Source organism: Pseudomonas sp. FSL R10-2964, assembly GCF_009600035.1.
In the GTDB taxonomy this organism is placed as follows: Bacteria; Pseudomonadota; Gammaproteobacteria; order Pseudomonadales; family Pseudomonadaceae; genus Aquipseudomonas; species Aquipseudomonas bubulae.
In genome coordinates, this window is record NZ_WIWH01000021.1 from 1 (window position 1) to 102,414 (window position 102,414).

91 protein-coding genes and 1 pseudogene are annotated in these 102,414 nt (G+C 58.4%); 59 read left to right on the top strand and 33 right to left on the bottom strand.

The window, feature by feature from the left end; translation table 11 throughout:
* Nucleotides 1-88: 88 nt before the first annotated feature.
* The 3 genes from GHN92_RS13405 to dinG all read right to left on the bottom strand — a co-directional run bounded on the left by GHN92_RS13405 (nucleotide 89) and on the right by dinG (nucleotide 5,939).
* Nucleotides 89-1,234: a serine hydrolase domain-containing protein gene (locus tag GHN92_RS13405; RefSeq protein WP_133144838.1), complete on the bottom strand. Its 1,146-nt coding sequence runs from the start codon at nucleotides 1,232-1,234 to the stop codon at nucleotides 89-91.
* Nucleotides 1,235-1,347: 113 nt separating this feature from the next.
* Nucleotides 1,348-3,699, bottom strand: a complete 2,352-nt coding sequence (locus GHN92_RS13410; RefSeq protein ID WP_133144837.1) for a beta-galactosidase — start codon at nucleotides 3,697-3,699, stop codon at nucleotides 1,348-1,350.
* A gap of 95 nt (nucleotides 3,700-3,794) precedes the next feature.
* Entirely contained in the window at nucleotides 3,795-5,939 is a 2,145-nt protein-coding gene (gene dinG, locus GHN92_RS13415; RefSeq protein ID WP_153380366.1) for an ATP-dependent DNA helicase DinG, read from the bottom strand.
* A gap of 98 nt (nucleotides 5,940-6,037) precedes the next feature.
* On the opposite strand from dinG, the gene GHN92_RS13420 reads away from it, so the two are divergent.
* Nucleotides 6,038-6,502: a CopD family protein gene (locus tag GHN92_RS13420; RefSeq protein ID WP_095019454.1), complete on the top strand. Its 465-nt coding sequence runs from the start codon at nucleotides 6,038-6,040 to the stop codon at nucleotides 6,500-6,502.
* 743 nt (nucleotides 6,503-7,245) lie between these two features.
* Here GHN92_RS13420 and GHN92_RS13425 read toward each other — a convergent pair.
* The 3 genes from GHN92_RS13425 to GHN92_RS13435 all read right to left on the bottom strand — a co-directional run bounded on the left by GHN92_RS13425 (nucleotide 7,246) and on the right by GHN92_RS13435 (nucleotide 9,094).
* Nucleotides 7,246-8,004 carry a hypothetical protein gene (locus GHN92_RS13425; RefSeq protein WP_095002973.1) on the bottom strand — a complete coding sequence of 253 codons (759 nt, stop codon included), beginning with the start codon at nucleotides 8,002-8,004 and terminating at the stop codon, nucleotides 7,246-7,248.
* Entirely contained in the window at nucleotides 7,997-8,275 is a 279-nt protein-coding gene (locus tag GHN92_RS13430) for a DUF1145 domain-containing protein (protein ID WP_095019456.1), read from the bottom strand. Before GHN92_RS13430 ends, GHN92_RS13425 begins: the two co-directional genes overlap by 8 nt.
* A gap of 126 nt (nucleotides 8,276-8,401) precedes the next feature.
* Entirely contained in the window at nucleotides 8,402-9,094 is a 693-nt protein-coding gene (locus GHN92_RS13435; protein ID WP_095002971.1) for an OmpA family protein, read from the bottom strand.
* 157 nt (nucleotides 9,095-9,251) lie between these two features.
* Between GHN92_RS13435 and GHN92_RS13440 the strand changes: the two genes are divergently transcribed.
* The 7 genes from GHN92_RS13440 to GHN92_RS13470 all read left to right on the top strand — a co-directional run bounded on the left by GHN92_RS13440 (nucleotide 9,252) and on the right by GHN92_RS13470 (nucleotide 15,629).
* Nucleotides 9,252-9,749, top strand: a complete 498-nt coding sequence (locus GHN92_RS13440; protein ID WP_095019457.1) for a DUF6231 family protein — start codon at nucleotides 9,252-9,254, stop codon at nucleotides 9,747-9,749.
* A 4-nt stretch (nucleotides 9,750-9,753) separates the two neighbouring features.
* A complete protein-coding gene (locus GHN92_RS13445; RefSeq protein WP_095002969.1) occupies nucleotides 9,754-10,230 on the top strand; it encodes a YchJ family protein in 477 nt (158 codons plus the stop codon).
* Between the two features lie 22 nt (nucleotides 10,231-10,252).
* Nucleotides 10,253-10,738: an LEA type 2 family protein gene (locus GHN92_RS13450; RefSeq protein WP_095002968.1), complete on the top strand. Its 486-nt coding sequence runs from the start codon at nucleotides 10,253-10,255 to the stop codon at nucleotides 10,736-10,738.
* Nucleotides 10,739-10,745: 7 nt separating this feature from the next.
* A complete protein-coding gene (locus GHN92_RS13455) occupies nucleotides 10,746-10,955 on the top strand; it encodes an SEC-C metal-binding domain-containing protein (protein ID WP_086795965.1) in 210 nt (69 codons plus the stop codon).
* A gap of 202 nt (nucleotides 10,956-11,157) precedes the next feature.
* On the top strand, nucleotides 11,158-11,799 hold the full coding sequence (locus GHN92_RS13460) for a glutathione binding-like protein (RefSeq protein ID WP_095002967.1): 642 nt from the start codon (nucleotides 11,158-11,160) through the stop codon (nucleotides 11,797-11,799).
* An 80-nt stretch (nucleotides 11,800-11,879) separates the two neighbouring features.
* Nucleotides 11,880-14,342, top strand: a complete 2,463-nt coding sequence (locus tag GHN92_RS13465; RefSeq protein ID WP_153380368.1) for a penicillin acylase family protein — start codon at nucleotides 11,880-11,882, stop codon at nucleotides 14,340-14,342.
* Nucleotides 14,343-14,507: 165 nt separating this feature from the next.
* Nucleotides 14,508-15,629: a succinylglutamate desuccinylase/aspartoacylase family protein gene (locus tag GHN92_RS13470; protein WP_095002965.1), complete on the top strand. Its 1,122-nt coding sequence runs from the start codon at nucleotides 14,508-14,510 to the stop codon at nucleotides 15,627-15,629.
* 12 nt (nucleotides 15,630-15,641) lie between these two features.
* Here the strand turns inward: GHN92_RS13470 and GHN92_RS13475 are convergent, their stop codons facing one another.
* Together GHN92_RS13475 and dcd are read right to left on the bottom strand one after the other, a co-directional pair.
* Nucleotides 15,642-15,848 (bottom strand): hypothetical protein, encoded by a 207-nt coding sequence (locus GHN92_RS13475; protein WP_095002964.1) that lies wholly within the window; start codon nucleotides 15,846-15,848, stop codon nucleotides 15,642-15,644.
* Nucleotides 15,849-15,941: 93 nt separating this feature from the next.
* Nucleotides 15,942-16,508 (bottom strand): dCTP deaminase, encoded by a 567-nt coding sequence (dcd, locus tag GHN92_RS13480; protein WP_016779707.1) that lies wholly within the window; start codon nucleotides 16,506-16,508, stop codon nucleotides 15,942-15,944.
* Nucleotides 16,509-16,860: 352 nt separating this feature from the next.
* Here dcd and GHN92_RS13485 point away from each other — a divergent pair, with 352 nt between their 5' ends.
* Entirely contained in the window at nucleotides 16,861-17,070 is a 210-nt protein-coding gene (locus tag GHN92_RS13485; protein ID WP_002554837.1) for a cold-shock protein, read from the top strand.
* Between the two features lie 198 nt (nucleotides 17,071-17,268).
* Here the strand turns inward: GHN92_RS13485 and apbC are convergent, their stop codons facing one another.
* A complete protein-coding gene (gene apbC, locus GHN92_RS13490; RefSeq protein WP_153380370.1) occupies nucleotides 17,269-18,363 on the bottom strand; it encodes an iron-sulfur cluster carrier protein ApbC in 1,095 nt (364 codons plus the stop codon).
* A gap of 181 nt (nucleotides 18,364-18,544) precedes the next feature.
* On the opposite strand from apbC, the gene metG reads away from it, so the two are divergent.
* The 4 genes from metG (at nucleotide 18,545) to GHN92_RS13510 (ending at nucleotide 22,779) form a co-directional block, all read left to right on the top strand.
* Entirely contained in the window at nucleotides 18,545-20,596 is a 2,052-nt protein-coding gene (gene metG, locus GHN92_RS13495; protein ID WP_095019461.1) for a methionine--tRNA ligase, read from the top strand.
* Between the two features lie 204 nt (nucleotides 20,597-20,800).
* On the top strand, nucleotides 20,801-21,793 hold the full coding sequence (gene rsxB, locus GHN92_RS13500; RefSeq protein ID WP_095020403.1) for an electron transport complex subunit RsxB: 993 nt from the start codon (nucleotides 20,801-20,803) through the stop codon (nucleotides 21,791-21,793).
* A 58-nt stretch (nucleotides 21,794-21,851) separates the two neighbouring features.
* Nucleotides 21,852-22,490 carry an endonuclease III gene (gene nth / locus GHN92_RS13505; protein WP_095002960.1) on the top strand — a complete coding sequence of 213 codons (639 nt, stop codon included), beginning with the start codon at nucleotides 21,852-21,854 and terminating at the stop codon, nucleotides 22,488-22,490.
* A 106-nt stretch (nucleotides 22,491-22,596) separates the two neighbouring features.
* Nucleotides 22,597-22,779 (top strand): PA3496 family putative envelope integrity protein, encoded by a 183-nt coding sequence (locus GHN92_RS13510; RefSeq protein WP_016779702.1) that lies wholly within the window; start codon nucleotides 22,597-22,599, stop codon nucleotides 22,777-22,779.
* An 85-nt stretch (nucleotides 22,780-22,864) separates the two neighbouring features.
* Here the strand turns inward: GHN92_RS13510 and GHN92_RS13515 are convergent, their stop codons facing one another.
* Nucleotides 22,865-23,491, bottom strand: coding sequence for a response regulator transcription factor (locus tag GHN92_RS13515; protein ID WP_095002959.1), 627 nt, complete (start codon nucleotides 23,489-23,491; stop codon nucleotides 22,865-22,867).
* 992 nt (nucleotides 23,492-24,483) lie between these two features.
* Between GHN92_RS13515 and GHN92_RS13520 the strand changes: the two genes are divergently transcribed.
* Nucleotides 24,484-25,275, top strand: a complete 792-nt coding sequence (locus GHN92_RS13520) for a hypothetical protein (RefSeq protein WP_153380372.1) — start codon at nucleotides 24,484-24,486, stop codon at nucleotides 25,273-25,275.
* Nucleotides 25,276-25,332: 57 nt separating this feature from the next.
* Here the strand turns inward: GHN92_RS13520 and GHN92_RS13525 are convergent, their stop codons facing one another.
* Nucleotides 25,333-26,550 carry an argininosuccinate synthase gene (locus GHN92_RS13525; protein WP_016779698.1) on the bottom strand — a complete coding sequence of 406 codons (1,218 nt, stop codon included), beginning with the start codon at nucleotides 26,548-26,550 and terminating at the stop codon, nucleotides 25,333-25,335.
* Between the two features lie 127 nt (nucleotides 26,551-26,677).
* Complete coding sequence (locus GHN92_RS13530; RefSeq protein ID WP_095024200.1) at nucleotides 26,678-27,583, bottom strand: OmpA family protein; 906 nt, start codon at nucleotides 27,581-27,583, stop codon at nucleotides 26,678-26,680.
* Nucleotides 27,584-27,738: 155 nt separating this feature from the next.
* Here GHN92_RS13530 and pyrC point away from each other — a divergent pair, with 155 nt between their 5' ends.
* Complete coding sequence (gene pyrC, locus GHN92_RS13535; RefSeq protein ID WP_095001401.1) at nucleotides 27,739-28,785, top strand: dihydroorotase; 1,047 nt, start codon at nucleotides 27,739-27,741, stop codon at nucleotides 28,783-28,785.
* Nucleotides 28,782-29,456 (top strand): ribonuclease T, encoded by a 675-nt coding sequence (gene rnt / locus GHN92_RS13540; RefSeq protein ID WP_016779695.1) that lies wholly within the window; start codon nucleotides 28,782-28,784, stop codon nucleotides 29,454-29,456. The genes pyrC and rnt overlap by 4 nt, the downstream gene beginning before the upstream one ends.
* A gap of 77 nt (nucleotides 29,457-29,533) precedes the next feature.
* On the opposite strand, the gene GHN92_RS13545 is transcribed toward rnt, so the two are convergent.
* Nucleotides 29,534-30,136: a peroxiredoxin gene (locus tag GHN92_RS13545; RefSeq protein ID WP_095001402.1), complete on the bottom strand. Its 603-nt coding sequence runs from the start codon at nucleotides 30,134-30,136 to the stop codon at nucleotides 29,534-29,536.
* Between the two features lie 278 nt (nucleotides 30,137-30,414).
* On the opposite strand from GHN92_RS13545, the gene GHN92_RS13550 reads away from it, so the two are divergent.
* Both GHN92_RS13550 and bfr read left to right on the top strand, forming a co-directional pair.
* Nucleotides 30,415-30,633, top strand: coding sequence for a bacterioferritin-associated ferredoxin (locus tag GHN92_RS13550; protein WP_153380374.1), 219 nt, complete (start codon nucleotides 30,415-30,417; stop codon nucleotides 30,631-30,633).
* A gap of 198 nt (nucleotides 30,634-30,831) precedes the next feature.
* Nucleotides 30,832-31,302: a bacterioferritin gene (bfr, locus tag GHN92_RS13555; RefSeq protein ID WP_016779692.1), complete on the top strand. Its 471-nt coding sequence runs from the start codon at nucleotides 30,832-30,834 to the stop codon at nucleotides 31,300-31,302.
* Between the two features lie 91 nt (nucleotides 31,303-31,393).
* Here the strand turns inward: bfr and grxD are convergent, their stop codons facing one another.
* Nucleotides 31,394-31,735, bottom strand: coding sequence for a Grx4 family monothiol glutaredoxin (gene grxD, locus GHN92_RS13560; RefSeq protein ID WP_016779691.1), 342 nt, complete (start codon nucleotides 31,733-31,735; stop codon nucleotides 31,394-31,396).
* 511 nt (nucleotides 31,736-32,246) lie between these two features.
* Here grxD and argF point away from each other — a divergent pair.
* Complete coding sequence (argF, locus tag GHN92_RS13565) at nucleotides 32,247-33,167, top strand: ornithine carbamoyltransferase (protein ID WP_095001403.1); 921 nt, start codon at nucleotides 32,247-32,249, stop codon at nucleotides 33,165-33,167.
* Nucleotides 33,164-34,273: an ABC transporter ATP-binding protein gene (locus GHN92_RS13570; RefSeq protein WP_095001404.1), complete on the top strand. Its 1,110-nt coding sequence runs from the start codon at nucleotides 33,164-33,166 to the stop codon at nucleotides 34,271-34,273. The genes argF and GHN92_RS13570 overlap by 4 nt, the downstream gene beginning before the upstream one ends.
* 16 nt (nucleotides 34,274-34,289) lie before the next feature.
* Here GHN92_RS13570 and ybaK read toward each other — a convergent pair whose 3' ends face one another.
* Nucleotides 34,290-34,760: a Cys-tRNA(Pro) deacylase gene (gene ybaK, locus GHN92_RS13575; protein ID WP_095001405.1), complete on the bottom strand. Its 471-nt coding sequence runs from the start codon at nucleotides 34,758-34,760 to the stop codon at nucleotides 34,290-34,292.
* A gap of 370 nt (nucleotides 34,761-35,130) precedes the next feature.
* Between ybaK and GHN92_RS13580 the strand changes: the two genes are divergently transcribed.
* The 14 genes from GHN92_RS13580 (at nucleotide 35,131) to GHN92_RS13645 (ending at nucleotide 49,527) form a co-directional block, all read left to right on the top strand.
* Nucleotides 35,131-35,982 (top strand): MIP/aquaporin family protein, encoded by an 852-nt coding sequence (locus GHN92_RS13580; protein ID WP_095001406.1) that lies wholly within the window; start codon nucleotides 35,131-35,133, stop codon nucleotides 35,980-35,982.
* 89 nt (nucleotides 35,983-36,071) lie between these two features.
* Entirely contained in the window at nucleotides 36,072-37,577 is a 1,506-nt protein-coding gene (gene glpK, locus GHN92_RS13585; protein ID WP_095001407.1) for a glycerol kinase GlpK, read from the top strand.
* Between the two features lie 124 nt (nucleotides 37,578-37,701).
* On the top strand, nucleotides 37,702-38,457 hold the full coding sequence (locus GHN92_RS13590) for a DeoR family transcriptional regulator (RefSeq protein ID WP_019823558.1): 756 nt from the start codon (nucleotides 37,702-37,704) through the stop codon (nucleotides 38,455-38,457).
* Between the two features lie 286 nt (nucleotides 38,458-38,743).
* A complete protein-coding gene (gene glpD / locus GHN92_RS13595) occupies nucleotides 38,744-40,282 on the top strand; it encodes a glycerol-3-phosphate dehydrogenase (RefSeq protein WP_095001408.1) in 1,539 nt (512 codons plus the stop codon).
* Nucleotides 40,283-40,611: 329 nt separating this feature from the next.
* Entirely contained in the window at nucleotides 40,612-41,541 is a 930-nt protein-coding gene (locus GHN92_RS13600; protein ID WP_095001409.1) for a glutamate/aspartate ABC transporter substrate-binding protein, read from the top strand.
* A 202-nt stretch (nucleotides 41,542-41,743) separates the two neighbouring features.
* Nucleotides 41,744-42,490, top strand: coding sequence for an amino acid ABC transporter permease (locus GHN92_RS13605; protein ID WP_016779683.1), 747 nt, complete (start codon nucleotides 41,744-41,746; stop codon nucleotides 42,488-42,490).
* The gene (locus GHN92_RS13610) at nucleotides 42,490-43,164 is read left to right on the top strand and encodes an amino acid ABC transporter permease (RefSeq protein WP_019823564.1); all 675 of its coding nucleotides are present in this window, start codon (nucleotides 42,490-42,492) and stop codon (nucleotides 43,162-43,164) included. Before GHN92_RS13605 ends, GHN92_RS13610 begins: the two co-directional genes overlap by 1 nt.
* The gene (locus tag GHN92_RS13615; protein WP_016779681.1) at nucleotides 43,161-43,895 is read left to right on the top strand and encodes an amino acid ABC transporter ATP-binding protein; all 735 of its coding nucleotides are present in this window, start codon (nucleotides 43,161-43,163) and stop codon (nucleotides 43,893-43,895) included. Before GHN92_RS13610 ends, GHN92_RS13615 begins: the two co-directional genes overlap by 4 nt.
* Before the next feature lie 168 nt (nucleotides 43,896-44,063).
* Nucleotides 44,064-45,968 (top strand): ATP-binding protein, encoded by a 1,905-nt coding sequence (locus GHN92_RS13620; RefSeq protein ID WP_095020398.1) that lies wholly within the window; start codon nucleotides 44,064-44,066, stop codon nucleotides 45,966-45,968.
* Entirely contained in the window at nucleotides 45,965-47,290 is a 1,326-nt protein-coding gene (locus tag GHN92_RS13625) for a sigma-54 dependent transcriptional regulator (protein ID WP_095001411.1), read from the top strand. The genes GHN92_RS13620 and GHN92_RS13625 overlap by 4 nt, the downstream gene beginning before the upstream one ends.
* An 8-nt stretch (nucleotides 47,291-47,298) precedes the next feature.
* Nucleotides 47,299-47,625: a GlpM family protein gene (locus GHN92_RS13630; RefSeq protein ID WP_169844883.1), complete on the top strand. Its 327-nt coding sequence runs from the start codon at nucleotides 47,299-47,301 to the stop codon at nucleotides 47,623-47,625.
* A gap of 179 nt (nucleotides 47,626-47,804) precedes the next feature.
* Nucleotides 47,805-48,731 carry an arginase gene (locus GHN92_RS13635; RefSeq protein WP_133144831.1) on the top strand — a complete coding sequence of 309 codons (927 nt, stop codon included), beginning with the start codon at nucleotides 47,805-47,807 and terminating at the stop codon, nucleotides 48,729-48,731.
* Nucleotides 48,722-49,096, top strand: coding sequence for an EamA family transporter (locus GHN92_RS13640; RefSeq protein WP_095001413.1), 375 nt, complete (start codon nucleotides 48,722-48,724; stop codon nucleotides 49,094-49,096). The genes GHN92_RS13635 and GHN92_RS13640 overlap by 10 nt, the downstream gene beginning before the upstream one ends.
* Before the next feature lie 11 nt (nucleotides 49,097-49,107).
* Nucleotides 49,108-49,527, top strand: a complete 420-nt coding sequence (locus GHN92_RS13645; protein WP_095001414.1) for a transporter — start codon at nucleotides 49,108-49,110, stop codon at nucleotides 49,525-49,527.
* A gap of 62 nt (nucleotides 49,528-49,589) precedes the next feature.
* On the opposite strand, the gene GHN92_RS13650 is transcribed toward GHN92_RS13645, so the two are convergent.
* Nucleotides 49,590-50,354 (bottom strand): MipA/OmpV family protein, encoded by a 765-nt coding sequence (locus GHN92_RS13650; RefSeq protein WP_095019468.1) that lies wholly within the window; start codon nucleotides 50,352-50,354, stop codon nucleotides 49,590-49,592.
* A gap of 228 nt (nucleotides 50,355-50,582) precedes the next feature.
* Here GHN92_RS13650 and GHN92_RS13655 point away from each other — a divergent pair, with 228 nt between their 5' ends.
* From GHN92_RS13655 to GHN92_RS13680, 6 genes and pseudogenes are all read left to right on the top strand, one after another.
* On the top strand, nucleotides 50,583-51,278 hold the full coding sequence (locus GHN92_RS13655; protein ID WP_095024195.1) for an MtnX-like HAD-IB family phosphatase: 696 nt from the start codon (nucleotides 50,583-50,585) through the stop codon (nucleotides 51,276-51,278).
* Nucleotides 51,271-52,665 carry an aspartate aminotransferase family protein gene (locus GHN92_RS13660; protein WP_095001417.1) on the top strand — a complete coding sequence of 465 codons (1,395 nt, stop codon included), beginning with the start codon at nucleotides 51,271-51,273 and terminating at the stop codon, nucleotides 52,663-52,665. The genes GHN92_RS13655 and GHN92_RS13660 overlap by 8 nt, the downstream gene beginning before the upstream one ends.
* Complete coding sequence (locus GHN92_RS13665; RefSeq protein WP_095001418.1) at nucleotides 52,662-53,528, top strand: carboxylesterase; 867 nt, start codon at nucleotides 52,662-52,664, stop codon at nucleotides 53,526-53,528. The genes GHN92_RS13660 and GHN92_RS13665 overlap by 4 nt, the downstream gene beginning before the upstream one ends.
* A 15-nt stretch (nucleotides 53,529-53,543) precedes the next feature.
* Nucleotides 53,544-54,667 (top strand): annotated as a pseudogene (locus tag GHN92_RS13670) (GNAT family N-acetyltransferase).
* Nucleotides 54,667-56,427 (top strand): ATP-binding protein, encoded by a 1,761-nt coding sequence (locus GHN92_RS13675; RefSeq protein ID WP_095001420.1) that lies wholly within the window; start codon nucleotides 54,667-54,669, stop codon nucleotides 56,425-56,427. The pseudogene GHN92_RS13670 and the gene GHN92_RS13675 overlap by 1 nt, the downstream one beginning before the upstream one ends.
* Nucleotides 56,424-57,815 carry a sigma-54 dependent transcriptional regulator gene (locus GHN92_RS13680; RefSeq protein WP_095019471.1) on the top strand — a complete coding sequence of 464 codons (1,392 nt, stop codon included), beginning with the start codon at nucleotides 56,424-56,426 and terminating at the stop codon, nucleotides 57,813-57,815. Before GHN92_RS13675 ends, GHN92_RS13680 begins: the two co-directional genes overlap by 4 nt.
* A 42-nt stretch (nucleotides 57,816-57,857) precedes the next feature.
* Here GHN92_RS13680 and metE read toward each other — a convergent pair whose 3' ends face one another.
* A complete protein-coding gene (gene metE, locus GHN92_RS13685; protein WP_153380375.1) occupies nucleotides 57,858-60,170 on the bottom strand; it encodes a 5-methyltetrahydropteroyltriglutamate--homocysteine S-methyltransferase in 2,313 nt (770 codons plus the stop codon).
* A gap of 107 nt (nucleotides 60,171-60,277) precedes the next feature.
* Here metE and metR point away from each other — a divergent pair, with 107 nt between their 5' ends.
* Entirely contained in the window at nucleotides 60,278-61,195 is a 918-nt protein-coding gene (gene metR / locus GHN92_RS13690; RefSeq protein ID WP_095001423.1) for a transcriptional regulator MetR, read from the top strand.
* A gap of 52 nt (nucleotides 61,196-61,247) precedes the next feature.
* Here metR and GHN92_RS13695 read toward each other — a convergent pair whose 3' ends face one another.
* The 3 genes from GHN92_RS13695 to GHN92_RS13705 are packed head-to-tail and all read right to left on the bottom strand — an operon-like array spanning nucleotide 61,248 to nucleotide 62,848.
* The gene (locus GHN92_RS13695; RefSeq protein WP_133144830.1) at nucleotides 61,248-61,760 is read right to left on the bottom strand and encodes a GNAT family N-acetyltransferase; all 513 of its coding nucleotides are present in this window, start codon (nucleotides 61,758-61,760) and stop codon (nucleotides 61,248-61,250) included.
* 12 nt (nucleotides 61,761-61,772) lie between these two features.
* Entirely contained in the window at nucleotides 61,773-62,411 is a 639-nt protein-coding gene (locus GHN92_RS13700) for a LysE family translocator (protein WP_153327799.1), read from the bottom strand.
* Entirely contained in the window at nucleotides 62,411-62,848 is a 438-nt protein-coding gene (locus GHN92_RS13705; protein WP_095001627.1) for an NUDIX domain-containing protein, read from the bottom strand. Before GHN92_RS13705 ends, GHN92_RS13700 begins: the two co-directional genes overlap by 1 nt.
* A gap of 307 nt (nucleotides 62,849-63,155) precedes the next feature.
* Here GHN92_RS13705 and GHN92_RS13710 point away from each other — a divergent pair, with 307 nt between their 5' ends.
* Both GHN92_RS13710 and GHN92_RS13715 read left to right on the top strand, forming a co-directional pair.
* Nucleotides 63,156-64,775 (top strand): FMN-binding glutamate synthase family protein, encoded by a 1,620-nt coding sequence (locus tag GHN92_RS13710; RefSeq protein WP_133144828.1) that lies wholly within the window; start codon nucleotides 63,156-63,158, stop codon nucleotides 64,773-64,775.
* A gap of 190 nt (nucleotides 64,776-64,965) precedes the next feature.
* Nucleotides 64,966-66,069 (top strand): OpgC domain-containing protein, encoded by a 1,104-nt coding sequence (locus tag GHN92_RS13715; RefSeq protein ID WP_133144827.1) that lies wholly within the window; start codon nucleotides 64,966-64,968, stop codon nucleotides 66,067-66,069.
* 100 nt (nucleotides 66,070-66,169) lie between these two features.
* On the opposite strand, the gene GHN92_RS13720 is transcribed toward GHN92_RS13715, so the two are convergent.
* Nucleotides 66,170-67,576, bottom strand: coding sequence for an amino acid permease (locus tag GHN92_RS13720; RefSeq protein ID WP_095001428.1), 1,407 nt, complete (start codon nucleotides 67,574-67,576; stop codon nucleotides 66,170-66,172).
* 395 nt (nucleotides 67,577-67,971) lie between these two features.
* Here GHN92_RS13720 and GHN92_RS13725 point away from each other — a divergent pair, with 395 nt between their 5' ends.
* The 3 genes from GHN92_RS13725 to GHN92_RS13735 all read left to right on the top strand — a co-directional run bounded on the left by GHN92_RS13725 (nucleotide 67,972) and on the right by GHN92_RS13735 (nucleotide 72,553).
* Nucleotides 67,972-71,082 carry a transglycosylase domain-containing protein gene (locus GHN92_RS13725; protein WP_153380377.1) on the top strand — a complete coding sequence of 1,037 codons (3,111 nt, stop codon included), beginning with the start codon at nucleotides 67,972-67,974 and terminating at the stop codon, nucleotides 71,080-71,082.
* Between the two features lie 113 nt (nucleotides 71,083-71,195).
* On the top strand, nucleotides 71,196-71,774 hold the full coding sequence (locus GHN92_RS13730; RefSeq protein WP_095001430.1) for a PadR family transcriptional regulator: 579 nt from the start codon (nucleotides 71,196-71,198) through the stop codon (nucleotides 71,772-71,774).
* Entirely contained in the window at nucleotides 71,771-72,553 is a 783-nt protein-coding gene (locus tag GHN92_RS13735; protein ID WP_133144826.1) for a siderophore-interacting protein, read from the top strand. The genes GHN92_RS13730 and GHN92_RS13735 overlap by 4 nt, the downstream gene beginning before the upstream one ends.
* A 156-nt stretch (nucleotides 72,554-72,709) precedes the next feature.
* Here GHN92_RS13735 and GHN92_RS13740 read toward each other — a convergent pair whose 3' ends face one another.
* Together GHN92_RS13740 and GHN92_RS13745 are read right to left on the bottom strand one after the other, a co-directional pair.
* Nucleotides 72,710-73,351: a Pr6Pr family membrane protein gene (locus GHN92_RS13740; RefSeq protein ID WP_095024187.1), complete on the bottom strand. Its 642-nt coding sequence runs from the start codon at nucleotides 73,349-73,351 to the stop codon at nucleotides 72,710-72,712.
* A 7-nt stretch (nucleotides 73,352-73,358) separates the two neighbouring features.
* On the bottom strand, nucleotides 73,359-73,589 hold the full coding sequence (locus GHN92_RS13745) for a VF530 family DNA-binding protein (RefSeq protein ID WP_095001433.1): 231 nt from the start codon (nucleotides 73,587-73,589) through the stop codon (nucleotides 73,359-73,361).
* A gap of 218 nt (nucleotides 73,590-73,807) precedes the next feature.
* Here GHN92_RS13745 and GHN92_RS13750 point away from each other — a divergent pair, with 218 nt between their 5' ends.
* The 3 genes from GHN92_RS13750 to GHN92_RS13760 all read left to right on the top strand — a co-directional run bounded on the left by GHN92_RS13750 (nucleotide 73,808) and on the right by GHN92_RS13760 (nucleotide 80,043).
* Nucleotides 73,808-75,844 (top strand): TonB-dependent receptor, encoded by a 2,037-nt coding sequence (locus GHN92_RS13750; protein WP_095001434.1) that lies wholly within the window; start codon nucleotides 73,808-73,810, stop codon nucleotides 75,842-75,844.
* Nucleotides 75,845-76,129: 285 nt separating this feature from the next.
* On the top strand, nucleotides 76,130-77,494 hold the full coding sequence (locus GHN92_RS13755; protein WP_153380383.1) for a carbohydrate porin: 1,365 nt from the start codon (nucleotides 76,130-76,132) through the stop codon (nucleotides 77,492-77,494).
* Nucleotides 77,495-77,625: 131 nt separating this feature from the next.
* Nucleotides 77,626-80,043 (top strand): glucose/quinate/shikimate family membrane-bound PQQ-dependent dehydrogenase, encoded by a 2,418-nt coding sequence (locus GHN92_RS13760; protein ID WP_153380379.1) that lies wholly within the window; start codon nucleotides 77,626-77,628, stop codon nucleotides 80,041-80,043.
* 65 nt (nucleotides 80,044-80,108) lie between these two features.
* Here GHN92_RS13760 and GHN92_RS13765 read toward each other — a convergent pair whose 3' ends face one another.
* Nucleotides 80,109-82,451, bottom strand: a complete 2,343-nt coding sequence (locus GHN92_RS13765; protein ID WP_095018353.1) for a bifunctional diguanylate cyclase/phosphodiesterase — start codon at nucleotides 82,449-82,451, stop codon at nucleotides 80,109-80,111.
* 460 nt (nucleotides 82,452-82,911) lie between these two features.
* Here GHN92_RS13765 and lon point away from each other — a divergent pair, with 460 nt between their 5' ends.
* From lon to cmoB, 6 genes are all read left to right on the top strand, one after another.
* Nucleotides 82,912-85,341, top strand: coding sequence for an endopeptidase La (lon, locus tag GHN92_RS13770; RefSeq protein ID WP_095001437.1), 2,430 nt, complete (start codon nucleotides 82,912-82,914; stop codon nucleotides 85,339-85,341).
* A 210-nt stretch (nucleotides 85,342-85,551) separates the two neighbouring features.
* Nucleotides 85,552-86,046, top strand: coding sequence for a hypothetical protein (locus tag GHN92_RS13775; RefSeq protein WP_095001438.1), 495 nt, complete (start codon nucleotides 85,552-85,554; stop codon nucleotides 86,044-86,046).
* 75 nt (nucleotides 86,047-86,121) lie between these two features.
* Nucleotides 86,122-86,514, top strand: coding sequence for a protease inhibitor I42 family protein (locus GHN92_RS13780; RefSeq protein WP_088379088.1), 393 nt, complete (start codon nucleotides 86,122-86,124; stop codon nucleotides 86,512-86,514).
* A 1-nt stretch (nucleotide 86,515) separates the two neighbouring features.
* Nucleotides 86,516-87,151 (top strand): lysoplasmalogenase, encoded by a 636-nt coding sequence (locus GHN92_RS13785; RefSeq protein ID WP_133144825.1) that lies wholly within the window; start codon nucleotides 86,516-86,518, stop codon nucleotides 87,149-87,151.
* 84 nt (nucleotides 87,152-87,235) lie between these two features.
* Nucleotides 87,236-87,979: a carboxy-S-adenosyl-L-methionine synthase CmoA gene (gene cmoA / locus GHN92_RS13790; protein ID WP_095018350.1), complete on the top strand. Its 744-nt coding sequence runs from the start codon at nucleotides 87,236-87,238 to the stop codon at nucleotides 87,977-87,979.
* A complete protein-coding gene (cmoB, locus tag GHN92_RS13795) occupies nucleotides 87,976-88,932 on the top strand; it encodes a tRNA 5-methoxyuridine(34)/uridine 5-oxyacetic acid(34) synthase CmoB (RefSeq protein WP_153380381.1) in 957 nt (318 codons plus the stop codon). The genes cmoA and cmoB overlap by 4 nt, the downstream gene beginning before the upstream one ends.
* A 30-nt stretch (nucleotides 88,933-88,962) precedes the next feature.
* On the opposite strand, the gene tadA is transcribed toward cmoB, so the two are convergent.
* From tadA to treP, 7 genes are all read right to left on the bottom strand, one after another.
* Nucleotides 88,963-89,451: a tRNA adenosine(34) deaminase TadA gene (tadA, locus tag GHN92_RS13800; RefSeq protein ID WP_095001442.1), complete on the bottom strand. Its 489-nt coding sequence runs from the start codon at nucleotides 89,449-89,451 to the stop codon at nucleotides 88,963-88,965.
* On the bottom strand, nucleotides 89,451-90,827 hold the full coding sequence (locus tag GHN92_RS13805) for a multicopper oxidase family protein (RefSeq protein ID WP_133144824.1): 1,377 nt from the start codon (nucleotides 90,825-90,827) through the stop codon (nucleotides 89,451-89,453). The genes tadA and GHN92_RS13805 overlap by 1 nt, the downstream gene beginning before the upstream one ends.
* A 233-nt stretch (nucleotides 90,828-91,060) precedes the next feature.
* Complete coding sequence (locus tag GHN92_RS13810) at nucleotides 91,061-91,336, bottom strand: PTS transporter subunit EIIB (RefSeq protein ID WP_095001444.1); 276 nt, start codon at nucleotides 91,334-91,336, stop codon at nucleotides 91,061-91,063.
* Between the two features lie 2 nt (nucleotides 91,337-91,338).
* The gene (gene ptsP / locus GHN92_RS13815; RefSeq protein WP_153328093.1) at nucleotides 91,339-93,864 is read right to left on the bottom strand and encodes a phosphoenolpyruvate--protein phosphotransferase; all 2,526 of its coding nucleotides are present in this window, start codon (nucleotides 93,862-93,864) and stop codon (nucleotides 91,339-91,341) included.
* Between the two features lie 59 nt (nucleotides 93,865-93,923).
* Nucleotides 93,924-95,147 (bottom strand): carbohydrate porin, encoded by a 1,224-nt coding sequence (locus GHN92_RS13820; RefSeq protein WP_095001629.1) that lies wholly within the window; start codon nucleotides 95,145-95,147, stop codon nucleotides 93,924-93,926.
* A 38-nt stretch (nucleotides 95,148-95,185) separates the two neighbouring features.
* Complete coding sequence (gene treC / locus GHN92_RS13825; RefSeq protein WP_133144821.1) at nucleotides 95,186-96,829, bottom strand: alpha,alpha-phosphotrehalase; 1,644 nt, start codon at nucleotides 96,827-96,829, stop codon at nucleotides 95,186-95,188.
* A 130-nt stretch (nucleotides 96,830-96,959) separates the two neighbouring features.
* The gene (gene treP / locus GHN92_RS13830) at nucleotides 96,960-98,402 is read right to left on the bottom strand and encodes a PTS system trehalose-specific EIIBC component (protein ID WP_133144820.1); all 1,443 of its coding nucleotides are present in this window, start codon (nucleotides 98,400-98,402) and stop codon (nucleotides 96,960-96,962) included.
* Nucleotides 98,403-98,597: 195 nt separating this feature from the next.
* Between treP and treR the strand changes: the two genes are divergently transcribed.
* Nucleotides 98,598-99,302 carry a trehalose operon repressor gene (gene treR / locus GHN92_RS13835; RefSeq protein WP_095001448.1) on the top strand — a complete coding sequence of 235 codons (705 nt, stop codon included), beginning with the start codon at nucleotides 98,598-98,600 and terminating at the stop codon, nucleotides 99,300-99,302.
* Nucleotides 99,303-99,345: 43 nt separating this feature from the next.
* Here treR and GHN92_RS13840 read toward each other — a convergent pair whose 3' ends face one another.
* Together GHN92_RS13840 and GHN92_RS13845 are read right to left on the bottom strand one after the other, a co-directional pair.
* Complete coding sequence (locus GHN92_RS13840; protein ID WP_095001449.1) at nucleotides 99,346-100,002, bottom strand: trypsin-like peptidase domain-containing protein; 657 nt, start codon at nucleotides 100,000-100,002, stop codon at nucleotides 99,346-99,348.
* Nucleotides 100,003-100,304: 302 nt separating this feature from the next.
* Nucleotides 100,305-100,862 (bottom strand): hypothetical protein, encoded by a 558-nt coding sequence (locus GHN92_RS13845; protein WP_133144819.1) that lies wholly within the window; start codon nucleotides 100,860-100,862, stop codon nucleotides 100,305-100,307.
* A gap of 116 nt (nucleotides 100,863-100,978) precedes the next feature.
* Between GHN92_RS13845 and GHN92_RS13850 the strand changes: the two genes are divergently transcribed.
* Genes GHN92_RS13850 through GHN92_RS13860 form a run of 3 tightly spaced genes read left to right on the top strand, consistent with a single transcriptional unit; the run spans nucleotide 100,979 to nucleotide 102,210 of the window.
* Nucleotides 100,979-101,290, top strand: coding sequence for a hypothetical protein (locus GHN92_RS13850; protein ID WP_095018343.1), 312 nt, complete (start codon nucleotides 100,979-100,981; stop codon nucleotides 101,288-101,290).
* A gap of 25 nt (nucleotides 101,291-101,315) precedes the next feature.
* Nucleotides 101,316-101,642, top strand: a complete 327-nt coding sequence (locus tag GHN92_RS13855; protein WP_133144818.1) for a hypothetical protein — start codon at nucleotides 101,316-101,318, stop codon at nucleotides 101,640-101,642.
* Nucleotides 101,643-101,667: 25 nt separating this feature from the next.
* A complete protein-coding gene (locus tag GHN92_RS13860) occupies nucleotides 101,668-102,210 on the top strand; it encodes a hypothetical protein (RefSeq protein ID WP_133144817.1) in 543 nt (180 codons plus the stop codon).
* Nucleotides 102,211-102,414: the final 204 nt, after the last annotated feature.

The window sequence follows — 102,414 nt, forward strand, 5'->3', positions numbered from 1 at the left end:
TGATCCGGCTTAACGCCATGCTGCGCGACGGCACAGCATGGCGAACGTGAATGACTGGGCAAGACAGTTGCTGCTACTTAGGGTGTGTCTACAGCGCGGCGTAGACCAAAGGCGCAAGCTTCTGCACCCGCGGGTCCATCAGCACATGGCTGCCCATGGTGGTGGTGACAAAGCCGAAGCTCACCTCCCGCTCAGGGTCGGCAAAGGAGATTTGCCCGCCCAGCCCCACATGCCCGAATGCCTTTGGCCCCATCCGATGGGAGGCTCCCGGGTCCGCCGGCTGCTCCATCATGCAACCCAGGCCATAACGCATGGGCCGCAGCAGCGTGCGGTCCATATCGTTACTGTGCTCGCGAGTGAACTCTGCGAGCAGCTCAGGCCCCACCAGGCGCCCGCCCAGCAGCGCACTGTAAAACCCGGCCAGGCCATGGGCGGTACCGTGGGCATTTACGCCGGGATGGCGATAGGCCCACCAGCGCGGGTCAGCCGTTTGCCGTGATCCCATGGCGGGATTGGTAAATGCAAGGGTCGCGACATGCTCAGGCTCACTGACCATCACGGCACGCAAGTCCTGGGCGTAGTTATCACCCGTTCGCCCTTCAGCGCGCTCGAAAAAGGCAATGCGGTGAAAGTGCTCGGCATCAACGCCCATATGGACTTCAAGGTCGTTGGGCTCGCAGATTCGCTCGTGGATAAAGGTACAGGGGTCGCGACCATCGGCCCGTCGAACCAGCTCGCCAAGGATCCAGCCATAGGTGGTGGCGCCATAACCGACACTGGTTCCCGGTTCCCACCACAAGGGTTCTGCCGCGACGACTTCGGCCATTGCATCCCAGTCGTACATAATGGGCGTGCGGCTGGGCAAACGCAGCGCCGGGATACCTGAGGTATGGCACAACACCTGGCGCAAGGTGATGCGCTCCTTGCCGCCCTGGGAAAACTCCGGCCAATAGTGGGCAACCGTCTGATCCAGCTCGAGCTTGCCCTCTTCCACCAGCATCAGTGCCGCGATGGCGGTGAAGGGTTTGATACAACAATAGGTGTTGACCAATGTGTCGTGGTTCCAGGGCTGGTCGCCCTCCAGATCCGCCACACCCGCCCATAAGTCGACAACGGTTTCGCCGCCCACCTGCACACAAACACCGGCTCCTCGCTCCTGAGGATCATCGAAGATCGCCTCAAAGGCTTCCTGAACGGCTTCGAACCCACTTGCACACTTCCCTTTCGCTTCCATTTCGAAGTCTCCATTCAGTTGGAATGCAAGACCTTAGTTTTAAAGTGGGAATTGAAAAGGAAGAAACCCCTACTGGGCGACGAAATACATCGCCGCCCATCGGGCAGGAAAAATCAGTGCCCCTTGCCCGAGTGCCCACCTGCATGCCCCGCGCCAGAGCGTCCGCCGCTGCCATCATCGGTTGCATGCACAGGCGCCTTGACGGCTTTTTCGGCTTCGGCCTGGGCCTTGGCGGCCTCCTGGCCCAACTGGCCAAGGGCCTGCAGGTTGGCCTTGCGCACGCTGTCGACAAAACCGGTAAACGGCAAATCGGTGATACCGATCATGCCAAAGTGGCCGTTTTCGCCGTCGAGCAACCGGCCTGTGACCGGCTGGTCCAGGTACTGGAACCAGTGCACGCCAACAATCGACGGTTCTGCCACCGCCTGTTTGAGGAACTTGCTGTAAGCCGGGCCACGGGCTTCTTCGTTGGCCACTTCAGTGACGCCGCCCCAGAACGGGCCACGGTCACGGGAGCCGAAGTTGAACTCGGTGATCATTACTGGCTTGTCCAGTTCGCGCAGTTTGCCGAAGTCATAGCCGTCTTGCGGTTGCAGGGTGTAGAAGTTGAAGCTCAGTACATCGCAGTATTTTGCACAGGACGCCACGGCCTCAGGCGTACTGACGGCAAACCGTCCGCCGAGCAGCAAGTGGTTTGGAGCATGCCATTTGAGCGAGTCGGAAATGGTCTTGAAGTAGGTGTCAGCAAAGACTTTCTGGAAATACTGATAATCCGCCTCGATTTGCGGGTGCTCGGTGTTGGGCAAAGGCCCTTCAAAACCCGGATCTTCCATCAGCTCCCAGGCCGGAATTTCAATACCCCAGGCCTTGGAAAGACCCTGCTGGTTGCGGTATTTGTCACGCAGCTGCTTGAGGAAGGCCCGCTTGGCGGGTACATCCGTGGTCATGCGCAAAGTGCCCAGGGCCAATGCATAACGGGATTTCGGGTCATTACCCGGACCGGCCCAGGCCAGTTCGTTGTCGGCAAAGTAACCGATCAACCAAGGATCATCGCGATGATCGCGAGCGGCAATGGCCACGGCGCGCTCGGTGGCCATGGCAAAGCGCGGGTCAAACGGGTCGGGCATGCCGCCCCACCAGTCGGTGCCGGTACTGATGCTGGTGTAGTCCCCCACAATCGACAGCGGCAGGGTGTAGGGCACGCGATCGTTGAGGCCCAGTTCGGGGTCGCTCCAGTTGCCGATGGTGTTGAAGCCCCAGGCTTGCAGGCGATCCAGGGTGCGGGCCTGCCAACGCTTGGCATCAAAGGCTGGAGGTGCACAAGGGCTCACCGGTGCGCTATCCGGTTCAGTTTTAGCCGTTACGCAGGGTTCACCGTAGATGCGCTGCAGGTTGGCGGCATAAAAGTTGTACCAGCGCCCGGCGTCAAAGCCCCTCCCCTGGGTCGAGGCGTTGCCGCTGTTGTTGTTCGCATTGCCGTAAAAACTGGCCAGAGGAGTGCCATCATGGGGCAAATCGGTAAACATCCACTCACGGCCGGCAACATAGGTCTGGCTGTCGTTGGCCGTTACGGCATTGAGGCCCAGCGAGTAAAACGGGTGACCTTCAGGGGTGATCAGGTTCCAGCGGCCATTGCGCTTTTCTGTGCGGAAAAACCCGGTCGCCTCAAACCCCGCGCCCTTCAGCCAGCCACCGTACTTGTCCTGGTCGGCACGCCCGGCCAGCCAACCTTTGAGTTGCTGCTGTTCTTTTGCGGCGGCGGCCTTGAGCTGTTCGTCATTGGCAACACGCTCCGGCCATTTGGCGCGGGTCGACTGGCCGTAGCCGTCGACGATCGCGCCGTACACGGCCTTGATTACGCCTGTGCCGTCCTGCACGCCGAAGCGCTCCAGCAGGATGCTCTGCGCGACACTCGGTTGCGCAATCGACAGACTTACCGACACCACCTGGCTCAGATCGATTTCGCCCTGGCTGCTGGCCAGCAGAATGCGCTGGCCATCCAGCGTCATCGGCATCGGTGGGCCGGCGCGCATGCCCTGGCTGTGGGGAGAATTGGCTTTTAGCGGCAACAACAGGGTTTGCGCCGGGCCGGCAGGCAGGTCGACACGGCTGGTCAGGGTTTTGCCGTTGCTGCTTTGCACGGTCACGTCCAGCGTAAGTGCCCAGTTCATGGCGTTCTGGATGCGCAGGGTCATCATCCCCGACTGCGACCAGTCCCATACCCCGGTTTGCGGAGTCAAACGCAGGCTGGGCGCGACGGCCGGGTTGAAGGTGACGCGGCGCAGCACTTCGCCTTCGGCTGTTTGCTCCGCATTGTATTGCGGCAAGATCGCATCCGTAGTCGCCACTTGCACCACATCGGCAGGGCGAACGAAATTGAACAGGGTTTGTTGGCCAGCAGGCGCCGCCAACAGCGGAGTCGTGACCAGCAACGCAAAAACAGCAGACAGCGAACGGCGAATCATATGGATCTGGTTCTCCCAAACGGCCGAAAATCGGCCTGTGAGGTGGTGAAAGTCAAAGCATAGACAGCAAAGTCGACGATAACGCCGACCCGCGCTTAAGAAATTTCGCGCCTGAACGGCGGCAGTGCATTCAGAATCGCCTTGCCATAGCGCTGGGTGACCAGGCGCCGGTCCAGCAAGGTGATGGTGCCGCGATCCTGTTCGGTACGCAGCAAACGCCCGCAAGCCTGAACCAGCTTGAGCGAGGCATCAGGCACGGATATCTCCATGAAGGGGTTGCCACCCCGGGCCTCGATCCACTCGGCCAGGGCCGCTTCGACCGGATCATCGGGTACCGAAAACGGTATTTTGGCGATCACCACGTGCTCGCAGTAGGCACCAGGCAAATCCACGCCTTCGGCAAAACTGGCCAGGCCAAACAACACACTGGAGTCCCCGCCATCGACCCGCGCCTTGTGCTTGTTGAGGGTTTCCTGTTTGGACAGGTTACCCTGAATAAACACTTGCTTGCGCCAGTCGCGCTCCAGGCCGTCGAATACGTCCTGCATCTGCTTGCGCGACGAAAACAGCACCAGCGTGCCCCGCGAGCCTTCGACCAGCGCGGGCAAGTCACGAATGATCGCCGCCGTATGAGCCGTAGCGTCACGGGGGTCGGCCTTGAGGTCAGGCACTCGCAACACACCGGCATCAGCATGATTGAAAGGGCTGGGCACCACCGCTGTCACGGCTGTTTTGGGCAGACCGGCACGCATGCGGAAACGGTCGAAGGTGCCCAGTGCTGTCAGGGTGGCGGAGGTCACGAGTACCCCATAGGCCACGTTCCACAGGTTGCGACGCAGCATCTCGGCGGCCAGGATGGGGCTGGCGTTGACCTCGATATCAAACAGCGAACCGCTTTCCGCCAGGGTCAGCCAGCGCGCCATGGGCGGGTTGTCTTCAGGGTCTTCGACAGTAAAGGCGGTCCACAGCTCCCAGTTGCCCTGGGCCCGGGACAGCAGGCTGCCAAACAGCGGGTACCATTCCTCGGCCTGGTTGCTGGTGATGCCGATATTGACCTCGCCATCCATACCGTCCTTGAGAATCTCGGTCAGACGAGTGAACAGGTCGGTCAGACGCGAGAATCCTTTTTTCAACTCGATGCCCATTTCACGCATGTGATCGGGAATCAGGCCGCCAATAAAGCGATGGCGCGGACGCTCGCGACCCTCGGGCACTTCGCCGACTTTAAAGTCGGCGATCTGCTCGCAGGCAGTGAACATGAACTGTTGCTGGGCCTTGATTTCTTTGGCCAGCTCCGGCACTTGCTCCAGCAAACGCCCCAGGTCGCCGGGCAACGGGTGTTGGGCCAACAGTTTGGTAAGGTTCTTGGCGGTTTGCTCCAGCCAGTCGGCGGTGGAGCGCAAACGGGTGTAGTGGGCAAAATGGCCAATGGCCTTGTCCGGCAGGTGATGGCCTTCGTCAAACACATAGACCGTGTCACGGGGATCAGGCAATACCGCGCCACCCCCCAACGCGAGGTCGGCGAGCACCATGTCGTGGTTGGTGACGATCACGTCCACCTTGCTCATGCCTTCCCGGGCCTTGTAGAAAGCGCACTGGCCGAAGTTGGGGCAATGACGATTGGTGCACTGGCTGTGATCGGTGGTCAGGCGCGCCCAGTCCTGGTCTTCAAGGGCCTGGGGCCAGCTGTCGCGGTCGCCGTCCCACTTATTGCCGGCCAGCTTTTCGATCATGCTGGTGAACAGCTTCTGGCTGGCCTCATCGACTTCGATCTTGAAGCCTTCTTCCTCGAACAGCTGCGCCGTCGCGGTTTGCGCGTGGCCCTCTTGCAGCAGCATGTCGAGCTTGGACAGGCACATATAGCGGCCACGGCCCTTGGCCAGGGCAAAGCTGAAGTTCAGCCCGCTGTTGCGCATCAGGTCCGGGAGGTCCTTGTAGACGATCTGCTCCTGCAGGGCGACCGTTGCCGTGGCAACCACCAGGCGCTTGCCCGCGGCCTTGGCCACAGGAATGGCAGCCAGGCAGTAAGCCACGGTTTTGCCGGTACCGGTGCCCGCTTCTACGGCGACCACAGCCGGGTCGCCACTGCGGTGGTTTTCTTCGTCGGTGTCGATATCGCCCAGCACCTTGGCCACTTCAGCGATCATCAGACGCTGACCGTAACGCGGCTTGAGGCTCTTGAATTCGAGAAAACGCGAGTAAGCGCCCTGGATCTGAGTTTTGAGTTCGGTACTAATCATGGTTCTTCGGGCGCAAGAAACGCTGGATAAATTTTCAGTGGTTCGAATGACCGCTATCATACCCCGCTAATTCATCCCGCGCCGAACGGAGTACCCCAATGACCGCCTTTGCCCTCGCCTACAGCCTGCATGTACTGGCCGCCCTGATCTGGGTGGGCGGCATGTTTTTCGCCTGGATGATCCTGCGCCCGGCGGCTGTCACGGCCCTTGAAGGCCCGGTACGGTTAAAGCTGTGGGTAGAAGTGTTCCAACGTTTTTTTGTATGGGTGTGGATCGCAGTGGTGATTTTGCCGATAAGCGGTGTAGGTCTTCTGCAAATGCGCTTCAACGGTTTTGAAACGGCGCCGCGCTATGTGCAGATCATGATGGGCTTGTACATCGTGATGGTGGCGTTGTTTATCCGCATTCAATCGCTGCAGTTGCCTGAGTTGCGCAAGGCCGTCGAAGCCCAGGCTTGGGCTGACGGGGCAGCGGTAATGGGGAAAATTCGCCGGCTGGTGGGGTGCAATCTGATTGTGGGGCTGGTGTTGGTGGCAATTGCGGCGGCTCGGCCGACTTTTTAAAAGCCGGATGGGTGTAGCTGCCGAAGGAACGAGGCGGCGTCCGGCTGCGCAGCAGTCGTACAACCATTTAATTACGGGGTATCAGAGGGTTCGTGTTTGCAGTGTTTGCGACGACGACAGCAAGGCATTTGGCCTTTAATATCAGGCGTTTCGTACGACGTTTCGCTTTCGTTTCCGTGAAACTTCCTAGAAAATCCCGTTCGCTTGCGCCGCTTAAAATCGGGGAATAGTCTCGGCCCATCGCTGCAAAGCTGGCCAAGGGTTATGTCGACAAGTTGCTGGACACGCTGGTAACGCACTGAAGCAGCACGCGCCTGATTGGCGACAGGCACGTCGTTTATTTATACGTAGCTGTGCCGCAAATCAACTGATCCACCGGTTACATATCCGGCATTTGCGTCTAACTGAAATATTGGTTTCGCTCTTACAGCGAGTCACTTTGCAAAAGCGGCAAAGTAACCAAAGCGCTTGCGCCCCATCGTACGGCCTTCGCTGCGCTCAGGTTCACTCGCTCCGGTCCTGTTCCGTGGGCACGCCGCCACGGGCCATCCTGGCCCATCGCGACTCTCCCGGCATCCATGCCGGTCGACCCACTCCACAGAACCTCCACTCGCCCTCCCGGGAGGGCAGGCAGATCAAAAGCACAGCGCCCTCGAGGCGGCCGACCGGCCGGCCTGTTTGGAGTGAATGTGTTGCGCAATCTGCGCTTAGCGCCTCAGCGGATATTGCGTGCCGTGCACAGGTTACAACCGCTGGATAGTCACAGCACCTGCCGTACCCGCTTCCCCCGGCTGCCCGGCCAGGCCCGGCTTGCCGGACTTGCCGCCATCGGTGCGATACACCACACAGCCCTTGGCTTTGCCGCCTGCGCCAGCCCGTCCGGCCTCGCCGGGCTTGCCGCCCGTACCGCCGTCAACCCGCACACGGACTTGTTCGGCCGGGTAGTCACGCGGCAGCTCAACCCGCACCTGCCCGCCGGCCGCACCCGGTTGCCCGTTACCTCCATTGTCGCCATTGGCTCCGGAGCCCGCCGCGCCCCAAGTACAGCCTGGCTCTTCGCCATTACCGCCATCAAGCCCGGCAAAACCCGGCGCTCCCGTACCGCCACGGGCATCAATGGACAGTTGCGGCGCTTGCAGTGACTCAATTCGCAGGCTCAGGTCCCGGGCTGGCCGCGCAGGCTTTTCAAAGGTACCGGTGGCGCCACGGGCATTGATCTGGCTGCCCTCGCCCAGTTCGGCACGCGCCACCCGCAGCGCGATGCCGTGCTCGGCAGGAACGATAGTGATGCGTGCTTCACGACCCAGCTGCAGTTGGTCGATATCGACCTGGGTGATCCCCGCTGGAATCAATAACGTCCCGTAGTCAGCAACATCAAGCTTTTCCAGGCGCAATACACTGACGTTAGCGGGCAGGCGCATCATCGAGTTGGCCTCGACCGAGACGACCTCGGCCTGAGCAAAAGGGCTGCACAAGGCAGCCAACAAACATAACTTACGCATGGCTGGAATCTCGTTCGCGGGAGGCAGGAAGGGTATGTGCGTGAAAAATTCCAAACACAAGAATCAACAGGCGATCACGCCAGGGATGGCGGCGGCCTTGCAGGCGACCTTTGAACAAGAGCACCTCAAGCCCATGGGTCAGCACCAACAGGCTGCCAACAAGGTTGATCAGCACATCGAACGGGTAGACCAAGGGCTGGTACAGATTACTCAGCACCAAGGCCCAAACTATCAGTGTCAATGCTTTACCCAGCCCCCAAAGCACCCTCATACATCCGCCTTTAGCATGTTCTTTGGCGCACATTAACGGCTTGTACAAGCAGGACGCCATAGACCGTCATAAAAAGATTCGCCGCAACTTCGACTGGCCCGGGCAAAACCGCGGCGATACCAAGGGTTAACGAATGATCAGAATCTCGGTACGTCTGTTTTGGGCGCGGCCCTCAGGGGTCTGATTGCTGGCCACAGGGTTCGACTCACCGGCTCCCTCCACGGAAACAAACTGGCTGCGCGGTACACCGCTGTCGATCAAGTACTCAACCACCGACTGCGCCCGTGCCTTGGACAGTTTCAGGTTGTAGGCCTCATTGCCCACACTGTCGGTATACCCTGTGACCTTCAACTGGGCGTTGGCGGCGTCTTTTTTTAGGCGCGCGGCTATGATATTGAGCTTTTCCTTGTCCGCCGCAGTCAACCGGGCAGAGTTGAATTCGAAATTCACATCACGTACTACAATGGCCTCTTGCTTGACGACCACCACTTCTTCAACCACCACCACGGCCACAATCGGGCAGCCCGCAGCATCGACTTTCACGCCTTGGGGCGTATCAGGGCACTTGTCGCGACTGTCCGGAACACCGTCGCCATCCGCATCGCCGTCACCGTGTACCCAACAGTAAGCCGCGGCCATGCCCGCACCGAATACGGCACCACCCCCCGCCCAGGCCGAGCTTTTTATTGCACCCAAGGCCGCCCCGCCCACACCGCCGACTGCAGCACAGGTGGGCCAGTCAGTTTTTTGCAACCCGGCACAGCCCGTTAATACGCCGGTGAGAACAACCAGAGGTACTGCTGTTCTTATGATGCTCATAAAAGGGTCTCTCCTGAGGGGCGGCGTTTGGCCGATGCAAGGCAAAGTAAAGACTGCGCTCAGGGTGTGCGCCAGCAAAGTGACAGTAGCGGCAACAGCCCACTAGGCCGCGCGGCTTGCGCAGGCTAGTCTTGGACGCTCTAAGTGAGGACCTTCGATGACGCCCGGTATTTCTACACGTACACCCCAGCAAGCGCTGGCGGCCTTGCTGGATCGTTATGCGCCACAACGCCTGCTCGTGGTCGGGGCCAGCAGTTTCCCGGCACTGGCCGCCTTCGAGGCTGCGCACCCCGGCGCACAGGTGGCCCGAGCAGCGCCTGGCCCGTTGCCCGAAGACCTGGCAGCGCAACGCTTTGACCTGGCACTGGTGATCGACTGCCTGGAGCACCTGCCCAAAAACAGCGGGCTGCAATTGCTGGGCGGCATTCGCAACCTCAATGCCAGTCGCATTGCCGTGCTGGCGGATCTCACAGCCTGCAATTGGAAAGAAACCGACTTTTACGCCCTTGCTTTACAAAGCAATGAGAGGTTTCAGCGTGACGAGCAAGTCCTGACGCTCTTTACTTACGACTTGCGCGAATACAAACAAGTACCCGACTGGCTAAACGCCAGGTTTTGGGCAAACCCGGAAAACTTTGGCAAGTATTGGTGGTAACCCGATGAGCACATCCATTTGCCCCTGCGGCAGCGGCAACCTGCTGGAAGCCTGCTGCGGGCACTATCATGACGGCCACCCGGCCCCGAGCGCCGAAACCCTGATGCGCTCACGCTACAGCGCCTATGTATTGGGGCTTGTCGACTACCTGGTCAGCACCACCCTGCCTGTGCAGCAAGCCGGGCTGGATCGCCAGTCCATTGCCGACTGGAGCGCGCAGAGCACCTGGCTGGGCTTGACCGTTGAAAGCAGCGAAGTGTTCGGCGGCCAACCGGAACACGCCTTTGTGACCTTTACTGCACGCTGGCACGACGCCAATGGTGAGCACAGCCACCGCGAGCGCTCATCCTTTGTGCAAAGCGCCGGGCGCTGGTACTTCATCGACCCCACCGTACCGCTCAAGGTCGGGCGCAACGACGCTTGCCCATGCGCCAGCGGGCTGAAGTTCAAAAAATGCTGTGCCGGTTTTTTCGGTCAATAGGCTGGACTCTGAGGGTTAAACAATGGACGTGCGGGCCCGAACAATAAAAACAATCGCCCTGGCCATGCTGCTGATGGTATCGGGATGCACCTCCTGGTTCGACTCAGGCGACAAGGACCCGGACGTGCATCTGGAAAAAGTCGAACTGGTGCAGGCCAAGCTGCTGGAGCAGCGCTTCAGGCTGCATTTTCGGGTCGACAACCCCAATGACTCGACACTGACCGTACGCGGCCTGAGCTATGCCGTGTATCTGGGCACCATCAAGCTGACCGAAGGTGAGAACGAACACTGGTTCAGCGTGCAACCCAACAGCAGCGCCATGTACGTGATACCGGTGCGTACCAACCTCTGGCCGCAGGTGCGCCCGCTGGTCAATTTGCTTGAAACACCCGACCAGCCAATCCCCTACCGACTCGAGGGCACACTGCAAACCGGGCTGTTCTACGGTTACGACGTGCACCTGACGCGCAAAGGCGAGATAATCCCCGGCGATTTTATTCCAGAGTGATTGAGCAATGACCCAACAACCCCACGTTCATGGCCCCGACTGCAACCACGATCATGATCATGGCCACACCCATGACCACGATCACGGTCATGTACATGGCCCGCATTGCGGCCATGCACCTCAAGAGCCTGTGCGCAACGAGCTGAAAGACGTTGGCCGCAACGATCCCTGCCCGTGCGGCAGCAGCAAGAAATTCAAGAAGTGCCACGGCGCCTGATCCCTCGGGACGCTTTGCAAACGCCGCACAGGGTCCAGTGTCCTGTGCGGCGTTTGTGTTTTTGCTTTATGAAAAAGTGCGTCACAAACCATGACCTGCTTTCATCCGACGCGCTTTTGGGGGTAAAACTGACAGCCCACAGTCGATGACCGCCTCTGATGGTCGTCAGGTGCTGGGTGAACATTCCCTTCTGGAGCCCTTCATGATCGATCTTTATTACTGGACCACTCCCAACGGCCACAAAGTCTCATTGTTTCTTGAAGAAGCTGGCCTGCCCTACAAGGTTCATCCGATCAATATCGGCAAGAATGAACAGTTTGCTCCGGACTTTTTGAAGATAGCCCCGAATAACCGCATCCCGGCCATTGTTGATCAGGCACCGGCCGACGGTGGCGAGCCACTGTCCTTGTTCGAGTCCGGCGCGATCCTGCTGTACCTCGCGGAAAAAACCGGGCAATTTTTACCAAAGGACCTGCGCGGCCGGCAAATGGCCCTGCAATGGCTGTTCTGGCAAATGGGTGGCCTGGGGCCAATGGCCGGGCAAAATCATCACTTCAACCGCTTCGCACCGGAAAAAATCCCGTATGCGATCAAACGCTACACCGAAGAGACGGCCCGTTTGTATCGCGTATTGAACAAACAGCTGGAAGGCCGCGAGTTTGTTGCGGGTGACGAATACAGCATCGCCGACATGGCGATTTACCCGTGGATCGTGCCCCATGAATGGCAGGGGCAGAACCTGGATGATTTCCCGGCCCTGAAGGCCTGGTTCCAGCGAGTCAAGGCGCGCCCGGCTACAGAACGTGCCTACGCACTGGTGGATAAAATCAACCCGCCGAAGTAGTGCATATAGCGCTTGCACGGTGTCATCGGCCTCACTAACGTAGCGGCTTTCGATGACACCACCCCCGCAGGAGCTTTGCCATGGCCTCGCCAGCCTTTACTTCTTTACTACCCCGGTTCGGCGTTGCCGCGGCAATGGTCAGCCTGCTGGGCCTGGCCGGTTGCCAGATAAACAACCATGCCACTGAAAGCCTGGTGCCAGCCTCTGGCGTGCAACCGCTCAAGGGCCTTGCACAGAACGTGTCGGTACGCCGCAACATCCAGGGCATGCCGCTGATCGAAAGCAGCAGCTTCCATGACGCCCTGTTCACCCTGGGTTATGTGCATGCCGGTGACCGAATCAGCCAGATGGTGCGTTTGCGCTTGCTGGCCCAAGGCCGCTTGGCCGAGCTCAACGGCGTTGATGCACTGGAAAGCGACCGGTTGATGCGCACCGTCAATCTGAAAAAGAACGCTGACGAGCTTTATAAAAGCGCCTCACCGCGACTTAAAAAGTTTTTCGAAGTCTACGCTCGCGGAGTCAACGCCTACCTGTTCCGCTACCGCGACAAATTGCCGGCCGATCTGGCGCAGGCCAGCTACAAGGTCGAGTACTGGAAACCCGAGGACTCGGCGCTGATTTTCAGCCTGTTGAACTTCGGCATGTCGGTCAACCTGCAAGAAGAACTCAACGCCCTGGCCCTTACGCAAAAAGTCGGCACCGACAAACTGCCCTGGCTGATGCCAACCTATCCCAACGAAGCCCTGCCCAGCAGCGAAGCCGACAAGCTCAAGGGCCTGGCCCTGGGCAGCCAGTTGCAAGGCTTGAGCGGCGTGTCCCAGGCCCTTGAACAGGTGAAGCAACTGAGCCTGCCAGGTGTCACGGCATCCAGCGACTGGGCCATTGGCCCGCAGCGCAGCCGCAGTGGCAAGAGCCTGCTGGCCAACGATATCCATCAACCCATAGGCGTGCCTTCGGCCTGGAACTACGTGCAGATTCGCGCCCCCAAATACCAGGCTGCCGGGGCAACCATTGCGGGCTTGCCGACCCTGTTTGCCGGGTTCAACGGCAAGGTGGCATGGGGTATGAGCATGGCCATGGGCGACAACCAGGATGTGTTCCTGGAGAAGCTCAAACGCCAGGGCAGCAGCCTGTACTACATGGCGAACGGCAAGTGGCTACCGGCGACGGTGCGCAACGAAACCTTTTTCGTCAAAGGTCAGCGTCCGATTCGCGAAGTAATTTACGAAACCCGCCACGGGCCTTTGCTCAACAGCACCCTGGGCAGCCCCAATGCCCTGAACAGTAGCCTGGGCCTTGCCCTGCAAACCCCGGACTTGCAGGGCGACAAAACCCTCGACGCATTTTTTGACCTGTCCCGTGCCCAGAACAGCGAAAAAGCCTCGGATGCCAGCCGTGAAATCCGCGCTGTGGCGCTGAACCTGCTGTATGCCGACGCCAACCATATCGGCTGGCAAGTGACCGGGCTCTACCCCAACCGCCGTGAAGGCCTTGGCCTGTTCCCGTCGCCGGGCTGGGATGGCCGCTACGATTGGGAAGGTTACGCCGACCCGATGCTGCACCCCTACGACCAGGACCCGACCCAGGGCTGGCTGGGTACCGCCAACCAGCGTACGGCCGCCTATGGCTACGGCATGCAACTGTCCAACTCGTGGCTGTCACCTGAGCGCAGCGAACGCCTTGCGCAACTGGCAGGCAGTGGCAAACAGGACGCCCGCAGCATGATAGCCATGCAGTACGACCAGACCACGCTGTTCGCAGCCAAGCTGAAAACCATGTTCAGCGCCCCCGGCATGGCACAGCCTCTGAAACAGGCGATCGCGGCATTGCCCGCGCCAGAACAGGCCAAAGCCCGTGAAGCTCTTGGCCGGCTGATGGCATTTGACGGCAAGCTCGGCGCCAACTCGGCCGATGCGGCAGTGTACGAACTGTTTTTGCAGGAAAGCACCCGGCAGATCTTCCTGGATGAACTGGACCCCGAGAACAGCGCCAGCTGGCAGGCATTTGTGGCCAATAGCAACCTGTCTTACCCGGCGGTAGCCGATCACTTGCTGGGCCGCGAAGACAGTCCTTTCTGGGACGATAGCCGCACCACGCAAAAAGAAGACAAACCGGCCATTCTGGCCCGCAGCCTGGCCGGGGCGATCAGCATCGGTGACAGCCTGATGGGCAACGATCACAAAGCATGGCAGTGGGGCAAGCTGCATCAGTACGTATGGCGCAATGCCAACGGCCAGACTGTTCGCGCCCCCGTTATGGCAGGCGGCGATCATACGACCCTCAATACGGCGGCCTACCACCTCGCGGGCGCAAACTTCGAGGTGACGCAGATACCGGCCATGCGCATGATCATCGACTTCGGCCAGGTCGAACCGATGATGGCGCAAAACAGCACCGGGCAATCGAGTAACCCGGCCAGCCCGCACTACACCGACGGTATCGATCCGTGGCTCAAAGGGCAGTACATCAGCTTCCCGATGCAGCCGCAGAACTTCGACAAGACCTACGGCAAGACCCGTCTGACCCTGGTTCCGGGCAAGTAACCGAGAGCCACAGCCTGCCCTCTCATGCACAAAGCCGGGAGAGGGCATATGCTGAGTAAAAGGTGCAATTTTTCATTTGTATGTCGCCCATAATATGCTTCGATTGGGGCGACTGGCACAGCGCTACTGTCTGGCCATCTGAACTTGGCTCACAAGGACGTCTCCATGCAGCGACATCAAATTCATCCTTTGCTGGCACCTGTCCCGGGCACTGAACGGCTTATTCACAGTTTTCATTACGGGCCTGCCCAGCCCCGAGGCAAGATCTATATCCAGGCCTCACTGCACGCGGATGAATTGCCCGGGATGCTGGTCGCCTGGCACCTCAAGCAGCGCCTTGCAGAGCTTGAGGTGGCGGGACGGTTGCTCTTTGAGATAGTCGTGGTACCAGTGGCCAACCCGGCTGGCCTTGAGCAGGTCTTGATGGATATCCCGCTGGGGCGTTACGAGCTGCAAAGCGGGCAGAACTTCAATCGTAACTTCCTGGACCTGAGCACGCAGATTGGTGATGAGCTTGAAGGCCAGCTCAGCGATGATCCCGCACAGAACCTGCAATTAATCCGCCGTCGCTTGCGCGAACTGCTGTCAGCGCAAGTGCCGACAACGCAGTTGCACTCCCAGCGCCTGACCCTGCAAACGCTGGCCTGCGATGCCGATATGGTGCTGGACCTGCACTGCGACTATGAGGCCGTACCCCACCTGTACACCACGCCTGAAGCCTGGCCGCAGGTCGAACCGCTGGCGCGCCACCTCGGCGCTCAAGCCAGCCTGCTGGCAACGGACTCCGGCGGGTTGTCGTTCGATGAGTGCTTCACCCTGCTGTGGTGGCAACTACAGCAGCGTTTCGGTCATTGCTATGCGATTCCCCAGGGCAGCTTTTCCGTAACCCTGGAATTACGCGGCCTGGCAGATGTGAACCACAGCCATGCAGGGCACGACTGCCAGGCGCTGATTGATTATCTGATCGATTTTGGCGCGATTGACGGAGAATCCGTGCCTTTGCCACCCCTTCTCTACCCCGCCACCCCTTTGGCCGGCGTAGAGCCCGTGGCAACACCGGCAGGCGGGCTGCTGGTGTTCAATGCCAGGCCGGGGGAGTATCTGTGCGCTGGCCAGTTGATTGCCGAGATCATTGACCCCATCAGCGACAAGCTCACACCGGTTTACTGCGCCAGCGCAGGTTTGCTGTATGCCCGCTCTCAGCGGCGAATGGCCACCGCAGGCATGGTGATTGCCCACGTGGCAGGCCGCGAAGCCTATCGTAGCGGTTATCTGCTATCGCCTTGAGCCACTACGGGATCAGGCAACCGGCGCAGGCGGAGGCTCGTCAGGCAGCGTTGGCACGCCCGGTTCGGGTTCGATCGGTTGCGGGCTGTCCGGGTCAGGCTGGCCGGGGATGCCACCTGCATGCAGCTGTGGAAAGGCCAGCAGAGACCAGGCCAGCAGCCCGACCTGATTGGGCTCGAGGTTTGCCAGTTGGGCGCGGATACTCGGATCAATCTTCATAAGGCACTCCTGAGCGATGATCCGGCTCGCTGGATGCGTAACCGGAAATACACTCAATAGAGTGCATTTGCGCTCAAGAATTCCCTCTGTTCGTCAGGTGCGAGGCAAGGTCACGCCGCGCTGGCCCTGATACTTGCCGCCACGGTCCTTGTACGACACTTCACACTCTTCGTCAGATTCGAAGAACAGCATTTGTGCCACGCCTTCATTGGCGTAGATCTTGGCCGGTAATGTCGTGGTGTTGGAAAACTCCAGGGTCACATGACCTTCCCACTCGGGCTCAAGTGGCGTCACGTTAACGATGATGCCGCAACGCGCGTAGGTACTTTTACCCAGGCAGATGGTCAGCACATTGCGCGGAATACGGAAGTACTCAACGGTGCGTGCCAGGGCGAAGGAGTTTGGCGGGATGATGCAAACGTCGCTGGTGACATCGACAAAGCTGCCCGCGTCGAAATTTTTTGGATCAACGGTCGCCGAGTTGATATTGGTGAAGACCTTGAACTCGTTTGCGCAACGAACGTCATAGCCGTAGCTCGAAACGCCGTAGGAGATCAGACGGTTCTCGCCTTCTTCACGCACCTGACGCTCGACGAAAGGTTCGATCATGCCGTGCTCTTGCGCCATGCGGCGAATCCACTTGTCTGGTTTGATGCTCATGGCGGGTGTCCTGAATAGCGAGGTAGAAAATTCTGTTGGGCATCTTACCGCCCCCCAAGGCCCTGTTCAAAAATCTGGGGAAAAAATATCGAAATTAGCTTGAGATCCCCTGAATACAGGGTGTGAGGGCAACCGTCAGTCACGTTTTTGAATAATCCTTCGCAAAGACCCTTTGCACGTTCGGAAAAAAGCGTTAAGGTGGCGCCACTGTGTTGCTTGTGTCACTGAGAATCTCTACACGATATGTTGAATTTCGATCCAACCATCTCCAAGAATTTTTCCTGCTCTTTGCACTCAGTCTCGGCCAGGGCTTTTCCTGCGTCGCAGTTATCTTTGTTCAAGGAGTTACACCATGTCTAATCGCCAAACTGGTACCGTTAAGTGGTTCAACGATGAAAAAGGCTTCGGCTTCATCACTCCACAATCCGGTGACGACCTGTTTGTTCACTTCAAAGCTATCCAATCCGACGGCTTCAAAAGCCTGAAAGAAGGCCAACAGGTTTCTTTCATCGCTACTCGCGGTCAGAAAGGCATGCAAGCTGAGGAAGTTCAAGTTATCTAACTTGTACTGATCCAGTAAAAAACCCCGCCCTTAAAAGCGGGGTTTTTTTATGCCCGTAATAAACCCAGGCACGATTTTGTAGTCGCTGAAGAGGCACGAGGCGGCGATGGGCTGCATAGCGGCCCCAATTTCTGAAGGCCCTGGGGGCCTTATCGCAGCCTCGTACCTCGTCAGCGACTACAGGTATTGCATCGCAATTCAGTCGTCAGTGGTCGTAATGGTCGGCATAGCCTGCGAAGCCGCTTCATGCAGGACAATACGCGCACCCACCTGTCGGGCCAGCTCCTGATAGATCAAGGCAACCGGGCTGTTGGGGTCAGCCACCGCTGTTGGCTTGCCATTGTCGGCCTGCTCGCGGATTTCCATCGACAGCGGCAGCGAGGCCAGCACCTCAACGCCATATTGCGTTGCCAGCTTCTCCCCCCCACCCTCACCGAACAGATGCTCTGCGTGACCACAGTTCGAGCAAATGTGTACCGCCATGTTCTCCACGACACCCAGCACCGGAATGTTGACCTTGCGGAACATCTCGACACCCTTGCGTGCATCCAGCAAAGCCAGATCCTGCGGCGTGGTCACAATCACCGACCCGGTCACCGGGACTTTCTGTGCCAGGGTCAGCTGGATATCGCCGGTACCCGGTGGCATATCAATGACCAGGTAATCAAGGTCATTCCAGGCCGTTTGTGTCACCAGCTGCAGCAACGCACCCGACACCATCGGACCGCGCCACACCATCGGCGTGTTGTCGTCAGTCAAAAAGGCCATCGACATGACTTCAACGCCATGGGCTTCGATGGGCACGAACCACTTCTGATCACGAATCTTCGGCCGCGTACCTTCAGCGATGCCAAACATCACGCCCTGGCTCGGACCATAAATATCCGCGTCCAGAATCCCCACCCGCGCACCTTCACGGGCCAGCGCCAGTGCCAGGTTGGCTGCGGTGGTGGACTTGCCGACACCGCCCTTGCCGGAAGCCACGGCCACAATGTTCTTCACATTGGCCAGGCCCGGGATTTGCGCCTGCGCCTTGTGCGCCGCAATCACGCAGTTGATCTCGACCTTGGCCGAGGTCACGCCATCCATGTTTTCGATGGCGGTTTGCAGGATCTGCGCCCAGCCACCCTTGAACAGACCGGCGGCATAACCCAGTTCAAGCTGAACACTGACGCGCTCACCCTTAACCTCTATGTTGCGGATGCATCCGGCACTGACCGGATCCTGATTCAGATAAGGGTCGGTGTATTGGCGAAGGACGGCCTCCACCGCTGCGCGATTAACTGCGCTCATGGGCAACTCCCGTAAAGACTGAGTAAAACAGGCCGCTATCGTACCTGTAATAAACCACCGGCAGCAGGCTTTTGAACCGCACAAAAACAGCACAAACGATCAGATACGCCAGCACGGGGTGAAATATATTGCCCGGCGCTTTATAGTGGCCGACCACCGTCTCATCAAGTAGCCGAGCCCCATGTCCGAGCCACGCAATATCTTAGTCACCAGCGCCCTGCCCTATGCCAATGGTTCAATTCACCTTGGCCATATGCTTGAGTACATCCAGACTGATATGTGGGTGCGCTTCCAGAAACTTCGCGGCAATCAGTGCACTTATGTCTGCGCAGACGATGCCCACGGCTCGGCCATCATGTTGCGCGCCGAGAAAGAAGGCATCACCCCCGAGCAGCTGATCGCCAACGTCCAGGCTGAACACAGCGCCGACTTTGCCGAGTTCCTCGTCGATTTCGACAACTTCCACTCGACCCACGCCGAAGAAAACCGTGAGCTGTCGAGTGCGATCTACATCAAGCTGCGCGAAGCCGGGCATATCGCTACCCGCTCGATCACCCAGTACTTCGACCCGGAAAAGAAAATGTTCCTGGCCGACCGCTTCATCAAGGGCACCTGCCCTAAATGCGGCACTGACGATCAGTACGGCGACAACTGCGAAAAATGCGGCGCCACCTACGCGCCAACCGATCTGAAGAATCCCAAGTCCGCCATCTCCGGCGCCACTCCGGTGCTCAAGGATTCCGAGCACTTCTTCTTCAAGCTGCCCGACTTCGATGCCATGCTCAAAAGCTGGACCCGCAGCGGCGCCCTGCAGGATGCTGTAGCCAACAAGATCGCCGAATGGCTGGATACCGGCCTGCAACAGTGGGATATCTCCCGCGATGCGCCGTACTTCGGCTTCGAGATCCCGGACGCGCCAGGCAAGTACTTCTATGTATGGCTGGACGCACCAATCGGCTACATGGCCAGTTTCAAGAACCTCTGCGCCCGCCGTCCAGATCTGGACTTCGACGCGTACTGGGCCAAGGACTCCACCGCCGAGCTGTACCATTTTATCGGCAAGGACATCGTTAACTTCCACGCCCTGTTCTGGCCAGCCATGCTCGAAGGCGCAGGCTATCGCAAGCCTACTGCCATCAACGTTCACGGTTACCTGACCGTCAACGGCCAGAAGATGTCCAAATCCCGCGGCACCTTTATCAAGGCCCGCACCTACCTGGACCACCTGGCACCGGAATACCTGCGCTACTACTACGCCTCCAAGCTGGGTCGCGGGGTTGATGACCTGGACCTGAACCTGGAAGACTTCGTACAGAAGGTCAACTCGGACCTTGTCGGCAAAGTGGTCAATATCGCCAGTCGTTGTGCAGGCTTTATTCACAAGGGTAACGCCGGTGTGATGGTCGAGGGCAATGCTGCTCCCGAACTGACCGAAGCGTTCCTGGCCGCCGCACCAAGCATTGCCGAGGCCTATGAAGCCCGTGACTTCGCCCGTGCCATGCGTGAAATCATGGCGTTGGCCGACCGTGCCAACGCCTGGATCGCTGACAAGGCTCCTTGGGCAATGGCCAAAGTTGAAGGCAAGCAAGCTGAAGTTCAGGCGGTCTGCGCACTGGGCATCAACCTCTTCCGCCAGCTGATCATCTTCCTCAAGCCGGTCCTGCCAGTACTGGCTGCCGATGCAGAGGCATTCCTGAATGTCGACCCCCTGACCTGGAACGATCACCAGGTGTTGCTGGCCAACCACCAATTGAACGCATTCAAGCCATTGCTGACCCGTATCGACCCGGTCAAGGTCCAGGCCATGACCGATGCTTCGAAAGAAGACCTGGTCGCCAGCCAGACCGACACCGGCAGCGCTGCACCACAGGGCAACGGCGAACTGGTCAAGGAGCCGCTGGCCGCAGAAATCGAGTTCGATACCTTCGCTGCCGTGGACTTGCGCGTCGCGCTGATTCTCAAGGCCGAAGCGGTTGAAGGTGCCGACAAGCTGCTGCGCCTGACCCTGGATATTGGCGACGAGCAACGCAACGTGTTTTCGGGAATCAAGAGCGCCTACCCGAACCCGGCCGAGCTTGAAGGTCGTCTGACCATGATGATCGCCAACCTGAAGCCACGCAAAATGCGCTTTGGCATATCTGAAGGCATGGTGATGGCTGCCGGCCCTGGCGGTGAAGAAATTTACCTGCTCAGCCCGGACAGCGGCGCCAAGCCAGGTCAGCGCATCAAGTAACACTGCCCCTTTGCACCGTCTGGTGGCCTGCAGGCCACCAGACGCTGTTCATCAGTAGCCGCCCCTCCCGTCATGCCGGATAATCAGCCGTCTTTACCGAGCTGAACGATCTTGCACCCACGCTTGACCGTCACGCCCCTAATTATCTCTGCGCATGTTGAGCGTCGCCCAGATGCGACCCGCTGTAGCTGGACTGATCACACCATGAGCCTGATTCAACGTATTGATGCTTTACTGCCGCAAACTCAATGCGGGAAATGCGGCCATCCTGGCTGCAAACCCTATGCGCAAGGTATTGCTCAAGGCGAGGCAATCAACAAGTGCCCGCCTGGCGGTGCCGAAACCATTGCTGCACTGGCCAGCTTGCTCAGGGTTCCCGTACTGCAACTGGATACCGATCGCGGCCAGGCCCCACCGCAAGTGGCCTATATTCGCGAAGCCGAATGCATCGGCTGCACCAAATGCATTCAGGCCTGCCCGATCGATGCCATTCTTGGCGCCGCCAAACTGATGCACAGCGTGATTATCGATGAATGCACCGGTTGCGATCTCTGCGTTGCGCCATGCCCGGTGGACTGCATCGAAATGCACCCGCTGCCTGCCAATGTCATCCCGATTGTCGGCGGCCTCGCTCAGAATGAAGAGCAGTTCAACGCCCGTAACCAGAAACGCGAGCATGCCCGCAAGCGCTTCGAGTCGCGCGACGAACGCCTGCGCCACGAAGAGCTGCACAGGCAAGCTGAACGCCTTGCCCGTGCCCAGCGCCCGCCTGCAGCAACTCTCAGCGGCACGCAAACGGATTTCCCCGGGGCAGCATCAGGCAGCCTCAATGACGCCGCACTTAAAAAAGCCAAGGTCACTCTGGCCATGGCCCGCGCGCAATTGAACAAATCGTTGAAGGCCTTCGGGCATCCGCCAACCGCACAGCAGCAATCTCAGCTGGTTATTCTGCAACAGCAGTTTGAATCCGCGCAGCAGGCACTGGCTCAACTGGAGTCAATGCCCCTGGCCGCCACACCCGCACCGATAGCCAATACTGCCGAACTCAAACGGGCAAAAATCCAGCTGGCCATGCGCCGCGCCGAACTTAAAAAAGCCATGGGCCAAGAGGTGTCCGGCACCGAGCTGACACTTTTGGCTGACGCTGTCACTCAGGCAGAATCCGCACTCAATGCGCTGGATCCGGGCAAGACTTGAAAAAACCATATAAGCGCCCCACCGTTTATCGGACTGCTCTTCAGGAACGTTTTTAACCATGAACGCCGTAAAGCGCCTTGAAATATTTCGCCGGTTTCACGAAGACAACCCTGAACCTAAAACCGAACTGGCCTATTCATCGCCTTTTGAACTGCTTATCGCCGTGATCCTGTCTGCACAGGCCACTGACGTCAGCGTTAACAAGGCAATGGCCAAACTGTTTCCGGTCGCCAACACACCAGAAGCCATCTACGCTCTGGGAGTGGAAGGACTGTCGCACTACATCAAGACCATTGGCCTGTATAACAGCAAGGCCAAGAACGTGATCGAAACCTGCCGTTTATTGATTGAGCGCCATGGCAGCCAGGTCCCACAGACCCGAGAAGAGCTTGAAGCACTGCCCGGGGTAGGTCGTAAAACGGCAAACGTTGTGCTCAATACAGCTTTCCGGCAACTGACAATGGCTGTAGACACCCATATTTTCAGGGTCAGCAACCGAACCGGTATTGCCCCTGGCAAAAACGTGGTGGAGGTCGAAAAAAACCTCATGAAGTACGTACCAAAACCCTACCTGCTGGACGCCCATCACTGGCTTATCCTGCACGGGCGCTACGTGTGCCAGGCGCGCAAGCCTCGGTGCGGCAGTTGTCGCATAGAAGACCTGTGCGATTTCAAGGAAAAAACCTCTGATGATTGAGTGATAGGCGTTCTATGGGCTGATCGATTGAGAAAATCTTTTTTACCCAACGAGCGATTATCGCTATAAGGGGCGCCATTAGCTGTCTTAGCCTGGAGTGAATTGAATGAGCACTGGCAAAGAAGAACTGGAAGTAGAGGAAGATTTCGCAGTAGTCGATTCGGACGAAGTCGTAGAGCCTGTTGTCGAGGTCGCTAAAACCAATCTGGCCAAACGCCGCACCATTGACGCACTGCTGGAAGAAAAACGGCTCAGAAAAGAGCTGGAAGATTATGGATACGACCTGTAATCCCGGAGATACGGCATCAAAAGCCTCCTGTTGTGGAGGCTTTTGCTCAGGGGGCTTGGGGTATTACATCTTCAAGCCCCTCTCTTCACACCAGGCCATTGCGCTGTGCCAGCTCAATCAAATCTACAAGTGAACGGGCATTAAGCTTCAATAAAAGGCGCGTTTTGTAGGTGCTCACCGTTTTATTGCTCAAAAACATGCCATCCGCAATTTCCTTGTTACTCTTTCCACGTGCCAACTGCTGCAACACCATCATTTCTCGCCCAGAAAGGCGATTGACCATATCTGCCTCACTGGCATTCCCCAAGCTTGAACGTACTGAGTGCAAGGCTTGATTCGGGAAATAACTGTAGCCAGACAGTACGGCCTTGATTGCACTCAACAGTTCAGTCAAGTCCTGCTGCTTGCATACATAACCGGCTGCACCGGCTTGCATGCAACGCATGGAAAAGTGACCCGGGGCTTGTGAAGTCAACACCAGCACCTTGATAGGCACTGCCGGTGTGGACAACCGCGCTATAACTTCAAGCCCGTCAAGCCTAGGTATTCCAATATCCAGAATTACGATATCAGGCGCATATTCACGCGTAAGCTGCAAAGCATCCACACCATTATCCGTCTCTGCAATAACCTCGTAGCCATGTCGTTCCATGAGCATACGCACAGCAAGACGAATTACAGGATGATCATCCACGATCAGCACTTTATTCATGGGCCATTCCAATTTATCGCTGTTCGAATTTTCAGAACCAGCACCATAGCCTAGTCGCAACAAACTGGGCATAGCACCCCCTCAAGCATCAACAACCAAAGACATTTCCTACAAATATTGGAGATCAACCCTACAGATATCGCCCATTGAAACGCCCCCCACACACTTTCGTCACAAGCTGCCAGACATGGGAAGACCGAAACTCAAGAAAGCGCCGAGAATTAAAATAAAAACCCAACATAGAACTGCAACACTTTCACACAGATAACGAAATCGCACCCACTTAAGACACATTCAAAAAACCAGATATAAAACACATTCAAAAATCTGACCAAACAGCCTGACAACTCAACTACATACCCCACCCCCATGGCCTGCCGCCCAAATAAAATGCCCCACCCCCATTAAAAACCACAAAAAACACAGTGACAAATCTCAATGTTCATTCAAATTAAATCTACTATTTTTCCAAGGGAAAATATTACAATTTCATGCTTACAGAATCGGACTACAAATCATTAGGAAAACACCTAAAGCATTAAATCACGCTAAAATAACGGCAAGACGTTCGCCCAGGCAAACCCAACCAAGATAAAAATAAATATTCGATAGATACGTTCATCCACCTACAACTCCCTCTCAGACTTATCATTCAAATCAGTCACTGACTAAAAACCTTACACCCTTTACAAAAAACACTTAACGCCCTTTAACAAGGTCCGATCTGATAACGACAGCCCCCCTACAAAAACAAACCTCTTATTCAAGAAATCGATAAATTCCGCCAGCCGGGCGCGACACAATCTCATGCAATTGATTTGCGCCTTAAAAAAAACACGACTAATTTTAAAAAACGCTAGCAACTCCCTGAAGAAAGCGCTGAACCAATCACCCGACTTACATTGACCCTGCACAGATACTCCAAGCTGGCCATACACCGCCAAGAAGCGCCTTCTTCCTTATCATTCCGACTTTTACCAAAAGGCACTTTCATGATGAAAAACACCATAAAAATCAACCACCCACTTACCGTTATCGCTGTTTTTTCAATGCTGACGGAAGCGTCCGCTGCAGTCTCTCTCCCTTATATCGACAGTGAGCATCAAAAAATATACGTATGGTTCCTGATTGTGTTCCCATCACTTCTGATCACGTTGTTTTTCCTGACCTTAAACTTCAATAACAAAACACTTTATACCCCCGCTGACTTATCCAAAGCCGAGAATACTCCGGAAGGGTTCTCTCAGCCGACTGGCCCTTGCCTGAAGCAAGGCAATTCATTTGCAAGCACAAGTACATCCGCACAACTATTTATACCCGCCTGCCCTTCAGGCTCCCCGTACAGCTTATACAGACCCCATAACATCTTCCTTCAAGGCCAAAGAGTCCACCACGTAGACCCTCCCCCGTTTCCACCCCCCGAAAGAGCGCACGCAACATTCTTTGCCAAGAGTCATGCATGGAGAGAGGGCTCAGAGTTAAAAACACTTTATCTTATGGACCTGAACTACCTGCACTTGCTCTCCCCTCATAAAGGCACTGCCGAAGAGGTATTACATATCTATTACAAAGCAACCCGCAAATATAAAAACACGCCCCCCAGACATGCTGTACTGCTACTGCTTACCAACCAGCACTCCAGTATTCCTCAGGAAACTATTCGACGGGCCATCGACAACTTCAAACATACGTCATCCATCAACCATACAACCATTATCAGCTACAACACCGACGCACACAGATTCACCCTGCTTAACTCACCCCGCCCCCAAACAAATACCTGAATTGCAGGCAAAAAAAAGCCCCAGCCAATTGGCTGGGGCTTTACCAGGCGAGCTGTATCAGAACAACTTGCGCCCTTTATTTGCAGCAATACGCATGCGCAATGCATTCAACTTGATGAAGCCGGCAGCATCGGCCTGATTGTAAGCACCGCCATCCTCTTCAAAGGTTGCGATGTTGGCATCAAACAACGACTCGTCAGACTTGCGACCGGTAACAATCACGTTGCCTTTGTACAGCTTGAGGCGAACAACACCGTTAACGTGAACCTGCGAAGCATCAATCATCTGTTGCAGCATGATGCGCTCAGGGCTCCACCAGTAGCCGGTGTAGATCAGGCTGGCGTACTTTGGCATCAACTCGTCTTTCAAGTGAGCGACTTCACGATCCAGAGTAATCGACTCAATGGCGCGGTGAGCACGCAACATGATGGTGCCGCCCGGGGTTTCATAGCAACCACGGGACTTCATGCCAACATAACGGTTTTCGACGATATCCAGACGGCCGATACCGTGTTCGCCACCAATGCGGTTCAACGTTGCCAGAACAGTCGCAGGTGTCATCTCAACACCGTCCAGCGCAACGATGTCGCCATTACGGTAGGTCAGTTCCAGGTACTGCGGCTTGTCAGGAGCGTTCTCCGGAGAGACGGTCCACTTCCACATGTCTTCTTCGTGCTCAGTCCAGGTATCTTCGAGCACACCACCTTCGTAGGAGATATGCAGCAAGTTGGCATCCATCGAGTACGGGGATTTTTTCTTGCCGTGACGCTCGATCGGGATTGCATGCTTTTCAGCGTAATCCATCAGCTTTTCACGGGAGAGCAAGTCCCACTCACGCCAAGGAGCAATAACCTTCACCCCTGGCTTCAAGGCATAGGCACCCAGTTCAAAGCGAACCTGGTCATTACCTTTACCCGTTGCACCGTGGGAAATGGCATCGGCGCCCGTTTCATTGGCGATTTCAATCAGGCGTTTGGCAATCAGCGGACGAGCAATGGATGTACCCAGCAGGTACTCGCCTTCGTAAACGGTGTTGGCGCGGAACATCGGGAAAACGAAGTCACGAACAAACTCTTCGCGCAGGTCATCAATGTAGATTTCCTTGACGCCCATGGCTTGCGCCTTGGCACGTGCAGGTTCGACCTCTTCACCCTGACCCAGGTCAGCGGTAAAGGTTACGACTTCACAGTTATAAGTATCCTGCAGCCACTTCAGGATCACCGAAGTGTCCAGGCCGCCCGAATAAGCCAGAACGACCTTGTTTACGTCCGCCATGCCATCACTCCACGGGTTGTTCGAAAAGCCGAACAGTCTACCGCCCACAGCCATGAATTTACAGAGGCGCGACAGCTTAAGACGACAAAGCGACAGTTTATATCAAAGACGCGACGAGACCGCTGCTTCAGGAAATAGCCGCTGGATTGCTGGGACCTACAGATGGCGCAGCTTTTTCAGGCACAGGGAGCCGTTCCAGGCGGACGCTTACCCGGCGATTTTTCGCCCGGTTTACCCGACTGGTATTCGCCGCCAAGGGGTATTGCTCACCATGAAATCGCACCGTGATCTGCGACTCCTGCAGGCCGTTCTGCTTGAAATACTCCATTACCGCCAATGCCCGGCGGCGCGACAGCTCACGATTGGTCAAGCGATTGCCCTGATTATCGGAATAACCGTCGAGGATGACGTGATTGACTGTAGGGTCTGCCTTCAAGTATTCGACCATGACTTGCAAGTTGACCCGGGCCACCGCGTCCAGTTCGGTCCCCCCGCCAGGGAAACCGATCTGGCTTTGTCTGACCTGCTCAAAGTTTTTCGGTAAAAGCTTTGCGGTACAGGCCTCGTAGTCGCCGTAAGCCTGGCGAAACCTGACAGGGAGCAGGCGTACTTCCGAGACATTGCCCTCACGAGAATAATGCCTTATCAAGGGGCTGCGCCCCTCAATCAAGCCTCGAAACAAGTTGGCGGCCTGCGCCTGGGAACTGTTGAAAAGCACCTGCCCACGGCCAATACGCACCGAGCCCAGGTCAATATCACCACGGCCCGGTTGCCAGGGCGCAGCGGCGGCCAACAGCTTGGCAGAGCCCTCGCCCAACATTGAGTTGTAGGCATTAAGACGAAATACAGCCTGTTCTCCTGCACGCCTTACAAAAGCACCCGAACCAAAATCGGTAATCGGCTGAATCAGACGGCATTCGAATTTGTCACCTTCCACTTTCCACTCGATATTCTCCAGCCGCGTCTGAAAAGTCAGAGCCATGGCTGGCAGGCTGGCAAACATACTGAGCAGGATGAAATAACGCTGGCGCACGGGAGGCTCCACAGGCTTGTACGGCAAAAAAACAGGCCACAGATTTACGGCATGCTCATCAGATATCGGTCAGCAATCACAAAACTTGATAGCGAGTGCCTGCTAGAGTCTTTTCCGGTAGCATTCACCTCAGTTCGACCCGCCTGGAATCCCCAATGTCTGACCGCCTGACCCTGCTGCGTCCCGACGACTGGCATATACATCTTCGCGATGGTGCTGTGTTGCCTCACACTGTCGCGGATGTAGCGCGCACTTTTGGCCGCGCCATCATCATGCCCAACCTGGTACCCCCGGTGCGCAATGCCGCCGAGGCCGACGCCTATCGCCAGCGCATCCTGGCTGCACGCCCCGCTGGCAGCCGCTTCGAGCCGCTGATGGTGCTGTACCTCACCGATCGTACCCAGCCAGAAGACATTCGCACGGCCAAGGCCAGCGGATTCGTCCATGCAGCCAAGCTGTATCCGGCCGGGGCAACGACCAACTCCGACTCCGGTGTAACCAGTATCGACGCGATCTTCCCGGTTCTGGAAGTCATGGCCGAAGTCGGCATGCCTTTGCTGATCCACGGTGAAGTCACCCGAGCCGGCGTAGACGTCTTTGACCGCGAAAAGATCTTCATCGACGAGCATATGCGCCGCGTCGTAGATCGTTTCCCGACGCTGAAAGTCGTGTTTGAGCACATCACCACCGCCGACGCGGTGCAGTTCGTCAACGAGGCTTCGGCCAACGTCGGCGCAACCATTACCGCTCATCACCTGCTGTACAACCGCAATCACATGCTGGTTGGCGGCATTCGCCCGCACTTTTATTGCCTGCCGATCCTCAAGCGCAACACCCATCAGGAAGCCCTGCTGGATGCGGCCACCAGCGGCAGCGAGAAGTTTTTCCTGGGCACTGACTCGGCACCTCACGCCCAGCACGCCAAGGAAGCGGCGTGCGGTTGCGCCGGGTGTTATACCGCCTATGCGGCCATCGAGATGTACGCCGAAGCGTTCGAACAGCGCAATGCGCTCGACAAGCTGGAAGCCTTTGCCAGCCTTAACGGCCCGCGCTTCTACGGCTTGCCCGCCAGCAACGAACAGATCACCCTGGTTCGCCAGGAGTGGACCGCCCCAACCAGCCTGCCTTTCGGCGAGCTGACCGTAATTCCGCTGCGCGCCGGTGAAACACTGCGCTGGCGCCTGCTGGAGGAACAGCTGTGAGTGACGACCATTATGATGACGAACACGAAGGCGGCCATGGCGGCGGTCCACGCCACCCGATGGCAGAGCGCTTTCGCGGTTATCTGCCGGTCGTAATCGATGTTGAAACCGGCGGTTTCAACAGTGCTACTGATGCATTGCTGGAAATTGCTGCCGTAACGATCGGCATGGACGAAAGAGGCTTTGTGTTCCCCGAACACACCTATTTCCACCGTGTAGAGCCGTTTGAAGGCGCCAATATCGAAGCCGCTGCACTGGAATTCACCGGTATCAAGCTCGATCACCCACTGCGCATGGCCGTCAGTGAAGAGACAGCCCTGACCGATATCTTCCGCGGTGTGCGCAAGGCCCTGAAGGCCAATGGCTGCAAACGCGCCATTCTGGTGGGGCATAACAGCAGCTTCGACCTGGGCTTCCTCAACGCCGCTGTCGCGCGCCTGGACATGAAGCGCAACCCTTTCCACCCGTTCTCGAGCTTTGACACCGCGACCCTTGCTGGCCTGGCCTATGGCCAGACCGTCCTGGCAAAAGCCTGCCAGGCCGCCGACATCGACTTTGATGGGCGTGAAGCACACTCGGCCCGTTACGACACCGAGAAAACCGCCGAGTTGTTCTGTGGCATCGTAAACAGCTGGAAACAAATGGGCGGCTGGAAAGACTTCAACGACTGATCCTGTCGTAAAGGCTTACAGCGCACCATAAAAAAACCGGACACTGGGTCCGGTTTTTTTATGCCTGAAACTGACGATTACAGCTGGTCAGCATTTTCAGTCAGGTAAGCCGCAACACCTGCAGTCGAAGCGGTCATGCCCTTGTCGCCTTTTTTCCAGTTGGCCGGGCAAACTTCGCCGTGCTCTTCGTGGAATTGCAGGGCGTCAACCAGACGCAGCAGCTCGTCCATGTTGCGGCCCAGTGGCAGGTCGTTGACGATCTGCGAGCGCACAACGCCTTTGTCGTCGATCAGGAACGCGCCGCGCAGAGCCACGCCGCCTTCGGTTTCAACGTCGTAGGCCTTGCAGATGGCGTGATTGATGTCGGCAGCCATGGTGTATTTCACCTGGCCGATGCCGCCATTGTTCACTGGCGTGTTGCGCCATGCGTTGTGGGTGAAATGGGAGTCAATGGACACCGCAACCACTTCAACATTGCGCGCCTGGAACTCAGGAATACGGTGATCCAGTGCGATCAGCTCGGACGGGCATACGAAAGTGAAGTCCAGTGGGTAGAAGAACACCAGGCCATATTTGCCTTTGATGGCGGAGGACAGCGTGAAGCTGTCAACGATTTCGCCAGTGCCAAGTACGGCGGCGACGGTGAAGTCAGGGGCTTGTTTGCCTACGAGTACGCTCATTGGATATCTCCTGGTGTGCAGCGTGAAAAACAGAACCTGATTGGGCAGCCGTTGAAAACGACGCCAGGCAATCAGCTCCCGGGTAAAAAGACAGGTCATCATACACCGCTCGTCGGAACTGGCAGGCACCCTTTTTCACCCGCCCGAAAGCGCTCAAAAGAACCGTTCGTCAGCACAGTGCCTGAGACCCTCAATTGAGACTCAAGGTACTTTGACAATCATTCTCGTTAACATTAAGATCCTTGGCATTGAATCCCAACCAGCGATGGTTCTTATTTATGTACGTTTGCATTTGCACTGGCGTCACCGATGGAAAAATCCGCGACGCAATCTACGACGGTTGCTGCAGTTACCGTGAAGTGCGTGAAGCGACAGGTGTTGCCAGCCAATGTGGCAAATGTGCCTGTCTGGCCAAGCAAGTGGTTCGCGAAACCCTTTCCTCGCTGCAAGCCAGCCAGGCTGTCATGAGTTTCCCGGCAGAATTTTCAGTCGCCTGATTAACCAATTCCAAAGAACCGGACATAGCGTCCGGTTTTTTTATGCCCAGAATTCAAGTGCTTAGGCCCAAGACGCGGAACACAAACATTCTTATTCCGATTAATTTTCATTTATTATTCAAATACTTAGGTTTGACAGTCTGCAAGGTGCGGATCAAACTCTGCCCTATATACAGTTAATTAAGGCAGGCCCCAGCCATGAAAGGCGACATTTCGGTTATTCAGCACCTCAACAAAATTCTCGGCAACGAACTGGTCGCAATCAACCAATACTTCCTGCATGCACGCATGTATCAGGATTGGGGCCTGGAGAAGTTGGGCGCGCATGAGTACCACGAGTCCATCGACGAGATGAAACACGCGGACAAACTGATTAAACGCATCCTGTTCCTGGAAGGCCTGCCAAACGTACAGGACTTGGGCAAGCTGCATATCGGCGAGCACACCAAGGAAATGCTGGAGTGTGACCTGCGCATCGAGAAGACTGGCCACGCCGACCTCAAGGCCGCCATTGCCCATTGTGAAGTAGTTGGTGACTTTGGCAGCCGGGAAATGCTCGAAGATATTCTTGAGTCGGAAGAAGAACATATCGACTGGCTGGAAACTCAGTTGGGCCTGATCGACAAAGTGGGTATTGAGAATTACCTGCAATCGCAAATGGGTGAGTAACTAACACCCATTAAAAAGCCCCGCCTTGTTTATCACAGAGGCGGGGCTTTTTTATGCGTGCGACAAAACAACTGTCACGACGCGACTGATATCACGCTTCAGTCTTGTTTGCTGCGGCTTTCTCGACAGCTTCTTTGATCAAAGCCTGCAAAGAACCATCAGCGGCCATTTCAGCCATGATGTCGCTACCGCCAACCAGCTCGCCACCTACCCACAATTGCGGGAAAGTTGGCCAGTTGGCGTACTTTGGCAGATTGGCACGAATTTCAGGATTCTGGAGGATGTCCACGTAAGCGAACTTCTCGCCACACCCCATGACTGCCTGAGCAGCTTTAGCCGAAAAGCCGCACTGCGGGGCATTCGGGGAGCCTTTCATGTAGAGCAGAATGGTGTTGTTGGCAATCTGGTCTTTAATAGTTTCGATGATATCCATGGAGCACCTCGGCTGAACTTTCCGACGCAGATGTCGGCACGGTGGCGCATTGTAACGGAAAGCCGAGCGCGACGCTCGGTCTCCCCGACAGACAATAGTATGCCCCTGCTCCCTCCACAAAGCTTGTTGTCCCTGCCGAGAAACGATGGCTGCGAGCAGTTAAACCCCGCCTCATGACAGGAATGCTGACAACGCCATCGCAGCCGTCGCTCCTCGCCAGCGATGACAAATACGACGACCTCGCCCCCCCTCGCAATTGCCAAGCTACGCCACGGCAGTGTACAAATGGGCAGCTGAGGTGAGGCAAACCGCCTGATGTGGCTCATGCAGCGCAAGACCCGCTCAAACCTCTATACATATGACCCTTATTGGCAAGACGCGACATTTCCTTATAAGATCGCGCCTTCCCCTATTTCGTCGCCCCGTGCGGCTTTCGCCGCAGGTCTCGCCCGTTTTTCCGAAAACCCCGGCCTTGAGCATCTGCGATCGTTGCAAAAAAAGGTAGTTAATGATGAGCGCAAGGCACTTTCTCTCCCTGATGGATTGCACTCCCGAAGAGCTAGTCAGCGTGATTCGCCGCGGCATCGAGCTTAAGGACCTGCGCCAGCGCAGCGTTCTGTTCGAACCCTTGAAAGGTCGCGTACTGGGCATGATTTTCGAAAAATCATCGACCCGCACCCGCCTGTCATTTGAAGCTGGCATGATCCAGCTCGGTGGCCAGGCCATTTTTCTGTCACCACGAGATACCCAACTGGGTCGTGGCGAACCGATAGGCGACTGCGCCATCGTCATGTCACGCATGCTTGACGCCGTCATGATCCGCACCTTCGCCCACAGCACCCTGACCGAGTTTGCGGCCAATTCCCGCGTACCGGTTATCAATGGCCTGTCGGACGACCTGCACCCATGCCAGCTGCTGGCTGACATGCAGACCTTCCTTGAGCATCGCGGATCGATCAAGGGCAAGACCGTGGCCTGGATTGGTGACGGCAACAACATGTGCAACAGCTATATAGAAGCGGCTATCCAGTTTGACTTCCACCTGCGTGTTGCCTGCCCGCAAGGCTATGAACCAAACCCCGAGTTCGTGGCGCTGGCAGGCGAACGCGTTACCATCGTTCGCGACCCGCGTGATGCCGTGATTGGCGCCCACCTGGTGAGCACCGACGTATGGACATCAATGGGTCAGGAAGACGAAACGGCCAAGCGCCTCGAACTGTTTGCCCCGTATCAGGTCAACCGTGCCCTGCTCGACCTGGCGGCCGATGACGTGCTGTTCATGCACTGCCTGCCTGCTCATCGCGGCGAAGAGATCAGCGTCGACCTGCTGGACGACCCTCGCTCCGTGGCCTGGGATCAGGCCGAAAACCGCCTGCATGCGCAAAAAGCGCTGCTCGAATTCCTTGTCCAACCGGCGTACCAATCCGCATGAGTCAGCCGCTATTGCTAAACCTTCGTGATCTGGCCTGTGGGTATCAGGGCCAGAGCGTGGTGCAAAACCTCAACCTGCATCTCAATGCCGGTGATATCGGCTGCTTGCTGGGCTCTTCGGGGTGCGGCAAAACCACGACATTGCGTGCTATTGCCGGGTTCGAACCGGTACACCAGGGTGAAATCAGGCTGGCAGGCGAAGTGATCTCCAGCGCCGGCTTCACCTTGGCACCCGAGAAACGTCGTATTGGTATGGTGTTTCAGGACTACGCCCTGTTCCCGCACCTGAGCGTGGCCGACAACATTGCCTTCGGCATTCGCAAGCACCCGAACAAAGACCGTGTGACCGAAGAGCTGCTTGAGCTGGTCAACCTTAAAAACCTGGGCAAACGCTTTGCGCACGAGTTATCAGGTGGTCAGCAGCAACGCGTTGCCCTGGCCCGCGCCCTGGCACCCGAGCCGCAACTGCTGTTGCTGGATGAGCCATTCTCCAACCTGGATGGCGAGCTGCGCCGCAAGCTCAGCCACGAAGTGCGCGATATCCTGAAAGCCCGTGGTACAAGTGCGATTTTGGTGACACACGATCAGGAAGAAGCCTTCGCTGTCAGCGATCATGTTGGCGTGTTCAAGGAAGGCCGCCTTGAACAGTGGGACACCCCTTACAACCTCTACCACGAACCTCAGACGCCCTTTGTGGCGAGCTTTATCGGTCAGGGCTACTTTATTCGCGGCCAGTTGCTGACACCTGAATCGGTACAAACCGAGCTGGGTGTCTTGCGTGGCAACCGTGCGTATACCTGGCCAACGGGCGGTGCAGTGGATGTATTGCTGCGCCCGGACGATATCGTCTACGCACCGGACAGCGATTTGAAGGCGCGGATCATCGGCAAGACATTCCTCGGCGCATCGACCCTTTATCGCCTGCAACTGCCGACAGGCAGCCAGCTGGAGTCGATCTTCCCGAGTCATGCCGACCACTTGCCTGGCGCTGAAGTGGGTATTCGCGTTGCCGCCGAACACCTGGTGATGTTTCAAACCAGCGGCAGCATAGCGGCGCAAATCCCGCAATCCGAATCAGGTGTAAGGCGTTTCAGCACAGCGCACTAAAAACCTGTGGCAGCGCTTACGCCCTGCCTACTTCTGCGAACTTCGCTTGCGTGTGCTCTGCCAGCACCGCAGGCGCCAGTTCCACCTCCAGGCCGCGTCGTCCGGCGCTGACAAAAATAGTCGAAAAACCCTCGGCACTTTTATCAATAAAAGTACGCAGGCGCTTCTTTTGCCCCAACGGGCTGATCCCGCCAAGCAGATAACCTGTGGAGCGCTGAGCCGCCGCCGGGTCCGCCATTTCGACTTTCTTCACCCCCGCTGCCTGAGCCAGCGCTTTCAAATCAAGACTTCCGACGACCGGTACGACGGCAACTAGCAACTCGCCCTTTTCACTGCTGGCCAACAGCGTTTTGAACACTTGCGCAGGCTCCAGGCCAAGCTTTTCTGCGGCCTCCAGGCCGTAGGATGCCGCCTTGGGGTCGTGTTCATAGCTGTGTACCCGATGTTCGGCGCGAACTTTTTTCAGCAGGTCCAGTGCAGGCGTCATGACAGCTCCAGTTTTGCAGAGGAGAAAGAAATACGATGGCCGATTTTAGGCTATTACCCCGTAAAAAGGCGCTGAAACCGAGGTTACAGACCCTGCATGTAGCTAAAAAGTTACCTTTACCCCTCTCAATTCGTAGTCTTTGTTTACATAAAAACCAATACCAAAGCACTCATCTGAAGTCAGAATGTGAATACCCGTTCACTTTCGACCTTTGACAGCAGTGTTTCTTGTCTATATTTTTTCGAATCTGAATATACTCACACGACTCAGCCTGACAGCGTAAAACACAAATACGCAGTTCCCGGTCCAGGCTCAGGCGCACTGCCACCCTGATTGACGACGTCAAAAAACAACAATAACGAGGTTTTACATGTCGACTGCATCGCAGCACCCCACACTTTCAGGCCAGTGCCTGGCCGAGTTTCTCGGCACCGCACTTTTGATATTCTTCGGTACCGGCTGTGTTGCGGCTCTCAAGGTCGCGGGCGCAAGTTTTGGCCTATGGGAAATCAGTATCATCTGGGGCATTGGCGTCAGCATGGCGATTTATCTGACGGCCGGCGTTTCCGGCGCACACCTGAACCCGGCGGTCAGCATTGCGCTGTGCCTGTTCACCGATTTTGAAAAACGTAAACTGCCTTTCTATATCCTCGCCCAGATCGCAGGGGCCTTTTGCGCAGCGGCGTTGGTTTACACGCTCTACAGCAACCTGTTCTTCGATTACGAACAAGCCCACCAGATGGTACGTGGCAGCCAGGCCAGCCTGGAATTGGCCTCGGTATTCTCGACCTACCCGCACCCTTCGCTGACAACGCTGCAGGCCTTCCTCGTCGAGCTTGTGATAACCGCTATCCTTATGGGCGTAATCATGGCCCTGACCGACGACAAAAACGGCTTGCCCCGTGGCCCATTGGCCCCCCTGCTGATCGGCTTGCTGATCGCCGTCATTGGCAGCTCGATGGGCCCATTGACCGGTTTTGCGATGAACCCTGCGCGTGATTTCGGGCCCAAGCTGATGACTTTCTTCGCTGGCTGGGGGGACGTCTCGTTCACCGGCGGGCGCGATATCCCGTATTTCCTGATTCCCATTTTTGCACCCATCGTAGGTGCCTGTCTGGGCGCTGCCATTTATCGCGGGATGATTGCCCGGCACTTGCCTGACATTGCCCCGGCAGATGCGGTTACCCAAGCCGCTGCGCCTGCAAAGACCCAGGCATCCTGATACCGACTGATGAAACGGGGCGCACGAGACCTACTGCCCGTTACCTGTCTCGCGCCCGCAACCTCCCTCATTCTGCAAGGCACTAACAAATGACCGACACTCAGAATAAGAACTACATCATTGCGCTGGACCAAGGCACCACCAGTTCGCGAGCGATCATCTTCGATCGTGACGCCAACGTGGTGTGCACAGCACAACGTGAGTTCCAACAGCATTACCCGCAACCGGGCTGGGTCGAACACGACCCGATGGAGATTTTTGCCACCCAGAGCGCCGTGATGGTTGAGGCCCTGGCCCAGGCCGGCCTGCATCATGACCAGGTTGCCGCCATCGGCATTACCAACCAGCGCGAAACCACGGTGGTCTGGGACAAAGAAAGCGGCCGCCCGATCTACAACGCCATCGTCTGGCAATGCCGTCGCAGCACCGAGATCTGCGAGCAGCTCAAGCGCGACGGTCACGAGCAATACATCAGCGACACCACCGGCCTGGTGACCGACCCGTACTTCTCCGGCACCAAACTGAAGTGGATCCTCGACAACGTCGAAGGCAGCCGCGAACGGGCGCGCAAAGGCGAACTGCTGTTTGGCACCATCGACAGCTGGCTGATCTGGAAATTTACCGGCGGCAAAACCCACGTTACCGATTACACCAACGCCTCGCGCACCATGCTCTTTAACATCCACACTCTGGAGTGGGATGCCAAGATGCTGGAGGTGCTGGATATCCCGCGCGAAATGTTGCCTGAAGTGAAGTCGTCTTCAGAAATCTACGGCCGCACCAAAAGCGGTATCGCCATCGGCGGCATTGCCGGCGACCAACAGGCCGCGCTGTTTGGCCAGATGTGCGTCGAGCCCGGCCAGGCCAAGAACACCTACGGCACCGGCTGCTTCCTGCTGATGAACACCGGCGCCAACGCCGTGAAGTCGACCCACGGCATGCTGACCACCATCGCCTGCGGCCCCCGCGGCGAAGTGGCCTACGCCCTGGAAGGCGCCGTGTTCAACGGTGGCTCCACCGTGCAATGGCTGCGTGACGAACTGAAGATCATCAACGACGCCCACGACACCGAATACTTCGCCAATAAAGTCAAAGACAGCAATGGCGTGTATCTGGTGCCTGCCTTCACCGGCCTCGGTGCCCCCTACTGGGACCCGTATGCCCGTGGCGCACTGTTCGGCCTTACTCGCGGCGTACGCGTAGACCACATCATTCGTGCTGCGCTGGAGTCGATTGCCTACCAGACACGGGACGTACTGGACGCTATGCAACAGGACTCCGGCGAACGCCTCAAAGCCCTGCGTGTAGACGGTGGTGCCGTAGCCAACAACTTCCTGATGCAGTTTCAGGCAGACATCCTCGGCACCCAGGTTGAACGCCCGCAAATGCGTGAAACCACGGCCTTGGGCGCTGCCTACCTGGCGGGTCTGGCTTGCGGCTTCTGGGGCAGCCTGGATGAACTGCGCGGCAAGGCGGTGATCGAGCGCGAGTTCGAACCTGCACTGGACGAAAGCTGCAAAGAGAAGCTCTATGCCGGCTGGAAAAAAGCCGTAAGCCGTACCCGCGACTGGGAACCTCACGAAGAAAGCAACTAAGTACGGGCAATTACATCTGCGGGCGCCTATGGCGCCCGCAGTTGCTTGAGGCACCTGCGAGTAGCAGACGACGCTTTCCTGCGGCATCATGGGTGAATTTGCTTCGCCGCCCAAAGGAAACTCCATGAATCTGCCTCCACGCCAACAGCAGATCCTCGAACTCGTACGCGAGCGCGGTTATGTCAGCATCGAGGAAATGGCTCAGTTGTTCGTCGTCACGCCGCAGACCATTCGCCGTGACATCAACCAGTTGGCAGAAGCCGACCTGTTGCGCCGCTACCACGGTGGCGCCGCCTATGACTCCAGTGTAGAGAACACCGCCTACGCCATGCGGGCCGACCAGATGCGCGATGAAAAGCGCCGCATTGGCGAAGCCATTGCCGCCCAGATTCCCGATCACGCCTCGATTTTCATCAATATCGGCACCACCACCGAGTCGATTGCCCGGGCGCTGCTCAACCACAATCACCTGAAAATCATCACCAACAACCTGCATGTTGCGTCGATCCTGAGCGCAAAAGACGACTTCGAAGTACTGATCGCCGGCGGCAATGTGCGCCGCGATGGTGGCATCGTCGGTCAGGCCAGCGTCGACTTTATCAACCAGTTCAAGTTCGACTTCGCCTTGGTTGGTATCAGCGGTATCGATTCTGACGGCAGCTTGCTGGACTTTGACTATCAGGAAGTACGCGTATCCCAGGCGATTATCGCCAATGCCCGACAAACTATCCTGGCAGCGGACTCCAGCAAGTTCGGCCGCAATGCAATGGTCCGCTTGGGCCCGATCACCTTGATCGATTGCCTGGTCACCGACCAGCCGCCCGTGCCGGAGCTGGCGCAACTGCTGGCCCAGAACAAAATTCGTCTGGAAGTGGTGTAACCGCACTCAGATAGTGATGCGGGTTCAGATGCTGTGGGGCGGGCTTGCTCGCGATGGCATCACCGCAACCTGACAGGTGAGCCGCAGCGCCTGCATTGCGAGCAATGCCTGCTCCCGCAGAATCATTGCCCTACACTAAAATGTTCGAAATTCTTCCTTTCGACGCCCTTCGATGAGTTTTTTCAATCGAAGGGTGCTGGCTGCGCGCGCCTTTATCCGCTAATATTTTCGCAAATGAACATTAATGTTCGAATTCAAATATGCGTAAAGAACGCGAGGCCAACCCATGCCCCTGACCACCTTGCCTGCCACTCCCCTCGCTGAGGTTTACGACGTCGCCGTTATTGGTGGTGGAATCAATGGTGTCGGGATTGCGGCAGATGCAGCCGGGCGCGGCCTCTCGGTGTTCCTTTGCGAAAAGGACGATCTGGCCAGCCACACGTCCTCTGCCAGCAGCAAGCTGATCCACGGTGGCCTGCGCTACCTCGAACATTACGAGTTCCGCCTGGTGCGCGAAGCGCTGGCCGAACGCGAAGTGCTGCTGGCCAAAGCCCCGCATATCGTTAAACCGATGCGTTTCGTATTGCCGCACCGACCGCACCTGCGCCCGGCGTGGATGATCCGTGCCGGCCTGTTCCTGTATGACCATTTGGGCAAGCGTGAAAAGCTGGCTGGTTCAACCAGCCTCAAGTTCGGTGCCAACAGCCCCCTTAAAGCAGAAATCACCAAAGGTTTTGAATACTCCGATTGCTGGGTCGATGACGCGCGCCTGGTAGTGCTCAACGCCATGGCCGCGCGGGAAAAAGGCGCCCATGTTCACACCCAGACCCGTTGCGTCGGCGCGCGCCGTAACAAGGGTTTGTGGGAGTTGAACCTGGAACGTGCAGATGGCAGCCTGTTTTCGATCCGCAGCAAGGCCCTGGTCAATGCCGCCGGCCCCTGGGTCGCCAAATTCATCAAGGACGACCTCAAGCTGGACTCGCCTTACGGCATCCGCCTGATCCAGGGTAGCCACCTGATTGTGCCCAAGCTGTATGACGCGCCAAATGCCTTCATCCTGCAGAACGAAGACCAGCGGATTGTGTTCACCATTCCGTACATGGACCAGTTCACCATCATCGGCACCACTGACCGCGAATACACCGGCGATCCGGCCAAGGTCAGCATTACCGAAGAAGAAACCGACTACCTGCTTAATGTGGTCAACGCCCACTTCAAGCAGCAAGTGAGCCGCAGCGACATTCTGCGCACCTACTCCGGCGTGCGCCCGCTGTGCAATGACGAGTCCGACAACCCTTCGGCCGTGACCCGCGACTACACCCTGGCATTGTCTGGCGCAGCGGGCGAAGCCCCGCTTCTATCGGTATTTGGCGGCAAACTGACCACCTATCGCAAGCTGGCCGAATCGGCCATGGCACAGCTGACACCCTACTTCACCCAGATCAAGCCGAGCTGGACCGCCAGCGCGACATTACCCGGCGGCGAAGGCATGACCACGCCAAAAGCCCTGAGCGAGGCCCTGGTCAGCAAATACAGCTGGCTGGATGCCGCAATTGCCAAGCGCTGGGCAATCACCTATGGCAACCGCTCCTGGAGCTTGCTCGAAGGTGCACAAGGCCTGAGCGACATGGGCGAGCATATCGGCAGCGGCCTTTACAGCCGTGAGGTTGATTACCTGTGCAACCAGGAATGGGCACTGGAGGCACAGGACATCCTGTGGCGCCGCACCAAGCTTGGGTTGTTCACCACGGCCGAGGAACAGGCCCACCTGAGCCAGTACATGACCACCCTTGGCCTGAAACACCGCAAGGTTCAGGCCGCTTAATTCGCGTTTAGATGGCCCGTGGGAGCGAGTCCGCTTGCACGGGCCTTCGCTCCTCCCCCCCCGCACTGCCTGCCTTTCATTCGGTTTTCCGAACGCACTCCCCCCCAATGATTCGGCTTTCCGGGCATCTGCATGCCACCGAAGTCCCGACATAAAACTTTAATTCGTTATAAATCAGCAGGTTAGACTTTAATACCAGGGCTGGCACGACTCATGCTCTACACTCTATGCCGAATGCTTAAACAGAGCGTTTAGCCTGTTGAGACGTTCTGAGTAAAAAAGGGCCTGCAAACGGGCTCAATAAAAAAAACAATGTCGAGGAAACATCGATGCGCATCGTTCCGCAACTTTTGGGCGCAGCAATTGCTGCAGCTCTGATTAGCACTCCAGTTTTTGCAGCCGAATTGACCGGCACACTGAAGAAAATCAAAGAATCCGGCACCATCACCCTTGGGCATCGTGACTCCTCCATTCCGTTCTCCTACATCGCGGACGCTTCCGGCAAACCGGTTGGCTACTCCCATGATGTGCAACTGGCTATCGTTGAAGGGCTGAAAAAACAGCTCGACATGCCGGACCTGAAGGTCAAGTACAACCTCGTCACCTCCCAGACCCGTATCCCGCTGGTGCAGAACGGCACCGTTGACGTTGAGTGTGGTTCCACCACCAACAACGTTGAACGCCAACAGCAAGTCGACTTCTCGGTCGGCATCTTCGAAATCGGTACGCGCCTGCTGTCCAAAAAGGACTCGCCTTACAAGGACTTCGCTGACCTGAAAGGCAAAAACGTCGTGACCACTGCTGGTACCACCTCCGAGCGCATCCTCAAAGCGATGAACGCCGACAAGCAGATGGGCATGAACGTGATCTCGGCAAAAGACCACGGCGAAGCCTTCAACATGCTGGAGTCGGGCCGTGCTGTTGCTTTCATGATGGACGACGCCCTGCTGGCCGGTGAAATGGCCAAAGCCAAGAAGCCTACAGACTGGGCCGTGACCGGCACTCCACAGTCTTACGAAATCTACGGCTGCATGCTGCGTAAAGGCGATCCGGAATTCAAAAAGGCCGTGGATGACGCCATCGTTGCCTACTACAAGTCGGGCAAGATCAACGACACCTACAAAACCTGGTTCGAGTCGCCGATTCCACCAAAAGGCCTGAACCTGATGTTCCCGATGAGCGATGAGCTCAAAGCGTTGATTGCCACCCCTACCGACAAGGCAGCAGACGACAAACCGGCTGAAGAAAAGAAATCCTGATTTCAGCCGGCTGAACCCCCCGGGCGCAAGCCATTGCGCCCGGGGGTGTCGACCACCTTTGGACTAAGCTTCTTATTGCATTAGAGAGCACTCGACCCGCCGGTTATCGAGCGGGCTAAGTGTGCCCGGCGACCCTGCCGGGTGAGAACGGATTCCCTGAAGCAAGTGCTTGTTTATAGACCCATCTGAGGGGAGACCCTGCATGAATTACAATTGGGACTGGAGCGTGTTCTTCAAGTCCACCGGCGTAGGCAGCGAGACATATCTCGACTGGTTTATTTCCGGCCTGGGCTGGACCATCGCTATCGCTGTTGTCGCCTGGATTGTCGCGCTGATCCTGGGTTCGCTGCTGGGCGTGATGCGCACCCTGCCGAACCGCTTTATCGCGGGCATTGCCACGGTATACGTAGAAATCTTCCGTAACGTTCCGCTGCTGGTGCAGCTGTTTATCTGGTACTTCCTGGTGCCCGATCTGCTGCCACCCAACCTGCAGGAATGGTACAAGCAGGACCTCAACCCGACCACTTCGGCTTATCTGAGCGTTGTCGTGTGTCTGGGCCTGTTTACCGCCGCACGTGTTTGCGAACAGGTACGTACCGGTATCGAAGCCCTGCCACGGGGCCAGGAAGCAGCGGCCCGCGCCATGGGTTTCAGCATGGCGCAGATCTACTGGAACGTGCTGCTGCCACAGGCCTACCGGATCATCATTCCACCGCTCACCTCCGAATTCCTCAACGTGTTCAAGAACTCGTCCGTGGCCTCGCTGATCGGTTTGATGGAACTGCTGGCACAAACCAAACAGACGGCCGAGTTTTCCGCCAACCTGTTTGAAGCCTTCACCCTGGCCACGTTGATCTACTTCACCCTGAACATGAGCCTGATGCTGTTGATGCGCCTGATCGAGAAAAAAGTAGCCGTACCCGGTCTCATGTCTCTGGGGGGCAAATAATGGACTTCTTCGATTTCAGCGGGATTGTCCCCGCCCTGCCGGGCCTGTGGAACGGCATGATCATGACCCTCAAGCTGATGGTCATGGGCGTTGTCGGTGGTGTGGCCCTGGGCACCGTGCTGGCCCTGATGCGTTTATCGTCAAGCAAGTGGATGGCCAACCTGGCCGGCGCTTACGTGAACTATTTCCGTTCCATCCCGCTGCTGCTGGTCATTACCTGGTTCTACCTGGCCGTGCCGTTCGTGCTGCGCTGGATCACCGGCAAGGACACCCCGATCGGGGCGTTCGAGTCGTGCCTGGTAGCCTTCGTCATGTTCGAAGCAGCCTACTTCTGCGAAATCGTGCGAGCAGGCGTGCAGGCCATCCCCAAGGGGCAAATGGGTGCAGCCAAGGCCCTGGGCATGAGCTACGGCCAGGCCATGCGCCTGATCATCCTGCCCCAGGCCTTTCGTAAAATGACCCCGCTGCTGCTGCAACAGAGCATTATCCTGTTCCAGGACACCTCTCTGGTCTACACGGTTGGCCTGGTGGATTTCCTCAATGCCTCGCGTTCCAGTGGCGACATCATCGGCCGCTCCAATGAGTTCCTGATCTTCGCCGGTCTGGTGTATTTCATCATCAGCTTTTCCGCCTCGCTGCTGGTCAAGCGTCTGCAAAAAAGGTTTGCCGTATGATCTCGATCAAGAACATCAACAAGTGGTACGGGGACTTCCAGGTACTGACCGATTGCAGTACTGAAGTCAAAAAAGGCGAAGTGGTCGTTGTCTGTGGCCCGTCGGGCTCGGGCAAGTCGACCCTGATCAAGTGCGTCAACGCCCTTGAACCGTTCCAGAAAGGCGACATCGTGGTTGACGGCACCTCCATTGCCGACCCGAAGACCAACCTGCCGAAGCTGCGTTCGCGGGTTGGCATGGTGTTCCAGCACTTCGAACTGTTCCCGCACATGACCATCACCGAAAACCTGACCATTGCCCAGGTCAAGGTATTGGGCCGCAGCAAGGCTGAAGCCACCAAAAAAGGCCTTGAGCTTCTGGAACGCGTAGGCCTGTCGGCCCATGCCCACAAGCACCCCGGCCAGCTTTCCGGCGGGCAACAACAACGTGTGGCGATTGCCCGCGCCCTGGCCATGGACCCGATCGTCATGCTGTTTGATGAACCGACCTCGGCCCTTGACCCGGAAATGGTCAACGAAGTGCTCGACGTCATGGTGCAGTTGGCCAACGAAGGCATGACCATGATGTGCGTGACCCACGAAATGGGTTTTGCCCGCAAGGTCGCCAATCGGGTGATCTTTATGGATCAGGGCAAAATCGTCGAAGACTGTGAGAAAGAAGAGTTTTTCGGTGATGTATCGGCCCGCTCCGAGCGTGCCCAGCACTTCCTCGCCAAGATCCTGCAGCACTAAACACCCGTTCAGCTCCCACCGGCTTGGGTGGGAGCGGGCTTGCTCGCGATGGCAGCGATCCTGGTTAACTGATGAACCGCGCCGCTCCCATCGCGAGCAAGCCCGCTCCCACAGTGGATCTACGTGAACGGTCAACCACTGCACAGTGGTTGACCCAAGGCATCTGTGATGAAATGCGACCCCACTATTTATCGCGGTGCTCCGCCCTCACTTGCCGTGAAACCTCGCCTGCTCCGTCATTTCCTGCTGCCTCTGCTGATCATCCTGTTGACGATCGGCCTGGGCTACGCGGGCTATCGCATCAGTGAACACTTCGGTATTCGTACCCTGAGCGAAACCGGCGAACGCCAACTGGAACTGCATGCCCGTACCGTTGAAAGTGAGCTGGGCAAATACACTTACCTGCCCAGCCTGCTGGAGCTGGAGTCCAGCGTTTCGCGATTGCTCGCCGATCCCTCCGTGCAGAACCGGGTCACCGTCAACCAATACCTCGAAGGCCTGAACCGCCGCAGCCGCAGCCGGGCCATCTATGTGCTCGACACCACCGGCCGCGTGATGGCTACCAGCAACTGGCGGGATACCGACAGTTATCTGGGCGAGGACCTGTCATTTCGCGCCTATTTTCAGGATGCCGTACGCGGCCAGCCCGGACGCTTCTACGGCATTGGCAGTACCTCGGGTGAACCCGGCTACTACCTCGCCCACGGCCTGGAAGAGCAGGGCAAGATCATTGGCGTGGCCGTGATCAAAGTCCGCCTCGAAGCCCTTGAGGAGCGCTGGCAACGCGCCCGCCTCGAAGCCTACGTCAGCGACGAGAACGGCATTATCATCCTGTCCAGCGACCCTACCCGGCGGCTCAAGTCCATCCACCCGCTCAGTGCCGACACCAAGGAGCGCCTGGCCCGCAGCCTGCAGTACTACTGGTGGCCGCTCAACGAGCTGGAACCGCTGGAGCGGGAAAACCTCGCCGAAGGCGTAGAAAAAGTCACCTTCGCCAGCAGTAACGATGTGGTGACCGACCACCAGGAAGTCAGCTACCTGGCGCAAACCCGCAGGCTTAACGACACCCCCTGGGACATCACCCTGCTCACGCCATTGCAAGACCTGCGCCGTGAAGCGGCGAACCAGGGAATGCTGGTGGCGGTGGCATTTGCCTTGCTGGCCTTTTTGCTGATTGCCTGGAATGAGCGACGCAAAGTGATAGCCACTCGACTGGCTGCACGGGAAGCCCTGCAAGAGGCCAACAACCAGCTGGAGCGCAAGATCACCGAGCGCACCACCCACCTGCGGGCCAGCAACGAACGGCTCAAAGGCCAGATACGCGAGCGGCGCCAGGCCGAAGACACCCTGCGCCGCGCCCAGGATGAACTGGTACAGGCGGGCAAGCTGGCGGCCATCGGGCAGATGTCCACCAGCATCGCCCATGAACTGAACCAGCCGCTGGCGGCCTTGCGCACGCTGTCGGGCAATACCGTGCGTTTTCTTGAACGCGGTGATCTCAAGGTCGCCGCGGACAACCTCGGCACCATCAACAATCTGGTCGACCGAATGGGCCGCATCACCGCTAACCTGCGCTCCTTCGCCCGCCGCGGTGACGATCATGGCCAGGCCTGCCTGGGCAAGGCCGTTGACGCCGCCCTGCAACTGCTCGCCAGCCGCATGGAAGAATCAGGGGTGCAACTGCATCGAGACTTCACGGAGGTGGCGCTCAAGATTGATCAAACCCGACTTGAGCAAATTCTGGTCAACCTGATCGGCAATGCGCTGGACGCCATGCAAGGTCAGGCGACACAACCGCAACTGTGGCTGACGGGCGAGCCCAACGACGCCAAATACCGTCTGTGCGTGCGCGATAACGGTCCCGGGATCGAGCCAGAAGCACGCAAACATCTCTTTGAACCTTTCTTCACCACCAAACCCGGCGAACAGGGTCTAGGCCTTGGCCTGACCCTGTCGGCCAGCCTGGCCGCTGCTGCCGGCGGTAGCCTCAGTGTCGAGTTCCCGGTCACCGGTGGTGTCGCATTTGTCCTTCTTTTGCCGCTGGTACAACCTGCTAAGGCCGACACGCCATGAATAACGACCTGACGGTCCTGATTGTTGAAGACGATCCCCATGTTCTGCTCGGCTGCCAGCAGGCGCTGGCGCTCGAAGATATTCGCAGCGAAGGCGTCAGCAGTGCCGAACAGGCGCTGGCGCTGGTAGGCGACAACTTCCCGGGTATCGTCATCAGTGATATCCGCCTGCCCGGAATGGATGGTCTTGAACTGCTCAAGCACCTCAAGGCCCGCGACCGCACCCTGCCGGTGGTATTGATTACCGGGCATGGCGATATTTCCATGGCCGTGGGCGCCATGCGTGACGGTGCCTATGACTTTATGGAGAAACCCTTCTCCCCCGAACGCCTGGTTGATGTGGCCCGTCGTGCGCTGGAGCAGCGCAGCCTGGCGCGGGAAGTCTGGTCGCTGCGCCGTCAGCTTGCCGAGCGTGATTCACTTGAAGGACGCATCATCGGCCGCTCGCCGGCCATGCAGCAGTTGCGCGAACTGATAGCCAACGTCGCCGATACTTCAGCCAACGTGCTGATTGAAGGTGAAACCGGTACCGGCAAGGAGCTGGTCGCCCGCTGCCTGCACGACTTCAGCCGCCGCCAGCCCCAGCAATTTGTCGCCCTCAACTGCGGTGGTCTGCCGGAAAACCTGTTTGAAAGCGAAATTTTCGGCCACGAAGCCAACGCCTTTACCGGGGCAGGCAAACGCCGCATCGGCAAAATCGAACACGCCCATGGCGGCACGCTGTTTCTCGACGAAGTGGAAAGCATGCCGCTCAACCTGCAGATCAAACTGCTGCGGGTTTTGCAGGAGCGCACTCTGGAGCGCCTGGGCTCCAACCAGAGCATCGATGTGGACTGCCGGGTTATTGCGGCGACCAAATCCGACCTCGACCAACTGAGCAAGGCCAGCCAGTTTCGCAGCGACCTGTACTACCGCCTGAACGTGGTCACACTTGAGCTGCCACCTTTGCGCGAACGCCGCGAAGACATCCTGCAACTGTTTGAATACTTTCTGCAGCAATCATCATTGCGTTTCGACCGTGCGGCCCCGGAGCTGGATAACCAGACCCTGTCCAGCCTGATGAGTCATGACTGGCCGGGCAATGTGCGGGAACTGCGCAACGTGGCCGAACGTTTTGCCCTGGGCCTTCCGGCGTTCAAAAAGCCTGGGAGCAATGCAGCGCAGGGGCTGGGGTTTTCCGAGGCGGTGGAAGCGTTCGAACGCAACCTGCTCAACGATGCCCTGCAACGCAGCGGCGGCAACCTGACCCAGGCCAGCCAGGAACTGGGCATGGCCAAGACCACCCTCTTTGATAAAGTCAAAAAATACGGGCTCGCGCACTGATGGATCTGATTCTCAAAGCTGCACTGGGCGCTGGAGTGGTGATCATTCTGGCCATGCTGGCCAAAACCAAAAACTACTACATCGCAGGGCTTGTGCCGCTGTTTCCAACCTTTGCCCTGATCGCCCACTACATCGTCGGCAAAGGCCGCTCGGTGGACGACCTGAAAACCACCATTGTGTTCGGCATGTGGTCGATCATTCCTTACTTCGTGTACCTCGCTGCCCTGTACGTGCTGGTCGATCGCATGCGCCTTGAAGCCTCGCTGGCGCTGGCCGCCGTAGCCTGGCTAATGGCCGCGACCGTGCTGGTCAGCGTTTGGGTACGCCTGCACTGAAACGATGGGAGCGGGCTTGCTCGCAATACAAATGACGCGGTTTGCCAGATAAACAGCAGTGACATCCTCGCTGGCAACCCCGACCCCCACAGGCCAAGTCGTTTGGCCCGCCCCTTGCATTTACCCTATAAAGCCCGCCCTGCCTGGATCGGCGGCGATGACATGGGGTAAATCACACTTTGAATATTCTCGATCTTGATCACAGCCTGACCTCACAAGCACCGATTAAGCAACGTCTGACCGACGGTCGTGCCACACGCCTGGACTTGCTGGAACTGGGGCCGCAACTGCGTCTGTGGTCCACCGAACGCAATTACCGGCGCTTCGCTGAACGCCTGCAACAACGGCCGAAACGCTCCACGCAGCGGCCAGAAATCTTTTTTATAGGCTCCGGCGACTATCACCACCTGACCCCGGCCTTGCTCGCGGACTTGCCCGAACCGATCACCCTGATCCACTTCGACAACCATCCTGACTGGGTGCGCTTTGCCCCCCGCCGCCATTGCGGTTCGTGGGTCAACCGCGCCTTGAAGCTGCCGAACATCAAACGCATAGTCACCCTCGGCCCCTGCAGTGATGACCTGCAAAACCCGCAGTTCAAGGGCGCAAATCTCGGGGCCCTGTGCCGTGGCGATTTGCAACTATTCCCCTGGCAGCATGCTCCCACCAAGGTCTGGGGCCGAATCGGCGACGGCGCAGGGCACGAGCAGCACGAGAACCTGTTGCACTGGCGCAACCTCGCCGATCAGGACTGGCCGACCTTTCTCGACGAGTTGATCCGCAGTCTGCCTACCGAAGCGATCTGGATAACCGTGGACAAAGACGTACTCGCCAGCGAAGACGCCGCCACCAACTGGGATCAGGGTGGTATGCGCCTGACCCACTTGCTTCACGCCCTTCGTGCCCTGGCCACCAGCAAGCGGGTATTGGGTATTGATGTTTGCGGTGAGTTTGCCAAGGCTGCGCACCGCAATGTGCTCAAACGCTGGGAGGCCCGATCGGACCAGCCAGCACCTGGGCGCTGGAGTGAAAGCGATCTGCTGCGCAACTCAACCACCAATGAAGCGCTGATCCATTTATTCGAGGAGCTGTTCCCATGTCCTTGATCGTAATTGCGCTGGTGGCGTTTTCCATTGTGCTCGATGTTATCGGCCAGCTGTGTTTCAAAATCGGCCTGGACCGCTTGCCGGAACTGGAGGGTGGTTTTCGCCTGAATGCCTTCTGGGGTCAGGTATTTAGTGCACCGATGCTGTGGGCTGGGGTCGGCGCTTACGTGATTGAGTTCTTCGTCTGGCTGGAGGCCCTGTCGAGGGCACCCTTGAGCTTGCTATTCCCGGCCGCTGCGCTGGCGTATTGCGGTGTGGTATTCGCCGGCAAGGTGTTCCTGGGCGAACACGTCAGCCGTCGGCGCTGGATGGGCACCCTGGTTATTACCCTTGGAGTGATGCTGGTCTGCATCACCGCAGCTTGAGGAGTTGAGCAATGGCAAACACTGACGGGTTAAAAGCCCCGGATAACGGCTGGCTGCACGGGCGTTTGGGCACGATTGTGCTGTGGGCCTTGTTGATTGCTCTCGAGAGCGCAGGGCAAATAGCCACCAAAATCGGTGGCGATCAATTGGGACAGATGGACTTCACCCTGCAGTGGCTCCAGGCCGTGCTGCTCAACCCGGGAGTATGGGTGGCCATTGCCTGTTATTTCGGCGCGTTTTTTGTCTGGATGCTGATATTGCGCCGCAGCAGCCTGTCGCTGGCGTTTCCCTTGAGTTCACTGGTATTTGTCGGGGTGCTGATGGGCTCCTGGCTGGGCCTTGGCGAGCAAATCAGCGCACTGCACTGGGCAGGCGTGGCGGTGATTGTCGGCGGGATTGCGCTGCTGGCCGATGGTGAACCGGAACATTGAGTCACTGCCTGCTTTCCCTTAGCCCAACCCTCTCTTTCCGGGAGAGGGTTGGGAGGGCCGCTTCAGAATTTGTAACTTACCGCCGTCTGCACCGCGCCCTGATTCACATTGCCCTGCTCGCGTACGATGCTGCTGTCCGCCGCCGCCCTCAGCAGGCGTGTCCAGCTGGCACTGGTCACCAGCGACCAGTTCGCGGTCAGCGGAAACTCGAAATTCTGGGTCAAGGTAACATTCTGGAGGCCGCCACTGGCCTTGTACGCGGAAATCCCTGACGCCTGCGCCTCGCTGTCACTTACGCCAAAAAAGGTCGACATCTGCCGACCATCAGCAAAGTGCACCGCCAACTGGCTGCTGCCGATAATCCCCTGCCCCAGCGGGTAACCCAACTCGCCCCCGACCTGACCCAGCACCCCGCCTTGACCGCCTGCACCACCCACCGCCTGCCCGAGCTGTGCGTAGACACGCCAGAAGTCAGCCGGGCTGTACTGCACAAAGCCGCCGAACATGGCCATGTCTGAAACATCGCGCAGGCCCCGCAGCGAACCATTGGCATTGCGTCCCGACACATAGTTGAGCACGGGCCCTGCGCTCCAGCCGTCGGCCTTGAAAGCACTCCAGGTCAGGCCGTCATCGGTATTGAGGCTGACATCGCCCCAGTCCACATCAAAATACGGCAATGGCACTGTCTGGTAGCGGCTGGCGCTTGGATCATACGGCTGATAGCCAATCCCCATGCCCACTTCCCCACTGGGGCCGTCTGCGGCATGGGCAGCCGCGCTGACGCCCAACAAAGTGAGCAGCAAAAAAGCACAGACCGGAGTTTTCATCACGAGGGTTCCATAGAGGTTCTATGCGCGCATCAATCCCTTTTTAGCGCGGCCTGCGCAAGCACTCATGTTGTTTGTAGCAAGCTACAAAAATTGTAGCTTCAAGCCCGACTGCCACCCAAAAACTCGCGCAGAGCCCCAGCCCACGGGGCTTTCAATAGTTGGCACAGTCAATGCTATGTCCTCTGGCAAGCGCAAAAAGCGCGCCTTTTCGACAGGACAATGCAGATGATGCAATGGCATATCGTGTGTGATTTCGACGGGACCATTACCCGTACCGACGTCATCGACAACATTCTTCAACGTTTCGCCGACCCCAGCTGGGAAGCGATCGAAGACCAATGGTTGCAGGGTGACATCGGTTCGCGTGAATGCCTGAGCCGCCAGCTGTCGCTGGTCAAAGCCACGCCTGCCGAGCTGCTGGCCTATTTCGACAGCGTTGAGATTGACCCTGACTTCCCCGACTTCGTCGACCACGTCATCGGTCTTGGCGCCTCCATCGAGGTCGTCAGTGACGGCATCGAACAAGCCATCGCCCGCATTCTGGCCCGTAACTACGTAAGCCTGTTGCCGATCCTGGCCAACCGCCTGCGTCAGGTCGACCAGAACAGTTGGCGCATCGACTTCCCTTATTCCAGCGACGCCTGCCGTGCCGCTTCGGGCAACTGCAAGTGCAAATCCGCCCCCGACGGCAAACGCGTGCTGGTGATTGGCGATGGCCGCTCCGACATGTGCGTGGCCTCTGGCGCCGATTTCGTCTTTGCCAGGGACAGCCTGGCCGAACACTGCGAGCGCAACGGTATCCCGTACGCACGATTTGACTCCTTTGCCGAACTCCCGGCCCTGCTCGCCAAACTGCCGAGCCATGCCGCCAACGCGCCCCACTATTCTCGTGAACAGCAGGAACTCTTCAATCATGTCTGATATTCGAATCGCTACCCCTGAAGACCAGATTCTTCTGGAAAAAGAAGCCAAGTACTGCTCGTACGGCGACACCGTTCACTACATCGAACCACCGCGCATTTTTAGCCGCTGCGAAGGCTCCTACGTGTGGGACACCGAAGACCAGGCCTACCTCGACCTGCAAATGTGGTACTCGGCAGTCAACTTCGGTTATTCCAACCCGCGCCTGAACAACGCCCTCAAGCAACAGATCGACACCCTGCCGCAGATCGCCAGCCAGTATCTGCACAAGGGCAAGATCGAGCTGTCGGAGCGCATTGCAGTCGACGCCAAAAACAAGTTCGGCCTCGACGGTCGTGTGCACTTCAACGTCGGCGGCTCGCAATCCATCGAAGACTCGCTGAAGGTGGTGCGTAACGCCAGCAACGGCAAAAGCCTGATGTTCGCCTTCGAGGGCGGTTACCACGGCCGCACCCTGGGCGCCTCATCGATCACCTCGAGCTACCGCTACCGTCGCCGTTACGGCCACTTTGGCGAACGCGCCAACTTCATCCCGTTCCCGTACCACTTCCGCGGGCCAAAAGGCATGACCAAGGAAGAGTACGGCAGCCACTGCGTGCAACAGTTCGCCCGTCTTTTCGAGACCGAATACAACGGCGTGTGGGACCCGAAAGTCGGCCAGAGCGAATACGCCGCGTTCTACGTCGAGCCGATCCAGGGCACCGGCGGCTATGTGATCCCGCCGATGAACTTCTACAGCGAGCTCAAGCACGTACTGGATCAGCACGGCATTCTCATGGTGGTTGACGAAATCCAGATGGGCTTTTGGCGCACTGGCAAGCTGTGGTCGATCGAACACTTCGACGTCAAACCCGACGTCATCGTGTTCGGCAAGGCACTGACCAACGGCCTCAACCCGCTGGGCGGCATCTGGGCCCGTGAAGAGCTGATCAACCCCAAGGTATTCCCGCCGGGCTCGACCCACTCCACCTTCGCCTCCAACCCGCTGGGTACTGCGGTGGGCCTGGAAATGTTCAAGATGACCAGCGAAGTCGACTATGGCGCGATGGTCATGGCCAAGGGCAAGTACTTCCTCGACGGCCTGCAAGATCTGCAAAAACGCTACCCGATCATCGGTGACGTCGACGGCCTGGGCCTGGCCCTGCGCTGCGAAATCTGCGGCCCGGACGGTTTTACCCCGGACAAGGCCACTCTCGACTTCATGGTTGAGGAAGGCATGAAGGGGGATATCGAAATCGACGGCAAACGTCTGGGTCTGATTCTCGACGTGGGCGGCTACTACAAGAACGTTATCACCCTGGCGCCGTCGCTGGAAATCAGCTACGCCGAAATCGACCTGGGCATCGCCCTGCTCGATCGCCTGCTGGCTCGGGCCATGAAACGGTGAACGGGGCAGAGATCGATCTGGGCGAAGGCAACACCGGTTTCGTTCTCGGCACGGGTGAGGTCGGGGTCTTGTTGATCCACGGCCTTACCGGCACCCCGACGGAGTTGCGTCGGGTTGCCCAGGGGCTGGCAAAAGACGGGACGTGCACGGTGTACGTCCCCACCCTGGCCGGGCACTGCGGTGACAACAGCGACCTGCAGGCCACCGGCTGGCTGGACTGGTATGAAGGCGTGCGCAAGACCTTTGCCGGGATCCGCCAGCGCCACCAGCAGGTGTTCGTCGGCGGGCTGTCGATGGGTGCGGTAATGTCGATGTACCTGGCCTCCGAACACCCGGGCCAGGTCGCCGGGCTGTTGATGTACTCCACGACCTTGCGTTATGACGGCTGGAGCATCAACAAGCTGGCCTTTATGACCCCGCTGCTGATGAAGATCCCCTTTGGTGTGCACCTGTGCAGCTTTGAGGAAAAGCCGCCCTACGGTATTAAAAACCAGCGCCTGAGGGCCATTGTCGAGCGCCAGATGAAAGCCGGCGAAAGCAGCAATGCCGGGTTGTTGACGATGGAAGGGATCACCGTGCGTGAACTGCACCGGATGAATGCCGTGGTGAAAAAACGCATGCCTTCGATCACCACCAAAGCCCTGGTGCTGCACTCCATTGAAGACGATATCACCAGCCGATGGAACGCCGATTACGTCGAACGCCATCTGGGCGGGCCGGTGACCAAGGTGCTGCTCGACAACTGCTATCACATGATCACCGTCGACCTGCAATACCGCCGCGTGATCGAACTGAGTGACGCCTTTATCAAGAAAAACAGCCGCACGGCACCGGTCCCTGTCGAGTACCTCAAGCAGGCCTGAGCCCAAGGACGCCCCATGATTACAGCCCAAGCCTTTTCATCCATTCAGGCAATCGACCGTGAAGCCTGGAATGACTGTTTTCCAGATGCCCTGGAGGATTGGGATTACATTATGGCCGTCGAAAAAGCCGGGATTGAAGGCTTTGCATGGCGTTACCTGACGCTGTTCGAAGGTTCCACCCTGATTGCCGCAGCGACTGCGTTCACCACGTGCTATCGCCTCGACACCACGGTCCAGGGCATCGGCAAACGCTTTACCGAAAAACTCAATCGCGCACTCCCGGGGTTGGTGCAGCTAAAGCTTTACGCCATCGGCTCACCGGTGACCGAACAATGCAGTGCGGGAACGGCCAGTCATGTACAGGCGGCGCAGCGCCCTGCCCTGCTCGCCCGGTTGCTGACCCTGGCCCAGACCGATGCGGCCCGCCTGGGTATCGGCCTGATTGCCGTCAAGGACGTCCCCAGCCATGACGCTGACTGGGCGCACAGTTGCAAGGCGGCGGACTTTCAGGCCATGCCCGGCTTGCCCAGTGCGACGCTGCCCGTGCCCTTTGGATCAGTGGACGGCTACCTTGGCTCGCTGGGCAAGTCCACCCGCAAAGACATGCGCCGCAAACTGCGTACGCCTGGCCCACGGGTGGAATGGCGCAACGCAATTGACGACGTCTTGCCTGAAATCATGCGCCTGTACGAGGCCAGCCTGGCGCGCAGTGATCTGCAACTGGAGCGCTACCAGCGACCTATTTCACCGGTATCCTCCAACAACTCGGCGACCGGGCAGTGTGCGTTTTGTACTGGCTCGACGATCAACTGGTGGCGTTCAATCTGGTGTTGATTGACGAACACCGTCTGATCGACAAGTTTTTTGGTCACGACCTTGAGCTCACCCGTGACTACAATCTGTACTTCAGGAGTTGGCTGGTGAATGTCGATTACTGCATACGTCACAATATTGCCCTGTACGAATGCGGTCAGGCCGGCTACGCGAGCAAGATTCGTCTGGGCTGCACCTTTCAAAGCAATACGCTGTTTTTCCGGCATCGCAACTGGCTGATCAATAACGCACTCAAACTGGTCAAACTGTTCATTCGCCCTGACCGCCACGACCCGGCACTGGCGGCTGCGATAAGCGAGTACTAATGCCCACCACGCCCAAAACACCGCGCCAGCCACAACCCTTCAAAGTGTCGCGCTGGACCGTACAGCGCAAACTGGTGCTGGCGTTCTGGCTGGTCAGCGTGATCCCGACCATGATTGCTGCCGAACTGGCAGCGACCACCCTGTCGCAGATTTTCGACAGTAACGTACGGGTCTGGCTGCAGGAGTCGACCAAAATCGTCAAGGACGAGATCAGCGAAATCCTCGCGGACAACGCCCGCGCCGCCAAGCTGCTTCTCCAACACGCCCACCCGCCGTCCTCCAGCAAGGCCATCCGCCATGACCGGCTGACTGCCGATATCGCCGAAGCCATGGGCATAGACGTGGTCGCGCTGATCCGTGACAGCGACCACAAAGTGATTTTCAGTACCGCCAGCGACACCATTGTCGACCAGATCAGCCTGAGCCCCAACGCTGTACTGCAAACTATCAATGTCGGCGGTGTGCCAACCGGCACCGTAGTCTCGACCTTTGCCACCAGCCAGGATGGAGTGAACTATCAGCTGCTGGTGGCTACCTATATGGACAGCAGCTTTCTGACCAGCGTGGCCGACGTGCACTCCCTCGACTTGCGTTTGTACCTGTCCAATACGGCAGGCTTTGCCGAGATATTCTCCAGCCAGCGTTTCGAAGACCGCCAGCTGATGGTGCCCGGCGCCATCGAACAAACCCTGCGGGAAACCCGTCAGCCCAGCGAACAATTCACCAGCCGCTACAGCGGCTTGTACTGGCCCATCCTCAACGACACCGGTGAGCTGCAAGGGGTGATCTACAGTGGCCTGCTGCGCCATAGCAGCCTGGTGGGGCTGGTCAACCAGAGCAACCTGTTCGCGTTGATCTTCCTGGTCGGCTCGGTACTGTCGCTGACCGTCGGCTGGCTGGTTTCCGAACGCCTTACCCGGCCGTTGCGCGACCTCTCCGAAGGGGTACGCGCCGTCACTGCCGGGGACTACAACCAACGCGTGGCGGTGTCGGGCAACGACGAACTGGCCGAGCTGAGCAGCACCTTCAACCATATGACCGCACGACTGGGCGAGCTGCATCATCTCGAAGCCCAATTGCGTCGCCGCGACCGCCTGCATGCCCTGGGCGAGGTGGCCATGGGCCTGGCCCACGAAATCCGCAATCCGCTGGGCATTATCAAAACCGCGACCCAACTGTTGCACCGCCGGGCCGATCTGGGTGAAACCGACAAGCGCCATCTGGAGTACGTGGTCAGCGAGGTGACCCGCATCAATGACCTGATCACCGAGTTTCTCGAATTCGCCAAGCCCAGCGCCCCCGTGCGTGCGCCGCAGCTGGCGCGGCCTCTGGTCGAAGACATTCTGGGTTTCTGCAAACCGGAGCTGGAAAGCCACACTATTGATGCCCACATCGACGATCAGGCGCCCGGTGCGACCCTGTACGCCGATGCCGGACAACTCAAACAGGCGTGCCTGAACCTGATCATCAACGCCATCGACGCCATGCCTGAGGGCGGATGCCTGACCGTACGTATTTCCCGCGAAGAGGACTACACAGTAATAGGCATTGCTGATACCGGAGAAGGAATCGCACCCGATATGCTTGAGCGTATTTTCACGCCCTTTGTGACGACCAAAGCCTCAGGCACGGGGCTGGGCCTGGCCAAAGTGTTCTCCATCATGGACAGCCACGACGGACGCATCGAATGCATCAGCGAGAAAGACGTCGGAGCCACCTTCAACCTGTACATTCCGGCCCACGGAGGGGATGAAACATGAGTCATAACGTGCTGGTGGTCGACGATGAGCCCAAACTCTGCGACTTGCTCAGCTCGGCACTGAGCCAGAACCGGATTCAGGTCTTCACTGCCAGCAACGGCCTGCAGGCACTTGAAGTTCTGGAGCAGGAAGATATCGACCTGGTGATCAGCGACTGGCGCATGCCCGGCATGGACGGCCCGCAGTTACTGGCCGAGATCAAACAGCGTTACCCGAACCTGCCAGTGATTGTAATGACTGCCTACAGCACGGTAAAAAACGCCGTACAGTCCATACGTAACGGCGCCTACGATTACATCGCCAAGCCCTTTGATATCGACGAGCTGGATATTACGGTCAGCAAAGCCCTGCAGTTTCGCGACATTTTGCGCGACAACGCGCGCATGCGCGCCGAGCTGGACGAGCACCAGCACATCGACAGCCTGATTGGCGACAGCCCAAGCTTTCGCCGGGTGCTGCAGGCCATCGACTCGGTACGCGAGAGCAACGCCACGATCCTGCTGACTGGCGAAAGCGGTACCGGCAAAGAGATGGTCGCCCGCGCCATCCACAAACACGGCAGCCGCGCCGACAAACCCTTTGTCGCGGTCAACTGTGCGGCGATTCCTGAGGGGCTGCTTGAAAGCGAGATGTTCGGCCACCGCAAAGGCGCGTTTACCGGCGCCGTAGCAGACAGGGTCGGGCGCTTTATGCAGGCCGACAAGGGCACCCTGTTTCTCGATGAAGTGGGCGATATGCCCCTGGCCTTGCAGGCAAAAATCCTGCGGGCGCTGCAAGAACGGGTGATCGAGCCCGTGGGGGATCCGCGAGAGCGCAAGGTGGATGTGCGGGTCATCGCCGCGACCAACAAAAACCTGCTGCAAGCCGTAGCCGACAAGGAGTTTCGCGAAGACTTGTATTACCGCCTGAACGTCTTCCCGATTCCGCTGCCCGCGTTGCGCGAACGCGTTGAAGACATCGCCTCGCTGGCGCGGCACTTTGCCCATAACCTGGGTGCTACCGCAGGCAAACGCATCACCGGTTTCAGCCCCAGCGCCTTGCAGGCGATGGCCCAGTACAGTTGGCCGGGCAATATTCGCGAACTGCAAAACTGCGTGGAGCGCGCCACCATTGTGGCCAATAGCAGCACTATCCAGGACAGTGACCTGCCGCCCTACCTGTTCAGTGCCCAACCCGGCCAGAGCAGTGCCTTGCTTGCCCCCGGACCGAGCGTGCCCCCCGACCTGGAAGCCGCGTTGGCCGAAGTCGAAAAAGCCTACATTCTAAGTGCCCTGCAACAGGCCAATGGCGTACAGGCTGCGGCGGCGCAGTTAATCGGCATATCCGAGCGCAGTTTCTGGTACCGCCTGAAAAAGCTGGATATTCATGTCGATAAAATTGTCAGGTAACACCTCAAAGCCCCTCACCCGGAGGGAGAGGGGCTATTGATCTCAAGCGGCTTGCAAGCGTAGTTGCCGTGCTGCCGCGACCATGTTGATCAGTGCCGCTTCAGTCTCGGCCCAGGCCCGGGTTTTAAGGCCGCAGTCGGGGTTGACCCATAGCCGCTCAGCGGGAATACGCTGCGCTGCCTTGCTCAGTAACTTGATCATCTCAGCCGTTTCCGGCACCCGTGGCGAGTGGATGTCATACACACCCGGGCCGATGTCGTTCGGATAGTCGAACGCTTCAAATGCATCAAGCAGTTCCATGTCCGAGCGCGAGGTTTCGATGGTGATCACGTCCGCGTCCATCGCGGCAATCGACTTGATCACATCATTGAACTCGCTGTAGCACATATGGGTGTGGATCTGGGTTTCATCCCCCACACCCGAGGCACACAGACGGAAGGCTTCCACCGCCCAGTCCAGGTATTCCTGCCACTGTGCACGGCGCAACGGCAAACCTTCACGGAACGCGGCTTCGTCGATCTGCACGATTTTGATCCCTGCCTGTTCCAGATCCACCACTTCATCGCGGATCGCCAGAGCCAGTTGTTGCGCCTGTACTTTGCGCGATACGTCTTCGCGGGGGAAGGACCACATCAGCATGGTCACCGGGCCTGTCAGCATGCCTTTCATCACCTTGTCGGTCAGGCCCTGAGCGTATTTGATCCACTCAACGGTCATGGCCTGCGGGCGGCTCAGGTCGCCGAAGATGATGGCCGGTTTTACGCAACGTGAACCGTAGCTCTGTACCCAGCCGTATTGGGTGAACACATAGCCGTCCAGTTGCTCGGCGAAATACTCGACCATGTCATTGCGCTCGGCCTCGCCGTGTACCAGTACGTCCAGACCCAAACGTTCCTGGACCAGTACAGCGTTGCGGATTTCGCTGTGCATCGCGTCGGTGTATTCGCTGGTCGACAACTTGCCTTGTTTGTAAGACTGACGCGCCAGACGAATCGAAGCAGTCTGCGGGAACGAGCCGATGGTGGTGGTCGGGAATGCCGGCAGATTCAAGCGGGCACGCTGCACTTCGATCCGTGCAGCAAAGGGTGACTGGCGCTGGCTGTCGGCGTCGGTGATCGCTGCAATACGGGCTTGTACGGCGGCCTTGTGAATACGTGGCGAGCTGGCCCGGCTTTGTTGTACGGCGCGACTTTGGGCCAGGGCTTCTTGTACCTTGGGGTCTTGCGGGATATTCAGCGCATCACGCAGCACTGCAATTTCAGCGCACTTTTGCTTGGCGAAGGCTAACCAGCTTTTCAGCTCGGCATCCAGTTTGGTTTCGCGGTCCAGATCCACGGGGCTGTGCAACAGCGAGCAGGAACCGGCTACCCACAGGTTATCGCCAAAACGCTCTTCGGCTTCCTGCAGTTGCGCCAGGGCGTTTTCCAGATCGCAGCGCCACACGTTGCGGCCATTGACCAGGCCCAGGGACAACACTTTGTAAGTCGGCAGGCGGTCCAGAATGGCATGCAACTGGTCGGGAGCACGCACCAGATCCACGTGCAGGCCATCCACCGGCAGGCCAACCGCCAGGCCGAGATTGTCTTCCAGGCCGCTGAAGTAGGTGGCAACCAGCTTCTTGAGTGGCGAGTATTGAAGAATGTGATACGCGTGTTCAAAGGCGTTTTTCCATTCCTGTGGCAGGTCGAGCGACAGGATCGGCTCGTCGATCTGTACCCATTCCACGCCCTGCTCAGCCAGGCGGGACAGGATTTGAGCGTAAACCGGCAGCAGGTTTTCCAGCAGGTCGAGCTTGTTGAATTCGTTGCCTTTGGCCTTGCCCAGCCACAAGTAGGTCAACGGGCCAATGATCACGGGTTTGACCTTGTGGCCCAGCGCCTGTGCTTCTGCCGTTTCTTCAAACAGCTCGTTCCAGCTCAGATCAAAGCGCTGGTCCTGACTGAATTCCGGTACCAGATAGTGGTAGTTGGTATCGAACCATTTGGTCAGTTCCTGGGCATACTGGCCTTTGCCGTGCTCAGCACCGCAGCAGCTCTGACTGGCACCGCGAGCCATGCCAAACAGGGTATCCAGGGTTGGCTGGCGCTGCTCGTCCAGGGTGCTGGAAAAACGCGGGGGGATCACGCCGAACGTCAATGAGTGGGTCAGCACCTGGTCGTACCAGGCAAAGTCACCGACCGGCAACAAATCGATGCCTGCGTCTTTTTGCAACTGCCAGTGGGTGGCACGCAATTGGCGGCCAACGTCTTTCAGCGCGGCCTGGTCAATATCACCCTTCCAATAGGCTTCGAGTGCTTTTTTCAGCTCGCGGTCTGCGCCGATGCGGGGGAAACCAAGATTGTGTGCCAGGGCCATAACAACATTCCTTCGTGTAAGTAATGGCACTATTATCGACACCCGCTACAACATGAGACAAACTCAACGTTTTCGTGTTGATCATCAAAGTTACTCATGGAGCCACTGTGCTGGAAATTCGTCACCTCAAAACCCTGCACGCGTTGCGCGAGTCAGACAGTCTGGTCGAAGCAGCCGAACGCCTGCACCTGACCCAGTCCGCTTTATCCCACCAGTTCAAAGAGCTTGAAGAGCGCATGGGCATGCCCCTCTTTGTGCGCAAAACCAAACCGGTTCGCTTCACCAGCGGCGGCTTGCGCCTGCTGCAACTGGCCGATGCCATGCTGCCCCTGCTGCGCGGTGCCGAACGCGATATCGCACGTCTGGTTGGCGGAACGGCCGGTCGTCTGCATATGGCGATTGAATGCCACAGCTGCTTCCAGTGGTTGATGCCGACCATTGACCAGTTCCGCGATGCCTGGCCCGAGGTCGAGCTGGATCTGGCATCCGGTTTTGCCTTCGCACCCTTGCCGGCACTGGCCCGGGGCGATCTGGATCTGGTGGTCACGTCCGACCCGCAGGAAATCGCCGGGCTGACCTATGTGCCGCTATTTACCTATGAAGCCATGCTAGCAGTGGCCAATCAGCATCCATTGGCCAGCAAGCCATTTATCGTGCCTGAGGATTTGAGCAGCGAAATTCTGATCACTTACCCGGTGGAGCGCGATCGCCTCGACATCTTTACCCGCTTCCTGGAGCCGGCCGATGTAGAACCTGCGCAGGTTCGCACCTCGGAGCTGACAGTGATGATGATGCAGCTGGTAGCCAGCGGCCGGGGAGTCTGCGGGATGCCGCACTGGGCGCTGCATGAATACAGCTCACGGGGTTATGTGAAGGCCAAACGCCTGGGCGAGAAAGGCCTGTTTGCGACACTCTACGCCGCGATTCGCGCCGACATGCTGGATGCACCTTATATGCGCGACTTTTTGCTGACAGCCAAGGACACGTCATTTTCGACGCTGGATGGCGTGAGTGCGGTTCGCTGACAACGGCAAGGCAGTGTGGGAGCGGGCTTGCCCGCTCCCACCCAGAGCCCGGTCAGTTCTCTTCTATATTGACCAACCGGCGCATATGCACCCGGTCGTAATAGGCCTCCCCCACCCGAATTGCGCAGTCTTCCAGCCCCGACTGTGCAAAACCGCAGCGCTGGTACAACGCCAGTGCAGCATCGCTGTTAGCGCTGACCGTCAGTTCGATCACCTTGGTTTCGGGCTCTTGCTCAGCCAGTGAAACCACCGCCTGCACCAGATGCTCCCCCAGCCCTTGCCCACGAAAAGCCTGCGACACATACAAACCAAACAACGTGGTCTTGTGCCGGGCATCTTCCCAGGGTTCGAATGCCAGGCCGACAATGCCCACCAGTCGGGAATCGACAAATGCACCGAACAGGGCGCTCAGTTCATCGTCCAGTTTTGCTTCCCACCAGCTCAGCGGTAACTTCTCACGTTGGGTTATGGAGGATACAAAAGCCTCGGGGTGCTGCGCATAAGCCTCAAGCATCAGTTTGCGATAAGCCTTGGCGTTTGCGGGTTCAAGCAGTTCTATAGCCATTACGGGTCCAGGTCATACGGTTTTACGTTGTTCCAGCATCAGCCTCACCGCCAGTGCGGCCAGCACACCGCCCATCACATAGCGCTGCACGGCCAGCCATAGCGGGTTGCGTACAAACCACACGGCAATACCGCTGGCAAACAGCGCGATCAGCAGGTTAACCGTGAAGCTGACGCTGATTTGAGTCAGGCCCAATACAATACTCTGAGTGAACATCGAATCGTGTTCCGGGTTGATGAATTGCGGGAAAACCGACAAATAGAACACCGCCACCTTGGGGTTGAGTACGCTGGTCATAAAGCCCATCGTCAGTAGCTTCGGCATGGCATCCGGCGCCAGGTCCCGGGCTTCGAACGGTGAGCTGGCACCCGGGCGTACAGCTTGCCAGGCCATCCACAGCAGATACAGGGCGCCCGCCCACTTGAGTGCCTCATAGGCCATCGGTACAGCCATAAATACCGCCGTCAAACCCGCAGCGGCGGCAAACATGTGCACGAAAAAACCCGCCACCACCCCGAGCAACGATGTGACGCCTGCCTTGCGCCCTTGGCAGATGGAGCGCGAGATCAGGTAGATCATGTTCGGCCCTGGCGTCAGCACCAACAGCAGGCAGGCCGCAGCAAAAATCAGCAATTCATGGGCTGGAATCATCAGGCCGTCCGGGACTGCAAGGCATTGCGATAAAACGGCAGGACCAGATCCCGGGTCAACGGCGCCAGTACCAGGCCGCCATCGCCCTCGGGGTCGATCCACTGCACTTCTTCAATTTCTGCCGCTGCCACCACGGGCTGACTGATATGCACCAGGAACAGCTCGGCCTGTACCTCAAAACCCGGTTCGTTGACCGCAGGGGCAGCGAAATGGCCCAGCCAGGTCGCGCTGGCCGGGTCGATCACCAAAGCCAGCTCCTCTTCCAGCTCACGGGCCAGGGCGTCGACCGGCTGCTCACCGGCATCGATCTTGCCGCCGGGTTGCATAAAGGCCTGGGTGCCGCGCTTGCGCACCAGCAGGGTCCGCCCATCGAGGCCAATCACTACGGCAGCGGCAATACGAATGATTCTGGAGGTTGCGGGTTCAAATGAGGTCACGGAATTCGGCCAACAAAACAGTAAGGTCAAGAAGGATTGCACGACCCAACGCCCCTGAAAATACACAGATGTCACTTTTACCCGAGCCTTCTGTATGAAGTGCCCGACTTTGGTCGGGATGCTGCCACAGATGAAATCCCGTTCAATGAATAATCTGACAGGGAGTTGGCATTTGCTTGATAGATGACCAACACTCCCCCCAGCAAACCTCCGACTCAAAGAGAGGGTTCTATTGTCCTTTTTCTGTTCTTGACCACGCCAGGCATCACCGCCCGGCGGAACAGACCAGCCTGAAACAGGAAACCGTATGAGCCTGTCACTGTTAAGCCGTTATGCGTTTTTTGCATTCTGCGTCATCTTCACCCTCGCCAGCCTGCCCTTTATGCACCATGAGTGGCTGTGGCCCTTCACGGCCGTGTCACTGGCCTTGAGCCTGCTGGGGATTTTCGATTTGCTGCAAAGCCCCCACGCCGTGCGTCGCAACTACCCGATCCTGGGCAATATTCGCTATCTGGTGGAAGCCATCCGCCCAGAGATTCGCCAATACCTGCTGGAATCTGACAGCGATGCGCTGCCCTTCTCACGGGCGCAACGTTCGCTGGTGTACTCACGAGCCAAGAATGAGAGTGCCGACAAGCCTTTCGGCACTCTGGTTGACGTTTACCAGCCCGGTTTTGAATTTATCGGTCACTCCATGCGCCCGGCCCCGTTGACCGACCCCAGCAGCTTTCGCATCGTGGTGGGCGGCCCGCAATGCAGCCAGCCGTACTCGGCGTCGATCTTCAATATTTCAGCCATGAGCTTTGGCTCACTGAGCGCCAACGCCATCCGCGCCCTCAATCAGGGTGCCAAGCTCGGTAACTTTGCCCACGACACGGGTGAAGGCAGTATCAGCTCCTATCACCGTGAGCATGGTGGTGACCTGACGTGGGAACTGGGCAGTGGCTACTTCGGTTGCCGCACTTCGGACGGGCGTTTCGACCCTGAGCGTTTTGCCGCCCAGGCTCGCACGCCACAAGTGCGGATGATTGAAATCAAAATGAGCCAGGGCGCCAAACCAGGCCATGGCGGTATCCTGCCCAAGCATAAAGTGACCGCGGAAATCGCCGAAACCCGCGGTGTGCCCATGGGTGAAGACTGCATCTCGCCTTCGCGCCACAGCGCCTTTTCAACGCCTATCGAGCTGATGCAATTTATCGCGCAGTTGCGTGAGCTGTCCGGCGGCAAGCCCGTGGGCTTCAAGTTTTGCCTGGGTCATCCGTGGGAGTTTATGGGCATTGCCAAGGCCATGCTGGAAACCGGCATCCTGCCGGACTTTATCGTGATTGATGGTAAGGAAGGCGGCACCGGCGCGGCGCCCGTAGAGTTCACCGACCACATTGGCGCACCGCTGCGCGAAGGCTTGTTGTTCGTCCACAACACCCTGGTGGGCCTGAACCTGCGTGACAAGATCAAGCTCGGCGCCAGCGGCAAGATTGTCAGCGCCTTCGATATAGCCAGCGTGCTGGCCATCGGTGCCGACTGGGCCAACTCGGCTCGGGGCTTTATGTTCGCCATCGGCTGCATCCAGTCGCAATCGTGCCATACCAACAAGTGTCCCACCGGCGTGGCCACCCAGGACACCTTGCGCCAGCGCGCGCTTGTAGTGCCGGACAAGGCCCAGCGGGTTGTGCAGTTCCACCGGAACACCCTCAAGGCCCTGGCCGAAATGCTCGCCGCAGCAGGCCTGGAACACCCGGCACAGCTCAAGGCCAAGCATCTGGTACGACGCATGTCCGCCACCGAAATCAAACTGTTCTCACAGTTGCATGTGTTCCTCAAGCCCGGCGAACTGCTCACCGGCGAGGTCAATGGCGAGTTCTATTCGCGCATGTGGCAAATGGCCCGTTCGGACAGCTTTGAGGCCAACGAAATAGCGGCGGCCTGACGGCCCACCAGCAGGCCGCGCTGAAATAAGGCGCTGGCGGGTGTGTTCGAGCAGTAGCTAGAGACATTCAGTAATATCCAACCTTTGCATTTAACCCGTAATACCATCACCCTGCGCGCCGCCGATACGCGGCGCGCAACCTCCGCTGCGCCCGTCGGTCCTAACTAAACCCTTTGTTTGAGTACTCGCCGTGACGCTGAACGGACGCGACCACCGCATCGATTTTTTTCGCGGGCTGGCGCTGATTTTTATTTTTTGGGACCACATCCCGCACAACCCGCTGGCCGAATTTACGGTGCGCAATTTCGGCTTCAGCGATGCTGCGGAGATTTTTGTATTTCTGGCCGGTTATGCCGCCGTGCTGGCCTACGGCAAAATCGCTCAACGTGACGGTTTGTTGGTCGCCAGCGTGAAGATCCTGCGCCGCGCCTGGGTGCTGTATGTGGTGCATATCTTCCTGCTGGCGGTGCTGATGGGCATCGTGTTTTTTGCCAACAACCATGTCGAAACCCGTGACCTGGTGCAGGAAATGGGCCTGCAGTACTTCCTGAGCAATCCGCAACAGGCCCTCACCGACGAACTGCTGCTGCGCTTCAAACCCAACCTGATGGACCCGCTGCCGCTGTATATCGTGCTGTTGCTGGGTTTGCCGCTGGTGCTGCCGATGCTGCTGCGCAAGGCAGGCTATGTGGTTGCCGCGTCCCTGGCCCTGTACTTGCTGGCGCCGGTGTGGAACCTCGCGGCTCAGGAAGGCGGCGTGTGGTTTTTCAACCCTATGGCCTGGCAGTTTCTGTTTATTCTGGGCGGTGCAGCGGCGATCCACGGGCAGCAACCCAAGGCTGCGCAAAACCGTCCCCTGTCGCGTCAACCGGTGTTTTTGGGAGCAGTACTCTATCTGCTGGTGACCGGCCTGCTGGCACTGTCATGGCGATGGCCGCAGTTTCACGATGCGCTCATGCCGCTCTGGCTGGGCGAGTACCTGTACCCGATCAGCAAGACCAACCTTTCACCGGTACGCCTGCTGCATTTTCTGGCCCTGGCTTATGTGGCGGCCAAAGTGGTGCCCCACGGCAACTGGCTGAATAACCGGTTGGCCCGCCAGGCATGCCGCATGGGCCGCTATTCGCTGGAAGTGTTCTGTCTGGGAGTGATCCTGGCGCCGTTGGCTGACATGCTCAATGCGCTGGGCGGTGACGGGTTTGTCGTAAAGGTATTCAGCGCCCTGATGGGCGTGGGGATCATGGCCGTGCTGGCGGCCTGGCTGGACTGGAACAAGCGTCTGAACCGCAAGTAGCGAAAGCTGTTGTGGGAGCGGGCTTGCTCGCGATGGAAACGCCGCGGTTGGTCTGACCAACCGAGGTGCTTTTATCGCGAGCAAGCCGGCTCCCACATTGTCAGTGAGTCTGCGTGCGCTGCGTAGGCTGCAGCTTGAACACATAGAACAGCACGGTCAGCAGGATCAGGAAGGCTGGGCCTACAAACAGTGCGATTCGGGTTTCTTCGAAGTAGGCCATCAACCCGACCACCATAAACAAGAACCCCAATGCCGCGTAAGAGCTGTACGGGTACAACCACATACGGTACTTCAGGGCTGCCGCTTCCTGCGGGCTCAGACTCTTGCGAAAGCGCAGTTGCGCCAGCAGGATCATCAACCAGGTCCAGATTGCGCCAAAGGTGGCAATGGCCGTCACCCAGACAAACACCTTCTCCGGCGCCATATAGTTGAGCACAACCCCCAGCAGCAGCACGGCAATCGACAGCAGCAACGCCTGACGCGGCACACCGTTTTTCGCAGTGGTGGCGAAGTTGGCCGGGGCCTGGCCGTTTTGCGCCAGGCTGTAGAGCATGCGACCGGTGCTGAAAATGCCGCCGTTGCACGACGACAATGCCGCAGTAATCACCACAAAGTTGATAATGCCTGCTGCCGTCTTGATGCCCAGACGTTCAAAGGTCATTACAAACGGGCTGCCCGAGGTGCCGATTTCGTTCCATGGGTAGATGGACAGAATCACGAACAGTGCGCCGACGTAGAACAGCAGAATGCGCCAGAACACCGAGCCAATCGCACTCGGAATGGTCTTTTGCGGGTTCTTGGCTTCGCCGGCAGTCAGGCCGATCATCTCGACGCCCAGGTAGGCGAACATCACCATCTGCAAGGACATCAATACGCCCTGGATCCCGTTGGGCAAAAAACCACCGTGAGCCCAGAGGTTGGAAATACCCAGAGCGACTCCGTTATTGCCGAAGCCGAACGCGATAATGCCGATACCGCCGAAGACCATCGCAATGATGGTGACGATCTTGATCAGGGCAAACCAGAACTCGAACTCGCCAAACGCCTTGACCGCGATCAGGTTGATCGAGCCCATGCTGATCAGCGCCGCCAGGGCCCAGATCCAGCGCGGTACATCGGGGAACCAGATGCCCATGTACACCGCCACGGCGGTGATTTCCGCGACACAGGTCACCAGCCACAGGAACCAGTAGTTCCAGCCGGTCAGAAACCCGGCCAACGGGCCGAGGTAGTCCTGCGCGTAGCGGCTGAACGAACCGGCTACCGGGTTGTGCACGGCCATTTCGCCCAGTGCACGCATGATCACCAAAATGGCCAGGCCGCCGATGATGTAGGACAGCATGATGGCCGGGCCGGCCATTTCGATTGCTTTGGCCGAGCCCAGGAACAGGCCTACGCCGATACAGGCACCAAGCGCCATCAGGCGAATGTGGCGCTCGCCCAGTTCGCGTTTGAGTGGACCGCCCTGCACGCTATCTGCGTGGGGCTGGTGGTTGCCGACTGGCATAAAAGTACAACCTCGTATTGTTATTGGGTATCCATCAACAGAGCGTTCGAAAAGACGGGCGGGTTAGCTGTCTTGCCCCCTTGACCGGCCTGGACCTTGTAGGTCGGTAGGTCAAAAGAGAAATGCCCTGTTGAGATCGGCGGCGAGTATTGCACAGCGTTGGTGCACAGTCATGCCCCTACCTAGGACCTATTTACCTGCCGCAAAGGCTCTATTCCTGCACTTACATGGGTAAGCCACGTTGTGGATGCATCCCGACCCTGGATTTATGAGAGCCATTCAGCAGACCGTGCCTATAGAAACACCAGATAAGCCTCACAAATTTTTCACCTGAATCTGCCAGCGTCTACGCTTCTATCAAGCGCAACCAATATGCGTACCTGGATCTGTCGACTATGGGCGTACTGTGGAACTCCAACTCCAGCAAGACGAGGGTGTCATCAGCTGTAACGGACGATGCCGCACCTGCGCCACAACCTCCTGAGCCCAGGCGTTATGGATGGTTTGTGCTCGGGCTTGGGGTGCTGGCCGTCCTGGTTGTGCTGTGGTTTGTGATGGCTCAGGAGGTGCGCAGTTCCAAGTTGCAAGCCCGCGAGTTCAGCCGTTTTGCTGCGTCGCTCAGCTATTCGATGCACGAAGGGCCCAGCAACGCGATGCTTTACCCCGGCGCAGGCCCTTTCGATAAACGCTTGGGTTACAGCGCACTGGGCGACTTTCTGGCACGCCTTCAAAAACGTGATTACGTCATTACTCAACAAAGCCGCTTTTCACCAGCGCTCTTGAGCTATAGCGAGAAAGGGTTTTTCGTACCCTATTCAGAAAAAATTCAGACCGGACTCTCGATCACCGACTGCGCTGGCAGTTCGCTTTATCAGTACAAGTACCCGCAACAGTTGTATCCCAGCTTTGCAAGCATCCCCCCGCTGGTGGTTCACAGTTTGCTGTTTATCGAAAACCGCAACCTGCTCAACCCTGATGAACCCCAGGCCAACCCTGCCGTGGACTGGCCGCGCTTTGCCATGGCGGCCTACTCCCAGGCTGCAAAACTGCTGCACTTGCCGGGGCAATCTGCGGGCGGCAGTACCCTGGCCACCCAACTGGAAAAGTATCGGCACTCTCCCGATGGGCTGACGCTCTCAGGCGGCGAAAAATTGCGCCAGATGGTTTCTGCCAGCGTGCGTGCCTATCAGAACGGCCCGCAAACCCTGCCAGCCCGGCAAAAGGTGGTGCGTGATTACCTCAACAGCGTGCCACTGTCGGCGGTGCCTGGCCACGGCGAGGTTCACGGCATGGCCGAAGGGTTGCGGGTGTGGTACGGCGCCGACTTCAATCAGATCAACCAGCAACTGAGCAGTACCGCCACTGACCCAAAAAGCCTCGCATCAAGAGGCCTGGCCCTGCGTGAAGTGCTGTCGCTGATGATCGCCCAACGTCGGCCCTCACACTACCTGGCCAAGGGCCGTGATGAGCTCGCGCAACTGACCGACAGCCATATCCGCCTGCTGGCGCAGAACAATGTGATCGACCCGGCGCTGACCGCCGCCGCCCTGGCCAGCCGCGTGACTTACCGCGACTGGGCGCAGGCGCCAACCCTGCAACCCAATGAAACCAACAAGGGCATCAGCGTAGCCCGCAGCCGCCTTTCGGTGCTGCTCAAACGCCCGCTGTATGACCTCGACCGCCTGGACCTGTCTGCCACCAGCACCTTGCAGGGCGACTTGCAGGGCCAGGTCAGTGACTACCTGCGCCAGCTGGCAAACCCGGCATTTGCCGGCAAAATCGGCCTGCTCGGCCCCTACCTGCTAACGCCCACCAGTACCGCGCAAGTGCGCTACAGCTTCACCCTGTTTGAACTTACGCCGGACGGCGCCCGCGCCCGGGTACAGACCGACAGCACCGACCAGCCCTTCGATATAAATGAAGGCAGCAAACTGGAACTGGGCTCCACCGCCAAACTGCGGGTGTTGACCACCTATCTGCAGATCATTGCCGAGCTGCATGACCGTTACGGCGGCCAGCCTGGCACGACGCTGAAAAAAACCCCCATCACCCACCAGGATCCGCTGACCCGCTGGGCACTGGCGTACCTGATCGAAAATCCTGGTGCACAACTGACACCCATGCTGGATGCCGCACTCAACCGTCAGTACTCGGCCAACCCCGGCGAAGGCTTTTTTACCGGTGGCGGTATGCATCACTTCCACAACTTTCGCAGCCAGGACAACAACCGCATCGCGACGCTGCGCGATTCGATCCGTGAGTCGATCAACCTCCCCTTTGTGCGCCTGATGCGCGACGTGGTGCGCTACACCAGCTATCAGTCGCCGAGCAATAACGCGGACCTGCTCAGTGACGACAGCAACCCGATGCGCCAGGAATACCTCAGTCGTTTCGCCGACCGCGAAGGCACCACCTTCATGCTTAAGTTCTGGAAAAAATACCGCGGGAAAGACTCAAAGGCCCGCCTTGATACCTTCTTGGACAGCATGCACCCCACCGCCATTCGCATGTCGGCAGTGCATCGTTACCTGTTCCCCCATGCCGATCAGGCTACCTTCAACCGCTTCGTGCGCTCGCATCTGACTAACGACAAGATCACCGACGAGCGTCTGGACAAGTTGTACCAAGGCTATGGCCCCGGCGCTTACAACCTGCCTGACCAAGGCTATATCGCCAAAGTCCATCCGCTGGATCTGTGGTTACTGGGGTATTTGCTCAATAACCCGCAGGCCACCTTCCAGCAAGCTGTCGACGCCAGCGAACATGAGCGTCAGGAAGTTTACAGCTGGCTGTTTAAAAGCAGGCACAAGAGCGCCCGCGACAGCCGCATCCGCACCATGCTGGAGATCGAAGCCTTCCTTGATATCCATCAGCGCTGGCAAAAAGTCGGCTACCCCTTCGACCACCTGGTGCCGTCTCTCGCCACCGCACTGGGCAGTTCGGGGGATCGCCCGGCGGCACTTTCCGAGCTGATGGGCATTATCCTTAACGATGGCGTACGTTTGCCGGTATTACGCATTGATACCCTGCATTTCGCCGCAGATACTCCCTATGAAACCCGCCTGGTCAACGACCCTGACGCAGGCGTAAGGGTCATGCCCAGCGAAGTGGCCACGGCACTGCGCGAAGCCCTGTCGCAAGTGGTGGATGCCGGTACGGCGCGACGGGTATCGGGCAGTTTCAAGCTCGACGACGGCACACCCCTGGCCATGGGCGGCAAGACCGGCACCGGCGACAACCGCATCGAAAGCATGGGTGCTGGCGGACGTATCCTTAGCTCCAAGTCGATCAATCGCACGGCGACCTTCGTGTTTTATATCGGCGAGCATCACTTCGGCACCTTGACTGCGTTTGTTCCCGGACGCTCGGCCGAGGCTTTCAAATTCACCTCGGCACTGCCGGTGCAAGTGCTCAAGGGCATGGCACCGATCCTTACGCCGTATCTGCAACCAGGCACCAACACCTTGTGCCTGGCACCTGCGCCAGTACACACCGCAGCGAAATAGCCAAGCTGTGGGAGCGCTCCCATTGAGAATCATTACCGTTCGTCGACTGGGTTTTTACATTCCTTAAGATATATCTTAAGTTATGTCTAACTTAATGAGAGAGCGAAAAGACAATGAGAGACCATCATCCCCATCACCGCGAACATGGCGCGGGTCAAGACGGCTTCGAGAAACGCCCCGGTCGCGAACGCGGTGGCCGCGGCCCCCGGGTTTTTGCCCCGGGCGATCTGAAATTATTGCTGTTGGCGCTGATCGCCGAGCAGCCCTGCCACGGCTACGACCTGATCCGCCAGATCGAAGGTTTATTCGACGGTGCCTACAGCCCCAGCCCTGGCGTGATCTACCCCACGCTGACCTTCCTTGAAGAGAGCGAGCTGATTCAGGGCGACGCCGAAGGCGGAAAAAAACGCTATACCGTGACCGATGCCGGTCGCCAGTACCTGACCGATCAGGCGGTAGCACTCGATGGCGTGCGGATGCGCATCGACGTCAGCAAGCGCTCACTGCGCGGCCATGATCGCCCGGCCGAGATTCACGAGGCGGTGCACAACCTGCGCCATGCCCTGCAAATGCACCACGGTCGCTGGAGCCCGGCAGAAATCCTGCGGGTACGCGACTTGCTCAACAACACCGCCAAAGCCATCGTCGATGGCCCTGTATCTGCCCAGCCTGCGCAGGAGAACGCTGAATGAATGCTGCCACACCCCAGACCATTCACCGGGTCATGCATGAAATCAAACGTCGTAAACTCGAAGTGCTGCGCGTGGTCGACCTGACCCCGCGCATGCGCCGAATTACCGTGGGAGGCCCACAGCTGACGGGGTTTGTCAGCCTGGGCAGCGATGACCATGTAAAGCTGTTTTTTCCGCAGACCGCCGAAGAACAGGCAGCGCTGGAAACCCTGGAACTGAGCGCCGGGCAAAAAGGTGGAATGCCGCCGATGCGCGACTACACCCCACGCCGTTTTGACTTGAACACCTTTGAGCTGGACATCGATTTTGTCCTGCACGGTGACGGCCCGGCAGCCACTTGGGCCGCCCAGGCCACGCCCGGGCAGTATCTGCATATCGGCGGGCCGCGCGGTTCGATGGTAGTACCGGACATCTTTGACAGCTACCTGCTGATCGGTGACGAAACCGCGCTGCCGGCCATTGCCCGGCGCCTTGAAGAGCTGCCTGCCAACCGCCGTGCCCTGGTGGTGATCGAGGTCGAAAACGCGCTTGAAGAACACCCCCTGCACAGCGCCGCAGCGGTCGAAGTGATCTGGGTACACCGTGATGTACCGGGCGAGGACCTGCTTAAAACCGTCGAAGCATTGAGCATCCCCGAAGGTGCGCTGTACACCTGGGTGGCCACCGAAAGCGCGCTGTCGCGCAAAGTGCGCCGAGTGCTGCTGGACACCCATGGCCTGAACGAAGAATTCGTCAAGGCTGTGGGCTACTGGCGCCTGGATGGCAGTACCGAAGAGTAATTGCTCCTACACCCCGTAGCAGCTGCCGAAGGAACGTGGCTGGGTTCGGCGACGTAGTCGTCGCAATATCAGACACCACGCTGAGCCAGTTAACCCCGGTTCTCAGTGTATACGACTGCTTCGCAGCCGAACGCAGCCTCGTTCCTTCGGCAGCTGCTACAAGTACTTGCGCCCCCTGAGACGATCCACCGCCACCACCCCCAATGCCACCGCCACAAACCCCGCCAGAATTCCGCCAGCATTGATAAACGTCTGCCAATAGCCCAGTTTTTCGACATCGACAAACGGATACGGGTACACACCCAGCAGGTGCCCACGCAACAGGATGTAGGCGAAATACAGCAGCGGATACAGCATCCAGAGTCCGATATGGCTCACGCGCAACAATCCCTTGGGCACGTAAAACCACCAGTACAGCGTAAACAGCACCGGCATCACGTCATGCAATATCTCATTGGCTAGCCATTGCAGACCTTCAGGCTGCCAGAGTTGGCGCAGCAACAGGCTATACGCCGCTCCCACCACGATAATGCTGACAGCAATGCCGCTGCTAACCCACGGTTGCAAGAAAAACGCCCTGCCTTTTGACGGGGGGGTATCGGCTGCACAGGTCAGTACGCTGGCGGCCAGGGTGTTGGTCAAAATGGTGAAAAAACTGAAATAGCTCACCAGCCCACCCACCACACTCGCACCGCTCTGCCAGCGGGCGAACAGTACCAGCTCAAGCTGAATCGCCAGGCCGCTCCAGCCCAGGATCGCCAGCAGCAGGCAGAGCCTGTGCCTGGACAACGCACTCATGTGCCGATCAAAGCTCGCGCTTGGTACGGGCGTATTTCACATAGAGCTTTTCGACCTTTTCCCGCGCCCAAGGGGTTTTGCGCAGGAACGTCAAACTCGACTTGATACTCGGGTCGCTCTTGAAGCAGCGAATATCAATGCGCTCGGCCAGCCCCTGCCACTGGTAATGCGCCACCAGCGCAGTGAGGATCTGTTCCAGCGTCACGCCGTGCAATGGGTTGTTGTTGGGTTCAGTCATGCCGGGCCTTTAAAGCAAAAGAGAGAAAGCCGCGCACCTTAGCCGAGCACCTGCTCAGGGGGAAGTGCATTCGCCAAGCAACCAGTCTAGCCGTGTCCCGGGGCAGAAATGAAAGTTCCGCTTTGACAGATTAAAGTGATGTTATATTGTAACTATACCTGTCCAGTCAAAGAGCGCTCAGCGCCGCTTTCTTTCGTCACCCTGCCAAGGAACTTGTAATGTCCTCCCCTGCACTCCCGCGTCACTTGCGTCGCCTTCGTCTAACGCCGCTCGCCACCGCACTGCTGCTCGCCTCCCCGGCCTACGCCCTCGATCTGCCCCAGCAAGTCATTACCGGGAACCCCTTGGGCAACACCCAGCTGGCCTCACCCACAACGGTACTGGAAGGCGACGACCTGACCCTTAATCAGCAAGGCAGCCTGGGCGAAACCCTCAACAAACAACCCGGCGTGTCTTCGTCCTACTTCGGCCCCGGCGCTAGCCGACCGATCATTCGCGGCCTGGATGGCGACCGTATTCGCATCTTGCGCAACGGCGTCGGCGCTCTGGATGCCTCATCGCTGTCTTATGACCACGCGGTACCGCTGGACCCGGTCAACGTCGAACGAATCGAAATTGTTCGCGGCCCTGCCGCCCTGTTGTACGGCGGCAACGCCATCGGCGGCGTGGTCAACACCTTCGACAACCGTATCCCCACTACCGCCATCGACGGCATTCACGGGGCAGGCGAACTGCGCTACGGCGGTGCCGACACCACCCGCAGCAGCGCGGGCAAGCTGGAAGCCGGTGATGGCACCTTCGCCCTGCATCTGGATGCCAACGCCCGCGAGTTCAACGACCTGAAAATCCCCGGCTATGCCCGCAGCCGTCATGCCCCCGAAAGCGAAGACGGTGACGAGAAAAAAGGCCGTCTGGGTAACAGCAATGGCCGGCAGGACGGCGGTGCCGTGGGCGGTTCCTACACCTGGGAAGATGGTTACGCAGGCTTGTCGTACAGCACTTACGACGCCAACTACGGCTCACCGGCCGAGCAGGACGTACGCATCCGCATGAAGCAGGATCACTACGCCTTTGCCTCCGAAATCCGCAACCTGCAAGGCCCGTTCAGCTCGCTGAAAATAGATGCCGGCTACACCGATTACGAGCACCGCGAAATCGAGGGCGGCGAAGTCGGCACCACGTTCAAGAACAAGGGCTACGAAGCCCGCGTTGAAGCCCGCCATGTACCGATCGGCCCGGTTGAGGGTGTCATTGGCGCACAGGTCAATCGCAACGAATTTTCGGCCCTTGGTGAAGAAGCTTTCGTACCGCAAACCGACACCAACAGCGGCGCCCTGTTTGTGCTTGAAGAACTGCAGGCCACCGAGCGCCTCAAACTGAGCCTCGGCGGGCGCCTTGAGCGCACCGTGGTCGACCCGGACGCCAAGGGCAATGAGCGCTTTGCCGCGGCGGACCGTTCAAGGAGCTTCACGGCGGGCAGCCTGTCTTCAGGCGCCGTGTTCACCCTCACCCCGATCTGGTCGCTGGCGGCCACCCTGGGCTATACCGAACGCGCACCAACGTTCTACGAGCTGTACGCCAATGGCGCCCACGTCGCTACCGGCACCTATGAAGTAGGTAACGCCAATCTGTCGAAGGAAAAAGCCGTATCCAGCGACCTGGCCCTGCGCTTCGACAATGGCACCCACAATGGCAGCATCGGGGTGTTCTACAGCCACTTCTCCAATTACATCGGTCTGCTGGGTACAGGTCGTACACTGAACGACGAAGGCGAGCCAGACGCCGACGGCATTCCGGAATACACCTATTCCGGGGTTAGGGCGCGTTTCACCGGCTTTGAGGCCAAGGATCACTGGAAGCTCGGAGAAAGTGCCTATGGCAAGTTTGCACTGGAACTGTCGGGCGACTACACCCGCGCCACCAACCTCGACACCGGCGAAGCCTTGCCGCGGATTGCCCCGCTGCGCCTGAGCAGCGGCTTGCTGTGGGAAATGGACCGCTGGCAAGCACGGGTTGACGTCGAACATGCCAGCAATCAGGGCCGTGTGCCGGCCAACGAATCGGGCACTGATGGCTACACCACTCTGGGCGCCAGTGCCGGTTATCACTTCGATGTGGGCAGCAGCCAGTGGCTGGCGTTTGTCAAAGGCGACAACCTGACCAACCAGACCGTGCGTTATGCCAGTTCTATTTTACGTGACATCGCCCCCGCACCGGGGCGCGGTATCGAGGTAGGCCTGCGCACCACGTTCTAAGCTGCACAGCAGTAAATACGCGGCCTCCAATCAAGTCGGGGCGCGACAAAAGAGCCCTGGGACGAACCGTCGCAGCACACTGTTACTGAATCAGAAATGATCCATGTCACTTAAAGTGCTGTTTCTAAACGTTTCGGGGCTTTATCATTTCCGCATAAAGGGCTGAAACGATTCATTCCGCCCTTAACTCTGAAGTGTCAGCCCTGCCCTCAAAGACAGCGCTACCCACTGCCACAGCCATACCTATAAAGACTCGCATCTCGACCTATGTCCACATTCCTGAATATGCGCAAACACAGCGCGCTGCTTCCTGTTGCCGGGCAAAAAGCTCTGGCTTTGATCGGCGGCATTACCGCTCTGGGCCTGGCTACTTGCGTGCAGGCGGCCCCCGCCTTTGACGCTGACTCCAAGTGGATGCTCGGCGATTGGGGTGGTACCCGTAACGAACTGGAAAAGCAGGGTTACTCCTTTTCCCTCGACTATGTAGGCGAAGTCGGCTCCAACCTGCACGGCGGCTATGACCATGACCGCACGGCGCGCTACAGCGACCAGTTCGGCCTGGGCACGCACCTGGACCTGCAAAAGATCCTGGGCTGGGACGACGCTGAATTTCAGCTGACCATCACCCATCGCAGCGGCAACAACATCAGCAATGACCGCATCAACGATCCACGGGTGGGCGGTTTCACTTCGGCCCAGGAAGTCTGGGGCCGTGGCCAGACCACGCGCCTGACGCAAATGTGGTACCAGCAGAAATTCTTTGACCAGAAGCTCGACATCAAAGTCGGCCGCTTTGGTCAGGGCGAAGATTTCAACTCGTTCCCTTGCGATTTCCAGAACCTGGCGTTCTGCGGCTCACAGGTGGGCAACTGGGCCGGCAGCATCTGGTACAACTGGCCCGTCAGCCAGTGGGCCCTGCGGGTCAAGTATCACCTGACCCCCGAGTTGTACGCACAGGTCGGTGCCTATGAGCAAAACCCGTCCAACCTGGATCGCGGCAACGGCTTCAAGCTCAGCGGCAGCGGCACCCAGGGCGCAGTACTGCCGATCGAACTGGTGTGGACGCCAAAAATTAATGGCCTGCCAGGGGAATACCGCGCGGGTTACTACTACAGTAATGCCAAGGCAACAGATGCTTACAAAGATGCCAACGGCCAGCCAGCAGCCTTGACCGGTGAAACGTATCGCAGCAGTTCAAGCAAACACGGGATGTGGCTGGGCGTGCAACAACAGCTCACTACCCGCGCCAGCGACCAGTCGAGGGGCTTGAGTGTGTTTGCCAATGCCACCATGCACGACAAGAAAACCAATGCCGTGGACAACTACGTCCAGGCTGGCGTCGTCTACAAAGGCGTGTTCGATGCCCGTCCCAAGGACGATATCGGCTTTGCCATGGCGCGCGTTCACGTCAACCCGGCTTATCGCAAGAACGCCCAGGCCACTAACCAGGCCCGCGCCATCTACGATTTCGACAACCCGGACTACCTGCCTCCCCAGGACACTGAATACAGCGCCGAGCTGTACTACGGCATCCACGTCACCAACTGGCTGACCGTTCGACCGAACCTGCAGTACATCCGCCACCCGGGCGGCGTCAGCCAGCTGGATGACGCACTGATTGGCGGTCTGAAAATTCAAAGTGCGTTCTGACAAACGGACTGCAACAACAACCTTGAAGGTTGTGATCGAACACCTATTTAGCTGATTCACTCCCGCGTCGGTTCGTCCCTTAAAGACCCCACCCTCGCGGGAACACCTCAAACGCAACGGAGAACCACACTATGAGCACTGAAGGTGCTTTCAGTCGAAGCCGCCTGCTACCGAGCCTTCTCGGTATCTTGCTGCTGCTAATGGGCCTGGCCATGTTGGCCGGGGGTATCAAACTGGTCACGCTGGGCGGGTCGTGGTACTACCTGCTGGCCGGGATCGGTTTTGGCTTGTCGGGCGCACTGCTGATTGCCGGGCGCCGCGCAGCACTGACCCTGTACGCACTGGTACTGTTCGCCAGCACCGTATGGGCACTGATGGAAGTCGGTCTGGACTGGTGGCAACTGGTGCCACGTCTGGCCATGTGGTTCGCCATCGGTATCGTCCTGCTGCTACCATGGTTCCGTCGCCCTGTCCTGCGCGGTCAGTCGGCACCGGTTGCCACCGGCGCACTGAGCGTTGCCGTAGTGCTGGCCGGTCTGGCTGCACTGGCCAGCCAGTTCACCAGCCCGGGTGAAATCAAAGGCCAACTGGACCGTGATGCCGTACCTGGCATGACCAACGCTGCACCGGCCATGCCCGATGGTGACTGGCAGTCCTACGGTCGTACCGCCTTTGGTGACCGTTACTCGCCGCTGAAAGAAATCACCCCGCAAAATGCCCACAAGCTGGTACCAGCCTGGACATTCCGCACCGGTGACATCCCTGGTGAAGGCGATCCCGGCGAAACAACCGCCGAGAACACCCCACTGAAAGTCAACGGCATGCTGTATGTGTGTACCCCGCACAGCCAGGTCATAGCCCTTGACCCGGATACCGGTAAGGAAATCTGGCGTTACGATCCGAAGATCAGCACTCAGAACGCTGAAAACTTCAAAGGCTGGGCACACATGACCTGCCGCGGCGTGACTTATCACGACGAAAACGCCTACGCCAAAGTCAGCACTGAACAAAGCGCTGCCGAGCCTGCTGCTGCTACATCCAGCAACTCGTGCCCGCGCCGCCTGTTCCTGCCGACTGCCGACACCCGTCTGATCGCCCTGAACGCCGACACCGGTAAAGTGTGCGAAGACTTCGGCACCAATGGCGCGGTAGACCTGCGTCACAACATCGGTACCTTTGCTCCGGGTGGTTACTACTCCACCTCGCCACCTGCCGTGAGCAAAGATCTGGTCGTGATTGGCGGCCACGTGACCGACAACATTTCCAACGACGAGCCATCGGGCGTGATCCGTGCGTACGACGTACGTACCGGCAAGCTGGTATGGAACTGGGACAGCGGCAACCCGGAGAAAACCACTCCGATTGCTGAAGGCGAAACCTACACCCGTAACTCGCCAAACATGTGGTCGATGTTCGCTGTCGACGAAGACCTCGGCATGCTGTACCTGCCGATGGGTAACCAGACGCCTGACCAATATGGTGGCGACCGTACCGAAGATTCCGAGCGTTATGCCGCTGGCATCACCGCCCTGGACATCAACACCGGTAAAGTCCGCTGGTACCGTCCGCTTACTCACCATGACCTGTGGGACATGGACGTAGGTGGTCAACCAACCCTGATGGACCTGAAAACCGCCGATGGCGTGAAACCGGCCCTGCTGGCTTCCACCAAACAAGGCAGCATCTACGTGATGGACCGTCGCACTGGCGAAGCCATTGTGCCGATCACCGAGGTTCCGGCCCCGGGCGGCGCTGTTGAAGGTGACCACACTGCACCGACACAGCCACGTTCTGACCTGAACATGATTCCTCCGGTCTTGACCGAACGCGACATGTGGGGCGTAACCCCATTCGACCAGATGCTGTGCCGGATCAACTTCAAGTCCCTGCGCTATGACGGCATGTACACCCCGCCATCGCTGCAAGGCTCGATCGTGTATCCAGGCAACTTCGGCGTGTTTGACTGGGGTGGCATTTCGGTTGACCCGGTTCGCCAGATTGCCTTCCTGAACCCGAGCTACATGGCGTTCACCTCCAAGCTGGTTCCGCAGGCCGACGTGGCTGCAATGGGCCCGCGCAAAGGCGAAACCTCCGGCGTTCAACCGAACAAAGGCGCACCTTACGGCGTGATCCTGGAGCCACTGTTGTCGCCACTGGGCCTGCCTTGCCAGGCACCGGCGTGGGGTTATGTTGCTGCAGTCGACCTGACCAACAACGAAGTGATCTGGAAACACAAAAACGGCACCGTGCGTGACAGCTCGCCGGTACCGATCCCGTTGTCCATGGGTGTTCCAAGCCTGGGCGGGACCTTCACCACCGCAGGTGGTGTGGCCTTCCTGAGCGGTACCCTTGACCAGTACCTGCGTGCTTACGACGTAAGCAACGGTAAAGTACTGTGGGAAGGTCGCCTGCCTGCTGGCGGCCAGACCACCCCGATGACCTACACCGGCAAGGACGGCACTCAATATGTGCTGGTCATGGCGGGCGGTCACGGCGGCCTGGGCACCAAAAAAGGTGACTATGTAATGGCGTTCAAACTGGCTGAGTAAGATTTACAGCTGGTATTGAAAAAGGCGGCTATCGAGAGATAGCCGCCTTTTTTGTGAGCCCGGTTTTAAACCGTTGCCCGCAATTTCCACACCCAGGCCTCGAACGCCACGGCCTCCATTGGCCGACTGATCAGATAGCCCTGGGCCGTATCACAGTGCCAGCGCTCGAGCAGTTCAAGGGTATGCTGATACTCCACGCCTTCAGCCACCACCTTGAGCCCCAGGTTGTGGCTCATTTCGATGGTCGAACGCACGATCACCGCGTCCTCGCTGGTTTCGTCCAGGTTGCGGATAAACGATTGATCGATTTTCAGCTCTTGCACCGGCAAGCGCTTGAGATGCGCCAGCGACGAGTAACCGGTGCCAAAGTCATCCACCGACAAGCTGATCCCGCCGTCACGCAACTTTTCCAGCACGTTGAGCGAGTGTTCGGGGTCGCGCATGGCCGTGCTTTCGGTGATTTCGAATATCAGTTGCTCAGCCGACAACTGATAACGCTTGAGCAGGCGCTCGACAGTCATCAACAGATTTTCACCGTGCAAATCCTCCGCCGAGATATTCAGCGACAGCTGCATATGCAGGCCCTTGCGGTTCCACGCGGACAACTGACGGATACCTTCCTCGATGACCCAGCCCGTCAGCAGGAACATGCTGCCCGTGCGCTCAGCCAGTGGAATAAATTCCGCCGGCGAGACCATGCCCAGTTCCGGGTGTTGCCAGCGCAACAGCGCTTCAGCCTGGCGCACATGGCCACTGCGGATATCCATTTTGGGCTGATAATACAGCTGTAACTGGCCATCGCTGGCGGCACTGCGCAAGTCCCGGATCAGCTGGATTTGCCGTTGGTGGGCGAGGTCACGGTCCTGCTGATACACCTGCAAATAACCCGGCAAGGCGGCGGCATCCCGGCATGCAATCGCAGCACGGCTGATCAGTTCTTCAGCGCTCTGCCCATTGAGCGGGTAGATCGCAATGCCCATGCAGACTTCCAGCAACACCTCGTGCCCATCAATGCTCAGCGGACGCTTGAGCAATGCGTACAACCTGTCAGCCAGCGCAACACCCACATCGACCTGGGTGCTTTCAAGCAGTAACAAGAACTCGTTGCCGGTGATGCGTGCTGCCGTATCGCGCTCACGCAGAGCGTCGAGCATCACGCGGGCGGACTCACGCATGATCCGCTCCCCACCCTCGGGGCCGAAGCTCTCATTGATCACACGATAATTTTCGATCCCCAGGTAAATCAGCACCACGCCGCGCCTTGCGCTGATGGCACTGCCCAGGCGTTCCATGGCCAGGGCGCGGTTGGGCAAACCGGTAAGCGGGTCGTGCAGGGCGTTATGTGCCAGCTGCTGCTCGCGCACGGCAATCCCGCTTTGCATGGCATTGATCGCCTTGGCCAGAAACCCCAGTTCGTCCCTGCGTGTAAGCTCTACCGGCGTTTCGTAGTTGCCCCGGCCAATGCGCTGCGCAGCCTCCGCCAACAGGCTGACCGGCCGCGAAACCGCCCGCGCCAGCCACAAGGCGCCGAGCAATGAAGCCAGCAAAGCCCCCAGGGATATCCACAGAAACTTGCGATCCAGCGAGTCGAATGCCTGCATCGTCTGATCCAGCGGGCTTTGCAGCACCGCCATGACTTGGCCGTTGCCCGGGTCACCGGAGTTGGCGAGTTGCAGCATCTGGCCAAGAAAGCGCCGGCCGTGGAATTCGCTGAAATGGATTGTCGAGCCCGGCGTATGCTCCTGCACGAATTCAATAATGCTGGCGCTCATGAAGTCCGGCTGCGTGCTGCTCAGTATTCCGCTTTCGCCTGGCTTGACCGTCATAAACGACACTTCAAGGTTGCTCAGGGAGCTCAATTCATGGGCAAACACGTCGTCCATCGGCATCCCCGAGACCACGCGCACCACAGGCAAAGGGCCCAGCACCACCCCTTGCACCAGCATGTACGGGCGCCCTGCCAGGATGCCGATGACCATGGTCTGGGTGTTGCGACGGGCCAGCCGCAGAGCCTTGGCATAAGGAAATGCCTGCCCCGCTGGCAGGCCCTTGAGGGTGCTGGTGATGATATTGCCGTCCAGATCCAGCACAAACAGCTCACTGCCATGCAGGCTCGCCTCGAACTCCTGCAGGGCGTGCTCTATCAGCGAGGGGCTGCCTTTGATCGTCGCCTCACGGAAATCCGAGTCATTGGTCAGCCAGTTGAGGCCGTACTGGATACGCCGCCAGCGCAGATCCATAAAGCGCTCGAACACCCGGGTTCCGGTCTTGAGCTGCTCTTGCGCCTGATCGCTGGCCACGGTAATGGTCACGGCTTTAACGGCGAAGTACACCGCACCGATCACCAACAGCAGGAGCAAGGCAAGAAACAGGCTGATACGCGCCTGAAAACTGTTGCGCAACTTCATGCTGCGCCCTCAATCCATTGAGTGAATGCCAATGGCCACATAAGCGCTCCCGCGACTTCCTTGAAAAAGCCATACCGGTGGCCTTCCAATCCATCTTTGTTGTTATGGATCCAACTGCTGCAGACAGAAGATCACCCATTAATTTCGGGCCGTCTACTGTCAAGTTGTTGGCGACAAAGGCCTATCGCACGGGGGTTTGACGGATTATTTCTTCAATCGACGTGCAAGCAGTTGTTCTGCCGCCGAGGAAGGCGTGAGGCTGGGTTTGATTGCGAAGCGACCATGAAATACGGGCACGAGAATGACCTGATCGTCGGTCAAGCTCCCACAGTTGAATATTCCCTGTACCCGCCTATCCGTCTACGGGGTTTCTTCTCCTTACACATGAAAATCTGTTCACCATTGAAACCACTGGCACCGCGCCCCATCTAACATCCATACCCAATTGCGCAGGTGCCCCATGAGCGACCAGCAAGAGTTTCCGGACAACACCACTGAGTACACCGATGTAGAACACACTGAATCCGAACACCATCCACATTCTGGAGGGACTGAATTGGCATTGCCGGAGCAGAATCTGCCGGACAAGGTTTACATCATTCCGATTCACAATCGGCCGTTCTTCCCGGCACAAGTGCTGCCGGTCATCGTCAATGAAGAACCCTGGGCCGAGACCCTGGAACTGGTCAGCAAATCCCCCCATCACTCCCTGGCGCTGTTTTTTGTCGACACGCCCCCTGATGACCCTCGCCACTTCGACACCAAAAGCCTGCCGGAATACGGCACCCTGGTGAAGGTGCATCACGCCAGCCGCGAAAACGGCAAGTTGCAGTTTGTGGCCCAGGGCCTGAGCCGCGTGCGTATCAGCATGTGGCTCAAGCATCACCGTCCGCCGTATCTGGTTGAGGTCGAGTACCCGCAGCAGCCCAAGGAGCCCACCGACGAGGTGAAGGCCTACGGCATGGCGCTGATCAATGCGATCAAGGAGCTGCTGCCGCTCAACCCGCTGTACAGCGAAGAGCTGAAAAACTACCTCAATCGTTTTAGCCCGAATGATCCGTCGCCGCTGACCGATTTCGCAGCGGCCCTGACGTCTGCCACCGGCAACGAGCTGCAACAGGTGCTCGATTGCGTGCCGATGCTCAAACGCATGGAAAAAGTGCTGCCCATGCTGCGCAAGGAGGTCGAGGTAGCGCGGCTGCAAAAAGAGATTTCAGCCGAAGTTAACCTTAAGATCGGCGAACATCAGCGCGAATTCTTCCTCAAGGAACAGCTCAAGGTCATCCAGCAGGAGCTCGGGCTGACCAAGGATGATCGCAGCGCCGATATCGAACAGTTCAAGCAGCGCCTTGAAGGCAAGACCCTGCCGACCCAGGCGCAAAAGCGCATTGATGACGAGATCAACAAACTGTCGATCCTGGAAACCGGGTCGCCGGAATACGCCGTGACCCGTAACTACCTGGACTGGGCGTCGTCGGTGCCCTGGGGCGTGCTGGGTGAAGACAAGCTCGACCTCAAACACGCCCGCAAGGTGCTCGACGCCCATCATGCCGGCCTTGATGACATCAAGGATCGCATCCTCGAATTCCTCGCCGTCGGGGCCTACAAAGGCTCGGTCAGCGGTTCGATCGTACTGCTGGTCGGCCCGCCGGGCGTGGGCAAAACCAGTATCGGCAAGTCGATCGCCGAGTCCCTGGGTCGCCCGTTCTACCGTTTCAGCGTCGGCGGCATGCGCGACGAGGCCGAGATCAAGGGCCATCGCCGCACCTACATCGGCGCCCAGCCGGGCAAACTGGTGCAGGCACTGAAAGATGTTGAAGTAATGAACCCGGTGATCATGCTCGACGAAATCGACAAGATGGGCCAGAGCTTCCAGGGCGACCCCGCTTCGGCCTTGCTGGAAACCCTCGACCCGGAACAGAACGTCGACTTCCTCGACCATTACCTCGACCTGCGCCTCGATCTGTCCAAAGTGCTGTTTGTATGTACCGCCAACACCCTGGACTCGATCCCCGGCCCGTTGCTCGATCGTATGGAAGTGATTCGCCTCTCGGGTTACATCACGGAAGAAAAAGTCGCGATCGCCAAGCGTCATCTGTGGCCAAAACAGCTCGAAAAAGCAGGCGTGGCCAAAGACAAACTGAGCATCAGCGACAGCGCCCTGCGCGCGGTGATTGACGGTTATGCCCGCGAAGCCGGGGTGCGCCAGCTGGAAAAACAACTGGGCAAACTGGTACGCAAGGCCGTGGTCAAGCTGCTGGCAGACCCCAAAGCCGTGATCAAGATCGGCCCCAAAGACCTTGAAGCTTCACTGGGCATGCCGGTGTTCCGTAACGAACAGGTCATCAGCGGTACCGGGGTGATTACCGGCCTGGCCTGGACCAGCATGGGCGGAGCGACGCTGCCGATCGAGGCAACACGTATTCACACCCTCAATCGCGGCTTCAAGCTGACCGGGCAACTGGGTGAAGTGATGAAAGAGTCGGCTGAAATCGCCTACAGCTACATCAGCTCAAACCTGAAGCAATTTGGCGGCGATCCGAAGTTCTTCGATGAAGCTTTTGTCCACCTGCATGTGCCTGAAGGGGCCACGCCCAAAGATGGCCCCAGCGCAGGCGTGACCATGGCCAGCGCCCTGCTGTCGCTGGCTCGCAATCAGCCGCCGAAAAAAGGCATCGCCATGACCGGCGAATTGACCCTGACCGGGCATGTGTTGCCGATTGGCGGCGTGCGCGAAAAAGTAATTGCGGCGCGCAGGCAAAAAATCAACGAACTGATTCTGCCCGAACCGAACCGCGGGCATTTCGAAGAGCTGCCCGATTATCTGAAGGAAGGCATCACCGTACACTTTGCCAAGCGCTTTACCGATGTGGCCAAGGTGCTGTTTTAAAACTGTTTGTAGGCCCTGACTTGCCTGCGATTGCCTCACTGCGGCTAATCAGGCAAGTCGGGCTTAAAGCAACACAGTTCGAATATTGGATCCAAAATTCCACGCAAGTCGCGTACTAGACACGTCTACTGTCATTTATGACAGTAGACGGTTGTTCATTTCCCATCCTTAATAGAGCTAATTCCCACAAAAATAATGCAGGAAAAGAATATGGCACTTCATCATCCTGTATATGAGAACCCGGATGTCCTGAGGCTCAAGGAGTCAGGACAAAAAATCTTCAACCCCAGAACCCGGGGAGAACTCAAGGCCGAACTGCTGGATCGTCCCGCGTTTACCGCGCAGGAAATGACCTTTGCCAGCAGCCAGAAAAAAATCGTCATTACCGGTGAGTTCGATGACTTTGGCTCAACCGCTTATCGCGCGGTTGCGTTCACCCTGGATATCAATATCCAGTCGGGTATCTACCGGTTCCAAAAAGACGAACACGGCCCCATCCTGTCCATGTCCTACATCGAGTGCGTTGAAATCGATGGCCGCCAGGTGTATCACTTGAATCAGGCCGATGTCGGCACCCTGCACCTGAGCGTGGTCGAGAGTTGCTACAGCGCCCGGCTGTTCACCATGGAAGGCCTGGACCACAACAGCAACAGCATGGAGATGTGCGGCGAATTCAGCATCAGCCCGCCCCACGCCTCTTTCTGATCGGCAGGCGACGAATGGCGCAGCTCCCTTCATGGGTTATGCTGCGCCCTTGTGTTTGCCTGACCGGAGCCTTCAATGCCCCCTGTACGCCTTATCCCCCTGCTTGGCCTCAGCCTGCTGACGGCCTGTGCCCAACAGCCTGCACACAACGTTACGCTCGAAGATCAAAGCGACTGCCCCCAGCAACTGCATGTGGGCCAGCAACTGATCCTGTCGTTGCCGAGCAACCCCACCACCGGCTACCGCTGGGCCATTCAAGACTCTGCAGGCGGCGTGCTGCGCAGCCTGGGCCCGGAGGTCTACACCAGCAGCGATAATGGCCAGTTGCTGGGCAGCGGTGGTCAATCGACATGGCGCTTTCAGGTATTTGCCCCTGGCAGCGGGCGCCTGCGCCTGACCTCTCAGCAACCGTGGGAGCCCGAAGCCGAGCCTGCGCAGGTGTTCGACTGCCCGATTACGGTGAACTGATATGGCGTGGCTGATCCTTGCGATCATGGGTGCTGTCACCTACCTCTATGGCGTCAGCACGCACGCCATGGTGCTGTGCCTGCTGACCAAGCCCGTACCGGTACTGGCATTGCTCGGCTGGCTGCACAGCGGGCCTGTCAGCCCCTATCGACACTGGATCAGCATAGGCCTGGGATTTTCCCTGCTGGGCGACATTCTGCTGGCCTGGCCACAGGACCTGTTTGTATTTGGCCTTGGGGCGTTTTTGTTTGCCCACCTGGCCTATCTCAAGGCCTACCTGGTGGACTGCCGCCGCGCAGCCGTGCCGGCCTTGATCCTGGCACTGCTTGCCGGTGGCAGCTTGTTGAGTGTCATGGCCACCCAGGGCCTGGGCGATTTGCTGGTGCCCGTGGGCGTCTACGCCCTGGCCATCAGCGCCATGCTCTGGCGCGCCCTCGCCCGCCTCGGCAGCGGCGTACCGAAACACTCGGCCTGGCTGGCAGCCGCCGGGGCGCTGGCGTTTGTGGTCTCGGACAGCCTGATCGGCATCGATCGCTTTGTGCAACCGTTCAGCGCCGCGCCCTACCTGATCATCCTCAGTTACTGGCTGGGCCAGTGGGGCATTGCCGCCTCGGTGTTTTCCCAGGGCAAACGCTGAACGCTTTATCAGACAGACCGCGCATCCCGGCGCCAACTTGGCTAAAATGCCGCCCCTTTTGAAAATTCCACCGCCGGAACCGCCGTGAGCAAAGAACCCGACCGTATTTTCGCCCAGCCCCTGACCCAGGTGCCGGACTTCGCCTTCAACGAAGACGTTGTGCGGGTGTTCCCGGACATGATCAAACGCTCGGTGCCCGGCTACCCGACCATTGTCGAGAACCTTGGCGTGCTCGCCGCCCAGTTCGCCCGGCCCGACAGCGTACTGTACGACCTGGGTTGCTCACTGGGCGCCGTCACCCAGGCCCTGCGCCGCCATGTGCGCACTGAAGGCTGCAAGGTGATTGCGGTGGACAATTCGGCGGCAATGGTCGAGCGCTGCCGCGAGTACCTCAATGGGCAGAACTCGATGTTTCAGGAGCTGCTGCCGGTTGAAGTCATCGAAGGCGACATCCTGGCCCTGGCGTTCGAGCCGGCCTCGGTGGTGGCGCTGAACTTCACCCTGCAATTCATCGCTCCAGAAGAGCGCCTGGCGCTGCTGGGCCGTATCCGCCAGTCGCTGCTGCCTGGCGGTGCCCTGATCCTTTCTGAAAAGCTGCGTTTCAGCGACCCCGAAGAGCACGGGCTGCTGACTGATCTGCATGTGGCGTTCAAGCGCGCCAACGGCTACAGCGATCTGGAGATCGCACAAAAGCGCAGCGCCATCGAAAACGTCATGAAGCCCGACAGCCTCGAAGAACACCGCGAACGCCTGCTGGCGGCCGGGTTCTCGAAAGTCGTGCCGTGGTTCCAGTGTCTTAACTTTGCCTCGTTGATTGCCTTGCCATGATTGATCTGTCCCCACTTGCCCGGCGTCTGGCCGGCACTCCATTGGCTGAATGGGCCAACACCCTGCAAGCCCAGCTCGACGTCAAGATGGATAAAGGCCACGGCGACCTGGAGCGCTGGCAAAGCGCGCTGGATGCCTTGCCCGACGTCAAACCGAGCGAAATCGACCTGTTGAACGGCCTGACCCTGGACACCGACTGCGACGACGCCACCCGTGCACAGATGAGCGAAGCCCTGATGGGCCTGTCACCGTGGCGCAAAGGCCCGTTCGACCTGTTTGGCGTTCACGTCGATACCGAGTGGCACTCGGACTGGAAATGGTCGCGGGTCGCGCCGCATGTCGACCTCAAGGGCAAGCGCATCCTCGATGTGGGCTGCGGCAACGGCTACTACATGTGGCGCATGCTCGGCGCAGGCGCCCACAGCGTAATCGGCGTCGACCCCAACTGGCTGTTCTTCTGCCAGTTCCAGGCCGTGCAACGCTTTTTGCAGCAGGAAGCGGCGTGGCACCTGCCGTTTCCTTTCGAAGACCTGCCGCCGAACCTGGAAGGTTTCGACACTGTATTTTCCATGGGTGTGTTCTACCACCGCCGTTCGCCCATCGAGCATTTGCTGGCATTGAAAGACTGCCTGGTCAAAGGCGGCGAACTGGTGCTGGAGACCCTGGTGATCGAAGGTGACGTGAACCAGGTGCTGGTGCCGGAAGACCGCTACGCGCAGATGCGCAACGTGTGGTTTCTGCCCTCGATCCCGGCGCTGGAGCGCTGGTTGCGCCGTGCCGGTTTCAGCGATGTGCGCTGCGTCGACGTGAGCGTCACCACCGTTGAAGAGCAACGTGCCACCGAGTGGATGAAGTACCAGTCGTTGAGCGACTACCTGGACCCGAACGACCACAGCAAAACCATCGAAGGCCTGCCGGCGCCAATGCGTGCGGTGATTGTGGCCAGGAAGTAACACACGCCCTTCACCCCTGTGGGAGCGGGCTCAGCGAGCCCTTCTGGCCTTGAAGAACTCGCTGAGGATCGCCCCGCACTCTTCAGCCAATACCCCGCCTTCATACAGCACCCGGTGATTCAAAAAGCCCTGGGTGAAAAACTGCCCCTGGCTTTGCACAATCCCGGCCTTGGGCTCCAGCGCGCCATACACCACCCGTGCCACCCGGGCGTGCACGATCAGCCCCGCACACATGCTGCATGGCTCCAGCGTCACGTACAGCGTGCTGCCCGGCAGCCGGTAGTTGCTGACAGCCGTCGCTGCATCACGGATGGCCATCATTTCGGCATGAGCACTGGGGTCGCTGCCGCTGATCGGGCAATTAAAGCCACGGCCGATGACTTCACCGTCCTGCACCAGCACCGCACCCACCGGCACTTCACCCAGCGCTGCGCCTTGAGCGGCCAGCGCCAGCGCTTCGCGCATAAAGTCTTGATCGCGGCTGCGGTCGATAATCAGGGGTTGACGCCCTTGTCGCATCAGGAAACCTCAATAGCGGCCATCAGGCCGGTTTCCATGTGATCAATCACATGGCAGTGGAACATCCACACGCCAGGATTATCCGCCACCAGCGCCACGCGGGCACGTTCGTTTTTGCCCAGCAGATAGGTGTCAGTAAAATACGGAATGATTTTTTTGCGATTGGAGGCCAGCACCTTGAAACTCATGCCATGCAAATGGATGGGGTGCTGGTACTGGGTCATGTTCTTCAATTCAAAGATATAGCTCTGACCCAGCTTGAGTTTGGCAATCGGTCGGTCAGCGCAGGTCTTGTCCTTGATATCCCAGGCCACACCGTTGATCTGCCAAAGGCTCGGAGGCTGATCCGGGCCCAGGTTCTCGGACATCGAACCGACCCACTCAAAGTTGAAGTTGATCTTCTCGGCATTGGCCACGTCGGGCTCGGCAATCGGGTTGGCGGGCAACGCCGGTGGCCACTCGCCCGGTGCATCGGTGCTGGCGACCGAACGCAAAGTGCCCAGCCGTACCGGGCCGTCACGCAACGACAGTTCTTCACCGGCGGGCGGGGCCTTGATTGCCAGGCAAATACGCATGCCCGGGCCCAGCCAGTAATCCTTGCCCAACGGCCTTGGCTCGATGGGGTTGCCGTCCAGCGCGTAGATCATCGCTTCCACGCCGGGGATATTCAGGCGATAGGTCAGGGTGTTGTCGAGGTTGAGAATACGCACGCGGGTGATCTGCCCTGCAGGCAGGTCGATGGTCGGCACATGGCTGCCATTGATGGTCGACAGGCGCCCCGCCGTACCGCCACGGGCCGCTTCGCGGGTGATGCTGAACGGCAGGAAGCCGCCCTCTTCATCGACGTGCCAGCTCTTGATGCTCAGGGTGCGCTCGTGCTTGAAGCCGGTAGGCTCGCGCTCTTCGACGATCAGCGGGCCGACCAGGCCACGACCCAGCTCTTCGCTGCTGTTGACGTGGGGGTGATACCAGTAGCTGCCGGCATCGGGCACGCGGAACTTGTAGTCGAAGTATTCTCCGGGCAATACCGGTAGTTGCGAGACGTAGGGGACGCCGTCCATTTCCAGGGGCAGGCGGATACCGTGCCAGTGGATGGTGGTTGCGACTGGCAGATGGTTGATAAAGCGCACCCGCAGCCATTCACCCTGACGCACGCGCAGCTCGGTACCTGGAGCCGATGGACCGAACGCCCAGGCCTGGGTGATATGGCCGGGCACCAGCTCGACGTCCAGTGGCGCGCTGATCAGTTCGTAATCGTGGCCGGCGTTCTCGGCAGCCACCTTGCCCAGCCAGTAACGCGAAGCGCCTCCTGCGCCAACACCCACCACTACCAGGCCGGCCAGACCACCGAGTATTTGTCGACGGGTAAAGGACATGGATTCAACTACCTCTCGTATCCGGCGCGGGCGTTGGGCCCGCAAAAGGCGAATACGATACACCTGCAATTGCGAAACAGTAAGGGCGGGGTGGCGAAGGGTCACAGCTGGCAGGCAAACACAGCCTGTGGGAGCGGGCTTGCTCGTGATTGGATCGCTGCGGTGTTGCAGGTACACCACAGTGCTGTCATCGCGAGCAAGCCCGCACCCACCTAAGGGCCGCAGGACGGGGTTTACAACCCCACCACCAGATGCACCACCCCACCCGGCAGGCTCAGGATCCCGGGCACACCCGCCACACGCAGGGCTTGCGGATCCAGGCGGGTGATATCGGCCAGCTCCACACGGATCCGGGTCAAGGCCACCCGCTGCTCGGTCTTGATATTGCCGCTCCCGCCCAGCGCAGCCAGCACCGTTTTATCCAGTGTCGACACCGGTTTAGCGGGCTCATCCACCACCAGATCGGGTGTCAGGGCCTTCCAGAATGCTTTAAGCGCTTTATCGAACATGTTCAGGACTCCAACTCGGTCATGGGTTGCACCAATGGCTGCAATGCAGCCCGCACCTGCCCGGCACTCTCCAGGCCCAGCGCGCGCTGCGCCAGGGCCTGGCACGCGACGAAATCCAGCTCTCGAACCCGCGCCTTGATACTCGGGATCAACGGCACGCTCACTGACAACTCATCGACACCCAGCCCCAGCAGCAATGGTACCGCCAGCGTCTCGGAGGCCAGTGCGCCGCACACCCCGACCCATTTGCCGTGGGCATGGGCGGCCTTGACAGTGGTGGCGATCAGGCGCAGCACCGCCGGGTGCAAGCTGTCGGCCTGGCTGGCCAGACGCGGATGGTCCCGGTCCATCGCCAGGGTGTACTGGGTCAGGTCATTGGTACCAATGGAGAAAAAATCCACCTCGGGGGCAAACAGATCCGCCATCAACGCTGCTGCCGGCACTTCGATCATGATGCCCAGTTTTGGCAGGGTCTTGATCCCCAGCGCCAGCGCCTGCTCCTCGAGCAACTGGCGGGCCATGCGCAACTCGGACAGCTGCGTGACCATCGGCAACATAATGTGCAGACGGGTCAGGTCGGCACTGGCCAGAATCGCGCTGAACTGCTCACGCAACAGGTGTGGACGCTCAAGGCACAAGCGGATTCCGCGCATGCCCAAAAATGGATTGGCCTCGTGTGCCATCGGTACATAGGCCAGTGGTTTGTCGCCGCCCACATCCAGCGTGCGCACCACCAGATTGTGCCCGGTACCCACGACACCGGCGATGGCGCTGTAAGTGGCAACCTGCTCGGCATGGCTGGGGGGGCTGCTGCGTTCCAGATAAAGGAACTCGGAGCGCAGTAAGCCGACCCCTTCTGCCCCCAGGCTCACCGCTTGCTCTGCCTCGGCCAGGGACGCGATATTGGCGCTGACTTCGATACGTACCCCGTCACGGGTACTGGCTGGCTGTGCCGCCTGCTGCAAATCCTGCTGCTGACGCTTGTGCTGAAGGGCACGCTGGAGGGTGAGCTGGCGGATCCGCTGCGGATCCGGCTCCAGGTGCAGCTGCCCCTGATCCGCATCGAGCAACACCTCGGTTCCGTTAGCCAGCGCCAGCACCTGTGGCGACATACCGCAAAGTGCCGGCAAGCCCAGCGCCCGGGCCAGAATCGCCACATGACTGCTGGCACCGCCACCGACCGTGGCAAAGCCTGCAACCTTGCGGGTATCCAGGGTTGCGGTCTGCGACGGGGTCAGTTGCTCGGCAATCAGGATGGCCAGATCCGGCAACTCCAGTGCGCAGTCCTGAACCCCGAGTATCAGTTTGAGTACGCGCTGGCCGACATCGTCCAGATCCAGCGCGCGCTCGGCCAACAAGCGATTGCCCAGGCCTTTGAACAGGGTCGCGGTTTCGTGTGTGGCACTCTGCCAGGCGAATGCTGCGCTCTTGCCCTGCTCGATCAGCCCGAAAGCCTGCTCCAGCAAAGAGGGGTCTTCCAGCAGCTCCTGGTGAGCGTTGAAAATCTCGGCCTGAGCCTTGCCCTGTGTGTTGTCGCACAGCGTTTGCAACTGCGCGGTGGCTCCTGCCAGGGCCTGTTGCAACTGCTCGCGCTCGTGGCGCTGGTCGGTTGCCAGTTCGCTGATCTGCAACACGCTTTCTGTCAGTTGCACAACATGACCGAAGGCCGAACCCGGTGACGCACAGACCCCGCGCAATTCGTTGCTGGCCACAGGCTCCGGCACTGCTACTGGCTGCGCTTCGGGCGCCACAGCCACGACCGATTCGCCGCAACCCTCAGCCAGCAGTTCACTCAGCACCTTGAGCGCTTGCTCGGCATCTGAGCCGCAGGCACTGAGGTAAACGCTGTCGCCGCAAACCGCCTGCAGGGCCATGATCGCTACCAGCGACTTGGCATTGGCGCTCTCACCCTGTTTGTGCAAATGAAGGGTTGCCGCAAAGCCTTTCGCCGCCTGGGCGAGCACCGCTGCAGGACGGGCGTGCAAGCCGTTGGGGTTGGGCAGACGCTGCGGCTGGGAACGCTGGGTATCGCCGGCTTGCACCTCGGCCACTGTCTCGGCCTGCCCCAGTTGCAGACGCAGCAGCGGCTGGCCCGTTTCGACCAGAACGCCACCTGGTGACGGGGCCACAAAAGGTTCGCCGCTGACCACCAGCATCAGCGTCAACAGGCTGCGGGCATGCAGGGCGATGTAGTCTGCATCGAACTCGATCAGCGCCTGCCCCGCTGTCACCTGCTGGCCCTCCTCGACCAGCGCCGTAAAGCCTTTGCCGCCCAGGTTGACGGTATCCAGACCAATATGCAGCAACACCTGCACGCCATTGGCATGGGTGATGCTGATGGCGTGGCCGGTGTGTTGCAAGTTACTGATCACCCCGGCCAGCGGCGCACAAAGCACCTGCGACGTCGGATCGATACACAGGCCGTCGCCTATCAGGCGACTGGCAAACACCGGGTCGGGCACGTTATCCAGCGCCATCAGCACACCGGACAGCGGTGCCAGCAATTCCACTTGTTGGGATGTGACCATAACTTCACCTGCAGTTGATTCGGTTAAATGCCGATGGAGCGCGAGCCCCGACAGCTCGCTTACTTCCACCAGTACTCGACTTGCAAACCTGCGTTGGAACCGTGACGGGCCGAACCGAATGCACCGCTGTCGGAGAGCGCCGAGCCTGCATCAAACTCATTGGCGGCGCGCTGTGCCGCAGCGTTCCAGCTGGCATAGGTGTAATACAAACGCACTTCCGGGCGCGTCCAGAAACCTGGGCCCTTGGGTGACCAGGTGGGCGCGAAAGTGAACTTGCTCAACTTGCGCGTACCGTCCGCGGCCTTGACCTGATCGTGCCCCAGCTCGGTGACCAGCTTGAACTGCTCACTGATCGCGTAAGTCGGGCGCACGCCCAAAGACAGCCACTCCTGATTGCCGCCGTCGGGGCGAAAATCCTTCTGGTACACCGCCTCCACCTGCCCGCCGAAACGCGGCGTCACTTGCCAGTCGAAAAACTCGACGATGCGATAACGCTTGCTGCTGTTATCCAGGCGAAAGTCGCCGGTATAGCCCAGGCCGGTGCCCGAGCCTTCGCCGTACTGCACGGCAAACTTGTTCTTGCCCCCCAGAAACTCGCTCTGCACATGCTGCGCGGTAATGGCCCAGCCACTGTGGGCGTCAGTGCGCTCGGGCTTGTCCAGATAACTGAGGCCCAACTCCAGCTCACCGCCGGGGTTGGTGTTGAAACCGGCCACGTTGAAGTCGTGGCGAGTCACATAGTTTTCCTGGTACAGGTTGTCTTTGCGCGACAGGGCGTAGCTGTATTTCAGGCCACCGATCAGTACATCCTCGATACCGGCACCGGTGGCGCTCTGGTTCCAGTAGTAGAAGTCGGAAATATGGATGTCGTTACGCTTGTAGTAACGGCGCCCGGCCCACAGTGAGCCGCCGTTGAGACCCGGCAGGTTCGACCACTGCGCGTACAGTTGCGGCAGACGCGCCGAACCGTTGTCGCCCTGGAAAGTCAGCTGGCGGTCGTATTGGTTGTACAGCGAGGCCATGCCATCGACGCTCAGTACCGAGCCATCGTCAAAGCTGTACACGTCCTGGCGCAGTTCCAGCTCGGCGTATTGTTCGCACTCGTTGCCCAGCCGGTACTTGGCCTCGGCACCGGGCAGCTTGAAGCAGGATTGCTTGCCGCCATTGAGCGAGTTGCCCACGCCACTGCGCAAATACCCGGCGAACTCCAAAGCGCTGGCCGACAACGGTGCCAGCAGGCACAGGCTGGCGATACAGATGCTGTAGTTGAGTGAAGATTTCATGGAACGACCTTTTTTATTGTTATGGGTAAAACCGGTAATCACTGCAGATGCAGGGCAAATGACTCATACGGACGCAGTGAAATCCGACTGCTGCGCACCGGGCAGTCGTCGTAGTTGCTGATCAGCAGCCGCTGGCTCATCCCCGCGTCAACCACACCTTCAGGCAGTTCGATATCGCAGGGTGTGCCATAGAAGTTGTTGATCACCAGCAGACTCTCGCCATCGCCCTGACGCACATAGACCCATACCTGCTTATGCTCGGGCAACAACAGACGATATACACCGTGTTGCAGCAAGGGCACTGCGCGGCGCAAGGCAATCAATTCGCGGTAGTGATGCAGCACCGAAGCCGGGTCATTGCGCTGGTCTTCAACGTTGATAAACGCCGCGTTGGCGGGGATGCCAATCCACGGTTCGACACTGCTGAAACCGGCATTGGCCTGATGATCCCATTGCATTGGCGTGCGGCCGTTGTCCCGTGACTTTTGCTTGATCGCAGCCATGCATTCGTCGTGAGGCACCCCGGCTTCGCGCTTGAGGCGATAGATATTCAGGGTTTCGACATCGCGATACTGCTCGATATGCTCGAACCCGGGGTTGGTCATGCCGATTTCTTCACCCTGATACACATAGGGTGTGCCTTGCAAAAAATGCAGCGCCGTGGCGAGCATTTTGGCCGAGACCACGCGGTGTTCACCGTCATCGCCAAAACGCGAAACCACACGCGGCTGGTCATGGTTACACCAGAACAGCGCGTTCCAGCCGCCACCGGCCTGCATACCAACCTGCCACTCCGAAAGAATGCCCTTGAGCTGCAGGAAATCGAAATCAGCCCGCACCCACTTCTGCATGTTCGGGTAATCGACTTTCAGGTGATGAAAATTGAAGGTCATCGACAGCTCCTGGCTGTCAGGGCGCGAGTAGCGGATGCAGTGCTCAAGGCTGGTGGACGACATCTCGCCGACGCTGACCAGATCGTGGCCGGCAAACACTTCGCGGTGCATCTCCTGCAGGTACTCATGCACGTTGGGGCCATCGGTATAGAAACGGCGGCCGTCGCTGTCGTCCTGGGGGAAATGCGCCGGTTTCGAGATCAGGTTGATCACATCCAGGCGAAAGCCACCCACGCCCTTGTCCCGCCAGAAGCACATCAGCTTGTAGACCTCGGCGCGTACCTTGGGGTTGTCCCAATTGAGGTCGGCCTGAGTGTGGTCAAACAGGTGCAGATAGTACTGGCCGGTTTGCGCCTCGTATTCCCAGGCCGAGCCGCCGAATTTGGACTCCCAGTTGTTTGGCTGGTCGCGCCAGATATAGAAGTCGCGATACGGGTTGTCGAGGCTGCTGCGCGCCTGCTGGAACCACTCGTGTTCGATGGACGTGTGATTGACCACGATATCAAGCATCAGCTTGAGGCCACGGGCACCGGCTTCGCGGATCAGCAGTTCGCAATCGGCCATGCTGCCGTAACTCGGGTCTATGGCGTAGTAATCGCTGATGTCATAGCCGTTGTCGCGCTGGGGCGAGCGCAGGAACGGCGTCAGCCACAGGTAATCGACGCCCAGCCACTGCAGGTAATCGAGCTTGTCGACCACCCCCCGCAAGTCACCGGTCGCGTTGCCCGCGTGGCTGCAAAAGCTTTTTGGGTAGATCTGATAGATCACTGAACGCTGCCAGTCTTGCATGGGGTGTTCCTTGCTTGGACGTTGTAGCCGCTGGTGCAGGCTGCAATAAGGGCCGCTGGACCGTCTATCAAGACGGGCAGCTTCGCAGCCCATCGCAGCCTTCGGCAGCGGCTACAGGAAAGTGGATGTGCTACGCGACGCGATAACCCGGACGAATGATTTTCAGGCTCAGGCCGCAGGTCAGGACAAACGGCACGACAATGGCCATCAACATGCCGATGACAAACATCGGGATGTACTGCGGAATGATCGAAATAAAGCCGGGCAAGCCGCCAACACCGATGGCCGAAGCCAGCACCTTGTTCAGCGACAGGAAAATGCTACCCAGCGCCGAGCCGATCAGCGCCGCATAGAACGGGAACTTGTAGCGCAGGTTGATCCCGAACATCGCCGGCTCCGTGATGCCAAAGTACGCCGAGACTGCAGAGGTAGAGGCCATGCTGCGCTCACGCACATTGCGGCTCATGTAGAACACCCCGAGCGCGGCGCTGCCCTGGGCCAGGTTGGACATGACGATCATCGGCCAGATAAAGGTGCCGCCGTGGTTGGCAATCAATTGCAGGTCCACGGCGAGAAACATATGGTGCATGCCGGTAATCACCAGCGGTGCATACAGCAGGCCGAAAATCATTCCGCCGAGCACCGGGGCCACGTCGAACAACAGCACTACGCCTTCGGTAATGAGGATGCCGAGGTGACGGGTCACCGGGCCAATGATCGCCAGCGCCAGCACCCCGGTGATGACGATGGTGGTAATGGGTACCACCAGCAATTGAATGGCATTGGGCACTCGCGCCCGTAGCCATTTCTCTATCACGCTCATCACATAGGCGGCCATCAGGATCGGCAGGATCTGCCCCTGGTAGCCCACTTTCTCGATCTGGAACAGGCCCAGGATATTGAAGTACGGCAGGCTCTGGCCCTCCAGCCCGGCCACGGCCTTGCCGTAGTTCCAGGCATTGAGCAGGTCAGGGTGAACCAGCATCAGGCCCAGCACAATGCCGAGGATTTCGCTGCCGCCAAATCGCTTGGCCGCCGACCAGCCCACCAGCGCGGGCAGGAATACAAAAGAGGTATTGGCCATGAGGTTGATCAGGCTCCACACCCCGTCCAGTTGCGGATAACCGTCGAGCAGGGTTTTGCCGTCGATAAACATGCCCTTGGCGCCGAGCAGGTTGTTAACCCCCATCAGCAAGCCGGCAATGATCAGGGCGGGCAGGATGGGCATAAACACATCTGAGAACACACGCACCAGACGCTGCATGGCGTTGGCCTTGTCGGCGCCCTGCTGCTTCACGTCGGCGATAGTGGCGGCTGCCAGGCCGGTCTGCTCACGCAGGGCGGCATAGACCTTCTCGACTTCACCGGGGCCGATCACCACCTGGTACAGGCCGCCCGTGAAAAAGGAGCCTTTGACCAGATCGATCTGGTTGAGGGTGGTGCTGTCGACCAGGCTTGGGTCCTTGAGGGCCAGGCGCAAGCGTGTGACGCAATGCGCGGCCTGCTCAACGTTGGCGGCACCACCGAGGCTGTGCAGCAGCTCGCGGGCGATCTGGGAATAGTCGTGGCTCATGCGTGGTCTCGCTTGAATTTTTATTATGGAGCGTCGCTGTGGCAGCACGCCGTAGCAAAAAAATACTCGTCTGTACGAGTTAAAGCAACAACTGGTACAGACGAGTTAGTGATTTTTCTGCCGCATACTTGCGCTGCCTTCCCTCCACCCCTTAAGGTTCCGGGCCCCGAGCCCAACCGGCATAGAGCCCTCGCCATGACCAAATACAATCAGATCTACACGGATCTGCTTGCCAGTATCACCACTGAACGCCTGGCCCGCGGCGCGCGCCTGCCGTCCGAAACCGAGTTGATGGCCAGCTATGGGGCCAGCCGCGGAACCGTGCGCAAGGCGATTGAACAACTGCAGGAGCGTGGATTTGCCCAGAAGATCCACGGCAAGGGCACTTTTGTATTGTCATCCAGCCCGATCGAGTTCCAGCTGGGCGGTATCGTCAGCTTTCAAGAGACCTACCCGCGCCTGGGCGGTAACGTCAGTACCGAAGTGGTGGAGTTCACCCGGTTCCCGCTCGAAGGCGCACTGTGCGAGAAGTTCGATGTTGCAGCGGGCAGCCTGATAACCCGCATCAAACGCGTGCGCCATATTGATGGCAAGCGGGTGATTCTGGACATCAACCATTTTGTCAGCGACCTGATTCCGGGGCTGGATCAGGCCATTGCCGAGCACTCGATCTATGCCTATATCGAGCAGACCCTGAATCTGCAGATCAGCTATGCCCAGCGCACCATCGAAGCGGTGCCGCGCAGCAAGGACGACCAGCAGCACCTGGACCTGGAGGGTCAGAGCCATGTGATCGTGGTGAGCAACCAGACGTTTCTACAGGATGGGCGCCAGTTCGAGTACACCGAGTCGCGGCATACGCTGGACAAGTTCTACTTTTCGGATGTGGCGCGGCGCTGACATCAAAAAAAGCACCCTCACCTTCCGGGGTGAGGGTGCTTTTTTACTTGGCCGCAAACTTCGACCCACGCCCCCCATCAAGCTGCGCCTGCAACATCCCCCATTCGCGGGCAACAATCGAATACGGGATAAAAATGCTCACTCTCTGCGCGCTCTTCAGCTCAGGCAACGTAATAGCACTGTTCAGGCTGGTCGAATAAAAACCGGCATTGATCCCCACCACGCAACCGTCACTGGCGATCACCGGCCCACCCGACATGCCCTTGACCAGCGGGGCATCATGAATGGCATACAGGTCACCGCTGTGATCTTCGGTATTGCTGAAGGGGGTTTTATACACTTTGCCCTTACCCGTCGTGGTCACAAGGTAAGGGCTCACGCCCACGGCCGTGATGCTCTCTCCCACCTGCGGCGCTCGCCATGCCGGGAAGTGGCCATTGGCTTTATGCTTGATAAAGACCAGATCGCAGCGTGTGCTGCAACGGTATGCAACGTTGGGGATAAACGGGGTATGCCCAGTGGTGACGGCGTAGTCCTCATTCCATTGCACGGCCGAGGCCATGTACATATACGGCATGGGAAAGCCTGAAAAGACGGGAAAGTAAGCTTCATTGACCGGCCCCGACAAGTCGGGCTTCACGAATCCGTTGCATCCTGCAGTGACAACTCCTATTAACAAGAAGGCCATGATCTTGATCATGATAAATCACCGACTTATAGGGAGGATGCGACTGGCTTTGATTGTCAGTATTTTGACTACAGCAAAAACAGCACGCCTAACCAATTGTTTTGGTTGAGGCATGTATTATTTATGGATGAGGTTTTAATAACGCGTATGAATCAATCGAACTAAGCTCAATTGCCATTTCGAGCAATTGCCACGTTCAAATAATTGGCGTCGGAAGTTTGATGATTCAGAACGCCGACCACAAAAAAAGCGATCAACAGTAAAGGTTGATCGCTTTTTTATATCAAGCCGGGCTCAAGGCCTTTCATGCACTATCAGTCTGCGGCGCCATCATTTTTGTGAGCGCCAACGGTCTTGCGTTCACCGGTTGGAGAAACTTCATACACGTTCATCACCCAAGTGTCAGCGATCACGGTTTCAACCACGTAATTCTTCTTGGCTTGCGGGGTGAATTGCTGCGCAACAGGCTGCTCTTTGTCGAACGGCGTAGGCATTGGAATACCGTTGAAGGTGAACTGCTTGGCCTTGACCGTCCCTTCCACGTGCACCACTTTGTCTGCATCGACCAGCTTGCTGATGCTGTCAGTGCCACCGCCAATTCGCTTCAGATAGGCCGGTATGCGCTTGAAGTAAGCAGTGTCATAAACACGATCACCCGCGTCATCCATTCGACCGTCGGAATACCCGTACATGTAACTGACAGGGTGATCACCCTCCCCGCCGATGGTACGGAAGGTCAAGCTGGCTTGATGGTCATTCATGACCAGTGGCACGACCGGCGTTGAAGTGAGATCACCCGCCTTACGGCTACTGCAACCGGTCATCACAAGGGCGAGTGTGATTGCTAACGGAACTGCCAGATAAGTTTTCATTCGATCCTTGAACAGTCTGAGTGAAGGACAGTATGGAACCATTTGTTGAATGAAAGTTCCCTATACGATGTTGGCGCATCACACTCTACCCGCGTCAAAACCCAAGGAAGAACGCCATGTTCACGAGGAGCCTGTTGCTGAGTTTTTGCGCTGTGTTACTGGTTGGCTGCACGGGAAGGGGCTTTCAACCACCACCCGGGGACTACACACAATGGTACAAAAAGGGGGTCACCCAATCAGGCGTCGACAACGCCATGCGTGCTTGCGGGTATACCAATCTTGATGGCGTGGGAGACACCTCGCCGATCGATGTTGTGCTGACGCGGTTCTACTGCATGAAGGACGCCGGGTTCAAGCGCAGGGATAAACTCGATCTGTGCAAGCAAGGCCGTATTGGCGAATCCCCGGTATGCGAAGGCCGCCGGTAAACCATTACCAAAAGGAAAACAGGGAATGAACGATCTACGCAACGGACTGTACGGCACCGTACTGGTGTTGGCGGCAGCAGCAATGGGTGGTTGCGCCTCCTCGGCCGCGATCACCGGCGAGCCTGGGGTAAACATGGGCGACAGCTATCAGAGTGTGCTCGCGGTGGTCAGCCGCAACAATACCGTGACCAAACAGGTCGATGGCCAAGGCTTCCGGGCCGAGGGTTACTCAGCGATGTTCAAGGACTGTCGCGTCAAATACTTCCTGTTCCAGGACGCCGATGGTTTGCAGCGCGTGACCTATGAACCTGCGCCGCATCTGTCAGTCAGCCAGAACTGCCGCCAGCCTTAACCTGCCCCTGCGAGTCGATTGCCTGATGAGACTGTTCACTGTAATCCCCGCCGTTCTGCTAGCGCTCAGCGGCTGCGGCCAGGTGGCAAACGTGCGTTCGCTGTCCACCGGCTACATCCCGCCACAGAGCGGCGAGACTGCCCGTATTCGCCTGCTCACCGACGGCCTGGTGCGCGCCGTGCCGGGGCGTGACTGCCTCGACTGGAATGTGCCCGGCGCGGGGGTGATGGCGTCGGCGAAATCCGGCTTCCCCGACCATAACGGTGAAAACCTCGGCATTGCCGGGCCGATCTATTCGTTGGCAGGTTCGGTCTCGTCAGAGCTGGTAGTGCCGGCGAACAAGCCGATCGCGCTCCATTACCTGGGGCGCCTGCAATATGCCCGGCAGTGTGCCAGGACGATGACCTTCGTACCTCGGCCCGGGGTGGATTACCGGGTGCAGGCATCGATGTCGGCGGACTGTTCATTCCTGCTGGATGAGCTTTCAGCTGACGGCATGCAATGGGTCGCTGTCGAACCGAAGCCTGATGGCAAGGTGTCGATGTGTCACGCGATGGATAACTTCTAGCCGAAATCAGCGCGGGTCCATTACCAAGCCACCTAAACACGGCGCCTGGCGATGCACAAAGCTGCCAGAATTTGCCAGACCCAAAAAGCCAAAAGCCCGCAATTAAGCGGGCTTCAGGGTGTTCTTGCTTGAATCGCCCCGGGTTTCCTAGACACTCTCCAGGCTCGCTGCGTAACGCTTTTCAAACTCTACCGGTGACAGCTG

Bases quoted from the DNA above. Each gene is read 5' to 3' on its own strand.
- GHN92_RS13405 (WP_133144838.1), bottom strand. From the start codon at position 1,234: ATGGAAGCGAAAGGGAAGTGTGCAAGTGGGTTCGAAGCCGTTCAGGAA.
- GHN92_RS13410 (WP_133144837.1), bottom strand. From the start codon at position 3,699: ATGATTCGCCGTTCGCTGTCTGCTGTTTTTGCGTTGCTGGTCACGACT.
- dinG (WP_153380366.1), bottom strand. From the start codon at position 5,939: ATGATTAGTACCGAACTCAAAACTCAGATCCAGGGCGCTTACTCGCGT.
- GHN92_RS13420 (WP_095019454.1), top strand. From the start codon at position 6,038: ATGACCGCCTTTGCCCTCGCCTACAGCCTGCATGTACTGGCCGCCCTG.
- GHN92_RS13425 (WP_095002973.1), bottom strand. From the start codon at position 8,004: ATGCGTAAGTTATGTTTGTTGGCTGCCTTGTGCAGCCCTTTTGCTCAG.
- GHN92_RS13430 (WP_095019456.1), bottom strand. From the start codon at position 8,275: ATGAGGGTGCTTTGGGGGCTGGGTAAAGCATTGACACTGATAGTTTGG.
- GHN92_RS13435 (WP_095002971.1), bottom strand. From the start codon at position 9,094: ATGAGCATCATAAGAACAGCAGTACCTCTGGTTGTTCTCACCGGCGTA.
- GHN92_RS13440 (WP_095019457.1), top strand. From the start codon at position 9,252: ATGACGCCCGGTATTTCTACACGTACACCCCAGCAAGCGCTGGCGGCC.
- GHN92_RS13445 (WP_095002969.1), top strand. From the start codon at position 9,754: ATGAGCACATCCATTTGCCCCTGCGGCAGCGGCAACCTGCTGGAAGCC.
- GHN92_RS13450 (WP_095002968.1), top strand. From the start codon at position 10,253: ATGGACGTGCGGGCCCGAACAATAAAAACAATCGCCCTGGCCATGCTG.
- GHN92_RS13455 (WP_086795965.1), top strand. From the start codon at position 10,746: ATGACCCAACAACCCCACGTTCATGGCCCCGACTGCAACCACGATCAT.
- GHN92_RS13460 (WP_095002967.1), top strand. From the start codon at position 11,158: ATGATCGATCTTTATTACTGGACCACTCCCAACGGCCACAAAGTCTCA.
- GHN92_RS13465 (WP_153380368.1), top strand. From the start codon at position 11,880: ATGGCCTCGCCAGCCTTTACTTCTTTACTACCCCGGTTCGGCGTTGCC.
- GHN92_RS13470 (WP_095002965.1), top strand. From the start codon at position 14,508: ATGCAGCGACATCAAATTCATCCTTTGCTGGCACCTGTCCCGGGCACT.
- GHN92_RS13475 (WP_095002964.1), bottom strand. From the start codon at position 15,848: ATGAAGATTGATCCGAGTATCCGCGCCCAACTGGCAAACCTCGAGCCC.
- dcd (WP_016779707.1), bottom strand. From the start codon at position 16,508: ATGAGCATCAAACCAGACAAGTGGATTCGCCGCATGGCGCAAGAGCAC.
- GHN92_RS13485 (WP_002554837.1), top strand. From the start codon at position 16,861: ATGTCTAATCGCCAAACTGGTACCGTTAAGTGGTTCAACGATGAAAAA.
- apbC (WP_153380370.1), bottom strand. From the start codon at position 18,363: ATGAGCGCAGTTAATCGCGCAGCGGTGGAGGCCGTCCTTCGCCAATAC.
- metG (WP_095019461.1), top strand. From the start codon at position 18,545: ATGTCCGAGCCACGCAATATCTTAGTCACCAGCGCCCTGCCCTATGCC.
- rsxB (WP_095020403.1), top strand. From the start codon at position 20,801: ATGAGCCTGATTCAACGTATTGATGCTTTACTGCCGCAAACTCAATGC.
- nth (WP_095002960.1), top strand. From the start codon at position 21,852: ATGAACGCCGTAAAGCGCCTTGAAATATTTCGCCGGTTTCACGAAGAC.
- GHN92_RS13510 (WP_016779702.1), top strand. From the start codon at position 22,597: ATGAGCACTGGCAAAGAAGAACTGGAAGTAGAGGAAGATTTCGCAGTA.
- GHN92_RS13515 (WP_095002959.1), bottom strand. From the start codon at position 23,491: ATGAATAAAGTGCTGATCGTGGATGATCATCCTGTAATTCGTCTTGCT.
- GHN92_RS13520 (WP_153380372.1), top strand. From the start codon at position 24,484: ATGATGAAAAACACCATAAAAATCAACCACCCACTTACCGTTATCGCT.
- GHN92_RS13525 (WP_016779698.1), bottom strand. From the start codon at position 26,550: ATGGCGGACGTAAACAAGGTCGTTCTGGCTTATTCGGGCGGCCTGGAC.
- pyrC (WP_095001401.1), top strand. From the start codon at position 27,739: ATGTCTGACCGCCTGACCCTGCTGCGTCCCGACGACTGGCATATACAT.
- GHN92_RS13545 (WP_095001402.1), bottom strand. From the start codon at position 30,136: ATGAGCGTACTCGTAGGCAAACAAGCCCCTGACTTCACCGTCGCCGCC.
- GHN92_RS13550 (WP_153380374.1), top strand. From the start codon at position 30,415: ATGTACGTTTGCATTTGCACTGGCGTCACCGATGGAAAAATCCGCGAC.
- bfr (WP_016779692.1), top strand. From the start codon at position 30,832: ATGAAAGGCGACATTTCGGTTATTCAGCACCTCAACAAAATTCTCGGC.
- grxD (WP_016779691.1), bottom strand. From the start codon at position 31,735: ATGGATATCATCGAAACTATTAAAGACCAGATTGCCAACAACACCATT.
- argF (WP_095001403.1), top strand. From the start codon at position 32,247: ATGAGCGCAAGGCACTTTCTCTCCCTGATGGATTGCACTCCCGAAGAG.
- GHN92_RS13570 (WP_095001404.1), top strand. From the start codon at position 33,164: ATGAGTCAGCCGCTATTGCTAAACCTTCGTGATCTGGCCTGTGGGTAT.
- ybaK (WP_095001405.1), bottom strand. From the start codon at position 34,760: ATGACGCCTGCACTGGACCTGCTGAAAAAAGTTCGCGCCGAACATCGG.
- GHN92_RS13580 (WP_095001406.1), top strand. From the start codon at position 35,131: ATGTCGACTGCATCGCAGCACCCCACACTTTCAGGCCAGTGCCTGGCC.
- glpK (WP_095001407.1), top strand. From the start codon at position 36,072: ATGACCGACACTCAGAATAAGAACTACATCATTGCGCTGGACCAAGGC.
- GHN92_RS13590 (WP_019823558.1), top strand. From the start codon at position 37,702: ATGAATCTGCCTCCACGCCAACAGCAGATCCTCGAACTCGTACGCGAG.
- glpD (WP_095001408.1), top strand. From the start codon at position 38,744: ATGCCCCTGACCACCTTGCCTGCCACTCCCCTCGCTGAGGTTTACGAC.
- GHN92_RS13600 (WP_095001409.1), top strand. From the start codon at position 40,612: ATGCGCATCGTTCCGCAACTTTTGGGCGCAGCAATTGCTGCAGCTCTG.
- GHN92_RS13605 (WP_016779683.1), top strand. From the start codon at position 41,744: ATGAATTACAATTGGGACTGGAGCGTGTTCTTCAAGTCCACCGGCGTA.
- GHN92_RS13610 (WP_019823564.1), top strand. From the start codon at position 42,490: ATGGACTTCTTCGATTTCAGCGGGATTGTCCCCGCCCTGCCGGGCCTG.
- GHN92_RS13615 (WP_016779681.1), top strand. From the start codon at position 43,161: ATGATCTCGATCAAGAACATCAACAAGTGGTACGGGGACTTCCAGGTA.
- GHN92_RS13620 (WP_095020398.1), top strand. From the start codon at position 44,064: ATGAAATGCGACCCCACTATTTATCGCGGTGCTCCGCCCTCACTTGCC.
- GHN92_RS13625 (WP_095001411.1), top strand. From the start codon at position 45,965: ATGAATAACGACCTGACGGTCCTGATTGTTGAAGACGATCCCCATGTT.
- GHN92_RS13640 (WP_095001413.1), top strand. From the start codon at position 48,722: ATGTCCTTGATCGTAATTGCGCTGGTGGCGTTTTCCATTGTGCTCGAT.
- GHN92_RS13645 (WP_095001414.1), top strand. From the start codon at position 49,108: ATGGCAAACACTGACGGGTTAAAAGCCCCGGATAACGGCTGGCTGCAC.
- GHN92_RS13650 (WP_095019468.1), bottom strand. From the start codon at position 50,354: ATGAAAACTCCGGTCTGTGCTTTTTTGCTGCTCACTTTGTTGGGCGTC.
- GHN92_RS13655 (WP_095024195.1), top strand. From the start codon at position 50,583: ATGATGCAATGGCATATCGTGTGTGATTTCGACGGGACCATTACCCGT.
- GHN92_RS13660 (WP_095001417.1), top strand. From the start codon at position 51,271: ATGTCTGATATTCGAATCGCTACCCCTGAAGACCAGATTCTTCTGGAA.
- GHN92_RS13675 (WP_095001420.1), top strand. From the start codon at position 54,667: ATGCCCACCACGCCCAAAACACCGCGCCAGCCACAACCCTTCAAAGTG.
- GHN92_RS13680 (WP_095019471.1), top strand. From the start codon at position 56,424: ATGAGTCATAACGTGCTGGTGGTCGACGATGAGCCCAAACTCTGCGAC.
- metE (WP_153380375.1), bottom strand. From the start codon at position 60,170: ATGGCCCTGGCACACAATCTTGGTTTCCCCCGCATCGGCGCAGACCGC.
- GHN92_RS13695 (WP_133144830.1), bottom strand. From the start codon at position 61,760: ATGGCTATAGAACTGCTTGAACCCGCAAACGCCAAGGCTTATCGCAAA.
- GHN92_RS13700 (WP_153327799.1), bottom strand. From the start codon at position 62,411: ATGATTCCAGCCCATGAATTGCTGATTTTTGCTGCGGCCTGCCTGCTG.
- GHN92_RS13710 (WP_133144828.1), top strand. From the start codon at position 63,156: ATGAGCCTGTCACTGTTAAGCCGTTATGCGTTTTTTGCATTCTGCGTC.
- GHN92_RS13720 (WP_095001428.1), bottom strand. From the start codon at position 67,576: ATGCCAGTCGGCAACCACCAGCCCCACGCAGATAGCGTGCAGGGCGGT.
- GHN92_RS13725 (WP_153380377.1), top strand. From the start codon at position 67,972: ATGGGCGTACTGTGGAACTCCAACTCCAGCAAGACGAGGGTGTCATCA.
- GHN92_RS13730 (WP_095001430.1), top strand. From the start codon at position 71,196: ATGAGAGACCATCATCCCCATCACCGCGAACATGGCGCGGGTCAAGAC.
- GHN92_RS13735 (WP_133144826.1), top strand. From the start codon at position 71,771: ATGAATGCTGCCACACCCCAGACCATTCACCGGGTCATGCATGAAATC.
- GHN92_RS13740 (WP_095024187.1), bottom strand. From the start codon at position 73,351: ATGAGTGCGTTGTCCAGGCACAGGCTCTGCCTGCTGCTGGCGATCCTG.
- GHN92_RS13745 (WP_095001433.1), bottom strand. From the start codon at position 73,589: ATGACTGAACCCAACAACAACCCATTGCACGGCGTGACGCTGGAACAG.
- GHN92_RS13750 (WP_095001434.1), top strand. From the start codon at position 73,808: ATGTCCTCCCCTGCACTCCCGCGTCACTTGCGTCGCCTTCGTCTAACG.
- GHN92_RS13755 (WP_153380383.1), top strand. From the start codon at position 76,130: ATGCGCAAACACAGCGCGCTGCTTCCTGTTGCCGGGCAAAAAGCTCTG.
- GHN92_RS13760 (WP_153380379.1), top strand. From the start codon at position 77,626: ATGAGCACTGAAGGTGCTTTCAGTCGAAGCCGCCTGCTACCGAGCCTT.
- GHN92_RS13765 (WP_095018353.1), bottom strand. From the start codon at position 82,451: ATGAAGTTGCGCAACAGTTTTCAGGCGCGTATCAGCCTGTTTCTTGCC.
- lon (WP_095001437.1), top strand. From the start codon at position 82,912: ATGAGCGACCAGCAAGAGTTTCCGGACAACACCACTGAGTACACCGAT.
- GHN92_RS13775 (WP_095001438.1), top strand. From the start codon at position 85,552: ATGGCACTTCATCATCCTGTATATGAGAACCCGGATGTCCTGAGGCTC.
- GHN92_RS13780 (WP_088379088.1), top strand. From the start codon at position 86,122: ATGCCCCCTGTACGCCTTATCCCCCTGCTTGGCCTCAGCCTGCTGACG.
- GHN92_RS13785 (WP_133144825.1), top strand. From the start codon at position 86,516: ATGGCGTGGCTGATCCTTGCGATCATGGGTGCTGTCACCTACCTCTAT.
- cmoB (WP_153380381.1), top strand. From the start codon at position 87,976: ATGATTGATCTGTCCCCACTTGCCCGGCGTCTGGCCGGCACTCCATTG.
- tadA (WP_095001442.1), bottom strand. From the start codon at position 89,451: ATGCGACAAGGGCGTCAACCCCTGATTATCGACCGCAGCCGCGATCAA.
- GHN92_RS13805 (WP_133144824.1), bottom strand. From the start codon at position 90,827: ATGTCCTTTACCCGTCGACAAATACTCGGTGGTCTGGCCGGCCTGGTA.
- GHN92_RS13810 (WP_095001444.1), bottom strand. From the start codon at position 91,336: ATGTTCGATAAAGCGCTTAAAGCATTCTGGAAGGCCCTGACACCCGAT.
- ptsP (WP_153328093.1), bottom strand. From the start codon at position 93,864: ATGGTCACATCCCAACAAGTGGAATTGCTGGCACCGCTGTCCGGTGTG.
- GHN92_RS13820 (WP_095001629.1), bottom strand. From the start codon at position 95,147: ATGAAATCTTCACTCAACTACAGCATCTGTATCGCCAGCCTGTGCCTG.
- treC (WP_133144821.1), bottom strand. From the start codon at position 96,829: ATGCAAGACTGGCAGCGTTCAGTGATCTATCAGATCTACCCAAAAAGC.
- treP (WP_133144820.1), bottom strand. From the start codon at position 98,402: ATGAGCCACGACTATTCCCAGATCGCCCGCGAGCTGCTGCACAGCCTC.
- treR (WP_095001448.1), top strand. From the start codon at position 98,598: ATGACCAAATACAATCAGATCTACACGGATCTGCTTGCCAGTATCACC.
- GHN92_RS13840 (WP_095001449.1), bottom strand. From the start codon at position 100,002: ATGATCAAGATCATGGCCTTCTTGTTAATAGGAGTTGTCACTGCAGGA.
- GHN92_RS13845 (WP_133144819.1), bottom strand. From the start codon at position 100,862: ATGAAAACTTATCTGGCAGTTCCGTTAGCAATCACACTCGCCCTTGTG.
- GHN92_RS13850 (WP_095018343.1), top strand. From the start codon at position 100,979: ATGTTCACGAGGAGCCTGTTGCTGAGTTTTTGCGCTGTGTTACTGGTT.
- GHN92_RS13855 (WP_133144818.1), top strand. From the start codon at position 101,316: ATGAACGATCTACGCAACGGACTGTACGGCACCGTACTGGTGTTGGCG.
- GHN92_RS13860 (WP_133144817.1), top strand. From the start codon at position 101,668: ATGAGACTGTTCACTGTAATCCCCGCCGTTCTGCTAGCGCTCAGCGGC.